This window comes from Flavobacterium suncheonense GH29-5 = DSM 17707 (genome assembly GCF_000430025.1).
GTDB lineage: Bacteria > Bacteroidota > Bacteroidia > Flavobacteriales > Flavobacteriaceae > Flavobacterium > Flavobacterium suncheonense.
In genome coordinates, this window is the sequence record NZ_AUCZ01000007.1 from 115344 (window position 1) to 230686 (window position 115343).

Consider the following 115343-nt stretch of genomic DNA (forward strand, 5'->3'; position numbering starts at 1 on the left):
AGCCATTTCCCGCAACGAACATTTCTGGGTTCCTTACCGAAAGGACAGCCTGGATGTCCGAAGCATTGTAACCTACTCTGCTCTGGATAGTCTGGTAACCAAAGAGCGCTACGAACAGAAAATCCAGTTGGGACGAAAGGTTATCAACGGTTTTTTTCCATTAGGTCCGGTAGACATGGATTTGCGCTATCTGATTAAATACAACAACTACGAAGGGTTCCGCTTTGGCGCCGGCGGGGTAACCAACGACAGGTTTTCCAAATTTATGCGACTTGAAGGTTACGGCGCTTATGGCTTAAAAGACAAAGCCTTCAAATACAGTTTGGGAACCGCCACCCGTTTGGGCAAGTTTTCAAACACATGGATTGGCGTTTCCTATACCGATGATGTTCAGGAGATTGCGAGTACCAGTTTCGAAGTAGACAAGCGAAAATTCCGGTTGTACGATCCGCGTCCGCTTAACTTAACGACCTTCTTCAGCCATCAGACCTGGAAAGGATATGTTGAAAGCCGTCTCATTCCTAAAACAGAAAGTGTATGGCAACTTTCGCACAGTTATATCGATCCGAAATTCGGATATTTCTTTGATGTTGGGGATAAAATCCTGTCTTCCTTCAGGATTACGATGGCTACCGCTTCACTGCAGTGGAATCCGTTTAGCGTGTACATGCAAACGCCTAACGGCCGTATCGAAACCGAAAAAGGCTATCCGAAATTCACTTTTCAGTTTAGCCAGACCTTACCCGGTGTTTTGCAAAATGATGTCGATTTCGGAAAACTGGATTTTCGGGCCGAATACGAGAAAAAATACCTGGACGGTCAAAAAACGTCCTTGCTGTTTCAGGGCGGATTTGCTTACGGTGATGCTCCCATTACCCACCTTTTCAGTATAGCACCCAACAGTCTGGACAAAGACGCCATTTTACAACGCTTCAATATTTCCGGTAAAAACAGTTTTGAAACCATGCGCTTCAACGAATTTTTCTCGGATGAATATGCCGCGTTTCATTTTAAACACGCTTTCCGGAAAATCAAACTGTTCAATCAGATTAAACCGATACCTGTTTTGGTAACCCGTATGGCTTGGGGGAATATGCAGGACAAAGGAAAACATTCCGGAGCCAATTTCAACACGCTGGAAAACGGTTATTTCGAATCCGGACTGGAAGTAAACAATATCTACAAAGGGCTTGGATTATCCGGATTTTACCGCTACGGATACTATCAGCTTCCCAGATTTGACGACAACATCTCGTTAAAACTGACCTTCGTACTCGATTTAGGCTTCTAATGTGACGATACAAATTTCAACCCGACTATCGAAGCAATCAGCGTCGTCAGGAAGAAAAGACGCCAGAAATCAGCCGGCTCCTTAAAGATAAAAATACCGACCAGAACCGTTCCAACCGCTCCTACCCCGGTCCAGACCGCATAAGCCGTTCCGATTGGCAATGTCTGGGTAGCTTTATACAACAAAACCATGCTGATGGTTAAACAGATGAAAAAACCAACCATCCACAAAGTGGAAGCAGTTCCCGTTGTCTCTTTGGCCTTCCCTAAACAGGAGGCAAAACCTACTTCAAAAAAGCCGGCAATTACCAAAAGTATCCAGTTCATTTTTAACGTATTAAAATCGGAACCAAAGATACGATTCAAATGCTTAATGTTTTCTAAAAACTGACGGTCAAAAAGTTAAATTCATCACGGTTTTTACTACATTTGCAGGCATTAATTTTTATTTATCGATAATTTCAGTTGGATAAGGAAAACTGAAGCAAAACATTGAAAAAATGAAACACACGAAAGTTAAAGATCTGCTTAGCAGCGCACCGGCACTACATGAAGTAAAAGCAAAAGGATGGGTAAGAACGTTCCGAAACAATCAGTTTTTGGCGTTAAACGACGGTTCGACTATCAATAATATTCAGTGTGTGGTGGATTTTGCAAATACACCGGAAGAAACTTTAAAACGCATCACAACCGGAGCCGCGGTAAGTGTGAAAGGTCATCTGGTGGAAAGCCAGGGCGCCGGACAAAAAGTGGAAATCCAGGTAACCGAAATCAAAATATTAGGCGATTCGGATGCCGAAAAATACCCGATGCAGCCCAAAAAACACTCCTTGGAATTTCTGCGTGAAAATGCCCACCTGAGAATTCGCACCAACATGTTTGGTGCCATTATGCGTGTGCGTTCTACGCTGGCCTTTGCGGTACACCAATATTTTCAAGAGAAAGGCTTTTTCTACGTAAACACGCCAATCATTACGGGTTCCGATGCGGAAGGTGCCGGAGAAATGTTCCGCGTAACCGCTTTACCGTTTGACGGAACGCCCAGAACCGAAGACGGCAAAGTAAACTTCAAAGAAGACTTCTTCGGAAGAGAAACCAACCTTACCGTTTCCGGACAGTTGGAAGGCGAAACCTACGCCATGGCGTTAGGACAAATCTATACGTTCGGACCGACATTCCGTGCCGAAAACTCCAATACGTCCCGTCACTTAGCGGAATTCTGGATGATTGAGCCGGAAGTAGCGTTCAACAACCTGGCCGACAACATGGATCTGGCGGAAGATTTCATCAAATACGTTATCAAATATACCGTGGACAAATGCGGCGACGATTTGAAATTCTTAGAGCAGCGTTTGCTTGACGAAGAGAAATCAAAACCACAGGCAGAACGCAGCGAAATGACCTTACTGGAAAAGTTAAGCTTCGTATTGGACAACAACTTCAAACGCGTTTCCTATACCGAAGCCATCGACATCCTGAAAAACTCCAAACCGAACAAAAACAAAAAATTCCAGTATCTGATCGAGGAATGGGGTGCTGATTTACAAAGTGAGCACGAACGTTTCTTAGTGGAAAAACACTTCAAATGTCCGGTAATTTTATTTGATTATCCGGCTAAAATCAAAGCGTTCTATATGCGTTTGAACGACAACACGGAACCGGGCAAAGAAACCGTGCGCGCGATGGACATTTTGTTCCCAGGCATCGGTGAGATCGTGGGCGGTTCGCAGCGAGAAGAACGTTACGAGGTGCTTTTGGAGAAAATGAAAGCCTTAGGCATCGACGAAAAAGAACTGTACTGGTATTTAGACACGCGACGTTTCGGAAGTGCCGTACACTCCGGATTCGGTCTCGGATTTGAACGTCTGGTATTGTTTGTTACCGGAATGTCGAACATCCGCGACGTGATTCCGTTCCCGAGAACCCCGCAAAATGCTGAATTTTAATAAAACTTAGTTTGTGGATTTGGTTATTCGTTAATTTGAAAATAGAAATTTCGTAAATTTGATTGTTATGTCATTCAAAGCCAACAAATAACCAAATCAACGAATAACCGAATACGCAACAGAATGCTCAAACAGAATCTTCAATTTAAGTTATCCCAGAAATTATCGCCTCAGCAAATCCAACTGATGAAGCTGATTCAGTTGCCTACGCAGGCTTTTGAACAGCGCTTAAAGGAGGAAATGGTGGAAAATCCCGCTTTGGAATCCGGTAAGGAAGACACGCTGGAAACCGAAGATTACGCCGCTCAGGACGAGTATGACGAGTACGACGATTACGACAACGAAAAAATCGATGCCGACGAAATCAACATCGACGAGTATCTGAGCAATGACGAAACCCCGGATTACAAACTGCAGGCCAACAATTACAGCGATGACGACGAAGACCGCAGTTTGCCGTTTGCCGCACCGGTGAGCTTTCATCAGGATTTAATCAATCAGCTGAACACCTTTATCCTTTCCGATGAAGAGCGCGAAATTGCCGAGTTTTTAGTGGGCAGCATCGACGATATGGGCTACATCCGCAGAAGCATTCAGGATATTGTGGACGATATGGCATTTACTCAAGGGATTTACACCGATGAGAAAAAAGTAGAGCAGATTCTGCACATCATACACCAACTGGAACCGGCCGGTGTGGGCGCACGCGATTTGCAGGAATGCCTGTTGCTGCAATTGCGCCATAAAACCCCAACCGATTCGGTAAGCCTGGCCATTAACATTTTGGAAAGTCAGTTCGACGCATTTACCAAAAAGCATTACGACAAACTATTGCAGAAATTTGACGTTTCGCAGGAGCAACTCCGCAAAGCCATCGACGAAATTGAAAAACTCAATCCGAAACCGGGCGGTTCTTTCGACAGCCATTCCAAAACCGTGGAACACATCGTCCCGGATTTTACCATCAGAGTGGTAGAAGGAGAACTGGAACTCACCTTAAACGGCCGAAATGCGCCGGAACTGCACGTTTCCAAAGACTATCAGGAAATGCTGCAAACGTATAAGGATTCCCGTGAAAAATCGAATGCCCAAAAAGATGCGGTACAGTTCATCAAGCAGAAACTGGATTCCGCGAAGTGGTTTATCGATGCCATCAAACAGCGCAACGAAACGCTTTTGGTAACCATGAACGCCATCATGCATTACCAGCAGGAATATTTTCTCGACGGTGATGAAACCAAGCTGAAACCGATGATTCTGAAAGACATCGCCGACATGATTGGCTTAGACATTTCAACCGTTTCCCGCGTGGCCAACAGCAAATATGTCGATACGCCGTACGGTACCAAACTGATTAAAGACTTTTTCTCCGAAGCCATGAAAAACGATCAGGGCGAAGATGTGTCGACCATCGAAATCAAGAAAATTCTGCAAATGGTTATTGAAGAAGAAGACAAAAGCAAACCGCTTCCCGACGATAAATTAGCCGACATTTTGAAGGAAAGAGGCTATCCGATTGCCCGAAGAACCGTTGCCAAATACCGGGAACAACTGGATATTCCGGTAGCGCGGATGCGAAAAAAAATCTGATAAATGGATTTCAATAAAGCACTTCCGGTATTTTCGTATATATTTCATCCTTTGTTGGTTTCGATATACGGAGCGTTATTTTATTTTTTTGTGACCAAAGGCTTCTTTTATCCGCATGAAATTTATCTGACGCTGATACAGATTGCCATTCTCACAATTTTTCTGCCTATTTCCACCTACTTTTTGCTGAAATCCTTAGGACTGGCCAAATCAGGTATCATGTTGCATGAAACAAGGGAACGAAGATTGCCTTTAGCGTTCCAATCGATGTTTTTTTTGGTTTTGACGCAGCACAGTTTTTCTACGGTAGCGGTTCCGGAGTTGTATTATTTTTATACCGGGGCGTTAATCAGTTCGGTGTTGGCGTTATTGCTTTCGGTTTTTCACAGTAAAGCCAGTCTGCACATGATTGGCATTTGCGGTCTTACGGTTTTCATTACCGGTATTTCACTGCATTACGGCTTGCCGTTTTTTGGCCTGATTGCTTTTTTGATTGTGATGACCGGTTGTGTCGCTTCTTCACGACTTTACATGGAAGCCCATTCCTTAAAAGAAATTCTCATCGGAACCTTTATTGGCGTACTGCCGCAAATCGGGCTTTGGTATTATTGGTTATAGGATGTAGAACATAAAACCAATGTTCAGGTCTTTCAGTTTGGAGCCGTTTTTAAAAATCGGATTCAACCCGTAATACACGTAAGGATTCCACGTATTGTATCCGGCAGCCATATAAATCCCGTATTGCCACTTATTGATCACATTCTTTAAATTATCTGAGGAAGTAGTCCCGTCAAATTCAACCTTCATTTTGGAAGAAAGGATATAACGCGCTTTAAAGCCGCCATAGATTCTCCAGAACTTATGGCTTTCCGGATTAGCATTGCGCCAACGGATTTCGAGCGGAAGTTCTATACTGTGCGATGCAATATTGGTTTTTACATTTGCGGCGGTCATATCCGGGTCATCCGGAAAAAGGTCTTTTGTGGAAACGTATTGCTTGATGCTGTTGAACGAATAGCCCACTCCGGGTGCGATAGCCCAATGCCTGTTTTTGGAAATCGGGAAATCCCTCAGAAAACCAACCGTTATCGTTGGTGAAAAAGAAAACCGTTTAAAACCCCGCGGGCTGTTCTGTACCAGATTGTAGCCCAAGGAAACATAAAACTGGTCTTCACGAAAAAGGGAATCCACTTTTTTGACCGCCAGCGTATCCGGAGTAAAGCCTCCGGTTTCCTGCGCCACAGCCCCCTGCGAAACGCCAATCCAGCAAAGAATCCACCAAAGTTTTTTCATATTGTTCATTTACGCTACTAAAGTAATAAAAAAAGGCAATCTTTCGATTGCCTTAGCGTATTTTGCAGAGAGGAAGGGATTCGAACCCTCGATGCAGTTACCCACATACAAACTTTCCAGGCTTGCTCCTTCAACCACTCGGACACCTCTCTAATTTCAGTCTGCGAATTAACGATTTTTATTTGGTTTTTTCAATGATTTTTTTGAAAAAATTTACGACAGTTCGCCGCGAAGGGAAGTTTCAAAGACCGTTTTGAAAACCGCTGCGGGGATTTGCTGCCCCAACATGTACATCAATTTGGTAATAGCAGCTTCCGTGGTGATGTCATGGCCTGAAATGACACCGATTTTCTTCAGCTGAATTCCGGTTTCGTATTTGTCCATGTTCACACTTCCTCCGGAACACTGGGTAACATTTACCACCTGCAAACCGCCTTTAATGGCTTTTTTCAGCGTACTGATGAACCAGTCCTCAGTTGGTGCGTTACCGGAACCATAGGTTTCCAGCACCACTCCTTTTAAATTCGGAATGGATAATACCGCTTTCAGAACGCTTTCGTTGATGCCCGGAAACATTTTAACCACCACCACATGACTGTCGAAAGTTTTGGCGACTTTCATCTTTTTACTGCCGGTTTTCTTCAGGAGCAATTCGTGGTTTACCTTTAAATGTACGCCCGATTCGGCTAACTCAGGGTAATTGGGCGACGCAAAAGCGTTGAAATGTTCCGCGCTGATTTTGGACGTCCGGTTGCCGCGGTACAATTTGTACTCAAAATACAAGCCCACTTCTGTAATTACGGGTTTGTTCTTGTGTCGCAATGAGGCAATCTGTATGGCGGTAATCAGGTTTTCTTTCGCATCTGTTCTTAAATCTCCGATGGGCAACTGGGAACCCGTAAAGATGACCGGTTTTCCCAAATTCTCAAACATAAAACTCAGTGCCGAGGCAGAATACGACATCGTGTCCGAGCCGTGCAGAATTACAAAACCGTCAAAGGCGTCGTAATTTTTCTCTACGGCTTCGGCCATGGCTACCCATTTTTCGGGGTTCATGTTGGAGGAATCAATGGGTTCGCTGAAGGAGAACGTCTCGATGTCGCAATCCAGTAATTTCAGTTCGGGGATGTTGTGCAGTAATTCATCGAAGTTGAAGGCTTTCAGCACACCGGTTTCGGAATCCTTTACCATTCCGATGGTTCCTCCGGTGTACACCAACAATATTTTCGGTTTAGTCGACATTACCGTATTTCATTTTATTAAGGACCGGATTGGCATACATCGCTAAAAAGCTGTCGCGCAGGGTTTCTTTTTCATTGCCCAAACGCATTTCCAGACGTCGTTCGAACAACTGCTTTTCTTTTTCGCTGTATTTGGATGCAAACTGATCCGTATTGTGTAGTAAATCGTAAGCTATAAAATTGGTTGGCCACAGTTTGTAGGTAGATAAGATGGAATCGTCAATCACCTGTGCCAACGCCTGTATCTGTTTGTTTGTATTGTCGTTTTCCGCAATAATCTTGTCGTATTCTTTATCCAGAATGTCTCCTACGTGGATGTGAATTCGTTTTTTCTGTCCGATAATTCCGCTGATTAACGTAATAAAATCTTCGTTTTTTTCTTTGATGTATACTTCATCGTTTGCTTCGGCCATTAATTGCGGCATTTTCAAAGCATCGGTAGGATCGTATTCGTAGGAAATCGAAACCGGAACGACTCTGATTTTCCGGAAAAACTCCATTACGTTTTTCTCGTCGGCAGCCATCGCCAGCATTTTCAGAACACCCTGATGGGTGGCATCGTTGCCGTCTTTGGTGCGGCCTTCGCGTTGGGCAATCCAAACGGAACGGTTTTCTTTCGACAGCAAATGGTACATGAATTCCGACATCAGTTTGGAACTCTGTAACAATTCTCTAGGGGGTAATCCTCTGCGTACCAGGAAATTCCGGTTTAATCGGGAAAGGGCTAACAGGAAAGATTTCTGCACCAAATTGTCGCCAATGGCCGAAGCCGTCATGATCTGGCCGTGGTCGTATAAACTTACGTTCAGTAACGAAGTGTCCAGGATAATGTCGCGATGGTTCGAAATGAAAAGATAGGAACGGCTTGGGTCCAGTTTTTCAAAACCCGAAGTCGTCAGCCCTTCCGAACTGCGTTCCAGCACGCGCTGAATGGACTGGTAAATAAAATTAACCTGAAAATCACGAATGGAATGGGTGCGTTTGAGCTGTTCCATCCAGACCGCTTCGTCCAGATCCGGAAAGGTAAAACTCATCAAAGCTTTCATCATCGGATGATTGGAAATACTTTGAAGGGCGTCATTTACCTCACTGTCGTAAAACTGGCGAATCGAATCGAATTTTGTTGGCATTTTGCTACATTCGTTAACAATTCACAAAAGAACGAATTTTTTGTGAATCAAAGGGATTTTTTTGGTTAAAACCCGAAAACTTCTTTGGAATTTTCCGTAGTGATACGAGCAATTTCCGCAACCGGCAACTGATAAATTTCCGAAAGTTTTTCCGCTACCAACGCTACATAGGCGCTCTCATTGCGTTTGCCGCGGTACGGAACCGGTGCTAAATACGGCGCATCCGTTTCCAAAACAATGTGCTTGAGGTCGATTTGATGCAGAAACTGATCGATTTTTCCGTTTTTAAACGTGACTACTCCGCCGATTCCCAGTTTCATGTTACAGGAAATCGCCTGAAGCGCCTGTTCATAGGTACCGCTGAAGCAATGGAAGATTCCGAAAAGCTCGTCGGATTTCTCCAGTTCCAACACTTCAAAAATTTCATCGAAGGCTTCGCGACAATGAATGTTGATGGGCAATTGGTATTGCTTCGCCCACTGAATCTGCTTCTGAAACGCAATTTTCTGGATGTCCAGTGTGGTTTTGTCCCAATACAGATCGATGCCGATTTCTCCGATGGCTGCGAACTTTCGTTTGCTTAGTTCCGCTTCTACGTGGGCCAGTTCGGCTTCGTAATTTTCTTTGACATAACACGGATGCAAGCCCATCATCAGATGAATATGGTCCGGAAATTGCTGTTCCAGCTCGTACATTTTTTCGGTGTATGACGCATCAATCGACGGCACAAATAAACGTTTTACGCCTTTGTCGAGGGCGCGCTGAATCATTGCCGTGCGGTCTTCGGTAAATTCTTCGGAATAGAGGTGCGTATGCGTGTCGGTTAAAACGAAATCGGTAGTCAAGGTTTCAGCATTTACAATTTTGATGGTGCAAAATTACGAAGATAGTTTCAGTTTTTGTGTATTTTTGAAACATGGAGCACCTGCACGACATTTTAAAAAAGAAAGGCTATAAGAAAATCAAATTCAAATTGTCTAAAACCCAGCATCTTTTAATCAAAGCGAAAATCAATGGGGTGACCGGCAATTTTATTCTGGACACCGGAGCATCCAACAGTTGTATCGGTTTTGAAAGCGTGGCCTTCTTCAACCTTACCGCTCAGGATTCGCCCACTAAAGCTGCCGGAGCCGGAGCCACAGGCATGTACACCCAAATGGCTACCGACAACACACTACAGCTTTCCCGATGGAAATCCGAACAGTTTCAGCTGATTATTTTCGACATGAGCCATGTGAATCTGGCCCTGAAGCAATACAAAGCCAAACCGGTACACGGCATTATCGGCGCCGACATTCTTTTGAAAGGAAAAGCGGTCATCGATTACTACCATCATTACCTTTACCTGAAATAATTCGCTTATTTTGCAAACACACAAGCAACCTTTTTACTAATTTCAACTCTTTAAGTAAATTATCTTTAATTATGAAAAAAATACTGTTTGCCCTTGTTCCTTCGCTGTTTTTCTTTTCCTGCACCGATCAGGACGACAAATTACCGCCTGTAACAGGACCGGATCCGGACGACTTTTACACCCTTTTTGACACAGCTCTAGAAACCCAGACCCAGACCTTTCAGATGAATGCGGAAGACGGTTACACGGTTTTCACCTCGGCACAGGGCGTTAAACTGGCCATCGACGGAAACTGTTTACAACTAGACGGCCAACCCGTAACCGGAGCCGTAGACATCGAATTCGTTGAAATTTTCGACCGGGGCACAATGCTGACCACCAACAAAACCACGATGGGTTTACACAATGGTGAAAAACACCTGTTAATCTCCGGAGGGGAATTCTATGTGAATGCTACCCAAAATGGGCAACAGTTAACGTTAACCTGTTCGTATGAATTATACGTTCCGACAGCCATTACCGGAGGTACCGACAATGATATGTTACCGTTTAACGGAACTTTAGACGCCATGGGCAATGTTACCTGGGAACAATGGACCGGCGGCGAATGGTGGATAGGTTCTGTAAATGGCAACGCCGACTCTTACAACGCGATTATGGACCATTTTGGCTGGTTTAACTGCGATAAATTTATGAATACCGCAGGACCGCATACCACCATTTCGGCTTTTGTTCCGCAAGGTTACGGCAACGGAAACAGTATGGTGTTTATTGCTACCAGCAGTCAGCCGAATTCTTTAGGAGCGGTTTCAGGACAATACCCGGTAGGCTTAGAATGTCATTTGATTTTTGTTTCGGAAAACAACGGCAATTACATCTACTCGATCCTGCAAGATCAGACGCTTGTTGAAAACCATCAGGTTACGTTCCATGCCAATGAAATGCAAACCGCTACGGCCGAACAATTGGTAGCCATCATCAATGCTTTACCGTAATAGTCTGCACAACAAACTTTAGTATATAAAAAGAGCCGCTTTCCAGCGGCTCTTTTTATTTATACGTTAACCGCAAGGCGCGATAGGCAATTACACAACTAATCAACATCAGAATACCGCCCAGTAAGAACGGCGCACCGGCAAATTCAAACGGTGCTTCTTTGTGGGTAAAGAAGTAAAACGTATTGGTCATGAGTGGCGGGCCGACAATCGCGGAAGCACTCATTAAACTGGTTAAGGTTCCCTGAATCTCGCCCTGCTCGGTAACCGGTACTTTACTGGTGATGATGGATTGCAGCGCCGGTCCGGCAATACCGCCCAGACAGTACGGCACTAAGAAGGCGAACATCATCCAGCTTTGGGTAGCCGTGGCAAACAGCAACATCCCAAACGTGTACAAACCTAAGCCCATATAAATACTTTTCTCATTTCCCAGTTTCGGATTGACCCAGCGGATTAAACCGCCCTGCACGATGGCGACCAGCAAACCGATAACACCAAGGGAAATCCCCACCATTTTTTCGTCCCAGTGAAAACGGTACATGGTGAAGAAATTCCAGTTGCTGTGTACCGCATGTGAGCCTACATACAACAGAAAGATAGACACTACGAGCGCAATTAAAGACGGATATTTTTTAAGGTTTAAGAACGCGTTAATCGGGTTGGCTCTCTTCCAGTCGAACTCGCGGCGGTTTTCTTTTTCCAGTGATTCCGGCAGGATGAAATACCCGTACAGAAAGTTCAGCAGGCATAAAATCGCAGCAGCATAAAATGGAACTCTGGCTCCGTATTGCCCCAGCAAACCACCCAGAACAGGACCGATGATGAAGCCCAGTCCGAAAGCGGCGCCAATCATCCCGAAGTTTTTAGCGCGGTTTTCCGGAGTGCTGATGTCGGCAATGTAAGCAGAAGCCGTGGTGATACTCGCGCCCGTAAAACCGGCGATAATTCTTCCGATGAACAACCAAGTGATGGTGGGCGCCAACGCCAACAACACATAGTCGAAAGCAAAACCTAATAACGAAATTAAAATAATAGGACGTCGGCCGAATTTGTCGCTCAAATTCCCGATTAAAGGCGCAAAAATAAATTGTGTGATGGCATAGGCAAAGGTTAACCATCCACCGTATTTGGAGGCTTCGCTGATATCGCCGTGAATGAGTTCGGCGATTAATTTCGGAATTACCGGGATGATAATCCCCCACCCGATAATGTCAATCAACATCGTAATAAAGATAAAGCCGATGGCGGCTTGTTTCTGGCTTTGTTTCATATACAACTTTTGTACTGCAAAGTAATTTAAAATTTTGCTAGCAACACTACTTTCGACACAAGGTTTTTTTCTAATAGTTTACCCGTTGTACCTTCGCTTTTTTCTTACGATTATCACAAAATAATCGTTTTGGGTAATGGTTTTTTAACTTACCTTTACCCTCACAACTCATTTAGAATTAAACAGTTGAAATTATGATGAAAAAATACTTTTATGCACTGGCATTGTTAATTAGTGTTTGTAACAGTTTTGGACAGACCTGCACCACTCCAACAGCTCTAACGGTTAACAACATAACACCAACAGCTGCCACACTTTCCTGGAACCTTGGCAATTCGGAAACGCAATGGGAAGTACTGGTATTACCTGCAAACGCCACTGAACCAGATAACAGTGCGATTGGTGGCCTTACCACTAATACCAACACCGGCTTTGTTATTAATACTTTATCTCCCTGCACCCCTTATAAATTCTATGTAAGAGCTGTTTGTGCGCCCGGTGAGACCAGCAATTGGTCGCAACCCATCGGGTTCAATACAATTTCTTCCGGTTTTAGTTGCAATGTTACTTCAAACACCTTAACTATCAATGGAGCACCGAATTCAACATATACTTATTCTATTGATGGCGGAATATCGCAAACTGTCGTAGTTGGTAGTGTCGGAACAGTAAACATAACCTTGCCGCAATTAGCTCCCGGCACACACAATGTTATGGTATGGGAAAACTTTCCTCAACTGGCGTGCACTTGTACCAGCACTTTTACCGTTCCAGAATCCCCCTATTTCGCAACCATTTTTGCAACACAAGATATTCCAACCAGCGCTTTAATGGCTGAAGTAACCGGAGGAACACCACCCTATTCCTACCAATGGAGTCTTAATGGCGCACCGATTGGCGGAGCTACATCCCAAATAATCAATATTTTAGGACTACCGGGCGGCGTCTATCAGGTAACGGTAACCGATGCTATCGGACAGACGACTTCTTCTACTTTTATTGTTCAGGAAGCCTATGTTGTGGCTAGTATGGACACCCTCACGGTATATCCCGGCAGTAATGGTATTGCCACGTCTGCAACTTCTGTCCTTAGCAATGATTATTTAAACGGCTCCCTAATTACGCCAAACAATCAGGCGAATATTATACTTACCCCTATTAACCTGCCTTCCGGATTTTCCATCAATCCAAACGGCACGGTTAGTGTCTTACCGGGCACTGCACCAGGTACTTATACGTTGACCTATCAGATTTGCATTGTACAAAGTCCTAACGCTTGTTCGGTGGGAACTGTAGTTGTAACTGTGGCCAACGAAGGCTTTTTACTGAATGCGTTTGTCGATACCAACAACAACGGTATTCAGGATAACGGGGAGAGTAATTTTACTCAGGGTACGTTCAGTTATGCTTTAAATGGTGGTACCACTAATACTGTTACCACTTCCGGCGGGTCGTATTACCTTCAGGAATCTAACCCTGCTAATTCGTATCATTTCAGTTATGCCGTTCAGCCGGAATTCAGTGCTTATCACACTGTAAACCCTGCTTCGTATAACAATGTGCAATATGTAGCCGGTTCTGGGGTTATCGTTTACAATTTTCCGGTAACGGTTTTACCTTATGCTGATGTTGCGGTAACGGTTTTACCTTACGGAGCACCGCCAAGACCCGGTTTTAACTACACCAACATGATTGTGTACCAAAACAACGGCAACTTACCGATTGCCAGCGGAACGATTACCTTTACCAAAGACAATGCGGTGACGCTTACCAATACTACTCCATCGGGCGTTACCACTACTGCTAACGGTTTTACCTATGATTTTGTGAACTTGCTGCCGGGCGAATCGCGCAGTATTATGGCTACCATGCTAGTACCTACGATTCCGACGGTAAATCTTGGCGGTATCCTAACCAATAACGCAACGGCTACCAATGTGGTTGCTGACGTTAACGCCAACAACAACCAACACAGCTTAACACAAGTTATCGTTGGGTCGTATGATCCAAATGACAAAACAGAAAGTCATGGCGACAGAATTGTACATGCCACTTTTGGCAGCAACGACTACCTGACCTACACCATTCAGTTTGAAAACACCGGTACGTATTATGCTGAAAACGTACGAATAAGTGATGTGTTAGATGCAAAACTGGATGAAACCACGGTAAAAATGATGGATGCCAGCCATGCCTACAACCTGGTTCAAACCGGAACTGCTTTAACCTGGAATATGAACGGCATTGATTTACTTCCGGCCGGAAAAGGACACGTAACCTTCCAGATTAAACCAAAAGCGGGTTACGCGATTGGCGATATCATCCCGAATACAGCTTCTATTTATTTCGATTTCAACCCGGCAATCGTAACCAATACGTTTACTACGGAATTTGTGTCGACCATGAGTGTTTCGGAGTTTAACGACAATACTTTTGTAGCGTATCCGAACCCAGCCAACGGCTTGATTACGGTTCGCTCGAAAAACAACACACCTATCGAAACGATTACCCTTCACGACGTCTTAGGCAAAACGGTTGGAAAACAACATTTCACCAACACAAATGCCACTATGGATGTTTCTAACTTAAGAAGCGGCATTTACTTCCTAACGGTGGAAGCTGACAATCAGAAAAACACGATTAAGATTGTGAAACAATAAATTAGAAAGTGATACATAAAAAAATCCCGCTTATCACTAAGCGGGATTTTTTATTAGGCTACAACGTGTTTCGGTGGGCGGTGATCGCTGCGATAAAAGCATCTACCTCGTCGATTTCTTTATTGAGGCGTTCCAGGTCTAGTTCGTTTTCCAGTAAGGCTACTACGCCATAACTTTCTTTTCGGTTTTCGAGCAGGAATTTTTTGTATTCCAGGCGGATCTTCTTTTTCACGTGCTCTTCTTTTTGTCTCCCCTCAGGTAAAACGCCGATGATGTTTTCCTCGGCGGCTATTTCCGTAAGTACTCCTTGTAAAACGGCTTCAATCTCTATGGAAGCGGTACTGTAGGTAGTGGTAAAGCGTTGCTCGGTATAGCGTTTGTGCGCCAAGTCCTCTTTTTCTTTGTTGGCCCAGGTTAACAATACATCGCAATCGGCTGTTGTGGTAATTCTGTTTAATGAATACATAATTTATAATTTTAAAGTTAATACTATTCTTACGGTTTTCAAAAGTGATGCCAAAAAAAGGAGGCCTATTTCCTCTTTTTCAATTTTAACATTTTGTAAGAATATATTTCTTTTAAAATTAATTGGTAGCGAATTGATTTACAGCTCGTTTTTACTTTCTTTCATTTTTTGCTCCAGACTGTTTTTTAACATTTCGAGCTGTTCTTTTTTGAGCTGAAGTTCGGTTAAGGCATACAAATTATGGGTTCTCAGGGTACCCACCGCTCTTGCCCGTATGCCATTTGCCAAATTATTTTTAGCCGGATACGCGTTGTCGTGTTCTAAAATGGCGGCTACTTCCAGGGCGGCAAAACATTCGGCTCTTTTGTTTTCAATCGTACGGATTTGTTGGGCCACCTTGTGCTGTTTGATTTGTACCGTAAGATAATCCTGTTGCAGTTGCTCCTGCAGTTTCTTTTGCTCGGCTTTGGCGAGGGCTTGGCTTTCTTTGGAGGGGCTCTTTACTTGCTGTACCTGTTTGAGCAAGGCGGCAAGTTTTTCTGTGGCGGCCAAGGGCAAGTTGCGTTTTCCGGAAACGTACATCGACCATTGGCCTCTTTCAATCCCTAACAGATAAGCGGCTTCCTCTTGGGTTAAGCCCAGAATATTTTTTAAAGACGCGTCTTTTTTCATGTGTTGCAATTTTTTAAAAAAAATCAATTTGAAACAAAATCTGTTGCAATTTTTCAAAAATAAAAATTTTGAAACGGTTTTTGTTGCAAAATTTTAGAAAATATTTTTTTGAAACAGTTTTTTATTTGGGGTTCAGAGGTTGTGTGTTATGTTTTTTTTTTAGTTTTTTGAAATATCACCAAATTTGGTGATTGTGTAGGTGTTTTTTTATGGTTAGGTTTGTGATATTGCTTTATGATAGTTTAAAACATACATATTTACAAGTTAGCAGCAAGTGACCAAAAACTGTGTGAAAGGATTGTGAAAAACAACTAACAATGGAAAAAATACATTCAAATTACAACCTTATGTTTACAGACATAAATATTAAATCAAATGTTGACAAAGGAGTTGTCCTAATAAATTCTTCCGATGAAAAATATATTGATTTAATGTATTTTTTAATCCAGTTGCAACATAAAGAAAATGTTTACGATTACATCATTCCTGAAATTAACGAAGTGTTACAAAATGAAAAAAAATCAAATTACGTATGTTCAGAAACTGTGTGCGCAACAATATTTGAAGAAGTAACTAAGTTGGAATGGGAAAATAGAGTAACTTCAATACCTACAAAAGATTTTAAAAGTATTCTAATGGAATATGCCGAATTTTATTGGTAGTAAAATCACCAGCTGCTAACAGCGGTTTTCTGCAATGGCGGGATTCGGTGTTTAATGGAAGGAACTGGAATTAAAAGCCTTTGCTTCATTTCAACTTTTTTCTTTTAAACTTTTCGGTATATTTGTGAACGTCAGTAATAAAAAACCGCCACTGACAGAAAGCCGGCGGGACGTTAGCCGTAATTTAACCCCAAATGAACCTATGAATATCCCTAAAAAATATAATTCATCAATCATTTTATTAATAGTTGGGTTAATAATGGTAAAAACTCAATTTTATTTTGGAGATAATTGTAGAGGTTTAGCACATGGGCTATCCTTTATTTTACTTGCCTTTATTTATATTATAATTTTGTCATTTATATTAATAAAATCAACTTATATAAACTATAAATCCAAAATATCTATAAATTATTACCCATTAATTACTACAGTTTTTGTTTCATTACTTCTACTATTAGTATTTAATATTGATAAATTAAGAGGTTCTGAATTATTAACTGCAAAAAACAATGATGAAAATTGCAAATTGATTCTTTATACTAATAATTCATTCGAAATAAAGAGAGGTCATTACGAGTTAAGCTGTTACTTTTATGGAGATTATGAAATATCAAAAGACACTCTAACATTATTAAGAAATGATATCGGAGATAAAACTGATTTCATATTTTACGATAAATATATAATTGATAAACAAAAAAATGCACTAATTCCAGTTATAGAAAATGATAAAAAATTGGATTCAGCTTCTATCACTTGGCTAAAAATAATTTATCAATAAACTACGGCTAACAACGGTTTAGCCGCATTGCTTCGCTCCTCTCACCAATTAAAATCCTTCGGATTTTAATGCACAGCTTTTCATAACATATTTTTTCTTAAATTGTCGCAACGACGGCCAAGCCGTGGGAACGTTGTGCGTCAGTTTGGCGGAACGTAGAAAAAACATGAAATCTAAAATGAAAATAATTTATGGGAATTTTTAATTTGTTTGCCAAAAAGCAAAAAGAAACTCAAAAAGAAGAAAATAATGTTTTATACTTTTACTTATATGGTTTTGTAAGAAGCAATCCAAATTTTCAATTTAAAAGTCAAGAATTAGCTATAAAATTATTCAAAAAAATAATTGGAGAAAAAGGTGGAATAATTGTTGGAAACTCATTTTACCCTTATTGTATAATTGATGAAGATGGAGATAGTGTTTGGGATTTCGCAACTTTATATTTACTTAAAAACGAACCCAATTTTGAAAATGAACTAAGTAAAAATAATCTAACTTTATTAGAATTATCTTCGAAATTCAGTAAAATAAATTTATGGGAAGATGACACAAGATTAACTTTCGAAGAGAATCCTTTTTTTGGTAATGCTGTACCATTTATTATTCCATTTATTGTTTTTGATAATAAACGAGATACAAATTTTGACAAAATGATTATGAAAGAACTCAATGAAAATCAACATGCTCAAAATTATATCGATGAAATTAATACAATTTTAAAAGAATTTATGCACGAAACTACTTTCACACTTGGATTTGATGAATTTAATAAAGAAAACAAGAGTAAATTAATTGATAATTTCATAAAAGCAAAAACTCTTTTTGATAAATAAAAAACCCCGATAGCGCGGATTTGCAATCCGTGCTCACAAAAAGAATAACAACCCACAGTTATAAGGTTATGGTTTTCTTTTCACCCAGAATTTAATACAATACCATTTTGCAGCACTTAATTTGATTGTGGGCACGGATTGTAAATCCGCGCTATCATAACCGAAAAGCAAATACTAAAAACAAAAAAAGATCGCACGGATTGTAAATCCGAACTATCGAAGTTCGTGAAACCGATTCCCAACCCCAACAATTACACACCTCCCTTTTTATAACTAACTTTGAGTACCTTCCTCCTTGCAAAGGAAAGCATAACTGTTTATGAATTGGCAGCAATACCTCAGCAAACAACCTTTCGCACTCGGCAAACTGAAAGAACTGTGTGAGCAATAAGGGAAGGTAAAAAACTGTTGATCGCAACGGTTTTGGAAACACCACCAATAAAAAATCCCGTTTGAAAGCCAAACGGGATTTTTTTATAATGATTTAAATTGGATTATAACTCCAACGCTTTCTTAGGATTGTTATCCATTAGTAATTCTACCGGATTTTCCAAGGCTTCTTTTACCGCTACAAGGAATCCTACAGATTCACGTCCGTCGATGATACGGTGGTCGTACGATAAGGCTACATACATCATCGGAGCAATCACTACCTGACCGTTTACGGCAATCGGACGCTCAATAATGTTGTGCATTCCTAAAATTCCAGATTGTGGCGGGTTGATGATTGGCGTCGATAACATACTTCCGAAAACCCCACCGTTAGAAATGGTGAACGTTCCTCCGGTCATGTCGTCTACGGTAATCTGACCGTCACGGGCACGTAAGGCCAAACGTTTGATTTCCGCTTCTATCCCACGGAAGGTTAACAACTCTGCGTTGCGCACTACTGGTACCATTAAACCTTTCGGTCCTGAAACCGCTACCGAGATATCACAGAAATCGTATGAAATTTTGTGGTCGCCATCAATCATCGAATTCACATCCGGATACAATTGTAACGCTCGGGTCACTGCTTTGGTAAAGAAAGACATGAACCCTAAGGAAACCCCATGTTTGTCTTTGAAAGCATCTTTATATTCGCTGCGGATAGCGTTCACATTCGTTAAGTTTACTTCGTTGAATGTGGTTAACATCGCAGTTTCGTTTTTCGCCGCTACCAAACGCTCGGCTACTTTACGACGCAACATTGATAATTTCGTTCTTTCTGAACCGCGGGAACCTCCGGTTGGTGTTCCCATAGCTGCTTGTGCATTCATCGCATCTTCTGTAGTAATTCTACCGGATTTTCCAGTACCCTTAACAGAAGATGGCTCAATATTTTTCTCTGCCAAAATTTTCTTGGCCGCCGGTGAAGCCGAACCTGTTGCATAGGTTGCTGCTACCGGAGCCGGTGCTGTGGTTGCTGAGCTTGTCGAAGTATTCGCTTTTGGCGCTTCTTCTGTTTTTGCTGCGGCCGGTGCTGCTCCGCCTTCTGGTTTAGCAGCGTCAGTGTCGATTAAACACACTACGGCTCCAACGGCTACCGTGTCTCCCTCTTCGGCTTTAAGGGTAATGATTCCACTCATTTCAGCCGGTAACTCTAAAGTCGCCTTATCGGAATCAACCTCGGCAATTGCCTGGTCTTTTTCTACATAATCGCCGTCTTTTACTAACCAAGTAGCAATTTCTACTTCCTTGATCGATTCTCCCGGTGAAGGGACTTTCATTTCTAAAATCATCGTTTATATAATTTTATAAGTGTTGTTAGTGATATGATGTTCAAAAATACAATTTTTATTGGAATAAGGTTTTGTCGAAAACCATTGCAATGGCCGCCGCATGACGTTTCTTAGAACGCACGTAACTACCCGCTGCCGGCGCACTGTACGCTTTAGGCGAAGCCACACGGAATTTCACTTCGTGGAAGTTCATCAGCATATAGCCGTAGGCCCCCATGTTGCGCGGTTCTTCCTGTGCCCAAACGTAGTCGTCTACATTCGGATATTGTGCAATAACGGCTTTCATCTGTTCGATTGGTAACGGGAACAATTGCTCTACGCGTACCAAGGCTACATCGGTTCTGCCGTTTGCTTCCCGTTCCGCTTTTAAGTCGTAGTAGAATTTACCGGTACAAAACACTAAGGTTTTGATATCGGCTTTGTTCACGTTGGCATCGTCGATAACTTCCTGGAACTGGCCGTTGGCGAATTCTTCGACAGACGAAACTGCTTCCGGGTGACGCAGTAAACTCTTAGGTGTAAACACTACCAACGGTTTACGGAATTTCGTTACCAATTGTCTTCTTAACAAGTGGAAGAAGTTGGCCGGAGTCGTACAATCCGCTACGTACATGTTGTGGTTGGCACACAGTTGTAAGAAACGCTCCATACGCGCTGAAGAGTGCTCAGCACCTTGGTTTTCATACCCATGCGGCAGCAACATAACGATACCGTTCTGGTTGTTCCATTTGTCTTCCGCTGCGGAAATGTACTGGTCAATCATGATTTGCGCCCCGTTGCCGAAATCCCCGAACTGTGCTTCCCAAATGGTTAAGGCATTCGGATTGGCTAAGGCATAACCGTATTCAAAACCTAAAACGCCGTATTCGGAAAGGTGGGAATTATACACGAAGAAGTTTCCTTTTTTGTTCGGGATGTGATCCAACAGGATTACTTCTTCTTCGGAATCTTCCACTTTTACCACCGCGTGACGGTGCGAGAAGGTTCCGCGCTCTACGTCCTGACCGGAGATACGCACGTCGTACCCTTCCGTTAACAGGGAACCGTAGGCCAGCATTTCACCCATTGCCCAATCCAGTTTGTCCGTATCGAAATACATCGCTTTACGGTCGGCAATCAGTTTGGTGATTTTGCTGATGAATTTTTTGTCTGATGGCAGTTCCGTTACGGTTTTGGCCACATCGTCCAATATTTTGCGGTCTACTTTGGTTTCAAATTTCTGAAGCATAACCGAAGCTTCTGCCTGCTCGAATCCTTTCCATTCGTCCTGCATGAACGGCGTGATTACCGTTAAATCTCTTTTGCGGGATTCCTCTAAGCTTTCCTCCAGATTGGCTTTGTACTGTGCTTCCAGTTCGCTTACATAATTGCCGTCGATGGTTCCTTCTGCTTTCAGTTTGTCGGCATACTGGTCTCTCGGGTTTTTATGTTTGGAAATGGCTTTGTATAATTTCGGTTGGGTGAATCGCGGTTCGTCTCCTTCGTTGTGCCCGTATTTTCGGTAGCCTAACAAGTCGATGAACACGTCCTGTTTGAATTCCATACGGTATTCCAAAGCGAACAACATCGCGTGTACTACCGCTTCGGCATCGTCTGCGTTTACGTGCAATACCGGCGACAAGGTTACTTTGGCGATATCGGTACAGTAGGTTGAAGAACGCGCATCCAGATAGTTGGTGGTAAATCCTACCTGATTGTTGAACACTACGTGAATGGTTCCGTTGGTTTTATATCCGTCGAGTTTTGCCATCTGAATGATTTCATACACAATCCCCTGACCGGCTACGGCAGCGTCTCCGTGTACGGCAATCGGCAATACTTTGGACGGATCTTCGGAAAAATATTTGTCCTGTTTCGCACGGGCAATTCCTTCAATTACAGCCCCAACCGTTTCCAGGTGCGAAGGGTTCGGCGCTAAATTGATGTTGATGTTTTTACCCGATTGCGTGGTACGGGTCGCGGTTAATCCCAGGTGGTATTTTACGTCCCCGTCGAATAAAGCGTCGTCATCGTAATCTTTTCCGTCAAATTCGGAGAAAATGTCCTGCGTTGGTTTTCCGAACACATTGGCCAATACGTTCAGACGGCCACGGTGTGCCATTCCCATTACGAATTGCTCTACGCCTTTATCGGCTGCGGCTTCAATCAAGAAATCTAAAGCCGGAATAGCCGACTCGATTCCCTCTAAAGAGAAACGTTTCTGCCCTACGTATTTGGTGTGAAGGAAGTTCTCGAAAGAAACCGCCTCGTTTAATTTTTTCAGGATGCGTTTTTTGGCGTCCGGAGCAAAATTCGGCAGGTTGTCATTGATGTCCAGACGGCGCTGAATCCAGTCGATGACTTTCGGATCGCGGATGTACATGTACTCCACTCCGATGGATTCGCAATATACTTTGTTCAGGTGGTCTAAAATTTCCTGAAGCGAACAAGGATTCAGATTGACAATTCGGGCGGCATCAAAAACGGTATTCAGATCAGCGGTGGTCAGTCCGAAGTTTTCGATATTCAGCGTTGGCGAATACGTTCTGCGCTCGCGAACCGGATTGGTTTTGGTAAACAGGTGCCCGCGGGTTCTGTAGGCGTCAATCAGCTTTAAAACATTGAATTCTTTCTGTATTTTTTCGGAATTTCCGGAAACAGCTATTTCTCCGTTGGCCATCGCATTGAGTTGCGCTACAGGACCGTTGCCAAATTCGTTGGCGAAATCAAACCCCTGAAAAAAACTTCTCCAACTGGGTTCTACACTGTCCGGATTTTCTAAATATTGGTCGTATAAATCGGCAAAAAATGCCGTATGTGCTGCGTTTAAAAAGGAAAACCTATCCATAATACTGTCGTATGACGATTTTGGGTTAAAAAAATTTACGCAAAAGTACAATACTTTATAATAATCTTCTAATGTTTTTCATACTTTTATGTCATAAATTCTTCTTAATGATGAACTTCAAAATCAACTTCCATATTTTTTTAACATTTGTTTTACCGTCTCTTCTTTTTTTAACAGTTATTCCTTCAGGATACGCTCAGGAAAGTGAAAATTCGCAACAAAAAAGTAATTTTTGGAGTCATGTTCATTTCGGCGGCGGACTGGGTTTGAGTGTGGGCAGCGGGTATTCCAACATCATGGTGGCACCGAGCGCTATTTATGAGGTAAACGATTATTTTTCAACCGGTTTGGGGGCGCAATACAGCTATGTAAGCTCGCGGGATTACTTCAATTCACACCTATACGGTTTAAGCCTGATCGAATTGTTCAACCCAATCCCGGAAGCTCAGATTTCCGTGGAACTGGAACAGCTTCGTGTAAACAATACGTACACACAATTTAACCCGGAAATCAAAGACAATTTCTGGAACACCGCTTTATTTTTAGGAGCCGGGTACCGCGCGGATAACGTGACCGTCGGGATTCGGTATAATGTATTGTACAAAGAAGCAAATAATGTGTACAGTCAGGGGTGGATGCCGTTTGTTAGAGTCTATTTCTGATGTTTATTGTTCTTTTCCACAATTAGTCTGTCTATTTGTGCAAAAAAGCTTTCAATTAGTTCTCCCGAAGCTTTAATGGTTATTTCAATATGTTTTTCATTATTTGTAACAGCTACCATGCCGCTATCCTGTTGCTTTTCTTCTAATAATAAGTATTCAACGGATACATTGAGTGAAGTTGCAAGTTTCTTAATGTACTCGTGCTTGATACCTGTACCCTGCTCCCATTTTCCAATTGTTACCTGACTTACACCAATTAAGCAGGCTAATTCTTCTTGTGAAAGTCGTCTGTTCTCGCGTAGTCGTTTTATTTTAATCCCTGTTTTCATGGCTTATACGATTAAAAATAAGAAAAGTTATATGTTTTAAAAACAAAATTATAACTTTTAAAGCATATAGTGTTGATTTTTTTGTATTATTTTGTAATATTTGCACTACAAATACTCGAGGATTTGTTTTCTTTTATTATCAATTTAATTATTACAAAAATGAAAAAATTAGCATACACTTTTCTTTTAACTTTAACATTTACAATCATTTCCTTCGGTCAGGAAAACAACCCTTACAATCAAAGAGGGATTGATCTGGCAAACACTTACAAAATCTTAATCGAAGATATAAGAAATGGAAAAATTAAATCCGTTGATCAGGAAACCCTTGACTATTACACATTAAAAACCCCAATAAAAACAAAGGTTAGTCTAGAATCCGTAACCGATATCATAAGCCAATTAAACGGCCAAAAACCTGAAGAAAAGCTAAAGAACCTGTCATTGAGCAATTACTCAAAAGAAATCCTGCTGAAAGTCGGAGAGAACAAAACTGAACTTATCAAATTAGTAGATCAGGTTAAAGCTTCCAAAATAAATCCTGAAGAGAAAGAGTTTTTATTAACAACTTTAGCATTTACTTATAACAGAGGAAACAATGATGGCTTTTGGGGCGCATTAGCAGGAGCCGGAATTGGGTATTTGATTTGCAATGTTCCTTGCTCTGTTGTTGGAGCTGTAATTGGAGCTGTATGGGGTGAAATAGGAAAATAAAAGTAAATAAATCATACTACAGCAAATCGTTTTTGAAAAAAAGATATATTTGCTGTAGTATTTACCTTACTTTGATAATTTATTGAAAATGATTCGGAATCTAAGCCTATTATTAATACTATTCTCAACATATGTCTATCCGCAAGGGATTGTTAAAGGGAAGATTATCGACAGCAAAACAAAAGAACCTTTAGCCTTCGCCAACATAACTTTTGACAATAATCCGCTACTACGCACTTCTTCAGACATAGAAGGCAACTTTTTATACCATTCTGAAAAAAAAGTAATCCGTTTAACTTGTAGTTATGTAGGCTATCAAAATCACACTGTGTTGATTGCCTCACAACAACCCCTTATCATCGAATTAAATTTCTCACAAACACCATTAAATGAGTTAGTCATCACAAATGGCGAGAATCCAGCAAACCGCATCATAAAAAAAGTCATCCAAAACAAATGGCAAAACAATCCGGAAAATCTGAAATCGTTTCAATACAACTCCTACAACAAAACGGTTTATGATTTCAAGTTCAAAGACAGTGTTGACAACTCACTCACTGCGGTTAAGAAAAAATTGAAAGGAGGTCACTTGTTTATGATGGAAAGTGTTACTGAAAGAAAATTTGTATCTCCGGATATAAGTAATGAAGTGGTTATTGCAACTAAAGTTTCCGGATTCAAAAGCCCATCGTTCGCCTCTTTGGCAACAGATTTACAACCGTTTTCTTTTTACAAAGATCATATAAAATTATTCAACGTTGCATACCTTAACCCAATCAGCAAAGGAAGTTTGAACAAATACAAGTTTAAGATAGAGGATACGCTTCATCAAAACAAAGACACTGTTTATGTGATTTCATTCAAACCTTTAAAAAGCAAAAAATTTGACGGATTGGAGGGCTTACTTTATATTAACACCAACAAATACGCTATCCAAAACGTAATTGCTTCACCTTTTGTTAAAGGCAAAATAACCCTCAAAATCCAACAACAATACATGCTGATTGACAATGAGCACTGGTTTCCTGAACAATTAAATTACACTTTGTCGTTTCCGGAATATCCCAGCAACAAAACAAATATGTTTGTAGAAGGAAAAAGCTTTATACGCAATGTAGCTTTAAACCTACCGTTGGAGAAAAAAAACTTCTCCTTTCAAACTGTAAGGATTGATGAAAATGCCACGCAAAAAGACAGCATTTACTGGAATCACTTTCGTGAAGAAAAATTAAATACTACAGAAAAAACAACTTACCATGTTATCGACAGTATCGGAAAAAAAAACAAATTCGACTTCTACCTGACATTCTTTGAAAAAATATCCCTAAATAAATTCCCTACAACATATTTTGACATTGACATTTCCAAGACGTTTGTCTGCAACAAATTTGAAGGATTTCGTTTAGGTACCGGGATTTATACTAACGAAAAAACATTTAAAAATTTCGTTATAGGTGGCTTTGTTGGATATGGCACCAAAGACAGACAATGGAAATATGGCGGAGAATTCCTTTACACCGTCTCGAAAAAAGATGATTTTTTTATTGGGCTAAAACATCAGAAGAATTTAATTGAAACAGGCGGCTACGGATTGAATCTTCAAAGTCAGAACTTGTTTACGCTACGAAATTACATCGGTTACCAATTTGACATGATTACCGAAAACTCTTTAAAAATCGGAAAAAGAAGTTTTAAATATTTGAAATGGGACATTGCACTTCAGCAAATGCACGTCGTCCCACAATATACATACACCTTCAAAAATGACGGTTATGATTATGAAAATTACAACAACACCAGTCTGGCGGTACATTTAAAATTTGCTTTCAAAGAAAAAATAATCAGTACTTTCAATCAAAATTTCAGTATCGGAACCGAATATCCTATTGTCCGAGTCGCCTATTCAAAAGGGCTGAAAAATTTATTTAACAGCTATTTCAACTACAATAAGATTGAAGGAGAAGTTGAACAGTCGCTTTACTTTAAAAATTTAGGGAACACAAAATACCGATTAACTGCAGGATATATTGATACCCAATTACCCTATGGTTTATTGTTCACCGGCGAAGGAAGTTATGATACCAACACTCCTTTTCTTATGAAAAACAATTTTCAGACCATGCTTCCGTATGAGTTCCTCTCCGATTGTTATCTTAATTTGTTTGTATCCCACAATTTCGGAGGGTTACTTTTTAAAGTAGCCAATTTCCAGCCCAACATAACGGCACATCATAATATGGGCTATGGAAATTTAAGAAACAACACCAATCACCTACTCCTTCCCTTTAAGACCAAAGACAAATTGTTTGTGGAATCCGGCATTCAGGTTGATAATCTGTTAAAAATAAATTATCTCAATTTAGGCTACTTAGGAATTGGCAGCGGAATCTTTTACAGATATGGCGCCTATTCAAACCCTAATTTAAAAGACAATATCGCCGCAAAACTTTCGATAACTTTTTCGATAAAATAACATACTGTAAAATGCTTAACCAATTTATATTCAAACCATTAAGAGCATCGCTCAAAATACATTTATTCTGTTTCTTATGTGTTAGTCTTACTATTTCAGCTCAGAAATATCGTGATTTTCAAAATATTAAACTTCAGGACAGTACAATTTATATGGTGTGTAGAGGAACAAAAGCCAAATCCGGATTCATTGCAGAAAAATTTAACCTGCAGGACAAAAACAGTACCCACGTTGGCATAGGATACCTTGAAAATCGTTCACTTAAAATATTCAATGTTTCGGACACGAAAAGCGAAGCGGGAAGCTCCCTTATTGTCGACTCCTTAAATTCTTTCATCACCAAAGACACCTACTATATAAGTATTTGGAAATGCAACAACAAGCCTCAAGATTTCGAAAACCTGAAAAAAATTTGTGAAAAACACAAAGCCTCAAAAATAAAATTCGATTTTTCATTCAATATCGAGGACGATGAAAAAATGTATTGCTCAGAATTCTGCTGCAAAGTGTTAGTCGAAACAAATGGAGACAATTTCCAATTTCGCCCAAGTATTATACAACTTGATGGTTTTTACAAGTCTGTAGTACACCAAGATCAATTAACGTTTTATCCCGTCGATTTCTTTCAAGCCAACGAGAATTTCACCAAAATATACGATTCGTTTATCGACAATGAAACAGTTAAACTTTAAGCATCATGAAAAATCTTTATTCCACACTTCTATTAAGTTTACTCTCTTCCGTTTGTTTTGCCCAATCCGACTTCGACAAAATTTTAAAAGGAAGTGAAATCGTTATGGCAGGTCTGTCCGTCTTTAAAGTCGCCCAATCGGAACCCAAAAAAAATACTACAGCGATTGAAAGTCTGTGTGTTAAAAACAAACTCGAAGAGAAAATTACTTTCAAAATCACGGGGAAAGACGCACAAGACAATGAAGTAAAAAAAGAACTCGTCATACAGAACAACGGAAAAGAATGCCTTTATAATTTACCAAAAGGAATTTACACTTACGAGGTTATTCTCCCTAACAAAGAAGTTTACAAAAAAGGAGAATACAAATTTGACGGCGAGATGCTCTTTACGGTAAAAAAAGAGGATTAATTTTATTTTTTACAACCTATTTCTAAACCAAACCTTCTGCCATTCGCGCTTCAGAATCAGAAAAGTAACCTGTTCGGCCAAGTCGACCAAATCAGAACCGTCAAGCTGTTTGATTTTATCTTCGGATACATCAATAATGTAAAGTAAATTAAGGTATTCGGCGAATTTGTACTGAATGAGTTTGTAGATTTTCTCGTGAAGCTGCACTTTTAAATCGATGGGCGCAATGGCCGGATCAAAGTCGACACTTTCGTTCGCGTAGGTAAAATCTTTGTTGATTTGCTCCACCAGTTTTACGTACAACGCCTCCTTCTGCGCTTCAGATAACAATAAATCGGTATTTTGAGGTGCTGCAAACATCTTATACTTTTCTGCCCATCAGGTTTTCCCCGAACGTTCTTAAAACGGTTTTCTTATCCGATTCGATCTGCATGTTATCAAGGGTTTCGAACGCTTTAAACGTAAAATCCTTAATAGCCTCGCGGGTAGCTTCACTGGAACCCGTCTGATTGAAAAGCGCTTTTACTTTTTCAATTTTATCGGTATTGTCACTCGGCTGAATGGAGAACAGATGTTTCAGTTGCGCTTTCGCATCGGCATCGGCAAATTCCACGGCCTTCAGGTAAAGATACGTTTTTTTATTTTCGATAATGTCACCGCCCACCTGTTTTCCGAAGGTTAACGGATCGCCAAACGCATCGAGGTAATCGTCCTGCAACTGAAAGGCAATCCCTAAATTCAGACCAAAATCGTAAATCAGGTTCGCATTTTCGTCTGAGGTTCCGGCTACAATCGCACCCATTTTCATCGCGGCACCCACTAAAACAGCTGTTTTGTATTCAATCATTTTCAGGTATTCCTGTATGGTCACGTTGTCGCGATTTTCGAAATCGACATCCCACTGCTGGCCTTCACACACTTCCAGAGCCGTTTTACTGAACAATTTTGCCAAATCTCTGAAGACAGCAGGTTCGTACTGTTCAAAATACTGGTACGCCAAAATCAGCATGGCATCTCCAGACAAAATACCGGTGTTGATGTCCCATTTCTCGTGCACAGTTTCATGCCCGCGACGCAACGGTGCATCGTCCATAATGTCGTCGTGGATCAGCGAAAAATTGTGAAAAACCTCAACCGCCGTAGCCGCAGCCAACGCTTTTTTATAGTCGGCATTGAAAACTTCTGCAGCCATTAGGGTTAAAACCGGCCGGATGCGCTTTCCTCCCAACGATAAAATATACTGAATGGGTTCGTATAAATTTTTCGGCTCTTTGTCGATGGAAATTTGGGCAAAATGCTCGGCAATAAACGTTTGGTACTGCGAAATGGAATGCATACAACTAAATTTTCGGCTAAAGTACTCCAAATGGCGAGTTTTTCAAAAGCAAATCAAATGTTAAATTTTTCTAAATACTTTGGAAACTTTTTCAGTGTTAAAAGTTTCCGTTGTAAATTTGCGTCAAATAATTGAAGAATGAAGAATGATATTTTACAGAAAGCTTCAGACATGTTCCTCTCTTTAGGTTTTAAAAGTGTGACCATGGATGACATCGCCAACGAACTGGGCATTTCGAAAAAAACGATTTACCAGCATTACGCGACCAAAGACGATCTGGTACAAGCCACCACCCTGTTTCTTTTTGAGACTATTTCTGCCGGTATCGATGAAATCTGTGCCGTGAATAAAAATCCGATAGAAGAGTTGTTTGAAATCAAAGAATATGTGCTGCGCCATTTAAAAAACGAGAGCAGCTCTCCTTTTTATCAGCTTCAGAAATTCTATCCGAAGATTTTTTCGACCTTAAAATGCAAGCAATTTGATAAGCTGGACAGTTGTGTGATTCAAAATCTGAAAAGAGGAATTGAACTGGGGCTGTACCGCAAAGAAATCGATCTGGAATTTATCGGGCGTATCTATTACACCGGTCTGAATTCGCTGAAAGACATCGAAATATTTCCCGAAACCATGTTTAACATGAGAAGCCTTCAGGAAAATTTCCTTGAATACCATTTAAGAGGCATCACAACAGAAAAGGGACTGGCCGTTTTAAAACAATTTATCATCAAACAAGAATAACATCAAAAAATGAAACACAAGATAACCATCGCACTGCTATGCATCGCTTCTGCGCTTCAGGCACAAGTTAAAGAACTGTCCCTGAAAGATGCTCTTACTTTCGCCCTAGAAAACAAAGCCGAGGCTAAAAAAGCAAAACTCGAAGTAGAAAACAGCAATCACAAAATTGCGGAGGTTCGGGCTCAGGCCTTGCCGCAAATCAGTCTTAACGGAGGTTTAACCTATAACCCGATTCTGCAACAAAACGCGCTTCCGGGTGAATTTTTCGGCGGTCCTGAAGGTTCCATCATTTTAGCGCCGCTGGGCCAGAAATGGACGAGTAACGGAACCGTGAGTTTATCGCAGAACCTGTTCAATCAGTCTGTTTTTACCGGTTTGAAAGCGGCGCGTTCCACCCGCGAATTTTACAGCATCAACCAACAGTTAACCGAAGAACAACTGATTGAAAAAGTAGCCAACAGCTACTATCAGGTATATGTAACCCAACGAAAATTGGCCATAGCCGAAAGCAACCTGGAAAGCACCAAAAAAGTGCGCGACATTATCAGAGGACAATACGACAACGGCCTAGCCAAAAAAATCGATTTAGACCGTATTTCGGTGAAAGTAAGCAATCTGGAAGCCGCACGCCAGCAATTGACCAATGCGGTACAACTTCAGGAAAACACTTTAAAATTCTTCATCGGAATGCCAATGGAGCAAGAAATCAAACTTCCTGAAAATTCCATAACCGTAACCGCAGAAGCTTTTATCACGAAAGCCGAAACCGGCAACAGAACCGAAATGGCGCTTTTAAAGAAGCAGGAGCAATTGCTGAGTTTTCAGAAAAAAGCCTATCAGGCGGAATATTTTCCGGTGCTGTCGCTTAGTGCCAATTACGGCTACTTAGGACAGGGAACGAAAATGCCTTTGGGCGGAAAACCTAACGATGTTTTCTGGACCGACTTTTCTTCCATCGGATTAAACCTTCACATTCCTGTTTTCTCAGGCTTTTCCACCCGTTCCAAAGTACGTCAGGCGGAAGTAAGTCTGAAAAAAGTTGAAGAAGACATCAAAGACACTGAACTGGCCTTAAACTATCAGTTTGAGAATGCCAAAACACAGCTAAACAACAGCATCATCAACATCCAAACCCAAAAAGAAAATGCCGATTTAGCCAAAACGGTTCTGGAAAACACCAAAAACAATTACGTAAACGGTTTGGCTTCCTTAACCGAATTACTGGATGCCGAAAACGCTTTATCCGAAGCGCAAAACAATTACACCACCGCCCAATTGGAATACAAACTGGCGGAAATACAAATCATCAAATCAAAAGGAGAATTAAAAAATTTAGTAAACTAATCAAACAATGAAGAATAAAATAACCACAGTAGTAATCATTTTAGGCGCTTTAGGTCTAATCGGATTCGTATTAAGCAAAAACAAAGCGAGCAACGAAGCCAAAACAGCCGTTGTAGCCGAAAACAACGCCACCGTAGTTGTTAAGGTAGACACTGTAAAAACCGAATCGGTAAATCAGAACTTTACCACCAACGGAACGTTTGCACCGGCTCAGGAACTAAATTTCTCCGCAGAAAAATCAGGGAAAGTCATCAGTGTTTTGGTAAAAGAAGGCGACCGCGTAAGCAAAGGACAAACCCTTGCCGTAGTGCGAGGCGATGTTATCAATGTGGAAGCACAAACCGCAAATGCCAACTATCAGAATGCTTTAAGTGATTACAACCGTTTCGAAAGTGCTTATAAAACCGGCGGGGTAACCAAACAACAGTTGGATCAGGCACGCATCAACATGGTAAACGCCAAAGCGCGTTTGACACAGGCGAACATCAATGTGGGCGATACGCGAATCAAAGCACCGTTTAGTGGTATCATCAACAAAAAATACATCGAAGTGGGAACCATTCTTGCCGGAATGCCACCTACAGAAATGTTCGAAATCGTAGACGTTTCCAAACTGAAACTTAAAGTTACGGTAAACGAAAATCAGGTAAGCAGCCTGAAAATCGGAAGTCCAGTTAAGGTAACCGCAACGGTATTTCCGGATAAAGCATTCGACGGAAAAATTACCTTCATCGCGCCAAAAGCCGATGCAAGTTTAAACTTTGCCGTGGAAATTGAAATTGTCAACAACCCGTCCGGCGATTTAAAAGCCGGAATGTACGGTACCGCGAATTTCGTTCCGACCACCACCGACAATACACCGCTGATGATTGTGCCGAGAACCGCTTTCGTGGGAAGTGTAAGTGCCAATGAAATTTTCGTAGTGGAAAAAGACGGTTCCGCCAAACTGAAAAAAGTAACCGCCGGACGAATTTTCGGGGAGCAGGTAGAAATCCTTAACGGACTGGCCAATGGTGACATTGTGATTACCAGCGGGCAAATCAACTTAACGGACGGAACAAAAGTAACGGTATTAAAATAAGTGACAAGCAACAAGGGCTAAGGCATCGGAGAATGGCAATTCCAACAACTTTTCCCTTTCCCTTAAACTAGAAAAAACATATGAAATTAGCAGAAATATCCATTAAACGTCCGTCGCTGGTAGTCGTGCTGTTCACGATACTGACCCTCGGAGGATTGTTTAGCTACGGACTTTTAGGATACGAATTGATCCCGAAATTCGAACAAAACGTAATCAGTATTTCTACCGTTTACCCGGGAGCTTCGCCGGGTGAGGTGGAAAATACCGTAACCAAAAAAATCGAGGACGCGATTTCCTCGATGGAAAACATCAAAAAAATCGAATCGAAATCTTACGAAAGTTTGTCAACCATTGCCGTACAGCTTACCAGTAACGCCGATGCCGACGTAGCTTTAAACGACGCCCAACGCAAAGTAAACGCCGTGTTGGGAGATTTACCCGACGATGTAAAACAACCCTCGTTAAGCAAATTCTCCCTGAGCGACTTGCCGATCATGACCATCGGTGCCAACGCCAAAATGGAAGAAGCGGAATTTTTCGACCTGATTGACAAAAAAATCAAACCGATTTTATCCCGAGTAAACGGTGTGGCGCAGATTAACCTTGTGGGAGGTCAGGAACGAGAGATTCAGGTAAACATGGATGCGGACAAAATGAAAGGTTTCGGCTTGTCCGTACCGCAGGTGCAGCAGGCTGTTTTGGCTTCGAATCTGGATTTCCCTACCGGAAACATTCAAACGCGTGAACAGAAAATCCTAATCCGTTTGGCGGGAAAATACAAAACGGTTGAAGAATTGCGCAATCTGGTAATTGCCAGTACCAACGGTTCTCAGGTACGTTTAGGCGATATAGCCGATGTACAGGACGCTCAGAAAACCACCGAAAAAATTGCCCGTGTCGACCAGAAAAACGCCATCATCCTGCAAATCATCAAACAATCCGATGCGAATGCCGTAGATGTAAGTGAACAAGTGCAGAAGTTATTAGGGCAATTAAGAAACGATTATGCTCAGGAAAAACTGGAGTTAAACATCGCCAACGACAGTTCCGTGTTTACGCTAAATGCAGCCGATGCGGTAATCCACGATTTGATGCTGGCCGTATTACTGGTTGCCTTGGTGATGTTGTTCTTCTTACACAGTGTGCGTAACTCCCTGATTGTAATGGTATCCATTCCAGCTTCCCTGATTGCGACTTTTATCGGTTTCGTGGTGATGGGTTATACGCTGAACTTAATGAGTTTATTGGGATTATCCCTAGTTGTGGGTATTTTGGTGGACGACGCCATCGTAGTACTCGAGAACATTTACAGGCACATGGAAATGGGGAAAAACCGCGTTCGTGCCGCTTTTGACGGAACCGCTGAAATCGGAGGCACCGTAACTTCTATTACCTTGGTAATTGTGGTGGTATTCCTGCCTATTGCCATGAGTACCGGATTGGTTTCTAACATTATTACACAATTCTGTGTGACCGTAGTAATCTCCACCCTTTTGTCCCTATTGTCGTCGTTTACTATTGTACCTTGGTTATCTTCTCGTTTTGGAAAATTAGAACATATTGAAGGGAAAAACCTTTTCGGAAAAACCATCTTGGCTTTCGAAGCGCAACTAACCCGTTTTACAAATTTTATAAGCAGTCTTTTAGAATGGGCATTAAAAAGCACATTAAGACAAGTAGCTATTTTAGTAAGTATCACTATTCTCTTTTTTGCTGTTCCAATATTAATGTTAGGTGGAGGCTACGTTGGCGGGGAATTCTTTGCCCGTTCCGATGCCGGAGAGTTTTTAGTACAGATTGAAATGCCGAAAGACGCTTCCTTGGAACAAACCAACTTCATGACGCAAAAAGCGGAAGCTTTTCTTAAAAAACAAGAAGATGTAACCAATTTGATTACCACCGTAGGACAGACTTCGGAAGGTTTTTCCGGAACGCAAGCTACGGCTTACAAATCGGAAATCCGGGTAAAAATGGTCGATCAGGACCAACGGGAAGACGATTCGTATGTGTATGCAGCGAAAATCAAACGTAAATTACAGCAGGAATTAGTCGGTGCCAAAATCAAGACAGTAGGAATGAGTATCATGGGTACGGCCGAAGAAGCGCCTTTAGCGTTAGTCGTTACCGGAACCACGTTAGACAGCGCCATGGTTTTTGCCAAAGCCGCTGAAAAGGAATTATACACCATCGCCGGTGCCTCCGAAATTAAATTGTCGGTAGAAACCGGAAACCCGGAAATCAACGTACAGGTAGACCGTGATAAAATGGCCGCTCTAGGATTAGATTTACAAACCGTGGGAATGACGATGCAAACCGCTTTCAGTGGAAACACCGACAGTAAATTCCGTGCGGGAGAATACGAATACGACATCAACTTAAAATACAACGATTTTAACCGTAAAAACATAGACGATGTAAGTAATTTGACGTTCATCAATAAAATGGGGCAACAAATTAAACTATCGCAATTTGCTACCGTAAAAGAAGGTTCAGGACCAAGTCAGCTAGAGCGTCGTGATAAAACCGCTTCGGTTACGATTAAAGGACAAACCGTAGGACGTCCAACGGGTACGGTAGCCGCAGAATGGCAAGCCAAATTTGAAAAACTGCACAAACCAACGGGTGTCAACTACGTTTGGGGCGGTGATATGGAAAACCAGACGGAAGGTTTCGGTACCTTAGGATTTGCCCTTTTAGCCGCGATTATTTTGGTATACCTGGTTATGGTGGCTTTGTACGATAGTTATGTGCACCCGTTTGTGGTTTTGTTTGCCGTGCCGTTATCCTTCATCGGAGCGTTGTTAGCACTTGGGTTAACCAACAATTCCCTGAACATCTTTACCATTTTGGGAATCATCATGCTAATCGGGCTGGTGTGTAAGAACGCGATTATGCTGGTCGACTTTACCAATCAGCGAAGAGCGGCTGGTGAAACCGTACACACAGCCTTAATTCAGGCGAACCACGCCCGTCTGCGTCCGATTTTGATGACGACGATTGCGATGGTGTTCGGTATGTTACCGATTGCCTTAGCCTCAGGAGCCGGTGCCGAATGGAAAAACGGATTGGCCTGGGTAATCATCGGCGGATTGATTTCCTCATTATTCTTAACTCTGGTAATCGTTCCGGTAATTTACGACATCATGGACAAAATCGTTCATAAGTTTACCAAAGGCGAAGCTACAGATTATGCGGCTCTGATGGTGGAAGCCTACGAGCATAAAGAACTGAGTGAAGACGGCTTTACCCCAAAACACGAAATGTAATTTCACAACTCCAATAAAAAAACCGCTGCATAGCTGCAGCGGTTTTTTTATTGCTCAAAACAGAAGTTCGTTAAACAAGAATGGCTGTCACTACTCTGTAACAGCCATTCCTCTTTAAAAACGGTGGTGTTTAAATCCTACAAACCGATATAATCTTTTCTTGAAAGCAGACCGTGATTAAGTTCGGCTTGTCAACCCGTCTTTAGTATTGTTATAACGTATCAATTACAATAATTAACTAAAACTTTCCTCAAAAGCAATTATCAATCATGCTTTAACAAGACCCTATTTAATTACTCTTCTAAATTACAATATTTTCTATAAATACCGAAATTTATCCGAATCCATTTCATGGGTTAAAAGCAAAATTTAACACAAAGCAAAACCACAACGCTAAAAATCCTTATTAATTGAATCCTCAGGTTTTAAACTCGAAAATAAAAACTAAATTTGCACCAAATTTTATGCACATGTACAGAAGTCATACTTGTGGAGAATTAAATCTTTCACACAATAATACTACAGTAACCCTGGCCGGTTGGGTTCAGAAATCCCGCGACAAAGGTTTTATGATTTGGGTGGATTTACGCGACCGATACGGTATCACCCAATTAATTTTTGACGAAAGCCGCACCGACAAAGCCGTTTTCGAACTGGCTAAAACCTTAGGCCGTGAATTCGTGATTCAGGTGAAAGGAACCGTTATCGAGCGCGAATCGAAAAACCCGAACATGGCTACCGGAGACATCGAAATTCTGGTTTCGGAACTTACCGTTTTAAACCAGGCGATGCTGCCTCCGTTCACCATTGAAGACGAAACGGACGGCGGAGAAGACATCCGCATGAAATACCGCTATCTGGACATCCGAAGAAATCCGGTAAAAAACAGCTTGTTGTTCCGCCACAAAGTAACTCAGGAGGTCCGAAATTATTTATCCGACAAAGGTTTTTGCGAGGTAGAAACCCCTTATTTAATAAAGTCGACTCCGGAAGGCGCCCGCGATTTCGTGGTACCAAGCCGCATGAATCCGGGACAGTTTTACGCCTTGCCGCAGTCCCCGCAAACGTTCAAACAATTGTTGATGGTAGGCGGTATGGACAAATATTTCCAGATTGTGAAATGTTTCCGCGATGAAGATTTACGTGCCGACCGTCAGCCGGAATTTACGCAAATCGACTGTGAAATGGCTTTTGTGGAGCAGGAAGACATCATCGACATGTTTGAAGGCTTAACGCGCCACTTACTGAAAGAAGTAAAAGGCATCGAAGTGGATAAATTCCCGAGAATGACCTACGAGCATGCCATGAAAACCTACGGGAACGACAAACCGGACATCCGTTTCGGCATGGAATTCGGAGAACTGAATGCCGTGGCACAACACAAAGATTTCGGCGTATTCAATGCCGCAGAATTGGTAGTAGGAATTGCTGTTCCGGGTGGAGCAGCATACACCAGAAAAGAAATCGACGCTTTCATCGACTGGGTAAAACGACCTCAGGTGGGCGCCTCAGGCATGGTATACTGTAAATATGAAGCGGACGGCAGTTTAAAATCCTCTGTAGACAAATTCTACGATCAGGACGATTTGAAAAAGTGGGCCGAAATCACCGGAGCAAAACCGGGCGATATCATTTTCGTTTTGTCAGGACCGGCAAATAAAACCCGTGCGCAATTGAGCGCGCTTCGTATGGAAGTGGCTACTCGTTTAGGTTTACGCAAACCGGACGAATTTGCACCGCTTTGGGTAGTAGATTTTCCGCTATTGGAATGGGATGAAGAAAGCGGCCGTTTTCACGCGATGCACCACCCGTTCACCTCGCCAAAACCGGAGGATATCCATTTAATCGGTACGGAGCCTGGTAAAATCAGAGCTAATGCTTATGACATGGTGTTAAACGGAAACGAAATCGGTGGCGGTTCCATCCGTATTCACGATAAAGACCTACAGGCCAGAATGTTTGAATTGTTAGGGTTCAGCAAAGAAGAAGCTGAAAATCAGTTCGGCTTTCTGATGAACGCCTTCCAGTTCGGTGCGCCGCCACACGGAGGTTTAGCCTTCGGATTGGATCGTTTGGTAGCGATTTTGGGCGGGCAGGAAACCATCCGGGATTTCATCGCCTTCCCGAAAAACAATTCCGGAAGAGATGTGATGATTGATGCGCCTTCCGCAATTGACAACAAGCAACTCGATGAATTATTCATAAAACTGAACTTAAATTCTTAACGATTAAGCGGCCTTTTGAGCCGCTTTTTTATTTTTTCAACAATTCCTTAACTTCCCTTTAAAGTTTTCAAAACTTAAACATTTTTTTTGAAAATTTTTTACCAAAACTTGTTTGTTTTAAAAAAAAGTATATCTTTGGGTTATTATTAATTATTTTTTTATTACAGAATGCGCACAGGCAAAGTAAAATTTTTCATTGAATCCAAAGGATATGGGTTCATTACAGACGATGAAACCGGAAATGACATTTTCGTTCACGCAACAGGTTTAAAAGCTGAAGGCTTAAGCGAAGGAACTAAAGTTTCTTACGTTGAAGAAGAAGGAAGAAAAGGTAAGGTAGCTGCTCAGGTAGCTGTTATCGAAGATTAACATATATTTTTGATTACCTGAATGTACAAACCGCTCCAAATTGGGGCGGTTTTTTTATTAAGAAATTTCAGAAAAACACTAACAACACTACGTTAATTATTTGTAATTAGTCTAAATATGTTTTAACTTTAAAAGAGTGTAAACGCAAAAATCATTAAAAAATTACGTTGCGTATAAATATAAGGAATGTATATTTGTGAATTCATTTTCTTTTAAGAGAGTAAAAACATGCAAACTAACCAAATCGACTACATTCCTATTGTTATGCAGCTGCTTTTAGCAACAGGGTTTGTAGGTACTACAATAGTTATTTCGGGACTTCTGGGTCCAAAAAGACATTCCGCCAACAAAGACAAAAACTTCGAGTGCGGGATTGAGTCCGTAGGAAACGCACGTATTCCTTTTTCCGTAAAATACTTTTTAGTTGCCATCCTGTTCGTTCTTTTCGACGTGGAGGTAATCTTCATGTACCCTTGGGCCGTAAATTTCAGAGAAATGGGCTGGGAAGGATTAGCTAAAATGGGTATCTTCATGGGGCTTTTGGTCGTAGGGTTTTACTACGTAATCAAGAAGCGAGGTTTAGAATGGGAATAAAAAATTAAGACAATGAGCGATTCATCTAAATATACAATGGTAGAACCGCCTGCAGGCTATGCGGGAGAAGGTTTTTTTGCCACCAAATTAAGCGATGTGGTAGGATTGGCAAGAGCAAATTCATTATGGCCTTTACCTTTCGCTACTTCTTGCTGCGGTATCGAATTCATGGCCACCATGGCTTCTCACTATGACGTGGCACGTTTCGGATCCGAGCGTATGAGTTTCTCTCCGCGTCAGGCCGATATGTTGCTGGTAATGGGAACCATCGCTAAAAAAATGGCCCCGATTTTACGTCAGGTTTACGAACAAATGTCCGAACCGAAATGGGTTATCGCTGTTGGCGCCTGTGCTTCTTCGGGAGGGGTTTTTGATACGTATTCTGTACTTCAGGGAATTGACAAGGTAATTCCGGTGGATGTTTACGTACCGGGTTGTCCGCCAAGACCAGAACAAATTCTGGACGGAATCATGAAATTACAGGAAATTGTAAAAAATGAATCGGTGCGACGAAGAAGTTCCGACGAATACAAAGATTTATTAGGTTCTTATAACATCAAGTAACAATGGCCTTAGAAACCTCAGTAATACAAAACAAACTGATTGAAAACTTCGGATTAAAAGTTTCCGATTTTATTCAGATTCACGATATTTTCACCTTTGAAGTAGCACCGGATTCCATCCTGGAAGTCATGCAGTTTTTAAGAGACGATGCTACGATGCGTTTTAACTTCCTGACCGATGTTTGCGGCATCCACTACCCAGATTACGAAAAAGAGCGTCAGTTTGCCGTAGTCTATCACATGCATAATTGGGTGGACAACGTTCGCATCCGCATCAAATGCTACTTAAACGGAGACAATCCGGAAATTGATTCGGTAACGCCCCTATTCTTGGGTGCCAACTGGCAGGAGAGAGAAACCTACGATTTTTTCGGCATCATCTTTAAAGGACATCCACAGTTAAAACGCATTTTAAACATGGACGAAATGACCGTGTTCCCGATGCGCAAAGAATTCCCGTTGGAAGACGGCGGAAGAACCGACAAAGACGACCGTTTCTTCGGAAGAACCAAACAAAACTGCTAATAGTAACCTGAAATAACAACCCAAATGTCAGATCTATTATTAACGCCGGAAGCACGATTTGCCAAAGAAATCGAAAAAAGAAGAAACGAAGACGGAAGTGAACTTTCGGTTTTGAATCTTGGGCCAACGCACCCGGCTACCCACGGAATTTTCCAGAACATCCTGTTAATGGACGGAGAGCGTATCGTTGACGGAGAAGGCACCGTTGGTTACATTCACAGAGCTTTTGAAAAAATTGCAGAAAACCGACCATTCTATCAGATTACTGTATTGACCGACCGTATGAACTATTGTTCGGCACCGATCAACAACATGTGCTGGTGGATGACCTTGGAAAAAGCCTTAGGCATTGAAGTTCCGAAACGTGTCCAATACATGCGCGTGATCGTGATGGAATTGGCGCGTATCGCAGACCATATTATCTGTAATTCCGTATTAGGAGTAGACACCGGAGCCTTAACCGGATTCCTGTACGTGTTCCAGTTCCGCGAAAAAATCTATGAAATTTACGAGGAAATCTGTGGGGCTCGTTTAACCACCAACATGGGCCGTATCGGCGGTTTCGAAAGAGACTGGAGCCCGGCCGTTTGGGAAAAACTGAACAAATTCTTAGAAGAATTCCCACCAATCTGGGAACAATTCGAAAACTTATTGACCCGAAACCGAATCTTCATGGACCGCACCATCAACGTGGGAGCGATTTCCGCGGAAAAAGCCATCAGTTACGGCTTTACAGGACCAAACCTACGTGCTGCCGGTGTGGATTACGACGTTCGCGTAATGCAACCGTATTCTTCCTACGAAGATTTCGACTTTAACATTCCGGTTGGTCAATCGGGAGATACGTATGACCGTTTCTGCGTGCGCAATGCAGAAGTATGGGAAAGTTTGAGCATCATCAAACAAGCCTTGGCAAAATTACCGGAAGGACCATACCACGCAGATGTTCCTGAATATTATCTTCCTCCGAAAGAAGATGTGTATTCTACAATGGAATCTTTAATCTGGCACTTTAAAATCGTAATGGGTGAAGTGCCGGTACCGTTAACCGAAGTATACCACGCGGTAGAAGGCGGTAACGGGGAGCTAGGTTTCTATCTGATTACCGACGGAAGCCGTACCCCATACCGCCTGCATTTCAGAAGACCTTGTTTTATATATTATCAGGCGTTTAACGATATGGTAAAAGGACAAATGTTATCCGATGCCATTGCGACTTTATCGAGTTTGAACGTTATCGCCGGAGAATTAGACGCTTAATGATTATGGAAAAATATATCTACAAACAGGATATCAACATTACTCCGGAATTGATGGCCCGCATCAACGAATTGTTGAGCCATTATCCGGAAGACAAGAAAAAATCGGCTTTACTGCCGGTACTGCATGAAGTTCAGGACGCTCACGACAACTGGCTAAGCTACGAACTGCAGGACAAAGTGGCCGAGATTTTAGAAATCAAGCCCATTGAAGTGTACGAAGTGGTTTCTTTTTACACCATGTTCAATCAAAAACCCATCGGAAAATACATGTTCGAGTTTTGCCGCACCTCTTGTTGTGCCACTCGCGGCGTGGAAGATTTGATGGACTACACCTGCAACAAATTAGGCATTAAAGAAGGTGAAACTACCGTGGACGGTATGTTTACCGTAGTGGGTGTGGAATGTCTCGGAGCCTGTGGTTATGCGCCTATGATGCAAATCGGGGATTTCTACCACGAGAATTTAAACCAGGAAAAAGTAGACCAGTTAATCGCCGACTGCAGAGCCGGTAAAATAACGTTACACGATAAATAATACCATGGGAAGAAAGATATTATTAGATAAGATAAACATTCCGGGTATCAAAACCTACGAAGTGTACCGCCAGAACGGAGGCTACGCATCCGTGGAAAAAGCGCTGAAACAGATGACCCCCGATGAAGTGACCGAAGAAGTAAAAACTTCCGGTTTACGCGGTCGTGGTGGTGCCGGTTTCCCTACCGGACTGAAATGGAGTTTCATCGACAAAAAATCAGGAAGACCAAGACATTTGGTATGTAACGCCGACGAATCCGAACCGGGTACGTTCAAAGACCGTTACTTAATGGAATACATCCCGCACCTGTTAATCGAGGGAATGATTACGTCCAGTTATGCCTTAGGCGCTAATTTGTCGTACATCTACATCCGCGGGGAATACATGTGGGTGTTTAAAATTCTGGAAAGAGCCATCAAAGAAGCCTATGCGGCGGGATGGTTAGGAAAAAACATCTTAGGAACCGGATACGATTTGGATTTGCACGTGCACTGTGGTGCAGGAGCCTACATCTGCGGTGAAGAAACTGCCTTAATCGAATCCTTAGAAGGTAAAAGAGGAAACCCGAGAATCAAGCCGCCTTTCCCGGCAGTTAACGGATTATGGCAAAACCCAACCGTGGTAAACAACGTGGAATCCATTGCCACAGTGCCTTGGATTGTACTGAACTCGGGCGAAGAATACGCAAAAATAGGAATCGGCCGTTCTACCGGAACCAAGCTGATTTCCGCATCCGGACACATTAAAAACCCAGGGGTTTATGAAATCGAATTGGGCTTATCCGTAGACGAGTTCATGAATTCCGACGAATATTTAGGAGGCATGTTAAACGACCGACCATTAAAGGCTTTAGTGCCGGGAGGTTCTTCCGTGCCGATTCTTCCTGCCAATTTAATCTTCAAAACTGCCAACGGAGAAGACCGTCTAATGACCTATGAGTCGTTATCCGACGGCGGTTTCGCTACAGGCTCCATGTTAGGTTCCGGAGGGTTCATCGTGTACAACGACACCACCTGTATCGTGCGTAACACCTGGAATTTCTCCCGTTTCTACCATCATGAATCGTGTGGTCAGTGTACCCCATGTCGTGAAGGAACCGGATGGCTGGAGAAAATCTTACACCGTATCGAAAACGGTCACGGACGTGAGGAAGACATCGAACTGTTGTGGAGCATTCAGAGCAAAATCGAAGGAAATACCATTTGTCCGTTAGGCGATGCGGCTTCTTGGCCTGTTGCGGCGGCGATCCGTCACTTCAGAGAAGAATTTGAATACCACGTTCGTTTCCCAGAGAAAGTAAAAAACAGAGACCACTTCGTACACGAACCGTTTGAAAAAGTACGTCACTTAGTAGGAAAAACAATAGTATAATTAAAGTAAAAAGTGATAAGGGATAAGGCAAAAGTGAGACTTGAAACTTTAAACCTTGAACTTTAAACCGTATAAAAAATGAAAGTAACAATAGACGGTCAGGAAATACACGTAGAACCGGGGACCACCATCCTACAGGCTGCGCGAATGATTGGAGGCGAATCCGTACCGCCGGCGATGTGCTACTACTCCAAATTACAGGGAAGTGGCGGCAAATGTCGCTGTTGTCTGGTGGAAGTAACCAAAGGTAGTGACGCCAACCCTACTCCTATGCCTAAATTGGTAGCATCCTGTGTTACCGGTGTGATGGACGGGATGGAAGTAAACAGTAAAAATTCCGCCCGCGTGGAAGAAGCCAGAAAATCGGTTACCGAGTTTTTGCTGATCAACCACCCGTTAGACTGCCCGATTTGTGATCAGGCCGGGGAATGCGATTTACAGAATTTAAGTTTCCAGCACGGAAAATCCGAAACGCGTTTCATCGAGGAAAAAAGAACCTTCGAACCGGAAGATATCGGCCCGAACATTCAACTGCACATGAACCGTTGCATTTTATGTCAGCGTTGTGTCTTAGCCGCCGATCAGCTAACTGACGGCAGAGTTCACGGGGTAATCAGCCGCGGCGATCATGCACAGATTTCGACTTGTTTGTCCAAAGCGATTGACAATGAATTCTCCGGAAACGTTATCGACGTATGTCCGGTTGGGGCTTTAACCGATAAAACCTTCCGTTTCAAATCGAGAGTTTGGTTTAACAAACCGTACAACGCGCACAGAAATTGCGACAAATGCTGCGGTAAAACCACGGTTTGGATGTTCGGTGATGAAATTCAGCGTGTAACGGCCCGTAAAGACGAGTTCCATGAAGTGGAAGAATTCATCTGCAACACCTGTCGATTCGAGAAAAAAGACGTAAGCGATTGGGTTATCGAAGGACCTCGCCGATTTGAGAAGTTCTCGGTAATCAACCGCAACAAATATGCCCTGCATCCGCCAAAAGTGGAAATCCGAACCGAAAAACACATTCTGGAAGGACGCGAGCAGGATCAGAAACGCATCAGTATGGTGGAAGTTCCGGAGAAAACTAATGGTAATTCAAATTCATAAGACATGGACAGTGCAATTATCATAGAAAAAGGGATTTTTATCCTGGCGGTATTCGCGATAACGATGTTTATGGCGATGTACTCTACCCTTGCCGAGCGTAAAATCGCCGCGTGGTTACAAGACCGTATCGGTCCGAACCGTGCCGGTAAAGGAGGAATTTTACAACCTTTGGCCGATGGTTTGAAACTTTTCGCCAAAGAAGAGTTCATGCCGAGCACCCAAAACACCTTCTTGTTCGTGTTAGGTCCGGCGATTTCCATGTCGATGGCGTTGATGACCAGTGCCGTTATTCCTTGGGGTGACAAACTGGAAATCGGAGGCAGAACGGTAATCTTACAGGCTACGGATATCGATGTGGCCATGTTGTACATCTTCGCCGTTTTATCGGTTGGAGTTTACGGGATTATGATCGGAGGTTGGGCGTCCAACAACAAATTCTCATTGATGAGTGCCATGCGCGCCTCTTCCCAGATGATTTCCTATGAAGTGGCCATGGGATTAGCCATTATCGCTTTAATCATGGCGACCGGTACTTTGAGTGTACGTGAAATCGCAGCGCAACAGTCCGGTTTCTGGAACGACGGCTGGTTTACCTGGAATGTGTTCAAACACCCACTGAGTTTCCTTATTTTCTTGGTTTGTTCGTTTGCCGAAACCAACAGAACGCCTTTTGACTTAGCGGAATGTGAGGCCGAGCTGATCGGTGGTCACCATACCGAATATTCCTCCATGAAAATGGGCTTCTATTTGTTCGGGGAATATGCGGCGATGTTCATCTCTTCGGCAATTCTGGCTATTTTATATTTCGGAGCTTACAATTATCCGGGCTTCCAGTGGGCCGTGGAAAACTGGGGCGTGAACGTGGCGAACATCTTAGGAATCATCGCCTTGTTTGTTAAAATCTGTTTCTTCATCTTCTTCTATATGTGGGTGCGTTGGACGATTCCGCGTTTCCGTTACGACCAGTTGATGAATTTAGGATGGAAAATGCTGATTCCATTAGCCATCGCGAACATTGTTATTACGGGATTGGTAATTGTACTAACCCAATAAAACTGAAAGCATGTCATTAGATACCATTTCATTATCAGGAAAGAAAAAAGAGGTTTCCAACAAGAAGATGACCTTCTGGGAAAGCCTGTATCTGGTTGCAATCTTCAAGGGATTGATGATTACCATCCGTCACTTGTTCCAAAGAAAAGTAACCATTAAATATCCGGAAGAAAAACGTCCGCTCAGCCCGGTATACCGTGGACAGCACATGTTAAAACGCGACGAGTTGGGCCGTGAAAACTGTACCGCTTGCGGAATGTGCGCCGTGGCTTGTCCGGCCGAAGCCATCACCATGAAGGCAGCCGAGAGAAAACCGGGAGAAGAATTGTTATACCGTGAGGAAAAATATGCCGAAATCTATGAAATCAACATGCTGCGTTGCATTTTCTGCGGTTTGTGTGAGGAAGCGTGTCCGAAAGACGCGATTTACTTAACCGAAACCAAAGTGATGGTACCTTCGGCCAGCAAACGTGAAGATTTCATTTTCGGAAAAGATAAATTAGTGATGCCGCTTACCGAGGCTATGAAAAACCGTCAAAATCAGCTGAGTTAATATGGGAATGGGAGAAATTATTTTTTACGCATTAGCGGCTGTTACCCTTGGAACTGCTTTACTGACTATTTTCAGCAGAAACCCAATTCACAGCGCTTTGTCTTTGGTAGTTTGTTTCTTTTCAATCGCCGGACATTATCTGTTACTGAACGCTCAGTTTTTAGCCATTGTACATATCATCGTGTATTCGGGTGCCATCATGATTCTGATGTTGTTCACCATCATGTTGATGAACCTGAACAAAGACGACGAATCGCATAAACCGATTGCCGCCAAAATAGCCGCCACCATTGCTTTCTGCTTGGTTGGACTGGTATTGTTGGCCGGACTATTGCGCACCAAACCGGTGGTGGAAAGCTACTACTACTCCGGAGAAGACTTCCAGTCGATTAAAGTGCTTGGAAAAGTATTGTTGAACGAATATATGGTACCGTTTGAATTTGCTTCCGTGTTGTTATTGGTGGCGATGATCGGAGCGGTATTGATATCCAAAAAAGATAAAGAAAAAAGCCTGAAATAATATGGAAACGATTTTAAAAGAAATTGGGGTAGAAACCTACTTATACCTGTCCGCCTTATTATTCAGTATAGGGGTTTTCGGAATTTTATTAAGAAGAAACGCCATTGTAATGTTCATGTCGATTGAGATCATGCTGAATGCCGTGAACATGATGCTGGTTGCCTTCTCCACCTATCATCAGGATGCCTCCGGACAAGTGTTCGTGTTTTTCTCGATGGCGGTAGCTGCAGCCGAAGTAGCAGTTGGTTTAGCGATTCTGGTTTCCATTTTCAGAAATCACGGATCCGTAGATATTGACAATTTAAAGAATTTAAAAGGATAAGCCCGAATGGAGACAAGTTTAGTTTTACTCTTATTGTTGGCCCCGTTTGTTGGGTTTTTATCTAATGTATTTTTAGGGAAGCAATTCGGCAGAACCGGTTCAGGCGTTTTGGGAACGTTGGCTGTTGTCGCTTCTTTTATTGCTACGGTAATTTTCTTTATGCAGGTGAACTCCACCAAAGAAGCCATCAACATTCATTTGTTCGATTGGATTGCGATGGGAAAATTCAGCATTGGTTTTGACATTTTATTAGATCAGTTGTCGTTATTATGGCTGATGTTTGTTACAGGAATCGGTGCGCTGATTCACCTGTATTCGATCAGTTACATGCACGACGATGAGAATACACACAAATTCTTCTCTTACCTGAACCTGTTCGTGTTCTTCATGATCATGTTGGTGGCGGGAAGTAATTTGTTAATCATGTTCATCGGATGGGAGGGCGTTGGATTGTGCTCTTATCTGCTTATCGGATTCTGGTACAAAAACCAGGACTACAACGATGCGGCTAAAAAAGCTTTCATCATGAACCGTATCGGGGATTTAGGTTTCTTAATCGGAATCTTCATCATCGGGTATTTGTTCAACACCTTGGATTTCGTTGCTTTAAAACAAGCCATTTTGGCCGGTAACGGTACCGCAAATCTAGCTTTAATCGGAACGGCAGCCTTGTGTTTGTTCATCGGAGCTTCGGGTAAATCGGCTCAAATTCCATTGTATACTTGGTTACCAGATGCGATGGCGGGACCAACTCCGGTTTCGGCTTTGATCCACGCGGCTACGATGGTAACTGCCGGTATTTTCATGATCACCCGTTTGAACTTCTTGTTTGAATTGGCTCCGGATGTAAAAATGATCATTGCAGTTGTTGGGGTATTTACCGCTTTAGTAGCAGCTGCTATCGGATTAGTTCAAAACGACATTAAAAAAGTATTGGCTTACTCAACCGTATCACAATTAGGATTGATGTTCTTAGCTTTGGGGCTAGGCGCTTATGAAGTAGCGGTATTCCACGTGATTACACATGCCTTCTTCAAAGCTTGTTTGTTCTTAGGTTCGGGTTCAGTGATTCACGCATTACACGGTGAGCAGGATATGCGAAACATGGGTGGACTGCGCAAAGCGATGCCAGTTACTTTTATTACCATGCTAATCTCAACTTTAGCCATTTCAGGAATCTTCCCGTTTGCAGGATTCTGGTCTAAAGATGAAATCTTATTAACCGCATTCCACGGCAATACTGTTTTATGGGTATTGGGATCGATTGCTTCTATCATGACGGCTTTCTATATGTTTCGATTGATGTTCCTGACGTTCTTCGGGGAATTCAGAGGTACGGAAGAACAAAAACATCATTTACACGAAAGTCCGGCTTTAATTACGGTTCCTTTAATCGTTTTGGCTGTTTTAGCAGCGATTGGAGGAGCAATCAATTTACCGGGAAACAACTGGCTGAACCATTATTTGGCACCGTTGTTCAAAGGTCATGAAGCGCATCATTTGGACAACACGGCTTATATGCTTATGGGAATTGCAACGGTTGGTGCTTTGATCGGAATCGGTATCGCTTACAGCATGTACATCAGCAAAAAACAAGTGCCGGAAGCCGACGATAAAGTGCAGGGCTTGCACAAAGTATTGGCCAATAAATTCTATTTGGACGAAATCTATATGGCCGTAATCGTAAAACCGATTTACGCTTTGGCAAAATTCTCCCGCGACTATATCGAAAAAGGGCTTTCCAATATCGTTTTCGGTTTCGGAACCGTAGCCGACGGCCTGGCTTTACAAGGGAAAAAAATGCAGAACGGAAACATCGGTTTCTACCTGTTCGCCTTTGTATTCGGTCTTTGCTCGATAGTGTATTATTTATTCTTTGTACGATAATCTCATAAAAATGGACGTAACTCTATTACTCATACTTTTATTCATCGGAGCCGTAGCCACGTATTTTTCTGGAAATGCGATCGCTTCCAAAGTAGCCCTATTTTTCAGTGTGGCAGCCTTAGGTGTTTCGTTGGCACTTCTCAACCAGTTTTCACAGGGAACCGATATCAGTTTTTCGGCACAATGGATTAAAAATCCTAATGTCTTGTTTGCCTTAAAAGCAGACGGTTTATCCATAGCGATGGTCCTTTTGACCACCGCTTTAACCCCTTTGATTGTACTTTCCGGTTTTGGAAATAACTTCAATAACGCAAAAAATTTCTATGCTTTGGTATTGTTCATGGCGTTTGCTATGATTGGTACTTTCTTGGCCTCAGACGGTTTTGTTTATTACATTTTCTGGGAACTTTCGTTAATCCCGATTTACTTCATTGCTTTGATTTGGGGTAACGGTGATGCGGAAGCACGCAAAAAAGCCGTGATCAAGTTCTTCATCTACACCTTCGCAGGATCGTTGTTCATGTTGGCGGCCTTCATCTACTTGTACCAAAAAGCAGGTACTTTTAAATGGGATGTGTTGGTAGGATTGGACTTATCCGCAACAGAACAATTTTGGATTTTCTTAGCTTTCTTCTTAGCGTATGCCATCAAAATTCCTTTGATTCCGTTCCACACGTGGCAGGCTAATGTGTACCAGAAAGCGCCAACCATCGGAACCATGTTGTTGTCCGGTATCATGCTGAAAATGGGATTGTACTCTGTATTGCGTTGGCAATTGCCTTTGGCACCAAACGCCGCAAAGGAATTACAGTACATCATCATCGGACTGGCGCTTGCTGGCGTAGTATACGGTTCTATCGTAGCCTTAAAACAAAAAGACTTAAAAAAATTATTAGCCTATTCTTCCTTAGCACACGTTGGTTTGATTGCAGCCGGATGTTATGCCATGAATATGGACGGTTTGCGCGGAGCGGTTTTACAGATGATTGCCCACGGTTTTGTGATTGTTGGTTTGTTCTTCGCTGCCGAAGTAATCTACCGTCGTTACGAAACCCGAACCATCAGCGAGATGGGTGGAATTCGTCAGCAGACACCGAAATTTGCTTCGATGTTCATGATTTTGGTGTTGGCTTCTGTGGCCTTGCCGGGAACGTTCAACTTCGTGGGGGAATTTACTGTTTTGTACAGTTTGTCTACAGAAAACATGGTGTTCGCCGTTATTGGTGGAACGACAATTATATTGGGAGCGTTTTACATGTTGCGAATGTTCCAGCATGCGATGTTAGGTGAAACCAATGCCAAAATGTTCGCCGATGTAACGGTATCGGAAGGCATCGTATTCGTGGCCATTATCGGTTTTCTACTGTTCTTCGGATTGTATCCGAAACCAATTATCGAGCTGATCACACCAAGCATCCAGGAAATTTTAGTACACGTTAAATAATTTAGACCTACAGAATGAATACACTTATAGCAATTGCAGTTTTAGGCGTTATCGTCCTTTTAGCTGAAATTTTCAACTTAAGAAAAGCCATTATTCCTGTAACCCTTGCCGGACTAATCGCAACTTTAGGTCTGACTGTAACTGAATTCGGCGTAACCGAAAGTCATTACAACAACATGATTAAAGTCAACAACTTTACGGTGGCTTTCTCCAGTCTGTTTATTGTTTTGACGATTTTCTTAATCGCTTTGAGCGCCGATTTTTACCAAGAAAGAGCTTCCAAAATTTCCGATTTCGTTTCCATCAAACTGTTCCTTTTGGCAGGATCCGTTTCCATGGTGTCGTTCGGAAACCTGGCGATGTTCTTTTTAGGGATTGAAGTCCTTTCCATCGCGCTTTATATTTTAGCGGGAAGCGACCGTCTGAACGTAAAAAGCAACGAAGCGGGTATGAAATACTTCCTGATGGGCTCGTTTGCTTCGGGAATCATCCTTTTCGGAATCGCCTTGGTTTACGGCGCGGTAGGTTCATTCGACATGGATATGATTTACGAAGCGTCCAATTCTGCCACTACAGTAGACTGGTTTTATATCGGGGTTTCCATGATCACCGTAGGAATGTTGTTCAAAATTGCCACCGTTCCGTTCCATTTCTGGGCACCGGACGTGTACGAAGGAGCACCGACGCTGACCACGGCTACCATGAGTACCTTGGCAAAAGTTACCGCAATGGCTACGTTCTTCAAATTGAACATGGCGATGAACGGCAATATGAAATTCGAATACGAATTGGTAATCGTCATTGTATCGATTGCTTCGATGACGGTAGGTAATATTATGGCGTTACGTCAGAACAATATCAAAAGAATGCTGGCCTTTTCGGGGATTTCCCACGCCGGTTTTATGGTGATGGCTTTGCTGAACCTACAAAACGCTACCGGAAGTTTATTCTACTATACGGCCGCTTACGGTTTAGCCGGTATCGCTGCCTTTACAGTAGTTATATACGTTTGTAAAGGAAAAGACAACGAAAATATCGAGAATTTCAACGGTTTGGGAAAAAGAAATCCGCTTATGGCAGGAATTCTGACAGCTTCCCTCTTATCCATGGCCGGTATTCCGATTTTCTCCGGATTCTTTGCGAAATTTTTCCTGTTGAATCAGGTATTAAACGCCGGCTGGTTGGTTTTGGTGATTGCCGGAGTCATCAACTCGATGATTGCCGTGTATTACTACTTCAAAGTAGTCAGTGCGATGTACACCAAAGAAGCTACGGAAGAGCCGGCAAAAGTACCGTTTGAATTTTACATCGTGGCGGTTTTGGCTATCGGTCTGAACATTGCCATCGGACTTTTCCCTTCTGCGTTGATGGATTTGTTCTAAAAGAAAACAACTTATCATAGAAAAGGCTGTTCATAAATTTGAGCGGCCTTTTTTCATTTTCTCCGTACCTTTACGCTATGTATGCGTTAGTCGATTGCAATAATTTTTACGCTTCGTGTGAGCGTGTGTTTCAGCCGCAGTTTGTAGGAAAACCGATCGTGGTTTTGTCCAATAACGACGGTTGCATCATCTCGCGCAGTGAAGAAGCCAAAGCTCTCGGCATTCCGATGGGCGCTCCGGAATTTCAGGTTCGGGAGCAACTCCGCAAGCACAACATCCTTGTTTTTTCGTCCAATTATACGTTGTATGGCGACCTCAGCGGACGCGTGATGGACATACTGCACTACTACACCCCAAATGTGGAAAATTACAGCATCGACGAAGCCTTTTTAAATTTCGATGGCATTTCCGTAGCCGACTACCATGCTTACGGCCTGCAAATCCGAAAACACATCCGGAAATGGCTGGGTTTACCCGTTTGTGTGGGCATCGCCCCTACCAAAACCTTATCCAAAATGGCCAACCGGATTGCTAAAAAGTTTCCCGAAAAAACTTCGGGTGTTTATGTAATCGATACCGATGAAAAACGGATCAAAGCCCTGAAATGGACGAAAATCGGTGACGTTTGGGGCATCGGTTACCGGCTCAACAAAAAAATGAAGGCGAAAAACATCCTCACCGCCCACGATTTTATACAACCCGAAAACGAAGCCTGGATCAAAACCACCATGGGCGTATTGGGCAAACGCATGCTGAGCGAACTCCAAGGCATTCCTGTACTGGATTTGGAAACACCGCCGCAAACCAAGAAAAGCATCGCCATCACCCGCAGTTTTAAAACCAAACTCACAAAGCTGGACGATTTGAAAGAGCGTGTTTCCACTTTTGCGACCGTGTGTGCCGAAAAGCTCCGCAAACAAAATTCGTGTTGCTATTCCATCAACGTATTTCTGGCCAAAGATCCGCATAAAACCACCGGAAGGACTTATTACAGCCGAACCGAAATACTGCCGTTTGCGACCAATTCCAACTTAACCCTTAGCCAAACAGCAGTGGACATGTTGGAGAAAATTTATGAGCCGAATCAAGTCTATATGAAAGCCGGCGTGATTGTGACGCAAATCATTCCGCAGCACCAGAAACAGTTCCATTTGTTTGAAGAGGAAAATCCGAAGCATCAGCAACTCATGGAAGCGATTGACCAATATCATGCGAAAATCGGACAGCGTAAAATCCGCTTGGGCAATCAGGACCTGCAGCATACCTGGATTATGAACCAAAATTTCCTGTCGAAAAATTACACCACCGATATCAAAGACATCATTACCGTAAAATGTTAGCCGACCAGACCAAAATAACCGTATTTCAACCGGAGGAAAACAATCCTTCCGAAGTGCCTTTTGTGAGCAGCGGCATCAAAGCCGGATTTCCTTCCCCTGCGGCGGATTTTGACGGCACGAAAATCAGTCTGGACAAGATCGTAATCAAACACAAAGAAGCCACCTTTTACGCTAAAGCCAGTGGCAATTCGATGATTGGGGCCGGTATCGACGACGGAGATATTTTAGTGATTGACCGGAGTTTAGAACCCGCCCACAACAAAATTGCCGTTTGTTTTATTGACGGAGAGTTTACCGTAAAACGGATTCAGATTGAAAAAGACTGTGTGTATTTGGTGCCCGAAAACAACACCTACGAACCCATAAAAGTGACCGAAGACAACGATTTACTCATTTGGGGCATCGTCACCCACGTCCTGAAAACCCTTTAATTTTTGCTTTAAGAGGCTGGCTGTGTGATGATTTTCTTAAAACTGAAAATAAAAATCGGCCTAAATAAACTGCTGAATCTCTTTTTTAAGCCAAATCCTTTTCAATATTCAGGTTGCGGAATTTTGGCGATACAACACCCATCGTACCGGTTACCACCAAAGTCATGATTCCGCCAAACACCACGGCCGGCACCACCCCAAACAGTCGGGACGTCAAGCCACTTTCGAAAGCACCGAGTTCGTTGGACGAGCCGACAAAAATCGAATTCACGGAAGAAACACGTCCGCGCATGTGATCCGGCGTATATATCTGAAGGATGGTCTGGCGAATTACTACGGAAATTCCATCGGTTATCCCACTCAAAAACAAAGCGACAACAGAAATCCAGAAATTCGTCGACAATCCGAAAACAAGGATACAAATCCCGAAACCGAAAACAGCCAACAACAACTTCTTTCCGGCATTGTGGTTAAGCGACAACGAAGTAGCCACAAGCATGGTCAGCAAACTTCCAATCGCCGGAGCGGCCCGTAAAATCCCGAAACCTTCCGAACCTACTTTTAAAATATCCTGCGCAAAAACCGGCAACAAGGCCACGGCACCACCAAAAAGCACCGCAAACATATCCAGAGAAATGGCGTTTAAAATGGTTTTGTTCTGAAACACGAACGAAATACCTTCTTTTAAACTTTTGGCTATCGGTTCGCCTATTTTCGGGTTCAGAATCGGTTTGGGCCGGATTGGCGTTAAAAGCAATAAAGCGGCAACCAGACAGCTTACCACAAAAACCATCGACCAGAATACGCCTATCCATCCAATGGCAAAACCCGCGAAAGCCGGACCAAAAACAGCGGCAATCTGCCAAGTGGAACTGCTCCAGGTAGCCGCATTGGCATATTCCTGTTTCGGTACGGTTAAGCCCAGCAGACTGAATACCGACGGAATGATAAAGGCCCGCACAATGCCGCCTAAAAAGACCAAAGCATAAATGCAGAACAGCACCGTGTCTTTCGACAACAATGCCGTCAGCTCCGATTGTACCAGCAAGCACATTAAAGTACTGATTAGCGTTAATCCCGAAAGACATTTCAGCAGCAAGCCCCGTTTTTCACTTTGATCGACGATGTGACCGGCAAACAAAGCCATCGCAATGGCCGGAATCACTTCCATCAGCCCGATTAAACCCAACGACCACGGATCTTTGGTAATGCTGTACACTTCCCATTCGATCAGGACGAACTGCATCGACCAGGCCAAAACCATCGCTAGCCGCATGGCAAGAAACCAGCGGAATTCTTTGATTCGCAAAGCGGAAAACGGGTCTTTTCTTCTAGTCATTTTTAATGTCGCGCAAACGCAATTGCAGGGAAACGGTTCCGTTCCATTCGTTTTCCTCTACCGAAAAAGCGGCGGCAAAACTCTGCTTGCGGGTTACTAACTCTATTTTATCGCCCAAACCGAAACCGATGGCACTAAAACTGTCGGAATCGGATTGCTTGACGTATAATTTCAGGTGTTCTTCATTGGCGCCTATTCTTTTGGCATAACCGGTATCCGTTAAAACTCCCGTTAAGAAAATCGGCGTCATGTTTTGCGGACCGAAAGGTTCAAACTGCTTTAAAATCCGGAAGAATTTCGGCGTGATTTCGGATAAGTGTACCTCAGCATCAATCGTAATTTCCGGCGTGAGCATATCCGGATGAATGGTTTCAGACACCACCCGCTCAAATGCGTCTTTAAATTTTTCGTAATTTTCCTCTTTCAACGTCATCCCGGCCGCATACATATGCCCGCCGAACTGCTCCAGATGTTCGGCACATGCTTCCAACGCATTGTAGACGTCGAAATCCTTTACGGAACGGGCCGAAGCTGCCAATTTATCGCCACTTTTGGTAAAGACTAACGTCGGGCGGTAATACGTTTCTGTCAGGCGAGAAGCTACAATACCGATCACGCCTTTGTGCCAGTCTTCCTGATACACTACGGTCGTATAACGGTCTTGTTCTTTATTTTCGATGATTTGCTGTAAAGCCTGTTCGGTAATTTCTTTGTCGAAGGCACGACGGTCGGCATTGAAGGTTTCGATTTGGGATGCGAAAGCGGAGGCTTGTTCCAAATCGAATTCGGTTAACAGTTCTACCGCGTAATTTCCGTGTTTGATGCGACCCGCCGCGTTAATTCTCGGCGCAATCACAAACACCACATCGGTGATGGTTAAGGTTTGTCGCTTAAGATTCTGAATCAACGCTTTGATGCCGGGACGCGGATTGGTATTGATGACTTCTAAGCCAAATTTCGCCAACACGCGGTTTTCGCCCGTAATCGGCACAATGTCGGCAGCAATAGCTGTGGCGACCAAATCCAGATAGGGAATCAGATCGTTTGTGGTTTGGTTTCGGTTTTGCGCTAAAGCCTGTATCAGTTTGAAGCCTACCCCGCAGCCGCACAATTCGTCGTACGGATAACTGCAATCGTCTCGTTTCGGGTCAAGAACGGCAACCGCATCGGGTAATTTATCGCCGGGACGGTGATGGTCGCAAATGATAAAATCGATGTTTTTCGCTTTCGCATACGCCACATGATCGATGGATTTTACGCCACAATCGAGCGCGATGATTAAGGAGAAACCGTTGTCGTCGGCAAAGTCAATCCCTTGATAGGAAACACCGTAACCTTCAGTATAACGGTCGGGAATATACGTGGCGACATTCGGATAAAAACTTCTTAAGTAGGACGACATCAGGGAAACGGCAGTGGTTCCGTCGACATCGTAATCCCCGAAAACCAGTATGTTTTCTTTGTTGGCAATCGCTTTTTCAACGCGTTCGACAGCCTTGTCCATATCTTTCATAAGATACGGATCGTGCAAATCTTCTAAACTCGGTCGGAAAAACTTACGGGCTTCGTCGAAAGTGGCAATCCCGCGTTGTACGAGCAATTTGGCGATTAGGGCATCAACATTCAGTTCCGCAGCTAATTTCGCTACGGTTTCGGGATTCGGTTCGGGTTTTAAGGTCCAGCGCATGTATTCGTGATTTTGGTTGATAAAAAAATGTTCTGTTTTGGCTTCTAATTATTGATGATGGTAGTGTATTTTAATTTCGATTTCGGCAAACTGACGGAACATTTCCATCACGCCGCAGTACTTTTCCACTGACAGGTTCACGGCGCGTTCCAGTTTTTTCTCCTCCAGGTTGTTGCCATAAAAATGGTAATCCAGTCGAACGGTATGGTAGGTTTTCGGATGTTCTTCGGTTAAATCGCCTTCCGTATCAATTCGGAAATCGGTTACTTCCAGTTTCATTTTTTCGATTAACGACGCGACGTCCAAGCCGGTACAGCCCGCCAAGGCTGACAGCATCAACGCTTTCGGGCGAAAACCCTTTCCCTCGCCTCCGTTTTCCGGGCCGGCGTCAATCCGCATGGTGTCGCCACTCGGGTTGGTGGAATCGAATTGCATTTTGCCTTGCCAGGTAGTAGTTATTTTGTGTGTATCCATCGGAATTCTTATACTATTTCAGTAAAAAAAGTAATACTAATCCAAGCAGTATATTCAACATTAAAATTATGTATACCGTTCGGGTGCTGTTTTGATCAAAAATCGTTTCTTTAAAAAAGCGATCGGTTTCTGATATCAAATAGTCTTTAGCTTTATCTTTTTCATTGTTTACGAGATATAACCGTATTTCGGAAGCAAAATCAGCCATCGGAATTTTACCATAAAGAAAATTCAAAACTTTCAGCATCACTTTTGGAACTTTGCCATAAGCATCCGTAAAAACCTCAACACTGTTAACTATTTTATTGATAGGCTGATTCAAATCTAGATTTTTATCAATCCCTAAAGAAAATTTATCTATGACTTTTGTAGCATACTTAGCCTTGAAATCACCCATTTTATCATAATATATTCTCGCCCCATCAATCATTACATAATGGTACATTTTAATACCCCCATAAATTGTTGCCGCAACTGCAATCAGAAGCAAACCTAAAAACATTGCTAAACGGATGTGGGAGTAGTCATTATTAAAGAAAAAATAGATCCCATAAGCAATCAAAACTAAATTTATAAACGAAAACAAAACTACAGTACGTGCAATTTTAAAAGTGGCTGAAACTGAGAATTTACCAGCTTCTTTCAATAACGGCAATTTATCGTCTAACAATCCCTGCAACTGTTCCATTAACTATACTTTTAAATTTTTACCGGCCACAATCACCACAATTTCCCCTTTCGGCGGTTTGGCTTCGAAATGTTTCAGGACTTCTTCGGCGGTTCCGCGGACGGTTTCTTCGTGCAGTTTCGACAATTCTCTTGAAACGGAAACCTGTCGGTCGGCACCAAAATATTGGATAAATTCCGCTAAGGTTTTTACCAGTTTGTGCGGCGAGACGTATAAAATCATGGTGCGGGTTTCTTCGGCTAAAGCCAGATATCGGGTCTGACGTCCTTTTTTGTCGGGCAGAAATCCTTCAAACACGAATTTGTCATTGGGTAATCCGCTATTCACCAAAGCCGGAACGAAAGCTGTCGCGCCGGGTAAGCATTCCACTTCCACGCCGTTTTCCACACAGGCTCTTGTCAGTAAAAAACCGGGATCGGAAATGGCTGGTGTTCCCGCATCGGAAATTAACGCGATGTTTTCGCCCGCCTGCAAACGACGCACGATGCCTTCCACGGTTTTGTGCTCGTTGTGCATGTGATGGCTGTGCATCGGGGTGGCGATTTCGAAATGTTTGAGCAGTTTCCCGCTGTTGCGCGTGTCTTCGGCCAGAATCAAATCGACTTCCTTCAAAACCTTAATGGCTCTGAAAGTCATGTCTTCAAGATTCCCGATAGGTGTCGGCACCAAATACAGTTTTCCCATTTAGGCAAATTTTTTCTCCACCAACTCCATGAAACGCTGCTCAAATTCGTCTTTCCCTTTCCAGTTGTTGTAATCGGGTTTTACCAGATCATCGATGAAATTTTTGGCTTCTTCCAGCGTATTGAACGTGTTCAACTGGGAAATTACGCGGTTTAAATCTTCTCCGCTGCCGTCGAACAGGTATTTTTCAAAGGTGATACGGTCGTTCAGGCCTAACGTAATGGTCTTGCTGAATTTATCGTTTAGATTTAACGAAGCCGTTTTGTACTCTTCTTTCTCTTTGGCGATTTCTTCTTTGATGTCTGCTATTGCTTTTTCTTTTTTCGGTTTTTCAGCTATTGGCTCTTCAACTGCCGCCTTTTCCACCACAACGGGCTCTTCTGCTTTTTCAAAAACAACATCCGCCACTTTCTCCACTTCCGAGGGAACATCGTCTACTTTTACGAATTCCGGCTCTTTATAAGCATCGCCCAACAAATCCTCGAAAGAAATCTGTTGCGGTTGTTTTTCTTCTTCTTTTACTTCCTCTTTTTGCTCCTCAACAGTTTCTTCCGCAGTCGGTTCGAAAAGCGGTTCGATGATTTCTTCTGCTTCTTCCTCTTCTGCGACAACCACCGGTTCTTCGTCGATTTCGTTTTCGTCGATATCCACCTGGCCCACCAGAATTTTTTCTTCCTCTACCGGAATTTCTTCGGTGGTAGCTTCGGCAATCGGTTTCGCCTCCTGAATTACCGCAGCTACTTCTTCTACTTTTGGTGCTTCTGTTGCTATAGGCTTTTCTTCATAAGCAGCTTCCATTTTCTCCTCCAGTTCTTCGTGGGTTAACGTGGGTTTTAAAGCTTCGAAATTTTCCTCGTAAAAACGCAGGATGGACAGTTTCTCATATACCTTCTGAGCTTCCTGATGCAATGAAATGACATCTTCTTTCCCCTTCAGTTTTAAAATCCTGTGCGCAAGACTGATTAGTTCGGCTTCTAATTTTTTCTTCATAACTTTTGAATTTATATGGAGTAAAGCAATGTTTTTTTGATATTTTTGTTTTGAATACAAATCTAAACAGAAATAACTTCTGTTGTGTTGAAAAGTACAAAATGTTTCTCGAAAATACGGTAAATCATAAAGAACAATTCGGGTGGATTGAAGTGATTTGCGGCTCGATGTTTTCCGGCAAGACCGAAGAACTCATCCGCCGTTTAAAACGCGCCCAGTTTGCCAAGCAGAAAGTGGAAATTTTCAAGCCTGCCATCGATACGCGGTATCATGACGAAATGGTCGTATCGCACGATGCGAATGAAATCCGTTCCACGCCGGTTCCTGCTGCGGCCAACATCCGTATTCTGGCCCAAGGCTGTGATGTGGTGGGTATTGACGAAGCCCAGTTTTTCGATGATGAAATTGTATCGATCTGCAACGATTTGGCCAACTCCGGCATCCGCGTAATCGTCGCCGGACTGGACATGGATTTTAAAGGCAACCCGTTCGGCCCGATGCCCGCTTTGATGGCAACCGCCGAATACGTGACCAAAGTACACGCAGTTTGTACCCGCACCGGAAATTTAGCCAATTACAGTTTCCGCAAAGCACAGGGTGACAGCCTGGTATTGTTAGGCGAAACCGAAGAATACGAGCCTTTAAGCCGTGCCGCCTATTTTAACGCCATGAAAGAACAGGCGGAAAAAGAAGAAAACAACCCGTCAAAAACCAAAAACAAACCCGAATAAGTTTTGAGTTTAGCTATCCAAAATATTATCCCAGTCATTCACGCCAAATGGTTCGGGAAAGACGAATCGTGTGTCATTGACAATGTTTCCATCGACAGCCGTTCGCTGCAAAACAATAACGGCACGCTGTTTTTTGCGCTGGTCGGACAGCATCACGACGGCCATCAGTACCTGTCGGAATTAATCGAAAAAGGCGTTCGGAACTTCGTGGTGCATCATGTACCCGAAAAACTCGCGGATCAAGCCAATTTCCTCGTGGTGGACAACACATTGGAAGCTTTACAGGAATTCGCCGCTTTTTACCGCAGACAGTTTGATTTCCCGGTTATCGGAATTACCGGAAGTAACGGGAAAACCATCGTCAAAGAATGGCTGAATTTCCTTCTGAGCCCGGAATACAACATCATCCGCAGCCCGAAAAGTTACAATTCGCAGGTGGGTGTGCCACTTTCGGTTATCGGAATTAACGAAAAACACAATCTGGGGATTTTTGAAGCCGGAATTTCACTGGTGGGTGAAATGGAAAGACTCGGACACATCATTCAGCCCACCTTAGGCGTGCTTACCAACATCGGTTCGGCACACAACGAGGGGTTTGCTTCCGAAACGGAAAAAATTCAGCAGAAACTGAAACTTTTTGAAAACGCTCCGGTGGTGATTCTTCAGAAAAACGATGTCATTGAAGCCTTTTTAAAACCCGGAACCAAGGCTTTTACCTGGAGTTTTGACGACGCTTCCGCGGAGGTGCTTATCACTAAAAAAACGGCTTCTTCTTTTGAAATCCGGCATAAAAACGAAACCTTTACCGTAACCCTTCCGTTTCATGACAAGGCTTCGGAGGAAAATTCCATTACCTGTCTGATGGTTTTGCTGTATTTCGGTTATGAAGTCCAAACGATACAGGAACGCCTTGTCCATCTGTATCCGGTGGAAATGCGACTGCAGGTGAAAAACGGCATCAACCATTGCACGCTTATCGACGACAGTTACAGTTCGGATTACCAGTCGCTTAAAATTGCGCTGGATTTTCTGGAACAGCACAAAACGCATAAAAAGAAAACGGTGATTCTGTCCGATATTTTCCAGAGCGGATTTACGGCCGAAGAACTCTATTCGAAAGTAGCCAAACTTCTGAAAAACAACCATATTGAGCGTGTTTTCGGGATTGGCGACAACATTTCGGCTTACCTGAAAGATTACCCGAATTTCATCCCGTTTGCCACCACTCAGGAATTTGTGGCGCATTTCAACCCGAACGAATTTGAATATGAAACGATACTGATTAAAGGAGCGCGAAGTTTTCAGTTTGAAGAAATTGTGGTGCTTCTGGAAGAGAAAACACATGAAACGGTTTTGGAAATCAACCTGAACGCCATCAGCCATAACCTGAATTTCTACAAATCGAAGCTGAAACCAACCACTAAAATGATGGCGATGGTGAAGGCTTTCGGTTACGGCAGCGGCAGTTTTGAAATCGCGAAATTGCTCGCCCATCATAAAATCGATTATTTAGGGGTGGCTTTCGCCGATGAAGGTATCGCTCTTCGCAACGCGGGAATCACCATGCCGATTATTGTGATGAATCCGGAAAACAGTGCGTTTGCCGCGATGGTGGCGTACCAACTGGAACCGGAAATTTATTCGGCTTCGGTGTTGAAGAAGTTCATCGCCTTGGCACAACAGAAAAACCTCTACAATTACCCGATTCACCTCAAACTCGATACCGGTATGCACCGACTGGGTTTTGAGGAAAAGGATTTGGACGAGCTCATCGGTTTACTGAAAAACAACAACCTGGTGGAAGTCAAAAGCATTTTCTCGCATTTGTCGTCGAGCGATGTACCGGAATTCCGTGAGTTTACGTTGGGGCAGATTCAGAAATTTGACGTTTGGTCTTCGAAATTAATTTCTGCCCTAAACATTGAACCAATCCGACATATTTTAAACACTTCGGGCATTTATAATTTTGCGGAATACCAGTTTGACATGGTGCGTTTGGGCATCGGTTTGTACGGTGTGGGGAATGATGCGGAAGAAATGCAGCAACTGGAAAATGTCGGCACTTTGAAAACCATCATCCTTCAGATAAAAGACATTCCAACCGGAGACAGTGTGGGCTACAGCCGAAAATTCAGGGCAGAAAAACCAATCCGAACCGCCACTATCCCCATCGGTTATGCGGACGGCATTCCGAGACGCTGGGGCAATGAAAAAGGGTATGTTTTAGTGAACCATCAGAAAGCACGGATTGTAGGCAACATCTGCATGGACATGCTCATGATTGACGTAACCAACATTGCCTGCGAAGAAGGCGACACGGTAACTGTTTTCGGAAAATCCCCGCGGGTGACGGAACTGGCCGAAGTGGTCGGAACCATTCCGTATGAGATTTTAACCAGTATTTCCCATCGGGTGAAACGCGTTTTTTATAAGGAATAATTCACTTTTTGTTCCAAAATTTTAAATTGTAACCCGAATTTTACTACTTTAGTGTAGAATGAATTTTTAACTAAATTGAGAAACTATGGGATTTATTTCAGAATTTAAGGAGTTCGCCATGAAAGGCAATGTAATGGATATGGCTATTGGGGTCATCATCGGAGGTGCCTTCGGGAAAATTGTCAATTCATTAATTGAAGACATCATCACACCAATTATTTTAAAACCGGCTTTAGAAGCTGCCGGTGCGGCAAGTATTGAAACTTGGGCTCCCGGAGGAATGCTAATCGGGAAATTCATCTCTGCGGTAATTTCATTTATTGTGATTGCTTTTGTTTTATTTTTGATAATCAAAGGATTAAACAAAATGAAAAAACCAGAACCGGCTCCCGCTCCATCTGGTCCAACTCAGGAAGAGTTACTTACACAAATCCGCGATTTATTGAAAAAATAATCCGCTATACTGCATATTCTAACCTAAACCGTCTCTTGAAGGCGGTTTTTTTACGCCAAATTATTCTTGTGATTTTTATGGCATTAGCACTTTTTAACACGCGTTTTGTTTTACTTTTGCAAGACTAAATAACTATAAAAACACACTAAAAAAATGAAAGTAGCCGTTGTAGGCGCCACCGGTATGGTTGGCGAAGTAATGCTTCAGGTTTTAACCGAAAGAAATTTTCCCGTAACCGAATTAATCCCCGTGGCTTCCGAGAAGTCTGTGGGTAAGGAAATCGAATTCAAGGGAAAGAAGTTTAAGGTGGTAAGCATGCAAACGGCTATCGACATGAAACCGGAAATTGCCATTTTTTCGGCCGGAGGCGACACTTCAAAGGAATGGGCTCCGAAATTTGCGGAAGTCGGTACAACCGTAATCGACAATTCCTCTGCCTGGCGCATGGATCCGACCAAAAAATTAGTGGTTCCGGAAATCAACGCCTCCGTTTTAACGAAAGACGATAAAATTATTGCCAACCCGAACTGTTCCACCATTCAAATGGTAATGACTTTGGCGCCGCTGCATAAAAAATACGATATTAAAAGAATTATTGTTTCCACCTATCAGTCCATTACGGGTACCGGGGTAAAAGCGGTGCGTCAGCTGGAAAACGAATACGCGGGGATTCAAGGTGAAATGGCTTATAAATATCCTATTCACCGCAATGCCATCCCGCAATGCGACGTGTTCGAAGACAACGGCTACACTAAAGAAGAAATGAAACTGGTGCGCGAAACCCAGAAAATCCTGGACGACAAAACCATCGCCGTAACCGCTACTGCCGTTCGTGTTCCGGTTGTAGGAGGCCATAGCGAAGCCGTGAATGTGGAATTTGAAAACGATTTTGACGTAAGCGAAGTGCGTTCCATTTTACACCATACACCGGGTATTACGGTTCAGGACAATACTGACACTTTTACCTATCCGATGCCATTGTACGCAGAAGGCAAGAACGATGTATTTGTCGGAAGAATCCGTCGCGATGAAAGCCAGCCCAACACTTTGAACATGTGGATTGTTGCGGATAACTTACGAAAAGGGGCTGCCACCAATGCGGTGCAGATTGCGGAATATTTAGTAGCCAACGGTTTGGTGTAATCCGATAAAAACAGCTTTTAAAAATCCGTTCTGCATAATTGGAGAACGGATTTTTGTTTTTTAGTATCTTTGCTAAAGCATGAGTAAAAAACTGCAACATATCAGCCTTTCGCTACTGATTAGCTTATTGTTCGCAATAGCGTTTCAGTCCGTGCACTCCTATGAGCATTTGGTGCAGCAGTTTACGGAAGAGCATTGCGACCACAAATACGATGCTTCCCAAACCGAATTCACCCACAGCCATCACGATTTTGACGACTGTTTTGTTTGTAAGTTTTCGCTGAGCAACTACATCCCGTTTGAGTTTTTTACAATTGATTTTCAACTAGTTGCCCATTCGGAACAGCACTCCTTTTTCTTTACTGAAAATCCGCTGGTGTTCTCCGAAAGTTTCTTTTCGCTTCGGGGACCACCTTGTTTTATTGCATAATTTTTTACTGCTGACACTATCGGCACGAACTTTTGTACAATAAATCAAACGTAAAACCATGAAATTTTACCTAACAGCCCTGTTGGCAGGGTTTTCCATATTTGCTTTCGGACAGCACAAACTTGTAGGCACCATCACCGACCCGCACCGGAAAGGCCTTGAAAAGGTTTCCATTGTCCTTCCGGAATTGCAGAAAGAGACATTTTCCGATGCAAACGGGAATTTTGCTTTTGACAACCTTCCGAGCGGAAAATTCAGCATTTCTTTTTCAATTATAGGCTATGCCAACAAAATCACAACCGTTTCCCTAACACAAAGCGAAACCGTTTTAGACATCGTTTTAGACGAAACTTCGACCCACATGGACGAACTGATTGTTTCGACCGTTTTCAACAAAATGCAATCGCAAAACGTGATGAAAGTAGAACACCAGTCCGTAAAAACGATGCAACAAAACGGCGCCGTCACTTTAACGGAAGGATTGGCTAAAATTCCCGGGGTTTCCCAAGTATCGACCGGAACTTCCATAGGAAAACCGGTGATTCGCGGATTAAGCGGCAACCGGGTTTTAGTGTATTCACAGGGCATTCGCATGGAAAACCAGCAGTTTGGGGAAGAACACGGCTTGGGCATGAGCGATGCCGGCGTGGAAAGCGTGGAAGTCATTAAAGGCCCGGCTTCGTTGCTCTACGGTTCGGATGCTTTGGGCGGCGTGTTGTATTTCAATCCTGAAAAATTTGCCGCACCGGAAGTTTTCACAGGGAATTTCAGCCAAAAACTGTTTTCGAACACAAAAGGCAGTAATTCTTCATTTGGCATAAAAACCTCATCGGAACACTGGAAATTTTTAACCAGAGCCAGCTATGCCACCCATGCGGATTATAAAATTCCTACCGGAGACCGAATCACCAATACGCGTTTTATCGAAAAGGATTATAAAATCGGCATTGGGTATTCGGATGTACATTATCAGACGGAATTCCGATACAACTACAATCATTTGAACATTGGTTTACCGGAAGAAGACCTGGAAAACAGCCATTCCCGAACGCCTTTGTATCCGAAGCAGGACATTGACAATCATCTGTTAAGCTGGCATCAGAAATATTTTTTCAAAAACTCAAAACTCGAAGCCGATTTGGGGTACACCCACAACAACCGAAAAGAACTCGAAGCGGCGAATGATGTAGCACTGCACATGCAACTGAAAACCGCGAGCTACAACCTGAAATATTACCTGCCAAAAACCGGAAATCTTGAAACCATTATCGGCATACAGGGGCTTCACCAAACGAACTCCAATAAAGGAAAAGAATTACTGATTCCGGATGCCACTACTAACGATATCGGCATTCTGATTACTTCGATGTACGAATGGAAAAAGCACACATTTCAGGCCGGGATTCGCTACGACAGTCGTACAATCGAAACCGAATCGCACGGTATTTTTGGGGAAGAAGGCTATTTTCAGGCCATCGATAAAAATTTTGAAAGTTTCAACGCTTCGCTGGGTTACAAAACGAAATTTCTTGACAATCTGACATTTCGCCTGAATGTTGCCACAGGTTTCCGTGCCCCGAATTTGGCGGAACTGACTTCTAACGGCGTACACGAAGGCAGCAACCGCTACGAAATCGGGAATGCCAAGCTGAAAAACGAGCAGAATTTCCAGACCGATGTAAACCTCGAATACGGCAACAATCATTTTGAATTTTTCGCCAACGGTTTCTACAACCCTATCCGCAATTATATTTTTCTGGCACCTAACGGAAATGTAATCGACGGTAACGCCGCGTTTGATTATGTTCAGGACAATGCAGCGCTTTACGGCGGGGAAGTCGGGATTCACTTTCACCCGCATCCTTTGGACTGGCTGCATTTTGTAAGCAGTTTTGAAACTGTAACCGGAAAAAAAGAAAATGGCGACTATTTACCGCTGATTCCGGCCAACAAATTTTCCAACACGCTTCGCACGGAATTCGAATGGGAAAGACTGAAAAAAACTTATGCGCTTGTAAATGTGGACTATGTTTTCAATCAGAACCATGTGAGTGCGTTCGAGACAAAATCAACGAATTACACTTTGGTGAATCTAGGCTTCGGAAGTACGGTAAACATCGGGAAAACCAAATTCGACTGCAGCCTCAATGCCAACAATCTTTTAGACAAAACCTACATTTCCCACTTGTCAAGACTGAAAAGCGACGGTATTCCGAACATGGGAAGAAATATTGTCTTGGGTGTCAATTTTAATTTTTAACACTTCAAGCTATCCGTTTAGTCGGCTTTTTTAGCATCGGAGTTTCAGTTTCTATATATTTGTTAGGGCTAAAAAAATAACTATGAAAAATTCAATAACTGCTGCAGCTCTCCTCTGCGGTTTAACTATGAATGCACAAAACACCAAGAGTTCAGGAAAAATCAAATATCCTGAAACCAAAAAAATCGAACATACCGACACTTATTTCGACACTAAAGTAAACGACCCGTACCGCTGGCTGGAAGACGACCGTTCGGCGGAAACCGGTGCGTGGGTAAAAGCGCAAAACGACGTAACGTACGGCTATTTAAAGCAGATTCCGTACCGGGAAGTCATCAAGGCCCGCATGGAAAAACTGTGGAATTACGAGAAAATCAGTGCGCCGTTCAAAGAAGGAAACTATACCTATTACTACAAAAACAACGGCCTGCAGAACCAGTCGGTGTTGTACCGTAAAGATGCCGGCGGGACGGAAGAAATCTTCTTGGACCCGAACACGTTTTCCAAAGACGGCACCACTTCGCTGGGCGGACTGGATTTTTCCAGAGACGGTTCCAAAGTGGCCTATGCGATTTCGGAAGGCGGAAGCGACTGGCGTAAAGTCATCATCATGGATGCAATGACCAAAGAAATTTTGGAAGACACGCTGGTGGATGTAAAATTCAGCGGGGTTTCCTGGAAAGGCAACGAAGGCTTCTACTATTCCAGTTACGACAAACCGAAAGGAAGCGAATTGTCGGCCAAAACCGATCAGCATAAACTGTATTTCCACCGATTGGGAACGGCGCAGAAAGACGACAAAGTAATCTTCGGCTTAGACCAGAAAAGACGGTATGTGGGCGGAAGTGTTACCGAAGACGACCGCTATTTAATCATCACGGCGGCCAATTCCACCTACGGAAACGAATTGTATATCAAGGATTTAACCGCAGAAAACAGTCCGATTGTAACGATTCTCGACCATTTCAACACGTCCAGTTACATCCTTGAAAACGAAGGCTCAAAACTGTTCATCGTAACCGACTGGAAAGCGCCGAACAAACAAATCATGACCGTGGACGCCAGCAATCCGAAGCCGGAAAACTGGAAGCCTTTCATCGCCGAAACCGAAAACGTTTTATCACCTTCGACGGGTGGCGGCTTTTTCTTCGCCAATTATATGAAAGATGCCGTATCTCTAGTAAAGCAATACGATTACACCGGAAAACTGGTTCGCGAAATTGCCTTACCGGGAATCGGTTCTGCGGGCGGCTTTGGTGGCAAAAAAGAAGAAAAAACGCTGTATTATTCGTTCACCAATTATATCACACCGGGAACCATTTATTCGTTCGATCCTAAAACCGGAACATCGGCGGTGTATCAGCAACCGAAAGTGGATTTCAAATCGGAAGATTACGTCTCCCAACAGGTTTTTTACACCTCCAAAGACGGCACTAAAATTCCGATGATTATCACCCATAAAAAAGGACTGAAATTGGACGGTAAAAACCCCACCATGCTTTACGGTTACGGTGGTTTCAACGTAAGTTTAACCCCGAGCTTCAGCATTGCCAACGCAATTTGGATGGAAAACGACGGGATTTACGCGGTTCCGAATTTGCGCGGCGGTGGCGAATACGGCAAAAAATGGCACGATGCCGGAACTAAACTGCAAAAACAAAACGTTTTTGACGATTTTATCGCTGCCGCGGAATACCTAATTGCGAATCACTACACGTCCAAAGACTTTTTAGCAATTCGCGGCGGTTCCAATGGCGGTTTGTTAGTGGGCGCCACGATGACCCAACGTCCGGATTTAATGAAAGTGGCGTTACCTGCTGTAGGTGTGATGGATATGCTCCTTTATCACACGTTCACCGCCGGAGCCGGATGGGCTTACGATTACGGAACTGCGGAAGATTCCAAAGAAATGTTCGAGTATTTAAAAGGCTATTCTCCGGTGCACAACGTCAAAAAAGGTGTTCCATATCCGGCAACAATGGTAACCACCGGAGATCATGACGACCGCGTGGTACCGGCGCACAGTTTTAAATTTGCTGCCGAACTACAGGCAAAACAAACCGGAAACAACCCTGCCTTAATCCGCATTGATATTAATGCCGGACACGGCGCCGGAAAATCGGTGGCCGCGACGATTCAGGAGAATGTAGACATACAGGCATTTACGTTGTACAATATGGGGATTAAAAAGTTACCTGTTGCGCAGAAATAATTAACTGTACTGTTATAAAAAAAGCGACCCAAACGGTCGCTTTTTTTATTTGCTATAAGAATTAAAATCGGTTGTCTCCGTCCAGCATTCTTCCTAAACCGCCTAACAGGCTGCCCTCTTCTCTTCCGCTTCCTCCGGCTTTAGGTGCAGAGGCAATGATACGGTCGGCCAATCGGCTAAACGGCAAGGACTGAATGTAAACCACGCCCGGTCCTCGCAAGGTAGCATAAAACAGCCCTTCGCCTCCGAATACCGAATTTTTAATCCCGCCTATGAATTCGATGTCGTAATCCACCTCTTTGGTAAAACCGACGATACAACCGGTATCTACTTTTAACACTTCGCCGGCCTGCAATTCTTTACGCGCCAAAGTCCCTCCGGAGTGCACGAACGCCATTCCGTCGCCTTCGATTTTCTGCATGATGAAACCTTCCCCGCCGAACAGACCACGTCCTAATTTCCTTGAAAACTCAATTCCTACGGAAACGCCTTTCGCCGCACATAAAAACGCATCTTTCTGACAGATAAATTTGCCTTGGTATTGGGATAAATCAATCGGTATAATTTTACCGGGATAAGGGGCCGCAAAGGATACTTTCCGTTTTCCGCCATACTGATTGATGTAAGCGGTCATGAACAAACTTTCTCCGGTTAGAACACGTTTTCCGGCGCTCACCAGTTTACCTAAAAATCCTTGCTGTTCTCCGGATCCGTCACCGAAAATAGTTTCCATCTTGATGCCGTTTTCCATCATCATAAAACTTCCTGCCTCGGCAATTACCACTTCCTGCGGATCCAACTCGATTTCCACATATTGCATTTCTTCACCATAAATATGGTAATCAATTTCGTGTGCTGTCATTTTTTTAGTTTTTTGATTTGTTTATTAGACGCGGGAGCCCGGAAGATGTTACAACAATATTTTATCCCAATACCGATTTGCGGATAATGCGGTTGAAGAGTTTGTACCCCAGTTTCGAACGCATAAAATGCATGGCATTGGCATCAAAACCAATGGTATAACGCGTAAAATGAGGGCGCGGATTGTTCGCAATATCGAAAAGCGTTTTGGTAATCTGAGGGGTAAGATTGGTGTTCTTTTTGGTTTTTTTGTGCAGGATTCCGGTAATTTTTTCCATCATCCGTTCATAGGAAGGGATGCTTCCGGTTTCGGATTTGACCACATGGCTCTGAAAAGCGGTCGGAGCATTCCCGAATTGTACCGTACTGACACTGATGTTAAATGCCATCAATTCGTACGACATGCACTCTGAAAAACTCTCCACAGCTTTTTTGGTGGAATGATAAAAACTTCCCAAAGGCAGATTGACCAGTCCGGCAATCGAAGAAATGTTGATAAACTGCCCGAATTGCTGTTGGCGAAATACCGGAATAAAAGCGCGACAGACCTTCACCACGCCCAACCAGTTCACATCCACTATGGCCTGGATTTTTTCGTCTTCGGACAATTCCACAAAACTGCGGTACCCGATTCCGGCATTGTTGATTACCACATCGATGGTTTTATGATTGGCCATGATTTTTGCGGCTGCGGAAGCAATACTTTCCGAGCTGCTTACATCCATAATATAACTGCTTACGTTGGGCAGTCCTACGGTATCTTTTCCGTGGTCAAAACAGGTCATGGTAGCAATGACGTGCCAGCCGTTCTCGGAAAAATATTTTGCAGTCTGCTGGCCGATTCCGCTCGACGCTCCGGTAATAAGGACGGTTTTCATTTATTCGGAAGTTTTATCGTAATCAATCGTTCCTATGTGACGCATTATCCGAACGATTTTATCCTTACGGCCGTTGGTATACGCTGAAGAGTTAGCCGCTTTGAATTTTCGGGGATTGGGCAAGATGGCCGCAATTCCGGCCGCTTCGTATTTGGTTAAATCTTTGGCGTCTTTTCTGTACCAGTATTCGGAAGCTGCCTGAGCGCCGTAAACGCCGTTGCCCATTTCGATGCTGTTCAGATAGACTTCCATGATGCGCTCTTTGCCCCAGATTAATTCTATTAATACGGTAAAATAGGCTTCCAGTCCTTTTCGCAAATAACTTCTGCCCTGCCAAAGAAACACGTTTTTGGCGGTTTGCTGGGAAATCGTACTACCGCCTTTCAGTTTTTTTCCTTTCTGATTGCTTTCGTAAGCGTTCGCCAGGGCTTTAAAATCAAAGCCGTTATGTCTTAAAAAATTACCGTCTTCGCTGGCAATTACAGCTTTTTGGAGATTGACCGAAATTTCCTCTAACGGCACCCAATCATGGTTCAGATACACTTCTTTATTGTCGGCAGTGTTTTCAATCGCCCGAATGGCCATTAACGGTGTAAACGGAACGGGTACAAATTTGAACAACACTACAAAAAAGACAGATAATCCAAATCCCCAGAGAAATACTTTGAAGAAAAAACGCACCACCCGCCCCATAAAACTTCTGTTCTGGGTTTTCGGTTTTGCTTTTGCCGCTTGCTTTTTTACCGGTTTTTTAGTTGCCATTATACTAAATCTGCTAATTCTTGTCCTACTAAACTGCCAATGGCTACCCCCATGCCGCCTAAGCGAACACCACAGTACACATTGGGTGAAAGTTGTTCAACAATTGGTTTTTTGTGTGAACCTAAGCCCATGATACCACTCCAGCGATGGGCAATGGTGTAATCCGTATTGGGCAAAATTACTTCTTTCAGCAATTGCTCCAAACGGTGCTGTATTTTTTTGGTCAGGCCAAATTCGGAAGTCGTTTCCCCTTCAAAATCGAGATTTCTGCCACCGCCGAACAAAATCCGGTTTTCGATATTCCGGAAATAGTAATAGCCTCCGTCGATATGGAACGTACCTTTGATGTCTAAATTGGGAATCGGTTCTGTAATGAGAACTTGTGCTCTTGCCGGTTTCACAGCGCCTTCGGTTATTTTTTCCGCAAAACCATTGGTGGCAAAAAGTACTTTTCGGGAAGTAAACGTAAAATCATTGGTTTGAATGGACACACCTGTTCCGATATCCTGAAACTCCGTAACATTTTGCTGGTTCAGGATCAGGATGTTGTTCGTATGGGCTTCTTTCAGCAAGGCCTGCATCATGTTCCCGGTATCGATTTGCCCTTCAAATGGATTGAAAATCAAATACTCGTGAATCCCTTTAAAATCGAAACGGTCTACTTCTTTGGTAAAAACATCCGTTTTAAAAAGCGGTTTTAAAATATCGTTTACAAAAGGTAATTTCTGCAGGCATTCGGCATAAGTATTTTCGTCTTCTCTGAGAAAAATTTCGTAACCCCCATACGGTTTGAAGTCGATGGTAGCATCCCCTAAACGCCTGCGCAGTAACTGAAGGCCGTTCCAACGCTTCTGAACTAGCTGAATCACTTCTTCTTCCGAATAATTCCTCAAATCTTCTAGGATTTCGGACAGGCTGCCAAAACAGGCAAACCCGGCATTTTTAGTACTCGCGCCTTCGGGCAAAGCCCCTTTTTCCAACACCAGAATTTTGCTTTCCGGAAAACGTTCCCGTAGCCGTAAAGCCGTATGAAGTCCGACTATACCACTGCCAACCACAGTGTAGTCTACCTTCGAAAACCAATTTTTCAGTTCCCAATAGCTAACGTTCATAAGCAATTACTTACGGGCTTTAAGTTTGTTTTTAAGGGTATTGATTACAATAGGTGCGGTTGAAATTACGATGATGCCAACCACGATCAGCTCGATGTATTTTTTTAAATCAATCTGATGGTTGTCCAAAAGATAACGGTACAAATAGTGTCCGGAGAAAATCAGGACAAACGACCACAGAAACGAACTCACAATATTATAAAACATGAATTTCTTTTTCTCCATCTGCACGATACCGGCCACAATGGGTGCAAAAGTCCGGATAATCGGGAGGAAACGGGCAAAAATGATGGCGCGTCCGCCGTGTTTTTCAAAAAATAAACGCGACTGAATCAAATACTTCTTCTTGAACCAGAAGTTATCTTCCTTGGAGTACAGAAAATGACCACTTTTAGCGCCAAACCAATAGCCGAAAATATTGCCGATCACTCCGGAAATGGCCACCAAAGAAGCCAACACCGCCACATTGGTAAATTCGTTTTCAATATAAACTAATTCCCGCATTAAGGTTTCACTGTAGATCCCGGAAAGGAACAACAAACTGTCGCCCGGCAAAAAGAACCCGGCAAACAATCCTGTTTCGGCAAACACGATAAACAGCACTACATAAATTCCGATATGATGTCCGGCTATTTCAAGATTGATGTAAAATTCAGGGTTTAATAACTGGGTCCAGTGAAACTCCTCTTTCATTTGGAATATTTTTAATAATTAATTTTCAGTTTTTGTTTCCCATTTGTCTACCGCACTGGTAGCCAAAGCGTTACCCAACACATTGGTCATGCTTCGCGCCATATCGCAAAAATGGTCAATCGGTAAAATCAGCGCGATGCCTTCCGGCGGAATACCGAACATGGCACAGGTCGCCACCACCACAATTAAAGAGGCTCTCGGTACGCCAGCCACGCCTTTACTGGTTAGCATCAGCACCAACAACATGGTTAATTGTTTGTCCAGCGGCATGTCGATGCCATACACCTGGGCAATGAAGATACTGGCAAACGTCATGTACATCATACTGCCGTCTAGATTGAACGAATAGCCTAACGGCAACGTAAAGGATACAATTCGCGGCTGACAGCCAAAACGCTCCAGCTCTTCCACCATTTTCGGAAAAACCGCTTCGCTGCTCGTGGTAGAGAATGCAATCAACAAGGGGTTTTTAATTCTTTTTAACAATGTCCACAATCGCGGTCCTAAAATCAGGTAGCCTACAAACAATAACAAAATCCAAAGGGCAATAATTCCGATAGCAAAAGCAAACAAATAGTTCGCGTACAGGCTAAAAATCTCAAACCCGTAATTGGCCACGGCTGCCGCAACGGCTCCAAAAACTCCTAGCGGTGCTACCCACATAATATAAGTAACCATTTTCAGGACGACGTGGGAAATCGAATCGAGCAGTTTTAAAATCGGTTTTGCTTCTTTTTTGCTGAACGCGGAAAGGGCAATCCCGAACAAAATGGAGAAAATTACAATCTGTAAAATCTCGTTGGTGGCAAAAGCCTCAAAAATACTTTTCGGGATAACGTGTTTAACGAATTCTTCCAGCGAAAACGATTGTGTTTTTTCCAACAGTTCCGATGCGGAAGATGTATCATCCATTTTAATGTTTGTCCCTTTGCCCGGTGCTAACGTATTGACCAAAACCATTCCCAGCAATAACGAAATCAGGGAAGCCGAAATAAACCAGCCCATCGCTTTGGCTCCAACACGGCCCACCATTTTCATGTCGCCCATTTTGGCGATTCCCACCACTAAGGTTGAAAACACCAACGGCGCAATAATCATCTGTACCATACGGATGAAAATGGTGCCGAGTAACTTTATATTTTTTGAGAAAACTTCCTTGGAATCCGGGAACTGATAATGAATAATTCCCCCTAAAATTACTCCCAGAATCAGTGCGACAATAATCGCTATAAAGAGTTTATTGTTATTGTTTTTCACTTCTACTTGAATTTTAGTCCGTGAAAATAGGCATATTTTTTCAATTAACCCGCCCAAAAACGGTTAAAATGAAAATGAAACACTAAGCTGCTAGTTTTTCAAGCCTTGGAAGATTTAATATTGTTCGCCTGTCAATAATTGCTTACTTTAGCCATTCGTTTAACATCAATTACAATTAAATGAAAAAATTACTGATTCTAACACTGGGAATGATGGGACTATCAACTGCTGCTCAGGAGGTCATGACCCCTGAACTGTTATGGAAATTGGGCCGTGTGACTCCAATCGGAATTTCCAAAGACAAAAAAAACATTGTGTACAAAGTGTCGACACCTTCCTTGGAAGAAAATAAATCAAACGCCAAATTTTACACCATTCCGGTTAATGGCGGTGCTGCTGTTGAAGTAGCCGATACCAAAGATTTGGCAACCGATAAAAACCTATCTCCGGATGCTCGATTTTTACTTTCCCACAAAGAAGTAAAAGTGGAAAAAATCCTGGGAAAAGACCTCTATCCGGAACTTAAAAAAGCCGATGCACAGGTATACAACGGATTGGACTACCGCCATTGGGACACCTGGAGAGACGGAACGTTCAACCACGTTTTTTATGCCGAGGCGAACGGAAACGACAAATCCATTCCGGTAGACATCATGAAAGGAGAAAGTTATGATTCGCCACAAAAACCCTTCGGTGGTGATGAAGATTACATCTGGAGTCCGGACAGCAAAAGCATTATTTACGTTTGTAAAAAGAAAGCCGGTACCGAATACGCCATCAGCACCAATACCGATTTATACGAATACAATTTAGAAACCAAGGTTACCAAAAACCTTACGGAGCAAAATTTAGGATACGACACGCACCCGTTGTATTCCCCAACCGGAAACCTAAGCTGGTTGCAGATGAAACGCGACGGGTATGAAGCCGATAAAAACGACATCATCGTACGCTTCAAAGGAATGGACATGAACCTGACAGCAAATTGGGACGGTACTGTGGACAGTTTCAAATGGAGCGAAGACGGCAAAAAAGTCTATTTCCTCGCAGCCGTGGACGGCACGAAACAACTGTTCGAAGTAAACTTCCCGGGCTTGACCAAAATTGCCGTTACCGTTAGACAAATTACCAATGGCGATTTTGATGTGACGGAAATAGTAGGTTTCACCGAAGGAAAAGTAATCCTAATGCGGAACGACATGAACCACGCTTCGGAAATCTATTCGTATGAATTCAAAAAGAAAGCGTGGAAGCAGCTTACCAATGTGAATACAGAAGTGTACAGCAAATTGGCGTTAAGCAAAACCGAAAGACGCTACGTAACCACAACCGACGGTAAAAAAATGCTGGTTTGGGTAATTTTACCTCCGAATTTCGACAAAACCAAAAAATACCCAACCTTATTGTATTGTCAGGGCGGACCGCAATCGGCATTAACACAATATTATTCCTTCCGTTGGAATTTTCAGACGATGGCGGCTCAAGGCTATATCGTAGTCGCACCCAACCGTCGCGGGATGCCGGGTCATGGCGTAAAATGGAACGAAGACATCAGCAAAGACTGGGGTGGACAAGTAATGGACGATTATTTATCCGCCATTGATGACGTGGCAAAAGAACCGTATGTGGACAAAACCCGCTTAGGCGCTGTGGGAGCGAGCTATGGCGGATATTCCGTTTTCTATTTGGCGGGTATTCACAACAACCGTTTCAAGACATTCATTTCCCACTGCGGAGTTTTCAACCTGCAAAGTATGTACGGCACTACCGAAGAAGTTTTCTTTAACAACTTCGATCACGGCGGCGCATATTGGGAAAAAGACAATGCCGATGCGCAGAAAGCGTATTCGCAGTTCAACCCTATCAACAAGGTAAACAACTGGAACACCCCTATTCTGATTATTCAGGGCGGAAAAGATTACCGCGTGCCAATCGGACAGGGACAGGAAGCTTTTCAGGCGGCACAGTTAAAAGGCATTAAGAGCCGTTTTGTGTTGTTCCCGGAAGAAAACCACTGGGTGCTAAAACCGCAAAATGCTCTGGTTTGGCAGCGTGAGTTTTTCAAATGGCTGAACGAAACCCTATAACTAATTGAAATCCTGATGCTTACATTGGGATTTTTTTATACGCCAAAAACCTAAAATGTTGTTAAAATCATTATTGCATTGTAACATTTTATACTTTTACCAAACATATCTGATAAACCAAAAAATAAATCTATGTTATCATTACCTATTAAACCTTTTCTTGTAGCATCGTCGTTGATTGTGAGTGCAGCTTCCGGATTTGCGCAAGACAACTTAGTAAACTCGTTAAAAATCAATGCGAGTGAAAAAAGTAAAGAGTCCTTTAAATTTACGGAAGTTATCAATATTGAAAACACCCCGGTTAAAAATCAGGGTTCTTCCGGAACTTGTTGGAGTTATTCCGCAAACTCTTTCTTAGAGTCGGAAATGATTCGCATGGGAAAAAAACCGGTGGAATTGTCTCAGATTTATTCTGCCCGTAACGCCTACATCGAAAAAGGAAGAAACTATGTAAAAATGCACGGTTCGGTGGCGTTAGGTGACGGAGGAGCTTTCCACGATGTCATCAACATGTACAAAAAATACGGAGCGGTCCCGCAATCGGTGTATACCGGTCTGAACTATGGTACCGATAAAAATAAATTTGCGGAAATGGCTGCTTTGATCGAAGGCGTACTGAAAGCCGTAGTAAGCAATCCGAACGGTGAATTGACACCTAACTGGGAGAAAGCCTATACCGCAGTAATCGATTCATATTTAGGACAGGCGCCAAAATCCTTCCAGTATAACGGAAAAACGTATACCCCTGAAACTTTTGCTAAAGAAGTGGTTGGCATCAATGCTGATGATTATGTGGAAATCTCTTCGTTACAGGAATATCCGTATTACACCAAATTTACGTTGATGGTACCGGATAACTGGTCGTACGATCAGGTGTACAACGTGCGCATGAACGAATTAACCGAAATCATTGACAACGCCTTGAAAAACGGTTATACTGTAGCGTGGGCAGGTGACGTGAGTGAAAAATCCTTCTCCTGGAAAAACGGAGTGGCTTTTGTTCCGGAAAAGAAATTTGAAGACATGACCGCAGAAGAAAAAGCAGATATGTTCAACGGACCTAAAAAAGAAGCGACCGTAACGGAAGAAATGCGTCAGAAAGCGTTTGACAACTACACTACGACAGACGACCACGGTATGCACATCGTAGGAATTTCCAAAGACCAAAACGGTAAGGAATACTATATCGTGAAAAACTCTTGGGGAACCACCAACGACTACAAAGGGTATTTGTACATGAGCAAAGAATTCGCAAAATACAAAGCAACAGCAATTATGTTGCACAAGAAAGCGATTCCGGCTGCCATTGCTAAAAAATTAAGTTTATAATAAAGCAAGCTAATGATCAATCAAAAAGAATCCCGAAAAATTTAAGTTTTCGGGATTCTTTTTTTATACTACTTAATATTTTTCCAAAACTCATCTTATAAAGAAAAACCCTAACTGTTTCGGTTAGGGTTTTTATATAGAAAACTTATTCTTTCATTTCAAAGGTTTCCATAAACTTGGTCGTGTAATTTCCGGCCACGTAATCCGGATGGTCCATCAACTGTCTGTGGAAAGGGATGGTCGTTTTAATTCCCTCGATGTAGAACTCGTCCAAAGCGCGTTTCATTTTGGAAATCGCCTCTTCACGGGTTTGCGCGGTGGTAATCAACTTGGCAATCATTGAATCGTAGTTTGGCGGAATCGTGTAGCCAGCGTAAACGTGGGTATCCAGACGAACCCCGTGACCTCCCGGCGCATGCAAAACCGTAATTTTACCTGGTGACGGACGGAAATCGTTGTACGGATCTTCCGCGTTGATACGGCATTCGATCGAGTGCAACTGCGGCAGGTAGTTTTTACCGGAAATCGGCACCCCGGCAGCTACTAAAATCTGCTCGCGGATCAAATCGTAATCGATTACCTGCTCGGTGATGGGGTGTTCTACCTGAATACGGGTGTTCATTTCCATGAAGTAGAAGTTGCGGTGTTTGTCCACCAAGAACTCAACGGTTCCTGCTCCTTCGTATTTGATGAATTCGGCCGCTTTTACAGCAGCTTCACCCATTTTCTCACGCAATTCATCCGTCATGAAAGGCGATGGCGTTTCTTCCGTTAATTTCTGGTGACGACGTTGCACCGAACAGTCTCTCTCGGAAAGGTGACAGGCTTTCCCGTAAGAATCACCAACCACCTGAATCTCGATGTGACGAGGCTCTTCAATTAGTTTTTCCATGTACATTCCGTCATTTCCGAAAGCAGCAGCCGCTTCCATTCTGGCACCTTCCCAAGCTTTCTCAAGCTCGTCTTCTTTCCAGATGGCACGCATACCTTTACCTCCACCTCCGGCCGTAGCTTTCATCATTACCGGATAGCCGATTTCTTTGGCTACTTTTTTGGCTTCTTCCAAATTTTCAAGAATTCCTTCCGAGCCCGGTACACAAGGTACACCCGCAGCTTTCATGGTAGCTTTAGCCGTAGCTTTATCTCCCATCTTCTCGATCATTTCAGGGGAAGCGCCAATAAATTTAATGTTGTGCTCCTGACAGATTTTGGAGAATTTCGCGTTTTCGGATAAAAATCCGTAACCCGGGTGAATCGCGTCGGCATTGGTGATTTCCGCTGCAGCGATAATGTTGGACATCTTTAAATAAGAAAGGTTACTCGGCGCGGGTCCGATACAAACCGCTTCGTCGGCAAACTTAACGTGTAAGCTTTCCGCATCGGCCGTGGAATACACCGCAACGGTTTTGATTCCCATTTCTCTGCAGGTACGGATGACACGAAGTGCAATTTCGCCCCTGTTGGCAATTAATATTTTTTTAAACATCTTGTTTCAATTAGATAATTAGACAATACTGAATTTAGAATTTAGAATTTAGAATTCTGAGTTTTTCAGAACCAAACTAATTTCTAACTTCTAACTTCTAACTTCTAACTTATTTATGATGGATCTACTAAAAATAACGGTTGATCGAATTCTACCGGAGAAGCATCGTCCACTAAAACTTTAACGATTTTTCCGGAAATTTCAGACTCGATTTCGTTGAATAATTTCATCGCTTCGATCACACAAACGACATCGCCTTTTCCTACTGTGCTTCCCACTTCCACGAACATTGGTTTGTCTGGAGCCGGTTTTCTGTAGAAGGTTCCGATCATTGGTGATTTGATTGTGATGTATTTGGAATTGTCGTCTTCTGCTGGTGCTGCCGGAGCCGCTGGAGCCGAAGCAACCGGAGCTACTGCAACCGGAGCTGCCATTTGAGGCATCGCCTGCATTGGAACCTGCTGAACATAGGTAGTTTCTGTTGCTCCTTCAGCGGTGGTTTTGATGGTGATTTTGAAATCATCCATTTCTAATTTTACTTCTGTAGCACCAGATTTTGCTACAAATTTGATTAGGTTTTGAATTTCTCTGATATCCATACTATTCTAAATTTGGTTTTGGTTGTTTATTGTTTGTTGTACGCCCATTTCAGGTATATGGCTCCCCATGTGAAACCGCCACCAAAGGCTGCAAATATGATATTGTCTCCTTTTTTTAACTGTGTCTCGAAATCACTTAACAGCAAAGGCAATGTTGCCGAAGTCGTATTGCCGTAACGGTGAATGTTCACCAAAACTTTCTCTTCGTCAAGCCCCATGCGCTGTGCTGTGGCATCAATGATGCGCTTGTTCGCCTGATGGGCAACCAGCCAGTTTATGTCGTCTTTTGACAGGTTGTTGCGCTCCATGATTTTCTCACTTACGTCTGCCATTCCGGAAACGGCATATTTAAAGACTGTTTTTCCGTCCTGGAACACGTAGTGTTGCTTGTTTTTCACGGTTTCTTCCGAAGCGGGTAAAATAGAACCGCCGGCTTCAATTTTCAAAAACTCTCTTCCGATTCCGTCGCTTCGCAAATACTCGTCCTGAAACCCTAAGCCTTCCGTATTCGGCTCAAACAACACGGCTCCGGCACCATCTCCGAAGATGATACAGGTTGCTCTGTCGGTATAATCAATAATGGAAGACATTTTATCGGCCCCGATTAAAAGTACTTTTTTGTAACGGCCGGATTCGATATAAGCCGATGCGGTGGAAATTCCGTAAAGGAAACTGGAACAGGCTGCGTGAAGATCATAAGCAAAAGCATTCACGGCACCGATTTGCGTGGCGACATATACGCCTGTAGAAGCAACCGGCATGTCTGGGGTTGCAGTAGCCATCAGCACCAAATCGATGTCTTTAGGATCAACTCCTGATTTTTCGAAAAGGTTTTGTGCGGCTCTTATCGCCATGAAAGAAGTTCCCTGTCCTTCTTCTTTCAGCATTCTTCTTTCTTTTATCCCGGTACGCGTGGTAATCCATTCGTCATTGGTATCCACCATGGTTTCCAGAACGGCGTTGGACAACACAAAATCCGGAACATAGGCACCTACGGCGGTAATAGCGGCTGTTATTTTATTCATAAAAGTTGTATTTTTCTTTCCGAAAAAAGATTTCAAAAAGTGGTGGAAATTACAAAAAAATTCCCAAACCCATATTCTTTTATTCCTACTTATTTACTTCGATTGGGTTTTAACAAAAAAAACTCCCACACAGTGAGAGTTTTCTCTATAATTTTTCGGATTAAGCTTCCGCTACTTGTTTGTCAATAACAACTTGACCTCTGTAGTACATTTTCCCTTCATGCCAGTACGCTCTGTGGTATAAATGTGCCTCTCCGGTTACAGGACATGTTGCAATTTGAGGAGTTGTTGCCTTATAATGCGTTCTTCTCTTGTCTCTTCTTGTTTTCGAGGTTTTTCTCTTAGGATGTGCCATCTTACTATATTATTTATCCGTTAATAGTTGTTTTAATTTATCCCATCGGGGATCTGTATTTTCTTCTTCTTTTTCTTCCACTTTTTCTTTGGGCGCCAATTGATTCAGTTTTTCGATTGCATCCGTCTGTAAGGTGCCGTCTTTAACTCCGGGGTGTACCCTTTTGGACGGAACCGACAAGACAATCATTTCATAAATATACTGGGCCACATTAATTTGATACTCGTTATGAGGAATCACCAGAATTTCTTCATTTTCATCATTAAACGTATCGCCAAATTTTACGATTAAATTCAACTTCCCTTTAATAGGCAAATCAAACTCTTCTCCAGTTAAATCACAAGGTACATTAACAGTCCCTTTGTGCTTAAAAGCGAGCTCCAGCAGAGTGCTTTTTTTATCTAAAACCAAATCAACTTTAACGTCTACAGCATTGTATTCGTCGAAGTTGTACGCTTCAAAGAACTTTTTATCAATCTGATAATCAAACTGGTGCTTTCCTTGTTTTAACCCGACAAACGGAATTAAAAAATCTTTCTCAATATTCATAACAACAGTTTTGAGCGTGCAAAGATATAAAATTATTGTAAATTCAAACGAGTTGTGAACATTTTTTTGTTTATAACTGTTTTTGCTTCGTTTTTAAGGGATTTTTAATCAGTTCGTTATGCTCGTTTCGGTTGTTGAACACGTCAATAGCCAAATAAACCGCTTCCTTAAACGAATTAAAATCCGCTTCGCCTTTTCCGGCAATTTCATACGCCGTTCCGTGGTCGGGTGAGGTTCGGATTTTATCCAAACCGGCCGTGTAATTCACGCCTTTCCCAAATGACAACGTTTTAAACGGAATCAACCCCTGGTCGTGATAGGCCGCAATGACCGCATCGTATTTTTCATATTGCCCGCTGCCGAAGAAACTGTCTGCCGAAAACGGTCCGAAAACCAACACACCTTCTTCAAACAGTTTTTTTAAAGCCGGCTTGATGATTTCGTCATCTTCTTTTCCGATTACCCCATGATCGCCGCAATGCGGATTTAATCCTAAAACCGCAATCTTCGGCTTGGAAATGGAGAAATCCTGCGTTAGTGTTTTGGCGATTGTCTTGATTTTGGTACGGATTAACGCTTCCGTCAAATGCTGGGACACTTCGTTTACCGGCACATGATCGGTTAAAAGCCCTACCCGCAAATTGTCCTGCACCATCAGCATTAGTGCATCGCCTTCCAGTTCCTGATTTAAATAATCGGTATGGCCCGGAAAATGAAATTCTTCGGATTGGATATTGTACTTATTAATAGGTGCCGTCACCAAAACATCCACCAAGCCTTCTTTTAGCGCCTTTGTAGCCGCCACAAACGACTTGATAGCATACTTGCCGACATTTTCATCGTTCACCCCGAATTCTATATTCACTCCTTCACGCCAAACATTCAGCACGTTGATTTTCCCGTGAATTAACTGCTCCAGTTTGTCAATGCCGTGCACATTCGATTCCAGATTCAGATTCTTCTTGATAAACGACAGGATTTTTACGTTAGCAAAAATAACCGGCGTACACAATTCGAGCATGTGGGTATCTTCAAAGGTTTTCAGAATTACCTCTGCCCCGATACCGTTTAAATCTCCGACGGAAATTCCAACAATTATATTCTCTGCTTTTTTAACCATGCCGATTCGTTATTTATTGCTACTTTTGATGTGCAAATTTAGCAAAATAAATCTAGTTATGTTTACAGGAATTATCGAAACCCTCGGAACCATCCGGGAGATTCGAAAAGACAACGAAAACCTTCACGTTACGCTTAGCGCATCGATTACTCCGGAACTGAAAATCGACCAGAGCGTTTCTCATAACGGCATCTGCCTGACTGTTGTGGCCATTAGGGATGACCAATATACCGTTACCGCCATCAAAGAGACGATTGAAAAAACCAATTTGGGCGAATGGAAGGTGGGCGATGTCGTAAATTTAGAACGCGCCATGAAATTAGGCGACCGGTTAGACGGCCATATCGTACAGGGTCATGTGGATCAAACCGGGATTTGCAAAAAAATTGAAGACGCCAACGGAAGTATTTATTTCACCTTCGAATACGACAAAACCCAAAACAACATTACCATTGAAAAAGGTTCCATCACAGTTAACGGGGTGAGTTTAACGGTCGTGAATTCCAAAGAAAACGAATTCAGTGTGGCGATTATCCCTTATACCCTGGAGCATACCAATTTTAAAAACTTCAAAGTGGGTACCAAAATAAATCTCGAATTTGATGTAGTGGGAAAATACGTTGCCCGATTGCACGGATTACGAAACTAACTGAAATAAAAAAGCTTCAAATTACTTTGAAGCTTTTTTTGTATTCATATTTCTAAAATAATAAAATCCTAACCCTATGGCTCCTACCAATAGTAGCAGCACCCCGGCATCAACAGGAAGACCTGGTGGCGGTGTTGGCGGCGGCGGTGTTGGTGGTTCTTCTGTTTGGGCAAACACCATAACACTGTTTAACAAAACCGCTGCAAATAATATTTTCTTATACGGGGCACTTTTCATGATTCCAAAATTATAAATATTTATCTTCCGGCAAAACTCTACTCTAAATCTTTATACAGATTTAACTATTATTTTAAAGTAGGCCGAATGAACCTTATTTTTATTAGTCGTTTTTCTAAAATTCGACCACACACGAAAATAGAAAGATTTTTTTATAAAACAATAAAATTCAAAAAAAAATCTTAATTTTTTCTTAATTTGAAATTCTTCTAAATATCAAGAAGTCCAAACCAGCATTATAAGAACTTAAAACCGTGGTCCCACCTGGGCTCGAACCAGGGACCACCTGATTATGAGTCAGGTGCTCTAACCAACTGAGCTATAGGACCGGCGCTCACAGTATTCCACTATGATCTTTTTCAAACAAAGCAAATGCTTTATTCGAGGGTGCAATATTAACACTATTTTTCGTTTACGCAAAAATTAATTTGTGATTTCTTGACAAAGTTCTACTAACACGCCATTAGTGCCCTTCGGATGCAGAAAAGCCACCAGTTTATTGTCGGCTCCTTTTTTCGGGGTTTCGTTTAAAACCGTAAAGCCTTCGTTTTTTAACCGTTCGATTTCAGCAACAATATCCTCCACATCGAAAGCAATGTGATGAATGCCCTCCCCTTTTTTTTCGATGAATTTGGCAATCGGACTGTCCGGATGGGTCGCTTCCAGCAATTCTATTTTATTGGGGCCGTTCATAAAGAATGACGTTTTCACGCCTTCACTTTCCACTTCTTCCTCTTTATAGGCCGGCGCTCCGAATAATTTTTCAAATAACAGGTTGGAGGTTTTCAGATCTTTTACTGCAATACCGATATGTTCTATTTTTCTCATATTTTTTTATTGAACCACAAAGTTCGCAAAGTTTTCACAAAGTCGACAAAAATTAAAACGGATTTTTACTCAGCCCTGATGGGAGCGGCATCCTCGCAGCGCAGCGGAGAGATACAGCGGACAGCAGGAACACGGTTTCCAAAACAGCCCAAACGATTCGCTCCTGAAAATTCAGTTAAAAATCGTATTTTTGCACCATGGAGACAAACAGACAAAAAAAAATAGGAACGCTTTTACAGCAGGATTTGGTGGATATTTTACAGGGGGAAGTGCGTAAAAACGGGATTGCCAACCTGATTATTTCCGTTTCGAAAGTGAATGTAACGAGTGATTTATCCATCGCCAAAGTATATTTGAGCATCTTTCCGGCAGACAAAGGCCCGGAACTTTTGGAAGCCATCCGCACCAACACGCCGCTTATCAAACACGATTTGGCCCAGCGCGTGAAACAGCAGTTGCGCCGTGTTCCGAATCTGATTTTCTATATTGACGATTCGCTGGATTACATCGAACAGATTGACAACGCTTTAAAAGGCGAAGAAAATCCGATTGAAAACCGCGATTTATTAGCGAAAAGAAAGAAATCCTAACCCTTGAATTTCCCGTTCTACATAGCGCGACGCTACACCGTTAGTTTCAGTAAGAGTACTGCCATTAACATCATTACGGGCATTGCCACTATTGGCATTGTCGTGAGTGCGATGGCGCTTTTTGTAGTCCTTTCCGTGTTTAGCGGTTTGCGGACCTTCAGCCTTTCCTTTGCCAACGATACCGATCCGGATTTAAAAGTTTTCCCGACGGAAGGCAAATCGTTTTTGATTTCCAAGGAACAAGAACAGCAGCTTGCCACTTCAAAAAACATTGCCCTGTACAGCAAGACGATTGAAGAACGGGTGCTTTTTTCCTTCAGCGAAAAACAAGAGGTAGCTTTTTTAAAAGGCGTAGATTCTAATTTCCGGAAAGTAAACCCTTTTGAGAAGAAAATTTATGCCGGGGAATGGCTCAAACCGGGCACCTCACAAGTGGTGGTAGGCTATGGCATCGCCCACAGTCTCTCGATGGGGCTGTTTGATTTCAACAATGCTTTGGAAGTTTTTGTGCCGAAACCCGGAAAAGGCCCGATTGAAAACCCGGAGGAAGCGTTTAACGAATCCTATCTCACGCCGATGGGAATTTATGCGATAAACGACGAATTAGACAAAAAATACGTGTTTGCCGATCTGTCCTTAGTGCAGGAATTGCTGCACTACCAGCCCAATCAGGTTTCGGGGCTTGAGGTAAAACTGAAACCCGGAGCGTCTGAAAATGAGGTGGTGACGGAAATCAAAACCCTTTTTAAAAACAACGTCACGGTAAAAACCAGAGCGCAACTGAACGACAGCCTGCACAAAATGCTGAATACCGAAAACATTGCCATTTATCTGATTTTCACCTTGGTCATCATCATCGCTTTGTTCAATCTGGTGGGCGCTTTAATTATGATGATTCTGGACAAAAAAGCCAACCTGAAAACCCTTTTTAATTTAGGAGCCGAAATACGTCATCTGCGAACCATTTTTTTGATGCAGGGCAGTTTGCTGACTTTTTTTGGCGGACTGATCGGATTGGTTTTGGGGATTGCCTTTGTGATTGCACAACAGCAATTTGCCCTCATCATGATTACGCCCAGCATGGCCTATCCAATAGAGTTTAAAATGCTTAATGTCGTAATTGTCATGGGAACCATTGTTTTACTTGGCTTTCTGGCTTCGTGGATGGCGTCCAGCCGTGTGAGCAAAAATTTACTCGACTGATTTTCGGTTTCCTGTTTTTTATATCTTTGCTTATCAAATAACGGAACGCCCATGATTGTTTTTGTCGCGTCCTAAAAATATCGGGACGGTATTATAGGACAGTTCACTTTTTAACCGGACCTCCTTTTCCGGCAGTATTCATTTATTATCCTATTTATCATGACAGAAGCAACTTCTTCAAAACATAAATTCTCAAAAATTTTTTCAACCCTTAAAACCGCGGTTAAAGGCGATGAATCCTTTGATTATACCAACGGAAGCATCAAAAAAGCCGTTATTCTCTTAGCCATCCCGATGGTTTTGGAGATGATGATGGAATCCGTGTTTGCCTTAGTCGATTTGTACTTTGTCGGCCATCTGGAACACAGCAGTTTCGCCATTCAGACCGTGGGGCTGACCGAATCCGTTTTGACGATTATTTACTCGCTCGCCATCGGCATCAGTATGGCGGCCACTGCCGTCGTAGCGCGCAGAATTGGTGAAAAAAATCCGGAAGCCGCGGCCAAATCAGGCATGCAGGCGATTCTCATTGCCTTTGCGGTGAACACGGTAATCAGCATCCTTGGTTTTATCTATGCAAAGGAAATTTTATTGCTGATGGGCGCCTCACAAGAAGCCGCCAATTACGGTGTGAACTTCACCCGCATCATGATGGGCGGCAGTTTGTGCATCATGTTGCTGTTCCTCATTAACGGAATTTTTCGGGGTGCCGGAAATGCCGCAATTGCGATGCGCAGTTTGTGGCTGGCCAATTTATGCAACATTATTTTGTGTCCGATTTTCATTAATGGCTTAGGGCCAATTCCGGCTTTTGGTTTGGTGGGAGCAGCCCTTGCCACCACTACCGGACGCAGTATCGGCGTTTTATACCAGCTGTACCATTTGTTTAACGGGAAAGGCATTTTAAAAATCGTTTGGGCGCATTTTCAACCGGATTGGGAACAAATCAAACATATCGTTAAAATTGCCGCGCCAGGTGTTTTGCAATTCGTAATTGCATCCTGCAGCTGGATTTTCCTGGCGCAATTGGTGGCCACCACCGGAGGCGATCAGGGTTCGGCAGGCTATCAGACGGCTTTGCGGATTATGATGTTTTTCATCCTTCCGGCCTGGGGATTGAGCAATGCCGCGGCCACTTTGGTCGGTCAGAATTTGGGCGCCAAACAAGTGGAGCGCGCTGAAAAATCGGTGTATACGACGGCAAAATACAACGTTATTTTTATGGCCGTTATCATGATTTTCTGCCTGATTTTCGGAAATCTCATCATTTCTTTCTTTACCAATGACCTCAACGTACAGCATATAGCTGTGGAAGCATTGCAAACCATGAGTCTCGGCTATATTTTCTACGGCATCGGCATGGTGTTAATCAATACTTTCAATGGCGCGGGCGATACCTGGACACCTACCAAAGTGAATTTTTTCGGGTTCTGGCTGTTTCAGATTCCGCTGGCGTATTTGTTGGCGAAATACCTGAAAATGGGTCCGACCGGCGTTTTTATGGCGGTTCCGGTTGCGGAAACGGCAATTACGCTGGCGAGTATTGTTTTGTACCGTCGAGGGAAATGGAAAAAGGTACAGGTTTAATTGAATTTTTGCTGCGAATTACACGAATTTCCACTAATTAATCTGCATGAATTAGCGTGATTCGTGACCAACTTGTTCTGTCACTTATCCAATCTGGCAATCCAAATAACGAAGATTTCCTTCCTCAAAAAAAATGAAAAATACAAGCATAAAAAAGCCAGAAAATAATTCTGGCTTTTGCTTTTTATAATGTTACTTTCAACAACTGCTTTTTCTTTCCTTTTCGGCCGATGAAATACACCGAATTTTTAGAAATGGCTCCGTCGGAAACCATAAACGGCACTTCGTTGTCTTTGTCATCCAGTATTTCCTGAAAATCGAAATTACCGTCTGGCGTAATTCTGATTACATTAAGATTTGATCGTTTGGTACTGGTCTGACCAAACTGAATTCTGTCATTGCTCAGTTTTTTTACTTTTTCACCGGTATTGATAAAAAAGTAGGTGTCATTTCCTTTAACCGTAGAAGTATAAGAAATATACGAACTATCGCCTCCGGTAGCCTGACGTTTATTAATATTTCGGGCCCAAAGAATATTTCCGTCGTTAGCGATTTTGGCACTTACGATGTCGTCATAATGATAAACATAGGTATAGGTGCCGCCGCCACCGTTAGGGTTCATATGATAATGTGTGGTCACATAATATTCTTCGGCGTTGAAAACGATTTCATTCTGTTCGGTAATCAAAATACCTCTGAAGGATAAATTTTTCAATTCCTTGTCTTTATTCTTTCCGTATTTGTCGACCATGAACTGTTCGGTAAAAGGATTGTATTTTGATTTGCGGATAGCCAGAGAGATTGGATCCAATTCAAAATAACTGATACCTTTGTATCGGTAATCTTTTCGGTCGGAATAAAACCCGACACAGGTTAGCTTGTCTTGAAAAACAACTGTTTTCAAAGAACCCGAAAAATGTTCATCGGTATCAAAAACCTGTGTAGCCTGACCTTCATTACTGATTCTTGTTAGTTCATACTGATATTTTCCGCCTTCTTTTTTATTCTTTTTCTCATCAGCATATACCTTTCCTAAAAGGTAAAGATTGTTTCCGTCTTTGGAAACATCAATGTTTTCGTATACAAATTTCCGGTCCTTGATCTCACGCTTAAATTCGTGGTCAATTTTCTTATTCAACTTATTGTCAAACAGGTATATTCTGTGCGTTTCGGCATTCTTATTCTTAATGTCTACCGTGATGGCGAAAGCAGTTTTATCTTCGTTAAGCATGAAATTTGCACCACTGTCACCATCAAACTGACTGCTTCCGAACCACTGCGATTTCATGACATCGTCACTGGCAATTCTGAAAAGTTCTTTTTTCTCAAAATTGAAATTGTCTATACTGGATGTTAATGCCGAACAAACAAATGCTTTCTCTTTAGAGTTGTATAAAAAATCTATTAAACTTACCTGATTGCCGTTCATAACAATTCCTAAAATTGTCCCCCATTTTTCCACCTCCGAACGTCTCATTTCGTACTCGTACTCCTTGATCAATTTCAGGTTGGCATCGTAGTGCTCAAAATAATAACCGGCACCGGAAGAAAACAGTCCGCCTGCATAACTCCGCGCAATAAAAACACCGTCGTTTCCGTCATCTTCTACCAAAGCAATAGAAGAACGTTTGTATTCATCTTTAAAAACATCACTCTTTTTAATACTGTGAGGAATCTCCTGTGCAAAAATACAGGTAACAGAAAGGCTGACACATAACAGCGTAATTAGTTTTTTCATGGATTTTAATTTGGGAGTCAATAGTTGTTGTTTTTGAGAAATTTACGGCTACTTAACCTGTAAATTTTTTCGCAAACATACTGTTTTTTTTACCATTTCGAACCCTTAAATAAATTTTTACGCTTTGCAACAAAAAAAAAATGAAAATTTTGTTACGATAACGCTGATGTATTACAAAGCCGCGAATGCACGAATAAATTAGTACGCATTAGTATCATTCGTGGTTGAATCTTTAAAAGGAAATCAATTTTATAACTAAAAAATAATTTGAGACTCCTGATAGTGTTGTCTTACTACAAAACCAAAATCCGCAAATTGGCTAACAGGACATAGAAATTCGTGCATTCGCGGCCAACTTATTCCGTCACTTAAATTATCTGATAATCCGAATATACCTCGCGGATCTCATCAAAAATCTTGGCCAAGTTTTCCGCTTCGTTGGTGGTTACCAGTTTCTGTTTGTATTCCTTAAAACCGTGAATCCCTTTGAAATAGTTGGTATAATGACGGCGCATTTCCACGATTCCCACGTGTTCTCCTTTCCATTCCATCGACCAATTCAGGTGGTTTTGGGCAGCCTGGATACGGGCTTCCATATCGGGTGGCGACAGTAATTCGCCGGTTTTGAAGTAGTGTTTGATTTCGTCGAAAATCCACGGATACCCGATAGCGGCACGACCGATCATCATCCCGTCCAGACCGTATTTATTTTTGTATTCCAACGCTTTTTCCGGGGAATCGATGTCACCGTTACCGAAAATCGGCATGGTGATTCTTGGGTTTTCTTTGACTCTTTGGATGTGCGACCAGTCGGAATGGCCTTTGTACATCTGGGCACGGGTGCGTGCATGAATGGTTAAAGCCTGTACACCCACATCCTGCAAACGCTCGGCTACCTCATCAATGTTGATGGAACTCTCGTCCCAGCCCAAACGGGTTTTAACCGTGACCGGAAGGTTCGTCCCTTTAATGACCGCTTTGGTTAACCGCACCATTAAATCGACATCTTTCAATACACCGGCACCGGCACCTTTGCATACAACCTTTTTTACCGGGCAACCGAAGTTGATGTCCACTAAATCGGGTTGTACCGTGTCGACGATTTTGGCAGACATTTCCATTGCTTCCTCGTCGCCTCCGAAAATCTGGATGCCTACCGGTCGCTCGTAATCGAAAATATCGAGTTTTTTGCGGCTTTTGATAGCATCGCGAATTAAGCCTTCACTGGAAATGAATTCCGAGTACATCAGATCGGCGCCGTGCTGCTTGCACAAACGACGAAACGGCGGATCGCTCACGTCTTCCATGGGCGCGAGTAACAAAGGGAAATCCGGGAGTTCTATGTTGCCAATCTTAACCATCCTGCTGCATTTTGCGGCAAAATTACAATTTTTTAAGCCAAAAGGGATAAGGGATAAGAAAAAAGAACACTTTGTTTGTGTTTATGAGGCTTTGAAACTGATGATTTTAGATTATATTTGCGGATTAATTCACTACCTTTAAAGAGGTGGTTTGCGTTAGGGATTGCAGCGGCATCCTTTTGCGGAGCGCAAGCGGAGCAAAAGATACAGCGGAAAGCCCGACCCTTGCGGGAACGCCCAAAAAAGACACAGAACGACGATGAAGAAAATAAGAAACTTTTGCATTATTGCACACATTGACCACGGGAAAAGTACACTGGCCGACCGTTTGCTGGACGAAACCAAAACCGTGACCGCCCGCGAGGCTCAGGCGCAGCTTTTGGACAATATGGATCTGGAACGCGAGCGCGGGATTACCATTAAGAGCCACGCCATCCAGATGGAATACACCTACAAAGGAGAACAATACATCCTGAATCTGATTGACACGCCCGGACACGTTGATTTCTCCTATGAGGTTTCCCGTTCGATTGCGGCTTGTGAAGGCGCACTGTTGATTGTGGATGCGGCGCAGAGCATTCAGGCGCAGACGATTTCCAACCTGTACTTGGCTCTGGAAAACAATCTGGAAATCATCCCGGTACTGAACAAGGTGGATTTGCCAAGCGCCAATCCGGAAGAGGTAAGCGACGATATCGTGGATTTATTGGGCTGCAAACTGGAAGACATTATTCACGCTTCGGGAAAAACCGGTTTTGGCGTGGATAAGATTCTGGAAGCGATTGTGGAACGCATTCCGGCTCCGAAAGGCGACAAAGACGAACCGCTTCAGGCGTTGATTTTCGACTCGGTATACAATCCGTTCCGGGGTATTGAGGTTATTTTCCGCGTGCTGAACGGCGAAATCCGCAAAGGCCAGAAAATTAAGTTCATGGCGACCGGAAAAGAGTATTTTGCCGATGAAGTGGGTACCTTAAAACTGAATCAGGTGCCAAAAGATGTTATTTCTACCGGCGACGTAGGTTATCTGATTTCGGGTATCAAAGAAGCGAAAGAAGTAAAAGTGGGCGATACCATTACTGATGCGAAAACCCCAACCCAAAATATGATTAAAGGTTTCGAGGACGTAAAACCGATGGTTTTTGCCGGAATTTACCCGGTGGATACGGAAGATTACGAGGAATTGCGCGCTTCGATGGAAAAATTGCAGCTGAACGATGCCTCGTTGGTATTTGCTCCGGAGAGTTCTGCGGCTTTAGGTTTCGGTTTCCGATGCGGATTCCTGGGCATGCTGCACATGGAAATCATTCAGGAACGTTTGGAGCGCGAGTTCAACATGACCGTAATTACTACGGTACCGAACGTGTCGTACCTGGCGTACACCAAAAAAGACCCGGAAACGGCGTTTGTGGTAAACAACCCGTCCGATTTGCCGGAGCCTTCCAAATTAGACCGCGTGGAAGAACCGTACATCAAGGCGACCATCATTACCAAATCCGATTTTGTGGGACAGGTGATGAGTTTGTGTATCGAGAAACGCGGACAGATTACCAACCAGACCTATTTAACGCCGGAGCGTGTGGAGCTGAATTTCGACATGCCGTTGGCCGAAATCGTATTCGACTTCTACGACCGTCTGAAAACCGTTTCCAAAGGGTATGCCTCGTTTGACTACCACCCGATTGGAATGCGGACCTCGAAACTGGTGCGTTTGGATGTCCTGTTAAACGGTCAGAACGTGGATGCCTTATCGGCCTTGATTCACGAGGATAATGCGTATCATATCGGTAAAAAAATGTGTGAAAAACTGCGCGAGTTAATCCCGAGACAACAGTTCGAAATCCCGATTCAGGCTGCGATCGGAGCGAAAATCATCGCCCGTGAAACCATTAAGGCCCTGCGCAAAGACGTTACCGCAAAATGTTACGGTGGGGATATTTCCCGTAAGCGTAAATTGCTGGAAAAACAGAAACAGGGAAAGAAACGCATGCGTCAGGTAGGAAACGTGGAAATTCCGCAATCGGCGTTTATGGCGGTGCTGAAACTGAACGATTAATTTATAACAAAATAGCCTGATTACACCCAATAACGAGAGTTGTTGGGTTTTTTGTTGGATTCCATTTAACCGACGGTAGTTCTGTTTATATTTTGTAACTTTATTCTTCTGTTATACAATTTTAATGAATAAAATAGTAGTCTTCATATTATTTTTTGTAAGTCTTGCAAGCCAGTCTCAGACCATTGCTGTTACCGACAACAGCCATACCGCGGCTGATCTGGTTAACCTGCTTTTGGGAAATTCGTGTGTGGAGGTTTCAAATATTTCGATTTCATCGGCACAATCGGTGGCCTATTTCAATCAAAACGGCTCGACTTTTCCTATTGCGGAAGGTGTTATCCTGCGAAGCGGCATTGCCACCGATACTCAAGGTTCCTACACTGGTAACAACTTAAGCGGAACGGCAGGTGGTGGCGGTACCGATGCCTTTCTTCAAAACTTAAGCAACACCAGCAGCGGTACCTCAACCCCGATACTCGACCTGGCTTTTTTAGAATTTGACTTTGTTCCGGTTTCGAGCGCGTTCAGCTTCGACTTCTTGTTTGCTTCCAACGAATACGGCCAGTACCAATGTTTATCCAATGATATTTTCGCCTTCGAATTGACCGATTTAACAACGGGTATTACGACTAATCTGGCGGTGATTCCCGGGACTTCCAATCCTGTTTCAGTCAAAAACATTAAAAACTCGGCTTATAACAACACTTGCGGTTCGACTAACCCGACTCTTTTTGCCGTATACAATGTAAACAATCCGGCAACTTCCACCTTAAACATGAGAGGACATACCGTGGTTTTAAATGCTTCTTCAGCCGTAACACCCAACAATCCGTACCGCTTAAAATTGGTGATTGCCGATTACGGGGATGCGGACATCGATTCTGCGGTTTTTATTGCGGCAGGCAGTTTTCAGAATAATTTCAGTTTGGGAAACGATCAGATTATCTGTTCGGGCGATGAATATATCCTGAACACTAATTTAGACAACACCTACACGTATGAATGGCTCATGAACGGAGGACCAACCGGAATCACTACACCAACGTATACCGTAACACAACCCGGAACCTATACGGTAAACATCACCAAAGGCAGTTGCGTCCTTGCGGATACCGTAGTTTTCAGTGATTTATGGGTATCCTCACCAATCAGCCTGCGAACCTGTAATACCGGGAGTGCCACATATTCCTATAACCTAACGGTGAACAATGAAACGTTTATGGGAATTGACAATGCGCTTTACGACGTTTTCTACTATGCTTCTATGGCCGATGTAGTTTCCAACACGCCGATTCCTGCCAGTAATTTAACGAATTATCTCAGTCCCGGTAGCGAAACGATTTACATTAAAATTTTCAACACACAAACCAATCAGTTTTGTGATGCGGTCTACCCGTTTGATTTGATTGTAACCGATCCTGTAAATTCAGCACCCGATTTCATCACAAGCATTTGCGACAGTAACTTTGGCCAGAATTTTGATCTTACGGCGCTAAACAATGGTATTTTATTGGGACAGCCGGCCGCCAATTACAACATTACCTATTACAGTTTACTGTCGGACGCTCAACAGGGCAGCAACAGTATCAGCAATATTCTGAGCATTCCGGCCAGCACGAACAGCGTCAGTGTCTGGGCCTTAGTTCAGGATGTAACCAATCCCGACTGTTTTGACATTACCGGAGTTACCTTCAACATTAACCCGTTGCCGCCCGTCAGTTCCTTGCCGAATGTCGTGGCATGCAGCAGTTATGTCTTGCCGGTTATTGCCAACGGAACGTATTACGACGGCCAAGGCGGCACCGGAACACAATACAATGCGGGGGATACAATAGACGAATCCGGAATTTATTATATTTTTTCAGGTCCTGATGCCAACGGTTGCACGAACCAGACATCGTTTCAAGCTTATTTTGTGGAAGAGTACGAACCGCAATACGACCATTGCGGCACCTTTACCGTTCCTTTTCCTCCTTATGACATTGGTGCTTTTTACACGGCTTTGGGTGGCCCTTCGGGAGGAGGCGCTTTACTTGTACCGGGCACTGTTTTCACAAACAACACCCAATCCACTATTACCCAAGATATTTTTTATTATGCGGAAATGGACGGTGTTCCCTGTATTGATGCAATATTCACCATAAACATTCATCCGGTACCTTTAGTGGACGATCCTGCGGATGTAACCGTTTGCGATTCTTACACCTTGCCCCCTTTAACCTACGGAACCTATTACTACATTAATGAAGACAGCGGTATGCCGGAACAGGTGTTCGTAGATCCGGGGTTTGTCATAACAAAAACCATAGAGATGCATGCATACAATGAGATTATCTCTACCGACCACTACGGTGATCCCTGGTACTGCACCGCAGAGAATACCTTTATGGTTAATATTATTGAAACCGGATTATTTACTCCGCAGGAGGCATGCGGAAGTTTTACGCTGCCTCCTTTAACCGTAGGCGGCTACTTTGATGCCCCGAATGGCGGCGGTAACCCGGTTGATCCTGCTATCCCAATTACGACATCGCAAACCATTTACTACCACGCTCCTACAACTTCGTTCCCGAATTGTACCGAAGTCATGAATTTGCATTATGAGATTACCATCTTTCCTTTGCCGGATGTAAGTACTGTTCCAAACGGAACGCATTGCGGGGAATTCATCTTACCGGCCATAGCCAATGGGACTTATTATACTTTGCAAGGCGGTCCGTTAACACCTGGACAAGTTGCTCTGCCTGCCGGCTCCATAATCGATTTATCAGGGATTAACTTAGCTCCCGGAACGTATTGGATTTACAACGGCCCGGATTCAAATGATTGTGCTAACGAAAGTTCTTTTACGATTGACATCACACCTTATCCCGTAACAGACGATCCGATCAACCGAATTGAATGCCATCCTTACAACATCCCCACTCCGGCTAACGGAACGGTTTACACCGCACCCAACGGCCCTAACGGAACTGGTACGGTAGTAAGTGCTGCCACTATTTTCAACACCGACAATACTTTTTACATGTACAATATAGATCCGGCAACCGGGTGCGTATTTGACAAACCGTTTAAGGTGTATTACAACGGCATTAATTTACCCGATTTTCCGGATGTAGCCGCATGTGACAGTTACGTTTTACCGGTTTTAACGCATGTTCCGCCGGAAACCAGCAATACTTACAGCATCGGTTATTATTATGATCCGAATGGTGTAAATCCTGTTCCAAACGGCACCCTCTTCACTTCGGCCAACACACCGGATACGATTTATGTATATGCAGTGAATGCAGGGCGTTTCGGTATAACCTGTATCGAAGAAAAATCCTTTGCGATTACGGTTTCCGATACTCCGGTTTTACCGGCTATGACTTTCCCTATCGAAAAATGCGGAAGCTATACCTTGCCGCCATTACCTACTGTTACTTACAATATTGGCTATTATACCGAACCGGGTGGTATAGGATTGATTTCACCGACCAATTACACCTACAGCACGGCGGGAACTTACACGGTTTATGTTTATGCGACTGCCGCCAACAATCCTAATTGTTACGATGAGCTTTCCTTTACGTTCACGGTTTACCCGCTACTCGACATCGCTTTAACCGGTGGTATCATCTGTGTCGACCCGATTACCAATGCGGCTCAGACTACATATACCATCAACACCGGTTTGGATCCTGCACTGTTTAGTGCCGAATGGTATTTAAACGGAACCTTAATGGGCACCGGCGTGAGTTATACGGCAAGTGAAGCCGGGACGTATACCGTAGATTTCATCAAACTTACGCCCGAATCGGGAGCCGATTGTAATTACAACTCCACAACGGTTACCGTTGAGCGATCCAGCGTAGCCGTTGCCCATGCTACTTTGTCCGGCGCTTTTGAAGACGTGATTGATATTACCGTAAACATTGAAGCCGGTTATGGTGAATACCTGTACCAACTGGAAGACGGCCCTTTGCAAAGCAGCAATATCTTCACAAATGTGCCTGCCGGCGAATACACCATCTCTATTTATGACACCAAAGCCAACTGCGGAAAAACGGAGCTTACCGTAAACGTTTTAAGTTATCCGAATTTCTTTACTCCTAACGGCGATGGCAGTAACGATTACTGGAACATTTCCAGCTTGCGGAATCAGCCGGAGGCTTATATCAATATCTTCGACCGTTACGGCAAACTGCTGAAACAAATCAGTCCTGCCGGAAAAGGATGGGACGGAAGATACAATGGCGAAATGTTGCCCTCTACCGATTACTGGTTTCAGGTTTTTTACAAGTTAAACGGAGAACCGAAAGAGTTTAAGGCACATTTCAGCATGAAACGATAACAGCAAACCCGATAGCGATTGTAATCGGGTTTTCTTTTGAAACTTTGTACCTTTGCCCATTAATTTAGCATCGCATCATGATAGAAGATAAAAACCAACAACGCACCAGCATTGCGCAATTAGGCGAGTTCGGCCTGATTGACCATTTGACGAAACAATTCGAAATCGCACAACCGTCTACCCTAAAAGGAATTGGCGATGATGCCGCAGTTTTGGATTTTAAGAACAAAAAGGTTGTCGTTTCCACCGATTTACTGATTGAAGGCATTCATTTCGATTTGGCGTACATGCCGCTGAAGCATTTGGGTTATAAAGCCGTATCGGTAAACGTGTCCGACATTTGTGCAATGAATGCGAAACCCACACAGATTACGGTTTCCATTGCCGTTTCCAACCGTTTTCCTCTGGAAGCACTGGAAGAATTGTATGCCGGAATTGCCTTAGCCGCAAAAGTGTACAATGTCGATGTAATCGGCGGTGATACCACTTCGTCTCAGAAGGGTCTGCTCATTTCCGTTACGGCTCTGGGTGAATCGGATGAAAACGAAATTGTATACCGCAAAGGAGCCGGAGAAAAAGACTTATTGGTGGTTTCCGGCGATATCGGAGCGGCTTACATGGGATTGCAGGTTTTGGAGCGCGAAAAGCAAGTTTTTTTGGTCAATCCGAACAACCAGCCGGACTTGGATAATTATACGTATCTTATTGAACGCCAGCTAAAGCCGGAAGCGCGTGTGGATGTCCGCGAAATTCTGGAGAAACTGGAAATCAAACCCACTTCGATGATTGACATTTCGGACGGTTTGTCTTCGGAAATCATGCATTTGTGCAAACAATCGAAGGTGGGCTGTAATCTCTACGAAGACAAATTGCCTTTAGACCCACAACTGATTAATGTGTGTGAAGAATTCAACATCGACAGCACCACGGTAGCCATCAACGGCGGAGAAGATTACGAATTGCTGTTTACCATCAAAATGGACGATTACGATAAGATAAAAGGCAATCCTAATTTTACGGTGATCGGTCATATGACACAGGAAAGTGAAGGCATGCACCTGGTAACAAGAGCCAACACCAAAATCGAACTGAAAGCGAGAGGCTGGAATGCGTTAACGGAGTAAAATTTTAAAGTCCAAATCATAAAAAAATCCCAAACTCAATATTGAATTTGGGATTTTTTGTTGCTTTTATAAAAAATTACATCTTCATCAACCAGTTTCGCATGGAAACCTCATTATTGATAATACCACGTAATTCTTCGATTTTAACGCGATCTTGCTGCATTGAATCTCTGTGACGAATCGTTACTGTTTGGTCTTCCAAAGTTTGGTGGTCTACTGTAATACAGAAAGGTGTTCCTAAGGCATCCTGTCTTCTGTAACGGCGACCCACGGCATCTTTTTCGTCGTAGGCTACGTTGAAATCCCATTTCAGATCTTCAATGATTTGTCTTGCTACTTCCGGCAAACCGTCTTTTTTCACCAATGGCAAAACGGCTGCTTTGGTTGGTGCTAACACACTTGGCAGACGCAATACCGTTCTGGTACTGCCATCTTCCAAAGTTTCTTCCTGTAAGGCTTTGGAGAAAACCGCCAAAAACATACGGTCTAACCCTACGGAGGTTTCCACTACGTACGGTACATAATTTTTATTTTCTTCGGTATCGAAATACTGTAATTTTTTACCGGAGAATTCTTCGTGGGCTTTCAAATCGAAATCGGTACGGGAATGGATGCCTTCCAATTCTTTGAACCCGAACGGGAAGTTGAATTCGATATCAGCCGCCGCATTGGCATAGTGCGCTAATTTTTCATGGTCGTGGAAACGGTAATTCTCTTTTCCTAACCCTAAGGACAAATGCCATTTCAAACGGGTTTCTTTCCAATATTCATAATATTTCATTTCTTCGCCCGGCTTCACGAAAAACTGCATTTCCATCTGTTCAAACTCGCGCATGCGGAAGATAAACTGACGCGCCACAATCTCGTTGCGGAACGCTTTCCCCGTTTGCGCAATCCCGAAAGGAATTTTCATACGCCCGGTTTTCTGAACATTCAGGAAGTTTACGAAAATCCCCTGAGCGGTTTCCGGACGTAAATACAGATCCATCGCAGAATCAGCAGATGCCCCTAATTTTGTTCCGAACATCAAATTGAACTGGCGTACTTCCGTCCAGTTTTTGGAACCGGTTTCCGGATCGGCGATTTCCAGTTCTTCGATCAGCGCTTTTACATCGGCTAAATCACCCGACTCCAAACCACGCGCCATGCGTTGCAGAATCTCGTTCTTTTTGGAAAGGTATTCCACCACTCTCGGGTTGGTCGACACGAATTGTGCCTCGTCAAAAGCTTCACCAAAACGGGTTCTGGCTTTCTCGATTTCTTTTTGGGCTTTCTGGTTTAATTTTTCGGCATAATCCTCAATTAAAACATCGGCACGGTATCTTTTTTTAGAATCTTTGTTGTCAATCAGCGGATCGTTAAACGCATCTACGTGACCGGAGGCTTTCCAGGTGGTCGGGTGCATGAAAATTGCAGCGTCAATTCCCACAATGTTTTCGTGCATCTGTACCATGGATTTCCACCAATAGTCACGGATGTTTTTCTTTAACTCCACTCCGTTTTGAGCATAATCGTATACTGCGCTCAAACCATCATAAATTTCGCTGGACTGGAATATGAATCCATATTCTTTTGCATGCGAAACCACATTCTTAAATAAGTCTTCTTGTTTTGCCATAGTGACGCAAAAGTATAAAAATAGCGCGGGAAAAAATAGTGGAAAAACTATCTTTTTGGAAGTTTTTTAATTGACCCTGAAATTGGTAGCGGCAATGACTTCGTCGTTGCAAAGCACCTTAATACTGTAGTTTCCGGCAATAATTTCGTGCTGATACAAATCGACAAACAAACAGGCATCGGTGGCAAAACAGTTGTAATACACCTCCTTAACGAGACGATTCTGATCGCTATCCAGATTCAGAAGTCGGTTTTTGGGATTGCGGATTTGTACCTGAATCCTTTTATTCCCTGGTGTTATGAGTTTGTTTTGCTCTAGGGTAAAACATATTCGCAACTGATCGATTTTATTTGAATTATTGGTTTCCACAACATCTCTCCCTACTTTACGAACCCCTCTTACATTAAGATTGACAGCCTGAAGTTTACTTTCTTTTTCAGGATTACGTTTGGGAGCCGCTTCCATCTGTAATTTTTTTTTAGTAAAATTCTTACCTGAATCGATGCTTTTTTGTGTCTTTTCCGTAATTTTATCCAACGAATCGTACCGTCTTAAAATTTCAGAAATCTGATTTTGATGCAGTGTATTTTCAAGATAGAGTTTCTCTTTAAGGCTCTCATTTTGTTTCGAAGTAATGTACAATTTAAAGGAAACAACCAGCATCCCGATTAACAAAAATCCAACGCTGGTAGAAGTAATGCTTATGTAGTGTCTAAGAGGCATTTGAAAAATTATAATGTTTGAAGCTACTTTTTATAACCCATACAATCAAAAAAAATCGATGAACGCTTTAAAAAATCTGTTAAATCTCCTCTTCCCCACAGCCTGCAAAGGATGTGCTTCACAACTTTTTTCATACGAAACCACTATTTGTCTGCGCTGCCAACACGAACTTCCGCTCACCAATCATCTGGCGAACCCTGAAAACGAAACGTTTAAAAAGTTTTACGGAAAGCTAGCCGTTGAGCATGCTTCTTCCGTGGTGTACTTCCACAAAAAAGGCATCGTGCAACAACTGATTCACCATTTAAAATACAAGGGAGCACAAGATGTCGGTCATTTTTTCGGCACCCTGTACGCTTCCTCTGCAAAAGAAGATCTGATTTTAAAAACTGTAGACCAAATCATTCCGGTTCCCTTGCATCCAAAGAAATTGCAGGAACGCGGATACAATCAGGTAACCACTTTCGGAGCCTCATTAGCGCAGGGCTTGAATGTTCCGATGAATGAAACCCTTTTGGAACGGAAACGCTATTCGAAAACACAAACCCAAAAGAACATTTTCGGCCGTTCCGAACTGAGCACAGCTCTTTTCGACGTTAGGTTTTCGGAAAACGAACACGGCAAACATTTCCTGTTGGTAGACGATGTAATTACCACCGGTGCCACTTTGGAAGCCTGCGGAAAAGCGCTCCTGAAAATTCCCGGGGCCAAAATCAGTGTGGTTACCATTGCGTATGCGCATTCATAATTTTATAGAAAACATTTCATTTCCAGTAAATATAATTGTTATTTTGTGCTGTTAAATGAATTCCAAGATGCTGAAATCAAAGTTTACATTCCTGCTTGTATCACTTGTTTTACTGGTAACCGGTTGTGCCAAAAGAGGTACCATCACAGGAGGCGCCAAGGATACCATTCCTCCGGTACTGATTAACAGCAGTCCGAAAAATTTCAGTACGGATTTTAAAGGCGATTTCATCAAAATCACGTTTGACGAATACATCAAGATTAAAGATCTTAACAAGCAACTGATTATCTCGCCGCCGATGAAAAACGCTCCTTATATTGTTCCGATGGGAAGTGCCAGCAAATTCATTTCGATTAAAATCAACGATACGTTACAGCCGAACACTACCTACAGTTTTAATTTCGGACAGAGTATTACCGACAACAACGAGGGCAATCCTTTTTCACAATTTAAATACGTTTTTTCCACCGGTAGCTACATCGACTCGCTGAAACTTGGCGGTAAAATTAAAGACGCTCTTTCCAAAAAAACAGACAACTTTGTGAACATCCAGCTGTATGAAGCAGCAACCTTTAACGATTCCACGATTTACAAAGAACAGCCGCGTTATGTAACCAACAGCCTGGACAGTCTTACCACTTTTGCGCTTGAAAATCTGAAAGAAGGCCAATACTATCTCATCGCCTTAAAAGACGAGAACAAAGATTATAAATACAATCCGAAAACCGATAAAATTGCCTTTCACAACAAACCGATTGTGATTCCGAACGATACCCTTTTCCGATTGGATCTCTTTAAAGAAAAACTCCCATTTAAAGCCTCGAGACCGTCTCAAGCCAGTGCCAATAGGTTGGTAATGGGTTATGAAGGAACGCACAAGAATGTTGCCTTAAAAATCCGGAATAAGGATGCGGAAATTCCTTTTGTCATAACAAAACTTCCAAAAGCCGATTCCCTACAGCTCTGGATTCCGAAAATCAAAACGGATTCCCTTCAAATTGAGGTTGCCGGGGAACAATTTTCCAAAACTTTTACGACGAAGTTAAAAGAAATGAAAACAACCGACACGCTTTCTTTGAAGGCAAAACAGTCCGGAAGCATTGCTTTTAGGGAAAATTTCACGATTGAAGCCGCCACGCCTTTGGTAAAAATTGACGCCTCAAAAATCAGGATAACCAAAAAAGATTCCGCAGCAGTAGCATTTACGGCCAAGTACAAGGAATTTGAACAGGAGTTGGTTTTCGATTTCAAAAAAGAAGAAAGCGAAAAATACAAGGTATTGTTGTTGCCCGGCGCGCTGAAAGATTTTTACGATAAGGAAAACGATACTCTTTCCTACACTCTCAACACTAAAAAATTATCCGATTTTGGCAACCTGAAGATTACCCTGGAAAATGTCGACCGTTTCCCGATTCTTGTGGAACTGCTGGATGCGAAAGAAAATGTAATGGAATCGCAGTATTCCGAAAAAGAAACCGTTCTTTATTTCGACGTCATTGAACCCCGACAATATACGCTGAGAATCATCTACGACGACGACAAAAACAAAGAGTGGACTTCCGGAAACTTCCTGGAAAAACGACAGCCGGAAGAAGTGATTTACTTTCCGAAAGAAATCGATGTCCGGGCCAACTGGGATGTAGAACAGCCCTTTATTCTGTCAAAGTAAAACCGTCGCGATCGCCTAAAAAACCGAATTTGTTGCGGTTGGCCAACATGAGTTCCTTATCCAGACGAACGGAAAACACCATCTCTTTTTCCGATGGTTCCACCATATAATTGCCGAGATAATCGATAATCTGGGAATGGCCAGGATAATTGTTGTCGTTTTCATCGTCCCCGATTCGGTTAACGCCTATCACATAGGTCATGTTTTCAATCGCTCTGGCTTTGAGCAAGGTATCCCACGCCTGAATTCTCGCTTGCGGCCAATTGGCCACGTAGATCAGCAGGTCATAATCGTCATTAAAACGGGAAAAGACCGGAAAACGCAAGTCGTAACATACAAAAGGACAAATCCGCCAGCCTAAATAATTAATAATTTTCTTTTCGTTGCCTTTGGTGTACACTTTATGCTCACCAGCCAGCGAAAACAGGTGGCGCTTGTCGTAATATTCCACTTCGCCGGTTGGGAAAACGAACAACAACCGGTTGTAATAATTTTCTTTTTCCCGAACAACCATGCTTCCCATGATGGCCATATTCCGGGCTTGGGCAGTTTCTTTCATCCAGGCAATCGTTGGCCCATCCATGGCTTCGGCCACTTCATGCGGATTCATGGTAAACCCGGACGTAAACATTTCCGGAAGCACCACCAGGAGCGTTTCCTCCGGGATGTTTTGAATTTTGGCGGCGAAATAATTGCGGTTCACTTCAGGGTTTTCCCAAAAGAGTGGGGCCTGGATAATGGAAATTTGCATAAAGAAACGTTTTGTTAAAAGTAGTAAAAACAAAAAACGCATCCAACATTGCCGGATGCGTTTTTTATAAATTCGATTAAAAGCTTATTTCAGACTCGCTTTTAAGTATTCACGGTTCATACGGGCGATGTTCTCCAATGAAATGCCTTTAGGACATTCGATTTCACATGCTCCGGTGTTGGTACAGTTTCCGAATCCTTCTTCGTCCATCTGACGCACCATGTTCAGTACACGCTCGGTAGCTTCCACACGTCCTTGCGGCAACAAGGCGTATTGAGAAACTTTCGCTCCCACGAACAACATAGCCGATCCGTTTTTACAAGTCGCCACACAAGCCCCGCATCCGATACAAGCTGCTGCTTCAAACGCTTTGTCTGCATCTGTTTTTGGAACTGGCGTTGCATTAGCATCGATGGTTCTTCCGGAAGTGTTTACCGATACGAAACCTCCTGCCTGTTGGATACGGTCGAAAGCGCTGCGGTCTACCACCAAGTCTTTGATTACCGGGAAGGCTTTACTTCTCCACGGCTCCACATAGATGGTATCCCCGTCGTTGAACATACGCATGTGCAACTGACAGGTGGTGATGCCGGTGTCCGGTCCGTGGGCACGTCCGTTGATGTACAGCGAACACATTCCGCAGATTCCCTCACGACAGTCGTGGTCGAAGGCAACCGGCTCTTTTCTTTCGTTTACTAATTGTTCGTTCAATTGGTCTAACATTTCCAGGAACGAGCTGTCAGTGGAAACGTTATCCAGTTTGTATGTTTCCATACTCCCTTTCTCTTTAGCGTTTTTCTGACGCCAAATTTTAAGGTTTATATTGATAGTCTTTTTAGAAGCCATAATTTTTTATTTTTTGAGGTTTAGTAATCCGGTGTCTGTAATTCGAGTGCAACACCTTATCACTTCTCCCTTTTTACTAATCCCTAATTCTTATTTATAATTTCTAGCTGCGATTTTGATGTATTCGTATTTCAACTCTTCTTTGTGAAGGACTTCCTGACTGATGTCGCTGCCTTTGTATTCCCAGGCACCCACAAATTTGAAGTTTTCATCGTCACGAAGGGTTTCGCCTTCCGCATCCTGATACTCTTCACGGAAGTGACCTCCGCAGGATTCTTTACGCTGTAACGCATCCATCGCCATCAATTGTCCCAATTCCATGAAATCAGCTACGCGTAGTGCTTTTTCCAATTCAGGGTTCAATTCGTCAGCGCTTCCCGGAACGTAAACGTCTTTGTGGAATTCTTCGCGCAACGCGGCAATTTCGGCAACCGCTTCTTTTAAGCCTTGCTCGTTACGGGCCATTCCCACTTTGTTCCACATGATCAATCCTAGTTTTTTGTGGAAATGGTCTACGGATTTCGTTCCGTTGTTGTTTAAGAATTTGTTGATTTGCTCTTTCACGCGGTTTTCCGCTTCGGCAAATTCCGGTAAATCCGTAGAAATTTTACCGGTACGAATCTCGTCGGCCAAATAATCCGAAACAGTGTAAGGCAATACGAAGTATCCGTCTGCCAAACCTTGCATCAACGCAGAAGCCCCTAAACGGTTTGCTCCGTGATCGGAGAAGTTCGCTTCTCCTGCAACGAAACAACCGGGGATATTCGTCTGTAAATTATAATCTACCCAAACACCACCCATGGTATAGTGCACCGCCGGATAAATTTTCATTGGCGTTTCGTATGGGTTTTCGTCGGTAATTTTCTGGTACATGGTAAACAAGTTACCGTATTTTTCTTCCAGCCACTGTTTCCCTAAAATAGTAATTTCTTCCTGCGTTGGGTTGTGGTTTCCTTTAGCATAAGCTGCCTGTTTTCCTTTGGAGATGATTTCCGAGGAGAAGTCTAAGTAAACTCCTTCGTTGGTATCGTTCGCTTCGATTCCGAAACCGGCATCACAACGCTCTTTTGCGGCTCTGGATGCCACGTCACGCGGTACTAAGTTACCAAACGCAGGGTATCTTCTCTCTAGATAGTAATCTCTGTCTTCTTCCGCAATTTGTGTCGGTTTCAATTTACCGGCTCGGATGGCTTCCGCATCTTCTTTTTTCTTAGGAACCCAGATACGTCCGGAGTTACGCAAAGATTCGGACATCAGCGTCAATTTCGACTGGTTGGTGCCGTGTACCGGAATACAGGTCGGGTGAATCTGCACATAACACGGGTTCGCAAAGAAAGCGCCTTGTTTGTGGACTTTCCAAGCAGCTGTTACGTTGGATCCCATAGCGTTTGTGGAAAGGAAATATACGTTTCCGTATCCTCCGGAAGCAATGATCACCGCGTGTGCCGAATGTCTTTCGATTTCTCCTGTGATCAGGTTACGGGCGATGATTCCACGGGCTTTTCCGTCTACTTTCACTAAATCTAACATTTCGTGACGGTTGAACATCTGCACGCGTCCTAACCCGATTTGTCTGGATAAAGCAGAATACGCACCCAACAACAACTGCTGTCCGGTCTGACCTGCCGCATAGAACGTACGCTGTACCTGAGTACCCCCAAACGAACGGTTGTCTAACAATCCGCCGTAATCACGGGCAAAAGGTACCCCTTGCGCCACACACTGGTCGATGATGTTGGCGGAAACTTCCGCTAAACGGTGAACGTTCGCTTCACGCGCACGGTAGTCTCCTCCTTTAATGGTATCGTAGAACAAACGATAAGTACTGTCCCCATCGTTTTGGTAATTTTTCGCTGCATTGATACCTCCCTGTGCGGCAATTGAGTGCGCACGACGCGGAGAATCCTGAAAACAGAACGCTTTTACGTTGTAGCCCATCTCGCCAAGAGAAGCGGCTGCCGAAGCTCCTGCCAATCCTGTTCCCACCACAATAATGTCGATTTTCGGACGGTTATTCGGTGCTACAAGTTTTAAATGGTTTTTGTGGTTGGTCCATTTTTCTGCAATTGGACCTTCTGGTATTTTAGAATCTAACTTCATAACTATCGTGAGGTTGATTATTTAACAAAGTGAATGTAAAGCGGAATGATAGCAAACAGTATCGGAACAATCACCGCAAACAGTTTCCCGAACGTTTTAATCGCCGGCGTGAATTTATTGTTGATTCCCAACGACTGGAAAGCACTTTGGAAACCGTGCCATAAATGGAATGCCAAAACGCCCATGCATAATACATACAGAATCGTGAATACTAACCCTTCATTTGGAATGGCCCCAAATAATTTTGCTTTGCTCTTAAAGAAATCAAAAGTGATTTTATGCAAATCTTTATAGCCTTCTCCTACTTTAATTTTCGCCTGAGTATTGTAAAAATCTTTTCCGTGGTCGATATAAAGCTGAGCACCTATCTCCTCAGCCTCTTTACTGTCTTTAGCCACTTGTGTTACCGGAATATAAGTCCCTGAAGTTGTAACATACAAATCTTGCTTTTGCCCCATCATTTCCACTGTGGTGGCATACACCGGCATTTTTTTGTCGAAGTGCATTTTTGCCCAGAAGTTTACCATGTGGGTTACGATGAAAACCAAAATCAAGGTTCCTAACACAGCCATGTTTCTGGAAGCAAAACCGCTGTTCGCTGCCGGATTGCTTTTCGCATAACCGATTGGTCTTGCTTTTTTGTTCTGAATGGTTAACAGGATTCCGTCAACCGCATGGAATAAGATTGAGAAGTAGGTTAAATAGGATAATAATTTTACTGCCGGATTGGAAGTCATGAACAATGCATACTGGTTGAATTGTAAAGCATCACCAAAAATCAGCTGAAGATTTCCAGCCAAGTGACCCGCCAAAAACAAGCATAAAAATAAACCTGTAAGAGCCATCCAGTATTTCTTCGCAATGGACGACTTTAAAAGTGCAGATTGTGCCATAGTATTTGTTTAGTGTAATAGTTTTAAAAAAGTCAAACAAAAATAAGGGTATTTGATGGTACCCGCAAATGTTTACCCCTTATTTATAATGAATTTAAAAACCCACTTTAAAGCAAAAAACCGCTCCGGTACCCGAAACGGTTTTACCCTATTGTGTTGCGGTCTGGTAACCCACACATTTTTTTATAAATCTAAGTTTCGCTCTGGTTTGCTGAAGTGTTTCCGCATAATAATTCCGTCCGGAATTGTCCCTTAGCCTTTTAGCATCCGTGACTATTTTTTTATTTATTTTTTTCGTCACAAGTTTTGTGACTTTTTCGAAATAAATATTTTTAAGTCACACAATCCGTGACTTTTTTAAAAAAAATTTTTTTTCGTCACAGGTTTTTGTTGTTGCTGAAAAAAATTAAAGTCCAGCACTTAAATGTCTTTGTCTTCACAGACAAAAAGAAAAAAAACTGACATAAGGCTTCAAATTGATTTTGCTTTCACACAACTGTTTCCAAACACATCATTTACATGACAATAACCATATAATCTTTTTACCTATTTTTACGATTGCTTTTTTACTTTTCGCAATTATAAAAAAGAAAAGCGCAAATACTTCTTTTAAAAAAATTAACACGCCCTATGGAATCCCCTCTTGCTCTGCATACCCTTTCCTCTTTTTTTGACGGTACCGACCTGTTTTTCATTGACGCCTTTAAAAATTCGTTTGACACCTTATACCTTAAAAAAAACGACTACCTCGTGAAAGAAGGGGAAGTTTGTCAGTATTTCTGTTTTCTGGAGAAAGGGATTTTACAGCACGCCATCAACACCGAAAATGAGGAAAAAACCACTTATCTGGCGCTGCCCAATACCATCACCACATCGCTGAAGAGTTTTTTAACCCAATCGCCCTCACAGAAAAGCATCAAAGCCATTGCCGACACCACACTTAAAACACTTTCTTATGAAACCTTTCAGCACCTGTTGCAGAACAATCCGGAATTCAAACAATTCTATTACAGCCTTATCGAAAAACAGATTTGCCTGATAGACGATTACCGCATCGATTTGCTCACCTTAACGCCCGAAGAACGCTACCAGAAACTGCTGGCTACCGAACCCAAACTTTTACAGGAAATCCCGCTGCATTATCTGGCTTCATTTTTAGGCATCTCCTCGCGGCACATGAGCCGGATCCGGCAAAACATAAAATAACGCCATTTGGCTGCTGCACAACTCCTTTTTGTTGCGTACTTTTGATACTGCAACATCTTTAAACTTTTATTTATGAAATACCATTCGATAGACCGCGATTTGTTCATCAAAAACCGAAGCAAATTCACGGCACAGATGAAACCGAACAGTGTGGCGGTTTTCAATTCCAACGATATTTATCCGGTGTCTGCCGACAGTACGCTGCCGTTCGCCCAGCACCGCGACATTTTCTATTTATCCGGTGTGGATCAGGAAGAAAGCATCCTGTTGCTGTTCCCGGATGCGCCGTACGAACATCTGAAAGAAATTCTATTTTTAAGAGAAACCAACGAACACATCGCCGTTTGGGAAGGGGAAAAACTCACCAAGGAAAGAGCTTTTGAGGTGTCCGGCATCAGAACCGTAATCTGGTTGCAGGATTTCCAAAAAACGCTGAAAGAAGTCATGGCTTACGCCGATACGATGTACATCAACACCAACGAACATTATCGCGCGACCATCGAAACCGAAACCCGCGAAGCCCGCTTTATCAAATGGTGGAAAGAAAATTATCCGGCGCATAAAGTGGAAAAATCCAATCCGATTTTACAGCGCCTGCGTTCCGTAAAGGAAAGCGAAGAAATCGACCTGATTCAACACGCCTGTAACATCACCGAAAAGGGAATCCGTCGTTTGCTGTCGTTCGTAAAACCGAATGTCATGGAATACGAAATCGAAGCGGAACTGGCGCACGAATTCTTACGAAACCGTTCCAAAGGTTTTGCCTACACGCCGATTATTGCTTCTGGAAACAATGCCAACGTGTTGCACTATATTGAAAACAACCAGCAATGTAAAGCCGGCGATTTGTTATTGTTGGATGTGGGAGCCGAATACGCTAACTATTCCAGCGATTTAACGCGGACCATTCCTGTTTCTGGTCGTTATACCGACAGACAACGCGAGGTGTACAACGCTGTTTTACGCGTAAAAAATGAAGCGACCAAAATGCTGGTTCCGGGCACGCTGTGGAAACAATACCACATCGAAGTGGGCAAAATCATGACCTCCGAACTCTTAGGTTTAGGACTGATTGACCGCGCCGACATCCAGAACGAAAACCCGGACTGGCCGGCTTATAAAAAATATTTCATGCACGGCACTTCACACCATTTAGGTTTGGACACACACGATTACGGCTTGTTGCACGAACCGATGCAGGCCAACATGGTGTTTACCGTGGAACCGGGCATTTACATTCCGGAAGAAGGTTTCGGCATCCGTTTGGAAGACGACGTGGTGATTCAGGAAAAAGGCGAACCGTTCAACCTGATGCGCAACATTCCGATTGAAGCGGACGAGATTGAGAGTTTGATGAACGCTTAGTTTGTTTTAAATTCTGAATTCTAAATTTTAAATGAAGCGGCTTACAAATTGTGAGCCGCTTTTTTTGAATCCGTAAGCAACTGTTTTTCTTATATGACTTACATGGTTTAAAAAAACAACGAAAAATAAAAAGTAAAAAGTTATTTTTGGCACTGAAAACTGTGACTGCGACTGTGACGAAATCCATCCTCTACAAAAACACCAAAATTGCGTATTCCGAAACCGGGAAAGGCGCCGCTGTGGTATTGCTCCACGGTTTTCTGGAAAATGCAACCATGTGGGATTTTCACACAGAAACCCTAGCCAAAAAACACAAAGTAATTGCCATTGACCTGCTGGGACACGGGCAGACCGAGTGCATGGGCTATGTGCACACGATGGAAGACATGGCCGATGCGGTACATGCCGTTTTGCAGGAACTACGCATCCGAAAAGCCGTTTTGGTCGGACATTCCATGGGCGGTTATGTGGCTCTGGCTTTCGCCGAATTGTATCCGGACAATGTAAAGAGCATTGTGCTCTTAAATTCCACTTCACGGGCAGACAGTGAAGAGCGCAAACTGAACCGCGATCGTGCTGTCAAGGCGGTAAAGCAAAATTATACGACATTTATCAGCATGTCGATTGCCAATCTGTTCAGCGAAGACAACCGCGAAAGACTTGCGGAAGAAATCGAAAAAGTTAAAAACGAAGCCCTAAAGACACCGCTTCAGGGAATCGTGGCCGCGTTGGAAGGCATGAAAATCCGCAAAGACCGGGAAGTTTTGCTGCATTTTGCGCCGTATCCCATCTTATTGATTTTAGGAAAAAAAGACCCAGTGCTTAATTACGAAGACAATCTCGAACAAATTGAAGGTACTTCAACCCAACTGATTTCCTTTCCGGACGGACACATGAGCCATATTGAAAACCGGGAGCAACTAGGAAAAGTGTTGCTGGATTTTTTGAAAACAGTTTAACGGGACAGCTCTTTTAAATCATCCCTTCTTTTAAATAACCTTTTTCGATTAATTCGTTTGTATCGTCGATATGATGGGTTTTCCCGTTCGCCATTAAAATCAGCCGGGTCGAAACGTCCATGACGTGATGATACTTATGATCGGTGATGATAATCCCTTTGTCTTTAGATTTTTTCCTGATTAACACGTTTATTTTTTCAGCCATAACCGGCGATAATCCATTATACGGTTCATCGAGTAATACAAATTTGGAAGGATTGGACACTATCAGTTTTATTTCGAGATACCGCAATTCACCACCCGATAAGTGGGCAATTTTTTTATCGAGTATCCCCTGAATCATCGCGTCTTCACAAAAAAGCGGCCTTTCTTCTTTCGCAAGTGACAGGCAAATTGCTTTTTTTACCGAAAACGTCTTCGGAATAAAATTCTCCTGTGGCAGATAGCTGATTTCGTTTAGTAATTCCGAGGTCTTCCGCTTCACTTTTCCATTGATTCGGATAAATTTGTAATCGGCCGGCACTATTCCGAAGATAATTTTTAAAAGCGTCGATTTGCCGGAACCGTTTCTGCCCAACAAACCAATGATGTCACCGGTTTCACATCTTAAAAACACGTCGGAAAGCACCGTTTTGTGATTGAAATGCTTCTGAATACTGTCAACCTCCAGCAACTGTTTCATCATTGATTGAAAAAGAAAAGATAAACACTTAAAAGGGAAAGCCCTGCTGTCAGATTTATCAGCCCGGCATAACCCCATAATTGCAGCTTTGACCAACCGTTGTTGTAATAAAACAGGTAATCGTTTGTCTTTCGCACTTCTTTAACCGAAAGACTTACCACAAATCCAAAACTTATAAACATCAGGACAAATTCCGAAAATCCTCCGAAAAGAAAACACAGCAGGGAAACAGCCAGATTTACGGCTATCGTGCTTTTATAAAAGGCCAAAAGATTGCGTATTTTTCTGTTGTTCTTTGTCATAAAGAATTACCCTTTAACGTAACCCGACTCGTAAAAATTACCAAACCTTAAGCTAATTTTTCTTCAAACGGAACCGCCGCGTCGAGAATTTCCTGAAGCAGGGTAATGATTTCGGTTTTAAACGCTTCCAGAATTTCGGAGGTAATGACCGTAGCTACGTTTTTATCTTCTTTGACCCCAAACGGCAGGAAACCGGCTTTCAGGTTTTTGAACGAAATGATACCGGCTTCCAGTTCCTTGCCGTCCGTCTGATGTTCATACATGAAGGCGTAACACAACAACTGTATGATTTTGTCGCTTTTGATGTCGGCCGTCAGTCCGTTCCAGTCTTTCAGTTCCACGTTGTTTTTCAGGACTTTTCCGGTTTTGTAGTCGATGATGCGGATTTTTCCGTTGCGCTCTTCGATACGGTCTACGTTTCCGGCGATTTTTACCGGAAAAGGCAAGCGAGCATCTTCCAGATTTCTTTCCAGGGAAGTTTCCAGCGCCAACACTTTTACCTCGTCGCCGTTTTCGATCTGTTTCTTTTCTTCATTTAAAAAATTAAACACATTGCGTTTGGCCACTTCAAAAGCCAGGAGGTTTTTTCCTTTTCGGATTTCCCCTTCTTTGTAGACTTCGCGGAATTGTTTTTCGACTTCCATATTGGCCCGTTTTAACATGGTTTCAAGATTTTCGACCGTCAGATCCCTGTTCAAAAAGGGCTTGTACAGTTCCTCCAAAGCACCGTGAATGATGGTGCCGAGCGTATTCAGGGCAATGTTTTCCTCCACTTCTTCCACTTCCGATATCCGCAAAATCCGCTGGTGGTAAAACTGAATCGGGTTGCGGATGTAACTCGTTAGTCCGGAGGGCGAAAACCCTTTCCCAGTGGCAATTTCTTTTAAGCGATTTAAAACTTTTTCCGATTTGGGCACTACGACAGGCTCATACGCTTTGTCCGGCAAATAGGCATTGTAAATTTGATGCGTAATTTTGTGGTTCGGCTGTTTTTCGATTTCCAGCTGGGTGATGAAGCGGCTTTTTTCCCCGGCATCCAAGCCTTCGCTTTCGGTATTGTATAACAGATAAATGTTTTTGGCCCTCAATAACAGATGGTAGAAATGATAACAGTAAATGGCGTCTTTTTCATTGTACGTCGGCAGTCCCAATTCGCGCTTCACATCATACGGAATGAAAGAATTGGTGCTTTTACCGGCCGGAAATACACCTTCGTTCATGGAGGTGATGATCACATTTTCAAAATCGAGTACCCGGCTCTCCAGAACACCCATGATTTGCAAACCCGACAACGGCTCGCCTTCAAAGGACACTTCGGCTAAATCGACAATTTGTTTGTACATCATGTGCAGCATAGCCACGGAATCTATCTGCCCGTAACGCTCCTGATACGTAATCAGTTTGTTGACAGCCTTAAATAAGGAATACACAAAGGTTTTGGCCACTTTATCTTCTTCGGAATCATTCCCCAGGTACGACTTAATGGTCAGCAAAACCGAAGACAACCGGTTGAGGACATTCAGAATGTCGTGATCCCAGCGGTCGAAAAGCAAATGAAACAGTTCGGAAGCCTCCGGATGCAGTTCCATCAGTTTCTTTTGAGAAAGGAACGTGATGTTGTTCTGGTTGATAAGCCGAATTACTTTCGATGCATTGCTGTACGGTTCCACCAGAGGATTGGTTAAAACATCCAGCACTTCCTTGTAATAAAATGTATAACTGCTTTCACTGCGCTGCAGAGCATTCGTATGCAGTTTAAACAATTTCCCGATTAAAATCTGGGCCGGGTTGTTCTTGCTGCTGAACCCCATCGTAATGTTCAGACTGTCCACCGAATCGGGCAAGGCGTAAAGAACCGGGAGTAATACATTTTCTTCGCCAAGTACCAAAGCCGTTTGGTCTAAACTTTGTCCCTGCTCCTGAAGCTGTTCCACAATTTTTCCTGCAATTTTGGCCTGGCCGATTGTTTTCGGCGTTCCGATAATCTGAATGTTTTTCTCCTGACTGAAACTGTTGACAATCCATTCAAAAGGCTGACTGGTGTACTGTTTCCATTCCTTTTTGAAACGGCGCACAAACAAACCGGCATCGTGAAGGCTGTCGTTTAGGAAAACCGCATCAATATCCCAGTAAATTTTAGCTTGTTCGTTGAATAACAATTGCTGTATGATTTTCTCTTCCGCCTGATTCAGCGCGTTAAAACCGGCGAATATGAGTTTCCGGCCGTCCAGTGCTTCCGAAAAATAATGCAGATTGTCTACGGCTTCCCGGTAAATAAGCCCCTGATAACCGATGCCTTTGTTTTTCAGATGGCTGTAAAAGGTTGCGTAATATTCGGGAAGTTTACTCCAGAATTCAAGGTGGTTGTCTATTAAGGTTGTCGTTTCCGAGGGTTGTAAATTCCAGCGTTTCAAGACTTCGATATCCTTCAGATACGAAAAAACATGGGCAGGCTTTAACAGGTAACGGTCAATCTCGTTAAAATCCTGAAGGAGTGTTTTGGCCCAATTGGCAAAAAGTTCGAATTCCTGTTGCTGTTCTTTAGGAGTAACCGAAAGATACATGGTATAAAACTCAAACAGCAGTTCAATACTGTCGCAACTGCGGATGCCTGCCACTTCCTGAATAAAATCTTCAATACTGATAATTTCAGGGGCAAAAGCCGTTTTGTCCAACTGTTTTTTTAGCGCTTCCAGCAAAAATACTTTAGCTCTTTTGTTGGGCAGGATAATAGTGATTGTCGAAAGACTGTCCCGGTAATGGCGAACAATCTCTTCGCTGATGGCATCAAGAAAAGTGGTATTTGTCATGCTATAAAAATAAAAAAACGCTCCGAAATTCGGAGCGTTTTTCTTTA

At 42.9% G+C, this 115343-nt stretch carries 102 protein-coding genes and 2 tRNA genes (1 of these 104 only partly in view); 59 read left to right on the plus strand and 45 right to left on the minus strand.

Annotated elements, in window-relative coordinates; translation table 11 throughout:
• Positions 1 to 1291: the 3' portion of a DUF5686 family protein gene (locus tag G498_RS0104495; RefSeq protein WP_026980059.1), read on the plus strand. It extends 1214 nt beyond the left edge of the window; only the last 1291 of its 2505 coding nucleotides appear in the window; the start codon falls outside the window, past its left edge; its stop codon occupies positions 1289 to 1291.
• Here the strand turns inward: G498_RS0104495 and G498_RS0104500 are convergent.
• Positions 1288 to 1617 (minus strand): DMT family transporter, encoded by a 330-nt coding sequence (locus G498_RS0104500; RefSeq protein ID WP_026980060.1) that lies wholly within the window; start codon positions 1615 to 1617, stop codon positions 1288 to 1290. The two genes, G498_RS0104495 and G498_RS0104500, sit on opposite strands and share 4 nt — an antisense overlap.
• Before the next feature lie 173 nt (positions 1618 to 1790).
• Between G498_RS0104500 and asnS the strand changes: the two genes are divergently transcribed.
• The 3 genes from asnS (at position 1791) to G498_RS0104515 (ending at position 5444) form a co-directional block, all read left to right on the plus strand.
• Positions 1791 to 3236: an asparagine--tRNA ligase gene (gene asnS, locus G498_RS0104505; RefSeq protein ID WP_026980061.1), complete on the plus strand. Its 1446-nt coding sequence runs from the start codon at positions 1791 to 1793 to the stop codon at positions 3234 to 3236.
• A 123-nt stretch (positions 3237 to 3359) separates the two neighbouring features.
• Positions 3360 to 4826, plus strand: coding sequence for an RNA polymerase factor sigma-54 (gene rpoN / locus G498_RS0104510; RefSeq protein WP_026980062.1), 1467 nt, complete (start codon positions 3360 to 3362; stop codon positions 4824 to 4826).
• Positions 4827 to 4829: 3 nt separating this feature from the next.
• Positions 4830 to 5444, plus strand: coding sequence for a hypothetical protein (locus G498_RS0104515; RefSeq protein ID WP_026980063.1), 615 nt, complete (start codon positions 4830 to 4832; stop codon positions 5442 to 5444).
• Here the strand turns inward: G498_RS0104515 and G498_RS0104520 are convergent.
• The 5 genes from G498_RS0104520 to G498_RS0104540 all read right to left on the minus strand — a co-directional run bounded on the left by G498_RS0104520 (position 5439) and on the right by G498_RS0104540 (position 9335).
• The gene (locus tag G498_RS0104520; protein ID WP_026980064.1) at positions 5439 to 6119 is read right to left on the minus strand and encodes a porin family protein; all 681 of its coding nucleotides are present in this window, start codon (positions 6117 to 6119) and stop codon (positions 5439 to 5441) included. The genes G498_RS0104515 and G498_RS0104520 overlap by 6 nt on opposite strands.
• 65 nt (positions 6120 to 6184) lie before the next feature.
• A tRNA-Ser gene (locus tag G498_RS0104525) sits at positions 6185 to 6271 on the minus strand.
• 61 nt (positions 6272 to 6332) lie between these two features.
• The gene (locus tag G498_RS0104530) at positions 6333 to 7361 is read right to left on the minus strand and encodes an asparaginase (RefSeq protein WP_026980065.1); all 1029 of its coding nucleotides are present in this window, start codon (positions 7359 to 7361) and stop codon (positions 6333 to 6335) included.
• Positions 7351 to 8490: a 1-acyl-sn-glycerol-3-phosphate acyltransferase gene (locus G498_RS0104535; RefSeq protein ID WP_026980066.1), complete on the minus strand. Its 1140-nt coding sequence runs from the start codon at positions 8488 to 8490 to the stop codon at positions 7351 to 7353. The genes G498_RS0104530 and G498_RS0104535 overlap by 11 nt, the downstream gene beginning before the upstream one ends.
• Positions 8491 to 8555: 65 nt before the next feature.
• The gene (locus tag G498_RS0104540; protein ID WP_026980067.1) at positions 8556 to 9335 is read right to left on the minus strand and encodes a TatD family hydrolase; all 780 of its coding nucleotides are present in this window, start codon (positions 9333 to 9335) and stop codon (positions 8556 to 8558) included.
• A 71-nt stretch (positions 9336 to 9406) separates the two neighbouring features.
• Between G498_RS0104540 and G498_RS0104545 the strand changes: the two genes are divergently transcribed.
• Both G498_RS0104545 and G498_RS0104550 read left to right on the plus strand, forming a co-directional pair.
• Positions 9407 to 9844 carry a retropepsin-like aspartic protease gene (locus tag G498_RS0104545; RefSeq protein WP_026980206.1) on the plus strand — a complete coding sequence of 146 codons (438 nt, stop codon included), beginning with the start codon at positions 9407 to 9409 and terminating at the stop codon, positions 9842 to 9844.
• 71 nt (positions 9845 to 9915) lie between these two features.
• The gene (locus tag G498_RS0104550) at positions 9916 to 10839 is read left to right on the plus strand and encodes a hypothetical protein (protein ID WP_035743964.1); all 924 of its coding nucleotides are present in this window, start codon (positions 9916 to 9918) and stop codon (positions 10837 to 10839) included.
• 55 nt (positions 10840 to 10894) lie between these two features.
• Here the strand turns inward: G498_RS0104550 and G498_RS0104555 are convergent, their stop codons facing one another.
• Positions 10895 to 12112: a TCR/Tet family MFS transporter gene (locus tag G498_RS0104555; protein ID WP_026980069.1), complete on the minus strand. Its 1218-nt coding sequence runs from the start codon at positions 12110 to 12112 to the stop codon at positions 10895 to 10897.
• Positions 12113 to 12306: 194 nt separating this feature from the next.
• On the opposite strand from G498_RS0104555, the gene G498_RS0104560 reads away from it, so the two are divergent.
• Complete coding sequence (locus tag G498_RS0104560; RefSeq protein ID WP_026980070.1) at positions 12307 to 14772, plus strand: DUF7619 domain-containing protein; 2466 nt, start codon at positions 12307 to 12309, stop codon at positions 14770 to 14772.
• Positions 14773 to 14830: 58 nt separating this feature from the next.
• Here G498_RS0104560 and G498_RS0104565 read toward each other — a convergent pair whose 3' ends face one another.
• Positions 14831 to 15238, minus strand: coding sequence for a hypothetical protein (locus G498_RS0104565; RefSeq protein ID WP_026980071.1), 408 nt, complete (start codon positions 15236 to 15238; stop codon positions 14831 to 14833).
• A 138-nt stretch (positions 15239 to 15376) separates the two neighbouring features.
• Entirely contained in the window at positions 15377 to 15910 is a 534-nt protein-coding gene (locus G498_RS0104570) for a helix-turn-helix domain-containing protein (RefSeq protein ID WP_026980072.1), read from the minus strand.
• 317 nt (positions 15911 to 16227) lie between these two features.
• Between G498_RS0104570 and G498_RS0104580 the strand changes: the two genes are divergently transcribed.
• The 3 genes from G498_RS0104580 to G498_RS0104595 all read left to right on the plus strand — a co-directional run bounded on the left by G498_RS0104580 (position 16228) and on the right by G498_RS0104595 (position 18189).
• Positions 16228 to 16572 (plus strand): hypothetical protein, encoded by a 345-nt coding sequence (locus G498_RS0104580; RefSeq protein ID WP_026980073.1) that lies wholly within the window; start codon positions 16228 to 16230, stop codon positions 16570 to 16572.
• A gap of 124 nt (positions 16573 to 16696) precedes the next feature.
• A complete protein-coding gene (locus tag G498_RS0104585) occupies positions 16697 to 17356 on the plus strand; it encodes a hypothetical protein (protein ID WP_131387665.1) in 660 nt (219 codons plus the stop codon).
• Between the two features lie 191 nt (positions 17357 to 17547).
• Positions 17548 to 18189 (plus strand): hypothetical protein, encoded by a 642-nt coding sequence (locus G498_RS0104595; protein ID WP_131387664.1) that lies wholly within the window; start codon positions 17548 to 17550, stop codon positions 18187 to 18189.
• Between the two features lie 494 nt (positions 18190 to 18683).
• Here G498_RS0104595 and odhB read toward each other — a convergent pair whose 3' ends face one another.
• Together odhB and G498_RS0104605 are read right to left on the minus strand one after the other, a co-directional pair.
• A complete protein-coding gene (odhB, locus tag G498_RS0104600; RefSeq protein ID WP_026980076.1) occupies positions 18684 to 19910 on the minus strand; it encodes a 2-oxoglutarate dehydrogenase complex dihydrolipoyllysine-residue succinyltransferase in 1227 nt (408 codons plus the stop codon).
• 55 nt (positions 19911 to 19965) lie between these two features.
• Positions 19966 to 22737 (minus strand): 2-oxoglutarate dehydrogenase E1 component, encoded by a 2772-nt coding sequence (locus tag G498_RS0104605; protein ID WP_026980077.1) that lies wholly within the window; start codon positions 22735 to 22737, stop codon positions 19966 to 19968.
• Positions 22738 to 22844: 107 nt separating this feature from the next.
• On the opposite strand from G498_RS0104605, the gene G498_RS0104610 reads away from it, so the two are divergent.
• Positions 22845 to 23399 carry a hypothetical protein gene (locus G498_RS0104610; RefSeq protein ID WP_026980078.1) on the plus strand — a complete coding sequence of 185 codons (555 nt, stop codon included), beginning with the start codon at positions 22845 to 22847 and terminating at the stop codon, positions 23397 to 23399.
• On the opposite strand, the gene G498_RS15350 is transcribed toward G498_RS0104610, so the two are convergent.
• Positions 23390 to 23728 (minus strand): helix-turn-helix domain-containing protein, encoded by a 339-nt coding sequence (locus G498_RS15350; RefSeq protein WP_051269725.1) that lies wholly within the window; start codon positions 23726 to 23728, stop codon positions 23390 to 23392. The two genes, G498_RS0104610 and G498_RS15350, sit on opposite strands and share 10 nt — an antisense overlap.
• Before the next feature lie 159 nt (positions 23729 to 23887).
• Between G498_RS15350 and G498_RS0104620 the strand changes: the two genes are divergently transcribed.
• From G498_RS0104620 to G498_RS0104635, 4 genes are all read left to right on the plus strand, one after another.
• Complete coding sequence (locus G498_RS0104620; protein WP_131387663.1) at positions 23888 to 24442, plus strand: glycine zipper family protein; 555 nt, start codon at positions 23888 to 23890, stop codon at positions 24440 to 24442.
• 88 nt (positions 24443 to 24530) lie between these two features.
• Complete coding sequence (locus G498_RS0104625; RefSeq protein WP_026980080.1) at positions 24531 to 26915, plus strand: DUF5686 family protein; 2385 nt, start codon at positions 24531 to 24533, stop codon at positions 26913 to 26915.
• Between the two features lie 152 nt (positions 26916 to 27067).
• Complete coding sequence (locus G498_RS0104630) at positions 27068 to 27607, plus strand: YiiX/YebB-like N1pC/P60 family cysteine hydrolase (RefSeq protein WP_026980081.1); 540 nt, start codon at positions 27068 to 27070, stop codon at positions 27605 to 27607.
• Positions 27608 to 27612: 5 nt separating this feature from the next.
• Positions 27613 to 28017: a hypothetical protein gene (locus G498_RS0104635; RefSeq protein WP_026980082.1), complete on the plus strand. Its 405-nt coding sequence runs from the start codon at positions 27613 to 27615 to the stop codon at positions 28015 to 28017.
• A 9-nt stretch (positions 28018 to 28026) separates the two neighbouring features.
• On the opposite strand, the gene G498_RS0104640 is transcribed toward G498_RS0104635, so the two are convergent.
• Both G498_RS0104640 and G498_RS0104645 read right to left on the minus strand, forming a co-directional pair.
• Entirely contained in the window at positions 28027 to 28377 is a 351-nt protein-coding gene (locus tag G498_RS0104640) for a hypothetical protein (protein WP_026980083.1), read from the minus strand.
• 1 nt (position 28378) lies between these two features.
• Entirely contained in the window at positions 28379 to 29353 is a 975-nt protein-coding gene (locus tag G498_RS0104645) for a polyprenyl synthetase family protein (protein ID WP_026980084.1), read from the minus strand.
• Between the two features lie 138 nt (positions 29354 to 29491).
• On the opposite strand from G498_RS0104645, the gene G498_RS0104650 reads away from it, so the two are divergent.
• The 22 genes from G498_RS0104650 to G498_RS0104755 all read left to right on the plus strand — a co-directional run bounded on the left by G498_RS0104650 (position 29492) and on the right by G498_RS0104755 (position 53268).
• On the plus strand, positions 29492 to 30094 hold the full coding sequence (locus G498_RS0104650) for a TetR/AcrR family transcriptional regulator (RefSeq protein WP_026980085.1): 603 nt from the start codon (positions 29492 to 29494) through the stop codon (positions 30092 to 30094).
• A 9-nt stretch (positions 30095 to 30103) separates the two neighbouring features.
• Positions 30104 to 31438 (plus strand): TolC family protein, encoded by a 1335-nt coding sequence (locus G498_RS0104655; protein WP_026980086.1) that lies wholly within the window; start codon positions 30104 to 30106, stop codon positions 31436 to 31438.
• A gap of 7 nt (positions 31439 to 31445) precedes the next feature.
• On the plus strand, positions 31446 to 32519 hold the full coding sequence (locus G498_RS0104660; RefSeq protein WP_026980087.1) for an efflux RND transporter periplasmic adaptor subunit: 1074 nt from the start codon (positions 31446 to 31448) through the stop codon (positions 32517 to 32519).
• Positions 32520 to 32599: 80 nt separating this feature from the next.
• Positions 32600 to 35785: an efflux RND transporter permease subunit gene (locus tag G498_RS0104665; protein ID WP_026980088.1), complete on the plus strand. Its 3186-nt coding sequence runs from the start codon at positions 32600 to 32602 to the stop codon at positions 35783 to 35785.
• A gap of 470 nt (positions 35786 to 36255) precedes the next feature.
• Positions 36256 to 38010 (plus strand): aspartate--tRNA ligase, encoded by a 1755-nt coding sequence (aspS, locus tag G498_RS0104670; protein WP_026980089.1) that lies wholly within the window; start codon positions 36256 to 36258, stop codon positions 38008 to 38010.
• Positions 38011 to 38178: 168 nt separating this feature from the next.
• On the plus strand, positions 38179 to 38379 hold the full coding sequence (locus G498_RS0104675) for a cold-shock protein (RefSeq protein ID WP_026980090.1): 201 nt from the start codon (positions 38179 to 38181) through the stop codon (positions 38377 to 38379).
• 228 nt (positions 38380 to 38607) lie between these two features.
• Positions 38608 to 38973 carry an NADH-quinone oxidoreductase subunit A gene (locus tag G498_RS0104680; RefSeq protein ID WP_026980091.1) on the plus strand — a complete coding sequence of 122 codons (366 nt, stop codon included), beginning with the start codon at positions 38608 to 38610 and terminating at the stop codon, positions 38971 to 38973.
• Positions 38974 to 38985: 12 nt separating this feature from the next.
• A complete protein-coding gene (locus tag G498_RS0104685) occupies positions 38986 to 39537 on the plus strand; it encodes an NADH-quinone oxidoreductase subunit B (protein ID WP_026980092.1) in 552 nt (183 codons plus the stop codon).
• A gap of 2 nt (positions 39538 to 39539) precedes the next feature.
• A complete protein-coding gene (locus tag G498_RS0104690; protein WP_026980093.1) occupies positions 39540 to 40061 on the plus strand; it encodes an NADH-quinone oxidoreductase subunit C in 522 nt (173 codons plus the stop codon).
• Between the two features lie 24 nt (positions 40062 to 40085).
• On the plus strand, positions 40086 to 41321 hold the full coding sequence (locus G498_RS0104695; RefSeq protein WP_026980094.1) for an NADH-quinone oxidoreductase subunit D: 1236 nt from the start codon (positions 40086 to 40088) through the stop codon (positions 41319 to 41321).
• 5 nt (positions 41322 to 41326) lie between these two features.
• Positions 41327 to 41857, plus strand: coding sequence for an NADH-quinone oxidoreductase subunit NuoE family protein (locus G498_RS0104700; RefSeq protein WP_026980095.1), 531 nt, complete (start codon positions 41327 to 41329; stop codon positions 41855 to 41857).
• Between the two features lie 4 nt (positions 41858 to 41861).
• Entirely contained in the window at positions 41862 to 43229 is a 1368-nt protein-coding gene (gene nuoF, locus G498_RS0104705; protein WP_026980096.1) for an NADH-quinone oxidoreductase subunit NuoF, read from the plus strand.
• 78 nt (positions 43230 to 43307) lie between these two features.
• Complete coding sequence (locus tag G498_RS0104710) at positions 43308 to 44336, plus strand: 2Fe-2S iron-sulfur cluster-binding protein (RefSeq protein WP_026980097.1); 1029 nt, start codon at positions 43308 to 43310, stop codon at positions 44334 to 44336.
• A gap of 3 nt (positions 44337 to 44339) precedes the next feature.
• Entirely contained in the window at positions 44340 to 45389 is a 1050-nt protein-coding gene (nuoH, locus tag G498_RS0104715; protein ID WP_026980098.1) for an NADH-quinone oxidoreductase subunit NuoH, read from the plus strand.
• A 10-nt stretch (positions 45390 to 45399) separates the two neighbouring features.
• On the plus strand, positions 45400 to 45942 hold the full coding sequence (gene nuoI, locus G498_RS0104720; RefSeq protein WP_026980099.1) for an NADH-quinone oxidoreductase subunit NuoI: 543 nt from the start codon (positions 45400 to 45402) through the stop codon (positions 45940 to 45942).
• Between the two features lie 7 nt (positions 45943 to 45949).
• Complete coding sequence (locus G498_RS0104725) at positions 45950 to 46462, plus strand: NADH-quinone oxidoreductase subunit J family protein (RefSeq protein WP_026980100.1); 513 nt, start codon at positions 45950 to 45952, stop codon at positions 46460 to 46462.
• A gap of 1 nt (position 46463) precedes the next feature.
• Entirely contained in the window at positions 46464 to 46784 is a 321-nt protein-coding gene (nuoK, locus tag G498_RS0104730) for an NADH-quinone oxidoreductase subunit NuoK (protein ID WP_026980101.1), read from the plus strand.
• Between the two features lie 6 nt (positions 46785 to 46790).
• Positions 46791 to 48671, plus strand: a complete 1881-nt coding sequence (nuoL, locus tag G498_RS0104735) for an NADH-quinone oxidoreductase subunit L (protein WP_026980102.1) — start codon at positions 46791 to 46793, stop codon at positions 48669 to 48671.
• 10 nt (positions 48672 to 48681) lie between these two features.
• The gene (locus G498_RS0104740; RefSeq protein ID WP_026980103.1) at positions 48682 to 50115 is read left to right on the plus strand and encodes a complex I subunit 4 family protein; all 1434 of its coding nucleotides are present in this window, start codon (positions 48682 to 48684) and stop codon (positions 50113 to 50115) included.
• Between the two features lie 14 nt (positions 50116 to 50129).
• Entirely contained in the window at positions 50130 to 51497 is a 1368-nt protein-coding gene (locus G498_RS0104745) for an NADH-quinone oxidoreductase subunit N (protein WP_026980104.1), read from the plus strand.
• Between the two features lie 77 nt (positions 51498 to 51574).
• Positions 51575 to 52837 (plus strand): Y-family DNA polymerase, encoded by a 1263-nt coding sequence (locus G498_RS0104750; RefSeq protein WP_026980105.1) that lies wholly within the window; start codon positions 51575 to 51577, stop codon positions 52835 to 52837.
• Positions 52831 to 53268, plus strand: a complete 438-nt coding sequence (locus tag G498_RS0104755; RefSeq protein WP_026980106.1) for a LexA family protein — start codon at positions 52831 to 52833, stop codon at positions 53266 to 53268. The genes G498_RS0104750 and G498_RS0104755 overlap by 7 nt, the downstream gene beginning before the upstream one ends.
• Positions 53269 to 53353: 85 nt before the next feature.
• On the opposite strand, the gene G498_RS0104760 is transcribed toward G498_RS0104755, so the two are convergent.
• From G498_RS0104760 to G498_RS0104785, 6 genes are read right to left on the minus strand one after another with little or no spacing between them, the layout of a single operon-like run.
• Positions 53354 to 54607: an MFS transporter gene (locus G498_RS0104760; protein ID WP_026980107.1), complete on the minus strand. Its 1254-nt coding sequence runs from the start codon at positions 54605 to 54607 to the stop codon at positions 53354 to 53356.
• The gene (recJ, locus tag G498_RS0104765) at positions 54600 to 56294 is read right to left on the minus strand and encodes a single-stranded-DNA-specific exonuclease RecJ (RefSeq protein ID WP_026980108.1); all 1695 of its coding nucleotides are present in this window, start codon (positions 56292 to 56294) and stop codon (positions 54600 to 54602) included. The genes G498_RS0104760 and recJ overlap by 8 nt, the downstream gene beginning before the upstream one ends.
• A gap of 48 nt (positions 56295 to 56342) precedes the next feature.
• The gene (locus G498_RS0104770; protein WP_026980109.1) at positions 56343 to 56768 is read right to left on the minus strand and encodes an OsmC family protein; all 426 of its coding nucleotides are present in this window, start codon (positions 56766 to 56768) and stop codon (positions 56343 to 56345) included.
• Between the two features lie 13 nt (positions 56769 to 56781).
• Entirely contained in the window at positions 56782 to 57456 is a 675-nt protein-coding gene (locus tag G498_RS0104775) for a hypothetical protein (protein WP_026980110.1), read from the minus strand.
• A gap of 3 nt (positions 57457 to 57459) precedes the next feature.
• A complete protein-coding gene (rsmI, locus tag G498_RS0104780; protein ID WP_026980111.1) occupies positions 57460 to 58140 on the minus strand; it encodes a 16S rRNA (cytidine(1402)-2'-O)-methyltransferase in 681 nt (226 codons plus the stop codon).
• Positions 58141 to 59130: a hypothetical protein gene (locus G498_RS0104785; RefSeq protein ID WP_026980112.1), complete on the minus strand. Its 990-nt coding sequence runs from the start codon at positions 59128 to 59130 to the stop codon at positions 58141 to 58143. It lies immediately after the preceding gene.
• Positions 59131 to 59231: 101 nt separating this feature from the next.
• Here G498_RS0104785 and G498_RS14675 point away from each other — a divergent pair, with 101 nt between their 5' ends.
• The 7 genes from G498_RS14675 to G498_RS0104820 all read left to right on the plus strand — a co-directional run bounded on the left by G498_RS14675 (position 59232) and on the right by G498_RS0104820 (position 68799).
• Positions 59232 to 59861 carry a thymidine kinase gene (locus G498_RS14675; protein WP_035743961.1) on the plus strand — a complete coding sequence of 210 codons (630 nt, stop codon included), beginning with the start codon at positions 59232 to 59234 and terminating at the stop codon, positions 59859 to 59861.
• 3 nt (positions 59862 to 59864) lie between these two features.
• Positions 59865 to 62300: a bifunctional UDP-N-acetylmuramoyl-tripeptide:D-alanyl-D-alanine ligase/alanine racemase gene (locus tag G498_RS0104795; protein ID WP_026980113.1), complete on the plus strand. Its 2436-nt coding sequence runs from the start codon at positions 59865 to 59867 to the stop codon at positions 62298 to 62300.
• 85 nt (positions 62301 to 62385) lie between these two features.
• Entirely contained in the window at positions 62386 to 62754 is a 369-nt protein-coding gene (gene mscL, locus G498_RS0104800; RefSeq protein ID WP_026980114.1) for a large conductance mechanosensitive channel protein MscL, read from the plus strand.
• 153 nt (positions 62755 to 62907) lie between these two features.
• On the plus strand, positions 62908 to 63897 hold the full coding sequence (locus tag G498_RS0104805; protein WP_026980115.1) for an aspartate-semialdehyde dehydrogenase: 990 nt from the start codon (positions 62908 to 62910) through the stop codon (positions 63895 to 63897).
• 79 nt (positions 63898 to 63976) lie between these two features.
• A complete protein-coding gene (locus tag G498_RS0104810) occupies positions 63977 to 64327 on the plus strand; it encodes a hypothetical protein (RefSeq protein WP_026980116.1) in 351 nt (116 codons plus the stop codon).
• 58 nt (positions 64328 to 64385) lie between these two features.
• Positions 64386 to 66587, plus strand: coding sequence for a TonB-dependent receptor (locus G498_RS0104815; RefSeq protein WP_026980117.1), 2202 nt, complete (start codon positions 64386 to 64388; stop codon positions 66585 to 66587).
• Between the two features lie 127 nt (positions 66588 to 66714).
• Positions 66715 to 68799, plus strand: coding sequence for a prolyl oligopeptidase family serine peptidase (locus G498_RS0104820; protein WP_240470441.1), 2085 nt, complete (start codon positions 66715 to 66717; stop codon positions 68797 to 68799).
• Positions 68800 to 68860: 61 nt separating this feature from the next.
• Here G498_RS0104820 and G498_RS0104825 read toward each other — a convergent pair whose 3' ends face one another.
• From G498_RS0104825 to G498_RS0104850, 6 genes are all read right to left on the minus strand, one after another.
• Positions 68861 to 69661: a TIGR00266 family protein gene (locus G498_RS0104825; protein ID WP_026980119.1), complete on the minus strand. Its 801-nt coding sequence runs from the start codon at positions 69659 to 69661 to the stop codon at positions 68861 to 68863.
• 61 nt (positions 69662 to 69722) lie between these two features.
• A complete protein-coding gene (locus G498_RS0104830; RefSeq protein WP_026980120.1) occupies positions 69723 to 70538 on the minus strand; it encodes an SDR family NAD(P)-dependent oxidoreductase in 816 nt (271 codons plus the stop codon).
• Entirely contained in the window at positions 70539 to 71300 is a 762-nt protein-coding gene (mtgA, locus tag G498_RS0104835; protein WP_035743959.1) for a monofunctional biosynthetic peptidoglycan transglycosylase, read from the minus strand.
• Positions 71300 to 72412 (minus strand): NAD(P)/FAD-dependent oxidoreductase, encoded by a 1113-nt coding sequence (locus G498_RS0104840; protein WP_026980122.1) that lies wholly within the window; start codon positions 72410 to 72412, stop codon positions 71300 to 71302. Before G498_RS0104840 ends, mtgA begins: the two co-directional genes overlap by 1 nt.
• Positions 72413 to 72418: 6 nt before the next feature.
• The gene (locus tag G498_RS0104845) at positions 72419 to 73105 is read right to left on the minus strand and encodes a DedA family protein (RefSeq protein WP_035743957.1); all 687 of its coding nucleotides are present in this window, start codon (positions 73103 to 73105) and stop codon (positions 72419 to 72421) included.
• Positions 73106 to 73123: 18 nt separating this feature from the next.
• Positions 73124 to 74407: a dicarboxylate/amino acid:cation symporter gene (locus tag G498_RS0104850; protein ID WP_051269736.1), complete on the minus strand. Its 1284-nt coding sequence runs from the start codon at positions 74405 to 74407 to the stop codon at positions 73124 to 73126.
• 134 nt (positions 74408 to 74541) lie between these two features.
• On the opposite strand from G498_RS0104850, the gene G498_RS0104855 reads away from it, so the two are divergent.
• Both G498_RS0104855 and G498_RS0104860 read left to right on the plus strand, forming a co-directional pair.
• Positions 74542 to 76449, plus strand: coding sequence for a S9 family peptidase (locus G498_RS0104855; protein WP_026980125.1), 1908 nt, complete (start codon positions 74542 to 74544; stop codon positions 76447 to 76449).
• A gap of 132 nt (positions 76450 to 76581) precedes the next feature.
• The gene (locus tag G498_RS0104860; RefSeq protein ID WP_026980126.1) at positions 76582 to 77778 is read left to right on the plus strand and encodes a C1 family peptidase; all 1197 of its coding nucleotides are present in this window, start codon (positions 76582 to 76584) and stop codon (positions 77776 to 77778) included.
• Positions 77779 to 77923: 145 nt separating this feature from the next.
• Here the strand turns inward: G498_RS0104860 and accC are convergent, their stop codons facing one another.
• From accC to pdxA, 6 genes are all read right to left on the minus strand, one after another.
• Positions 77924 to 79264, minus strand: coding sequence for an acetyl-CoA carboxylase biotin carboxylase subunit (accC, locus tag G498_RS0104865; protein WP_026980127.1), 1341 nt, complete (start codon positions 79262 to 79264; stop codon positions 77924 to 77926).
• A 113-nt stretch (positions 79265 to 79377) separates the two neighbouring features.
• Positions 79378 to 79863, minus strand: a complete 486-nt coding sequence (gene accB / locus G498_RS0104870; protein WP_026980128.1) for an acetyl-CoA carboxylase biotin carboxyl carrier protein — start codon at positions 79861 to 79863, stop codon at positions 79378 to 79380.
• Positions 79864 to 79889: 26 nt separating this feature from the next.
• Positions 79890 to 80888: a beta-ketoacyl-ACP synthase III gene (locus G498_RS0104875; protein WP_026980129.1), complete on the minus strand. Its 999-nt coding sequence runs from the start codon at positions 80886 to 80888 to the stop codon at positions 79890 to 79892.
• Between the two features lie 160 nt (positions 80889 to 81048).
• Positions 81049 to 81243 carry a 50S ribosomal protein L32 gene (gene rpmF, locus G498_RS15600; protein WP_081694205.1) on the minus strand — a complete coding sequence of 65 codons (195 nt, stop codon included), beginning with the start codon at positions 81241 to 81243 and terminating at the stop codon, positions 81049 to 81051.
• 9 nt (positions 81244 to 81252) lie between these two features.
• Positions 81253 to 81792 carry a YceD family protein gene (locus G498_RS0104880; RefSeq protein ID WP_026980130.1) on the minus strand — a complete coding sequence of 180 codons (540 nt, stop codon included), beginning with the start codon at positions 81790 to 81792 and terminating at the stop codon, positions 81253 to 81255.
• A 70-nt stretch (positions 81793 to 81862) separates the two neighbouring features.
• Positions 81863 to 82912, minus strand: a complete 1050-nt coding sequence (gene pdxA, locus G498_RS0104885; protein WP_026980131.1) for a 4-hydroxythreonine-4-phosphate dehydrogenase PdxA — start codon at positions 82910 to 82912, stop codon at positions 81863 to 81865.
• Between the two features lie 58 nt (positions 82913 to 82970).
• Between pdxA and G498_RS0104890 the strand changes: the two genes are divergently transcribed.
• Positions 82971 to 83561: a riboflavin synthase gene (locus tag G498_RS0104890; RefSeq protein ID WP_026980132.1), complete on the plus strand. Its 591-nt coding sequence runs from the start codon at positions 82971 to 82973 to the stop codon at positions 83559 to 83561.
• Positions 83562 to 83637: 76 nt separating this feature from the next.
• On the plus strand, positions 83638 to 83814 hold the full coding sequence (locus tag G498_RS15705) for a hypothetical protein (RefSeq protein WP_154656441.1): 177 nt from the start codon (positions 83638 to 83640) through the stop codon (positions 83812 to 83814).
• A 239-nt stretch (positions 83815 to 84053) separates the two neighbouring features.
• Here G498_RS15705 and G498_RS0104900 read toward each other — a convergent pair.
• Together G498_RS0104900 and mce are read right to left on the minus strand one after the other, a co-directional pair.
• Positions 84054 to 84127 (minus strand) — tRNA-Ile (locus G498_RS0104900).
• A gap of 94 nt (positions 84128 to 84221) precedes the next feature.
• On the minus strand, positions 84222 to 84626 hold the full coding sequence (mce, locus tag G498_RS0104905) for a methylmalonyl-CoA epimerase (RefSeq protein ID WP_026980133.1): 405 nt from the start codon (positions 84624 to 84626) through the stop codon (positions 84222 to 84224).
• 197 nt (positions 84627 to 84823) lie between these two features.
• Here mce and rbfA point away from each other — a divergent pair, with 197 nt between their 5' ends.
• From rbfA to G498_RS0104920, 3 genes are all read left to right on the plus strand, one after another.
• Positions 84824 to 85216 carry a 30S ribosome-binding factor RbfA gene (gene rbfA, locus G498_RS0104910; RefSeq protein ID WP_026980134.1) on the plus strand — a complete coding sequence of 131 codons (393 nt, stop codon included), beginning with the start codon at positions 84824 to 84826 and terminating at the stop codon, positions 85214 to 85216.
• A gap of 3 nt (positions 85217 to 85219) precedes the next feature.
• Entirely contained in the window at positions 85220 to 86419 is a 1200-nt protein-coding gene (locus G498_RS0104915) for an ABC transporter permease (protein WP_026980135.1), read from the plus strand.
• Between the two features lie 159 nt (positions 86420 to 86578).
• On the plus strand, positions 86579 to 88006 hold the full coding sequence (locus G498_RS0104920) for an MATE family efflux transporter (RefSeq protein WP_026980136.1): 1428 nt from the start codon (positions 86579 to 86581) through the stop codon (positions 88004 to 88006).
• 184 nt (positions 88007 to 88190) lie between these two features.
• On the opposite strand, the gene G498_RS0104925 is transcribed toward G498_RS0104920, so the two are convergent.
• Both G498_RS0104925 and dusB read right to left on the minus strand, forming a co-directional pair.
• Entirely contained in the window at positions 88191 to 89744 is a 1554-nt protein-coding gene (locus G498_RS0104925) for a hypothetical protein (RefSeq protein WP_026980137.1), read from the minus strand.
• Between the two features lie 368 nt (positions 89745 to 90112).
• Positions 90113 to 91105 carry a tRNA dihydrouridine synthase DusB gene (dusB, locus tag G498_RS0104930; protein WP_026980138.1) on the minus strand — a complete coding sequence of 331 codons (993 nt, stop codon included), beginning with the start codon at positions 91103 to 91105 and terminating at the stop codon, positions 90113 to 90115.
• Between the two features lie 259 nt (positions 91106 to 91364).
• Between dusB and lepA the strand changes: the two genes are divergently transcribed.
• From lepA to thiL, 3 genes are all read left to right on the plus strand, one after another.
• Positions 91365 to 93161: a translation elongation factor 4 gene (lepA, locus tag G498_RS0104935; RefSeq protein ID WP_026980139.1), complete on the plus strand. Its 1797-nt coding sequence runs from the start codon at positions 91365 to 91367 to the stop codon at positions 93159 to 93161.
• Positions 93162 to 93285: 124 nt separating this feature from the next.
• On the plus strand, positions 93286 to 97500 hold the full coding sequence (locus G498_RS0104940; RefSeq protein ID WP_026980140.1) for a T9SS type B sorting domain-containing protein: 4215 nt from the start codon (positions 93286 to 93288) through the stop codon (positions 97498 to 97500).
• A gap of 77 nt (positions 97501 to 97577) precedes the next feature.
• A complete protein-coding gene (gene thiL, locus G498_RS0104945; protein WP_026980141.1) occupies positions 97578 to 98624 on the plus strand; it encodes a thiamine-phosphate kinase in 1047 nt (348 codons plus the stop codon).
• A 76-nt stretch (positions 98625 to 98700) separates the two neighbouring features.
• On the opposite strand, the gene G498_RS0104950 is transcribed toward thiL, so the two are convergent.
• Together G498_RS0104950 and G498_RS0104955 are read right to left on the minus strand one after the other, a co-directional pair.
• Positions 98701 to 100242: a glycine--tRNA ligase gene (locus G498_RS0104950; RefSeq protein ID WP_026980142.1), complete on the minus strand. Its 1542-nt coding sequence runs from the start codon at positions 100240 to 100242 to the stop codon at positions 98701 to 98703.
• A gap of 66 nt (positions 100243 to 100308) precedes the next feature.
• Positions 100309 to 100965: a hypothetical protein gene (locus G498_RS0104955; RefSeq protein ID WP_131387662.1), complete on the minus strand. Its 657-nt coding sequence runs from the start codon at positions 100963 to 100965 to the stop codon at positions 100309 to 100311.
• A gap of 58 nt (positions 100966 to 101023) precedes the next feature.
• Between G498_RS0104955 and G498_RS0104960 the strand changes: the two genes are divergently transcribed.
• Together G498_RS0104960 and G498_RS0104965 are read left to right on the plus strand one after the other, a co-directional pair.
• Complete coding sequence (locus G498_RS0104960) at positions 101024 to 101713, plus strand: ComF family protein (RefSeq protein ID WP_035743986.1); 690 nt, start codon at positions 101024 to 101026, stop codon at positions 101711 to 101713.
• Positions 101714 to 101780: 67 nt separating this feature from the next.
• Complete coding sequence (locus G498_RS0104965) at positions 101781 to 103382, plus strand: Ig-like domain-containing protein (protein ID WP_026980145.1); 1602 nt, start codon at positions 101781 to 101783, stop codon at positions 103380 to 103382.
• Here the strand turns inward: G498_RS0104965 and G498_RS0104970 are convergent.
• From G498_RS0104970 to G498_RS0104985, 4 genes are all read right to left on the minus strand, one after another.
• Positions 103366 to 104133, minus strand: a complete 768-nt coding sequence (locus tag G498_RS0104970; RefSeq protein WP_026980146.1) for an amidohydrolase — start codon at positions 104131 to 104133, stop codon at positions 103366 to 103368. The genes G498_RS0104965 and G498_RS0104970 overlap by 17 nt on opposite strands.
• Before the next feature lie 84 nt (positions 104134 to 104217).
• Positions 104218 to 104979, minus strand: a complete 762-nt coding sequence (locus G498_RS0104975) for a succinate dehydrogenase/fumarate reductase iron-sulfur subunit (protein ID WP_026980147.1) — start codon at positions 104977 to 104979, stop codon at positions 104218 to 104220.
• Positions 104980 to 105069: 90 nt separating this feature from the next.
• Positions 105070 to 107079: a fumarate reductase/succinate dehydrogenase flavoprotein subunit gene (locus G498_RS0104980; RefSeq protein ID WP_026980148.1), complete on the minus strand. Its 2010-nt coding sequence runs from the start codon at positions 107077 to 107079 to the stop codon at positions 105070 to 105072.
• A gap of 17 nt (positions 107080 to 107096) precedes the next feature.
• A complete protein-coding gene (locus tag G498_RS0104985) occupies positions 107097 to 107972 on the minus strand; it encodes a succinate dehydrogenase cytochrome b subunit (protein ID WP_026980149.1) in 876 nt (291 codons plus the stop codon).
• Positions 107973 to 108602: 630 nt separating this feature from the next.
• Between G498_RS0104985 and G498_RS0104990 the strand changes: the two genes are divergently transcribed.
• The 3 genes from G498_RS0104990 to G498_RS0105000 all read left to right on the plus strand — a co-directional run bounded on the left by G498_RS0104990 (position 108603) and on the right by G498_RS0105000 (position 111502).
• On the plus strand, positions 108603 to 109178 hold the full coding sequence (locus G498_RS0104990; protein WP_026980150.1) for a Crp/Fnr family transcriptional regulator: 576 nt from the start codon (positions 108603 to 108605) through the stop codon (positions 109176 to 109178).
• Positions 109179 to 109250: 72 nt separating this feature from the next.
• The gene (locus G498_RS0104995) at positions 109251 to 110543 is read left to right on the plus strand and encodes an aminopeptidase P family protein (protein ID WP_026980151.1); all 1293 of its coding nucleotides are present in this window, start codon (positions 109251 to 109253) and stop codon (positions 110541 to 110543) included.
• A gap of 173 nt (positions 110544 to 110716) precedes the next feature.
• Positions 110717 to 111502, plus strand: coding sequence for an alpha/beta fold hydrolase (locus tag G498_RS0105000; RefSeq protein WP_035743948.1), 786 nt, complete (start codon positions 110717 to 110719; stop codon positions 111500 to 111502).
• A gap of 13 nt (positions 111503 to 111515) precedes the next feature.
• Here the strand turns inward: G498_RS0105000 and G498_RS0105005 are convergent, their stop codons facing one another.
• Genes G498_RS0105005 through G498_RS0105015 form a run of 3 tightly spaced genes read right to left on the minus strand, consistent with a single transcriptional unit; the run spans position 111516 to position 115296 of the window.
• On the minus strand, positions 111516 to 112187 hold the full coding sequence (locus G498_RS0105005; RefSeq protein ID WP_081694206.1) for an ATP-binding cassette domain-containing protein: 672 nt from the start codon (positions 112185 to 112187) through the stop codon (positions 111516 to 111518).
• The gene (locus G498_RS0105010; RefSeq protein WP_026980154.1) at positions 112184 to 112486 is read right to left on the minus strand and encodes a hypothetical protein; all 303 of its coding nucleotides are present in this window, start codon (positions 112484 to 112486) and stop codon (positions 112184 to 112186) included. The genes G498_RS0105005 and G498_RS0105010 overlap by 4 nt, the downstream gene beginning before the upstream one ends.
• Before the next feature lie 47 nt (positions 112487 to 112533).
• Entirely contained in the window at positions 112534 to 115296 is a 2763-nt protein-coding gene (locus tag G498_RS0105015; protein ID WP_026980155.1) for a PD-(D/E)XK nuclease family protein, read from the minus strand.
• Positions 115297 to 115343: the final 47 nt, after the last annotated feature.

What these genes read in the sequence shown, in the direction of transcription:
- G498_RS0104500 (WP_026980060.1), bottom strand. Translation starts at nt 1,617, where the DNA reads ATGAACTGGATACTTTTGGTAATTGCCGGCTTTTTTGAAGTAGGTTTT.
- asnS (WP_026980061.1), top strand. Translation starts at nt 1,791, where the DNA reads ATGAAACACACGAAAGTTAAAGATCTGCTTAGCAGCGCACCGGCACTA.
- rpoN (WP_026980062.1), top strand. Translation starts at nt 3,360, where the DNA reads ATGCTCAAACAGAATCTTCAATTTAAGTTATCCCAGAAATTATCGCCT.
- G498_RS0104515 (WP_026980063.1), top strand. Translation starts at nt 4,830, where the DNA reads ATGGATTTCAATAAAGCACTTCCGGTATTTTCGTATATATTTCATCCT.
- G498_RS0104520 (WP_026980064.1), bottom strand. Translation starts at nt 6,119, where the DNA reads ATGAAAAAACTTTGGTGGATTCTTTGCTGGATTGGCGTTTCGCAGGGG.
- G498_RS0104530 (WP_026980065.1), bottom strand. Translation starts at nt 7,361, where the DNA reads ATGTCGACTAAACCGAAAATATTGTTGGTGTACACCGGAGGAACCATC.
- G498_RS0104535 (WP_026980066.1), bottom strand. Translation starts at nt 8,490, where the DNA reads ATGCCAACAAAATTCGATTCGATTCGCCAGTTTTACGACAGTGAGGTA.
- G498_RS0104545 (WP_026980206.1), top strand. Translation starts at nt 9,407, where the DNA reads ATGGAGCACCTGCACGACATTTTAAAAAAGAAAGGCTATAAGAAAATC.
- G498_RS0104550 (WP_035743964.1), top strand. Translation starts at nt 9,916, where the DNA reads ATGAAAAAAATACTGTTTGCCCTTGTTCCTTCGCTGTTTTTCTTTTCC.
- G498_RS0104555 (WP_026980069.1), bottom strand. Translation starts at nt 12,112, where the DNA reads ATGAAACAAAGCCAGAAACAAGCCGCCATCGGCTTTATCTTTATTACG.
- G498_RS0104560 (WP_026980070.1), top strand. Translation starts at nt 12,307, where the DNA reads ATGATGAAAAAATACTTTTATGCACTGGCATTGTTAATTAGTGTTTGT.
- G498_RS0104565 (WP_026980071.1), bottom strand. Translation starts at nt 15,238, where the DNA reads ATGTATTCATTAAACAGAATTACCACAACAGCCGATTGCGATGTATTG.
- G498_RS0104570 (WP_026980072.1), bottom strand. Translation starts at nt 15,910, where the DNA reads ATGAAAAAAGACGCGTCTTTAAAAAATATTCTGGGCTTAACCCAAGAG.
- G498_RS0104580 (WP_026980073.1), top strand. Translation starts at nt 16,228, where the DNA reads ATGGAAAAAATACATTCAAATTACAACCTTATGTTTACAGACATAAAT.
- G498_RS0104595 (WP_131387664.1), top strand. Translation starts at nt 17,548, where the DNA reads ATGGGAATTTTTAATTTGTTTGCCAAAAAGCAAAAAGAAACTCAAAAA.
- odhB (WP_026980076.1), bottom strand. Translation starts at nt 19,910, where the DNA reads ATGATTTTAGAAATGAAAGTCCCTTCACCGGGAGAATCGATCAAGGAA.
- G498_RS0104605 (WP_026980077.1), bottom strand. Translation starts at nt 22,737, where the DNA reads ATGGATAGGTTTTCCTTTTTAAACGCAGCACATACGGCATTTTTTGCC.
- G498_RS0104610 (WP_026980078.1), top strand. Translation starts at nt 22,845, where the DNA reads ATGATGAACTTCAAAATCAACTTCCATATTTTTTTAACATTTGTTTTA.
- G498_RS15350 (WP_051269725.1), bottom strand. Translation starts at nt 23,728, where the DNA reads ATGAAAACAGGGATTAAAATAAAACGACTACGCGAGAACAGACGACTT.
- G498_RS0104620 (WP_131387663.1), top strand. Translation starts at nt 23,888, where the DNA reads ATGAAAAAATTAGCATACACTTTTCTTTTAACTTTAACATTTACAATC.
- G498_RS0104625 (WP_026980080.1), top strand. Translation starts at nt 24,531, where the DNA reads ATGATTCGGAATCTAAGCCTATTATTAATACTATTCTCAACATATGTC.
- G498_RS0104630 (WP_026980081.1), top strand. Translation starts at nt 27,068, where the DNA reads ATGGTGTGTAGAGGAACAAAAGCCAAATCCGGATTCATTGCAGAAAAA.
- G498_RS0104635 (WP_026980082.1), top strand. Translation starts at nt 27,613, where the DNA reads ATGAAAAATCTTTATTCCACACTTCTATTAAGTTTACTCTCTTCCGTT.
- G498_RS0104640 (WP_026980083.1), bottom strand. Translation starts at nt 28,377, where the DNA reads ATGTTTGCAGCACCTCAAAATACCGATTTATTGTTATCTGAAGCGCAG.
- G498_RS0104645 (WP_026980084.1), bottom strand. Translation starts at nt 29,353, where the DNA reads ATGCATTCCATTTCGCAGTACCAAACGTTTATTGCCGAGCATTTTGCC.
- G498_RS0104650 (WP_026980085.1), top strand. Translation starts at nt 29,492, where the DNA reads ATGAAGAATGATATTTTACAGAAAGCTTCAGACATGTTCCTCTCTTTA.
- G498_RS0104655 (WP_026980086.1), top strand. Translation starts at nt 30,104, where the DNA reads ATGAAACACAAGATAACCATCGCACTGCTATGCATCGCTTCTGCGCTT.
- G498_RS0104660 (WP_026980087.1), top strand. Translation starts at nt 31,446, where the DNA reads ATGAAGAATAAAATAACCACAGTAGTAATCATTTTAGGCGCTTTAGGT.
- G498_RS0104665 (WP_026980088.1), top strand. Translation starts at nt 32,600, where the DNA reads ATGAAATTAGCAGAAATATCCATTAAACGTCCGTCGCTGGTAGTCGTG.
- aspS (WP_026980089.1), top strand. Translation starts at nt 36,256, where the DNA reads ATGTACAGAAGTCATACTTGTGGAGAATTAAATCTTTCACACAATAAT.
- G498_RS0104675 (WP_026980090.1), top strand. Translation starts at nt 38,179, where the DNA reads ATGCGCACAGGCAAAGTAAAATTTTTCATTGAATCCAAAGGATATGGG.
- G498_RS0104680 (WP_026980091.1), top strand. Translation starts at nt 38,608, where the DNA reads ATGCAAACTAACCAAATCGACTACATTCCTATTGTTATGCAGCTGCTT.
- G498_RS0104685 (WP_026980092.1), top strand. Translation starts at nt 38,986, where the DNA reads ATGAGCGATTCATCTAAATATACAATGGTAGAACCGCCTGCAGGCTAT.
- G498_RS0104690 (WP_026980093.1), top strand. Translation starts at nt 39,540, where the DNA reads ATGGCCTTAGAAACCTCAGTAATACAAAACAAACTGATTGAAAACTTC.
- G498_RS0104695 (WP_026980094.1), top strand. Translation starts at nt 40,086, where the DNA reads ATGTCAGATCTATTATTAACGCCGGAAGCACGATTTGCCAAAGAAATC.
- G498_RS0104700 (WP_026980095.1), top strand. Translation starts at nt 41,327, where the DNA reads ATGGAAAAATATATCTACAAACAGGATATCAACATTACTCCGGAATTG.
- nuoF (WP_026980096.1), top strand. Translation starts at nt 41,862, where the DNA reads ATGGGAAGAAAGATATTATTAGATAAGATAAACATTCCGGGTATCAAA.
- G498_RS0104710 (WP_026980097.1), top strand. Translation starts at nt 43,308, where the DNA reads ATGAAAGTAACAATAGACGGTCAGGAAATACACGTAGAACCGGGGACC.
- nuoH (WP_026980098.1), top strand. Translation starts at nt 44,340, where the DNA reads ATGGACAGTGCAATTATCATAGAAAAAGGGATTTTTATCCTGGCGGTA.
- nuoI (WP_026980099.1), top strand. Translation starts at nt 45,400, where the DNA reads ATGTCATTAGATACCATTTCATTATCAGGAAAGAAAAAAGAGGTTTCC.
- G498_RS0104725 (WP_026980100.1), top strand. Translation starts at nt 45,950, where the DNA reads ATGGGAGAAATTATTTTTTACGCATTAGCGGCTGTTACCCTTGGAACT.
- nuoK (WP_026980101.1), top strand. Translation starts at nt 46,464, where the DNA reads ATGGAAACGATTTTAAAAGAAATTGGGGTAGAAACCTACTTATACCTG.
- nuoL (WP_026980102.1), top strand. Translation starts at nt 46,791, where the DNA reads ATGGAGACAAGTTTAGTTTTACTCTTATTGTTGGCCCCGTTTGTTGGG.
- G498_RS0104740 (WP_026980103.1), top strand. Translation starts at nt 48,682, where the DNA reads ATGGACGTAACTCTATTACTCATACTTTTATTCATCGGAGCCGTAGCC.
- G498_RS0104745 (WP_026980104.1), top strand. Translation starts at nt 50,130, where the DNA reads ATGAATACACTTATAGCAATTGCAGTTTTAGGCGTTATCGTCCTTTTA.
- G498_RS0104750 (WP_026980105.1), top strand. Translation starts at nt 51,575, where the DNA reads ATGTATGCGTTAGTCGATTGCAATAATTTTTACGCTTCGTGTGAGCGT.
- G498_RS0104755 (WP_026980106.1), top strand. Translation starts at nt 52,831, where the DNA reads ATGTTAGCCGACCAGACCAAAATAACCGTATTTCAACCGGAGGAAAAC.
- G498_RS0104760 (WP_026980107.1), bottom strand. Translation starts at nt 54,607, where the DNA reads ATGACTAGAAGAAAAGACCCGTTTTCCGCTTTGCGAATCAAAGAATTC.
- recJ (WP_026980108.1), bottom strand. Translation starts at nt 56,294, where the DNA reads ATGCGCTGGACCTTAAAACCCGAACCGAATCCCGAAACCGTAGCGAAA.
- G498_RS0104770 (WP_026980109.1), bottom strand. Translation starts at nt 56,768, where the DNA reads ATGGATACACACAAAATAACTACTACCTGGCAAGGCAAAATGCAATTC.
- G498_RS0104775 (WP_026980110.1), bottom strand. Translation starts at nt 57,456, where the DNA reads ATGGAACAGTTGCAGGGATTGTTAGACGATAAATTGCCGTTATTGAAA.
- rsmI (WP_026980111.1), bottom strand. Translation starts at nt 58,140, where the DNA reads ATGGGAAAACTGTATTTGGTGCCGACACCTATCGGGAATCTTGAAGAC.
- G498_RS0104785 (WP_026980112.1), bottom strand. Translation starts at nt 59,130, where the DNA reads ATGAAGAAAAAATTAGAAGCCGAACTAATCAGTCTTGCGCACAGGATT.
- G498_RS14675 (WP_035743961.1), top strand. Translation starts at nt 59,232, where the DNA reads ATGTTTCTCGAAAATACGGTAAATCATAAAGAACAATTCGGGTGGATT.
- mscL (WP_026980114.1), top strand. Translation starts at nt 62,386, where the DNA reads ATGGGATTTATTTCAGAATTTAAGGAGTTCGCCATGAAAGGCAATGTA.
- G498_RS0104805 (WP_026980115.1), top strand. Translation starts at nt 62,908, where the DNA reads ATGAAAGTAGCCGTTGTAGGCGCCACCGGTATGGTTGGCGAAGTAATG.
- G498_RS0104810 (WP_026980116.1), top strand. Translation starts at nt 63,977, where the DNA reads ATGAGTAAAAAACTGCAACATATCAGCCTTTCGCTACTGATTAGCTTA.
- G498_RS0104815 (WP_026980117.1), top strand. Translation starts at nt 64,386, where the DNA reads ATGAAATTTTACCTAACAGCCCTGTTGGCAGGGTTTTCCATATTTGCT.
- G498_RS0104820 (WP_240470441.1), top strand. Translation starts at nt 66,715, where the DNA reads ATGAATGCACAAAACACCAAGAGTTCAGGAAAAATCAAATATCCTGAA.
- G498_RS0104825 (WP_026980119.1), bottom strand. Translation starts at nt 69,661, where the DNA reads ATGACAGCACACGAAATTGATTACCATATTTATGGTGAAGAAATGCAA.
- G498_RS0104830 (WP_026980120.1), bottom strand. Translation starts at nt 70,538, where the DNA reads ATGAAAACCGTCCTTATTACCGGAGCGTCGAGCGGAATCGGCCAGCAG.
- mtgA (WP_035743959.1), bottom strand. Translation starts at nt 71,300, where the DNA reads ATGGCAACTAAAAAACCGGTAAAAAAGCAAGCGGCAAAAGCAAAACCG.
- G498_RS0104840 (WP_026980122.1), bottom strand. Translation starts at nt 72,412, where the DNA reads ATGAACGTTAGCTATTGGGAACTGAAAAATTGGTTTTCGAAGGTAGAC.
- G498_RS0104845 (WP_035743957.1), bottom strand. Translation starts at nt 73,105, where the DNA reads ATGAAAGAGGAGTTTCACTGGACCCAGTTATTAAACCCTGAATTTTAC.
- G498_RS0104855 (WP_026980125.1), top strand. Translation starts at nt 74,542, where the DNA reads ATGAAAAAATTACTGATTCTAACACTGGGAATGATGGGACTATCAACT.
- G498_RS0104860 (WP_026980126.1), top strand. Translation starts at nt 76,582, where the DNA reads ATGTTATCATTACCTATTAAACCTTTTCTTGTAGCATCGTCGTTGATT.
- accC (WP_026980127.1), bottom strand. Translation starts at nt 79,264, where the DNA reads ATGTTTAAAAAAATATTAATTGCCAACAGGGGCGAAATTGCACTTCGT.
- accB (WP_026980128.1), bottom strand. Translation starts at nt 79,863, where the DNA reads ATGGATATCAGAGAAATTCAAAACCTAATCAAATTTGTAGCAAAATCT.
- G498_RS0104875 (WP_026980129.1), bottom strand. Translation starts at nt 80,888, where the DNA reads ATGAATAAAATAACAGCCGCTATTACCGCCGTAGGTGCCTATGTTCCG.
- rpmF (WP_081694205.1), bottom strand. Translation starts at nt 81,243, where the DNA reads ATGGCACATCCTAAGAGAAAAACCTCGAAAACAAGAAGAGACAAGAGA.
- G498_RS0104880 (WP_026980130.1), bottom strand. Translation starts at nt 81,792, where the DNA reads ATGAATATTGAGAAAGATTTTTTAATTCCGTTTGTCGGGTTAAAACAA.
- pdxA (WP_026980131.1), bottom strand. Translation starts at nt 82,912, where the DNA reads ATGGTTAAAAAAGCAGAGAATATAATTGTTGGAATTTCCGTCGGAGAT.
- G498_RS0104890 (WP_026980132.1), top strand. Translation starts at nt 82,971, where the DNA reads ATGTTTACAGGAATTATCGAAACCCTCGGAACCATCCGGGAGATTCGA.
- G498_RS15705 (WP_154656441.1), top strand. Translation starts at nt 83,638, where the DNA reads ATGGCTCCTACCAATAGTAGCAGCACCCCGGCATCAACAGGAAGACCT.
- mce (WP_026980133.1), bottom strand. Translation starts at nt 84,626, where the DNA reads ATGAGAAAAATAGAACATATCGGTATTGCAGTAAAAGATCTGAAAACC.
- rbfA (WP_026980134.1), top strand. Translation starts at nt 84,824, where the DNA reads ATGGAGACAAACAGACAAAAAAAAATAGGAACGCTTTTACAGCAGGAT.
- G498_RS0104920 (WP_026980136.1), top strand. Translation starts at nt 86,579, where the DNA reads ATGACAGAAGCAACTTCTTCAAAACATAAATTCTCAAAAATTTTTTCA.
- G498_RS0104925 (WP_026980137.1), bottom strand. Translation starts at nt 89,744, where the DNA reads ATGAAAAAACTAATTACGCTGTTATGTGTCAGCCTTTCTGTTACCTGT.
- dusB (WP_026980138.1), bottom strand. Translation starts at nt 91,105, where the DNA reads ATGGTTAAGATTGGCAACATAGAACTCCCGGATTTCCCTTTGTTACTC.
- lepA (WP_026980139.1), top strand. Translation starts at nt 91,365, where the DNA reads ATGAAGAAAATAAGAAACTTTTGCATTATTGCACACATTGACCACGGG.
- G498_RS0104940 (WP_026980140.1), top strand. Translation starts at nt 93,286, where the DNA reads ATGAATAAAATAGTAGTCTTCATATTATTTTTTGTAAGTCTTGCAAGC.
- thiL (WP_026980141.1), top strand. Translation starts at nt 97,578, where the DNA reads ATGATAGAAGATAAAAACCAACAACGCACCAGCATTGCGCAATTAGGC.
- G498_RS0104950 (WP_026980142.1), bottom strand. Translation starts at nt 100,242, where the DNA reads ATGGCAAAACAAGAAGACTTATTTAAGAATGTGGTTTCGCATGCAAAA.
- G498_RS0104955 (WP_131387662.1), bottom strand. Translation starts at nt 100,965, where the DNA reads ATGCCTCTTAGACACTACATAAGCATTACTTCTACCAGCGTTGGATTT.
- G498_RS0104960 (WP_035743986.1), top strand. Translation starts at nt 101,024, where the DNA reads ATGAACGCTTTAAAAAATCTGTTAAATCTCCTCTTCCCCACAGCCTGC.
- G498_RS0104965 (WP_026980145.1), top strand. Translation starts at nt 101,781, where the DNA reads ATGCTGAAATCAAAGTTTACATTCCTGCTTGTATCACTTGTTTTACTG.
- G498_RS0104970 (WP_026980146.1), bottom strand. Translation starts at nt 104,133, where the DNA reads ATGCAAATTTCCATTATCCAGGCCCCACTCTTTTGGGAAAACCCTGAA.
- G498_RS0104975 (WP_026980147.1), bottom strand. Translation starts at nt 104,979, where the DNA reads ATGGCTTCTAAAAAGACTATCAATATAAACCTTAAAATTTGGCGTCAG.
- G498_RS0104980 (WP_026980148.1), bottom strand. Translation starts at nt 107,079, where the DNA reads ATGAAGTTAGATTCTAAAATACCAGAAGGTCCAATTGCAGAAAAATGG.
- G498_RS0104985 (WP_026980149.1), bottom strand. Translation starts at nt 107,972, where the DNA reads ATGGCACAATCTGCACTTTTAAAGTCGTCCATTGCGAAGAAATACTGG.
- G498_RS0104990 (WP_026980150.1), top strand. Translation starts at nt 108,603, where the DNA reads ATGGAATCCCCTCTTGCTCTGCATACCCTTTCCTCTTTTTTTGACGGT.
- G498_RS0104995 (WP_026980151.1), top strand. Translation starts at nt 109,251, where the DNA reads ATGAAATACCATTCGATAGACCGCGATTTGTTCATCAAAAACCGAAGC.
- G498_RS0105005 (WP_081694206.1), bottom strand. Translation starts at nt 112,187, where the DNA reads ATGATGAAACAGTTGCTGGAGGTTGACAGTATTCAGAAGCATTTCAAT.
- G498_RS0105010 (WP_026980154.1), bottom strand. Translation starts at nt 112,486, where the DNA reads ATGACAAAGAACAACAGAAAAATACGCAATCTTTTGGCCTTTTATAAA.
- G498_RS0105015 (WP_026980155.1), bottom strand. Translation starts at nt 115,296, where the DNA reads ATGACAAATACCACTTTTCTTGATGCCATCAGCGAAGAGATTGTTCGC.